General features: G+C 66.7%; 95 protein-coding genes, 1 tRNA gene and 1 riboswitch (1 of these 97 cut by a window edge). Of the genes, 47 read left to right on the top strand and 49 right to left on the bottom strand.

The window, feature by feature from the left end:
- Nucleotides 1–115: 115 nt before the first annotated feature.
- Complete coding sequence (locus ACSFA5_RS11175) at nt 116–895, bottom strand: helix-turn-helix domain-containing protein (RefSeq protein ID WP_435444103.1); 780 nt, start codon at nt 893–895, stop codon at nt 116–118.
- 103 nt (nt 896–998) lie between these two features.
- Between ACSFA5_RS11175 and ACSFA5_RS11180 the strand changes: the two genes are divergently transcribed.
- A complete protein-coding gene (locus tag ACSFA5_RS11180) occupies nt 999–1,292 on the top strand; it encodes a hypothetical protein (RefSeq protein ID WP_435444104.1) in 294 nt (97 codons plus the stop codon).
- On the opposite strand, the gene ACSFA5_RS11185 is transcribed toward ACSFA5_RS11180, so the two are convergent.
- A complete protein-coding gene (locus tag ACSFA5_RS11185; RefSeq protein WP_435444105.1) occupies nt 1,258–2,982 on the bottom strand; it encodes a thiamine pyrophosphate-binding protein in 1,725 nt (574 codons plus the stop codon). The genes ACSFA5_RS11180 and ACSFA5_RS11185 overlap by 35 nt on opposite strands.
- Before the next feature lie 94 nt (nt 2,983–3,076).
- Between ACSFA5_RS11185 and ACSFA5_RS11190 the strand changes: the two genes are divergently transcribed.
- The 12 genes from ACSFA5_RS11190 to ACSFA5_RS11245 all read left to right on the top strand — a co-directional run bounded on the left by ACSFA5_RS11190 (nt 3,077) and on the right by ACSFA5_RS11245 (nt 16,834).
- On the top strand, nt 3,077–3,742 hold the full coding sequence (locus tag ACSFA5_RS11190) for a TetR/AcrR family transcriptional regulator (RefSeq protein WP_435444107.1): 666 nt from the start codon (nt 3,077–3,079) through the stop codon (nt 3,740–3,742).
- A 220-nt stretch (nt 3,743–3,962) separates the two neighbouring features.
- Complete coding sequence (locus tag ACSFA5_RS11195; protein WP_435444751.1) at nt 3,963–4,916, top strand: tripartite tricarboxylate transporter substrate binding protein; 954 nt, start codon at nt 3,963–3,965, stop codon at nt 4,914–4,916.
- Between the two features lie 31 nt (nt 4,917–4,947).
- The gene (locus ACSFA5_RS11200) at nt 4,948–5,721 is read left to right on the top strand and encodes an ABC transporter permease (protein ID WP_435444108.1); all 774 of its coding nucleotides are present in this window, start codon (nt 4,948–4,950) and stop codon (nt 5,719–5,721) included.
- Nucleotides 5,722–5,763: 42 nt separating this feature from the next.
- Nucleotides 5,764–6,771: an ABC transporter substrate-binding protein gene (locus ACSFA5_RS11205; RefSeq protein ID WP_435444109.1), complete on the top strand. Its 1,008-nt coding sequence runs from the start codon at nt 5,764–5,766 to the stop codon at nt 6,769–6,771.
- A gap of 32 nt (nt 6,772–6,803) precedes the next feature.
- Nucleotides 6,804–7,583 carry an ABC transporter ATP-binding protein gene (locus tag ACSFA5_RS11210; RefSeq protein WP_435444110.1) on the top strand — a complete coding sequence of 260 codons (780 nt, stop codon included), beginning with the start codon at nt 6,804–6,806 and terminating at the stop codon, nt 7,581–7,583.
- Nucleotides 7,584–7,594: 11 nt separating this feature from the next.
- Nucleotides 7,595–9,034, top strand: a complete 1,440-nt coding sequence (locus tag ACSFA5_RS11215) for an enolase C-terminal domain-like protein (protein ID WP_435444111.1) — start codon at nt 7,595–7,597, stop codon at nt 9,032–9,034.
- 53 nt (nt 9,035–9,087) lie between these two features.
- A complete protein-coding gene (locus ACSFA5_RS11220) occupies nt 9,088–10,251 on the top strand; it encodes a Gfo/Idh/MocA family protein (protein WP_435444112.1) in 1,164 nt (387 codons plus the stop codon).
- Between the two features lie 7 nt (nt 10,252–10,258).
- Nucleotides 10,259–11,467, top strand: a complete 1,209-nt coding sequence (locus tag ACSFA5_RS11225; RefSeq protein ID WP_435444113.1) for a dihydrodipicolinate synthase family protein — start codon at nt 10,259–10,261, stop codon at nt 11,465–11,467.
- Nucleotides 11,468–11,475: 8 nt separating this feature from the next.
- Nucleotides 11,476–12,354: a sugar phosphate isomerase/epimerase family protein gene (locus ACSFA5_RS11230; protein ID WP_435444114.1), complete on the top strand. Its 879-nt coding sequence runs from the start codon at nt 11,476–11,478 to the stop codon at nt 12,352–12,354.
- 48 nt (nt 12,355–12,402) lie between these two features.
- Nucleotides 12,403–13,494, top strand: coding sequence for a DNA glycosylase AlkZ-like family protein (locus tag ACSFA5_RS11235; protein ID WP_435444115.1), 1,092 nt, complete (start codon nt 12,403–12,405; stop codon nt 13,492–13,494).
- A 250-nt stretch (nt 13,495–13,744) separates the two neighbouring features.
- A complete protein-coding gene (locus ACSFA5_RS11240; RefSeq protein ID WP_435444116.1) occupies nt 13,745–15,955 on the top strand; it encodes a TonB-dependent siderophore receptor in 2,211 nt (736 codons plus the stop codon).
- Nucleotides 15,956–16,053: 98 nt separating this feature from the next.
- Nucleotides 16,054–16,223: riboswitch (FMN riboswitch) on the top strand.
- Between the two features lie 98 nt (nt 16,224–16,321).
- Nucleotides 16,322–16,834 carry a 6,7-dimethyl-8-ribityllumazine synthase gene (locus tag ACSFA5_RS11245; protein ID WP_435444117.1) on the top strand — a complete coding sequence of 171 codons (513 nt, stop codon included), beginning with the start codon at nt 16,322–16,324 and terminating at the stop codon, nt 16,832–16,834.
- A gap of 83 nt (nt 16,835–16,917) precedes the next feature.
- On the opposite strand, the gene queG is transcribed toward ACSFA5_RS11245, so the two are convergent.
- Nucleotides 16,918–17,991, bottom strand: coding sequence for a tRNA epoxyqueuosine(34) reductase QueG (gene queG, locus ACSFA5_RS11250; RefSeq protein ID WP_435444118.1), 1,074 nt, complete (start codon nt 17,989–17,991; stop codon nt 16,918–16,920).
- Here queG and tsaE point away from each other — a divergent pair.
- The 3 genes from tsaE (at nt 17,977) to ACSFA5_RS11265 (ending at nt 20,458) form a co-directional block, all read left to right on the top strand.
- A complete protein-coding gene (gene tsaE, locus ACSFA5_RS11255) occupies nt 17,977–18,483 on the top strand; it encodes a tRNA (adenosine(37)-N6)-threonylcarbamoyltransferase complex ATPase subunit type 1 TsaE (RefSeq protein ID WP_435444119.1) in 507 nt (168 codons plus the stop codon). The genes queG and tsaE overlap by 15 nt on opposite strands.
- Complete coding sequence (locus tag ACSFA5_RS11260) at nt 18,480–20,021, top strand: N-acetylmuramoyl-L-alanine amidase (RefSeq protein WP_435444120.1); 1,542 nt, start codon at nt 18,480–18,482, stop codon at nt 20,019–20,021. The genes tsaE and ACSFA5_RS11260 overlap by 4 nt, the downstream gene beginning before the upstream one ends.
- 152 nt (nt 20,022–20,173) lie before the next feature.
- A complete protein-coding gene (locus ACSFA5_RS11265) occupies nt 20,174–20,458 on the top strand; it encodes a glycine zipper domain-containing protein (protein ID WP_435444121.1) in 285 nt (94 codons plus the stop codon).
- Between the two features lie 72 nt (nt 20,459–20,530).
- Here ACSFA5_RS11265 and ACSFA5_RS11270 read toward each other — a convergent pair whose 3' ends face one another.
- Nucleotides 20,531–21,193 (bottom strand): DedA family protein, encoded by a 663-nt coding sequence (locus tag ACSFA5_RS11270; protein WP_435444122.1) that lies wholly within the window; start codon nt 21,191–21,193, stop codon nt 20,531–20,533.
- A 166-nt stretch (nt 21,194–21,359) separates the two neighbouring features.
- Here ACSFA5_RS11270 and mutL point away from each other — a divergent pair, with 166 nt between their 5' ends.
- The 4 genes from mutL to ACSFA5_RS11290 all read left to right on the top strand — a co-directional run bounded on the left by mutL (nt 21,360) and on the right by ACSFA5_RS11290 (nt 26,200).
- The gene (gene mutL / locus ACSFA5_RS11275) at nt 21,360–23,261 is read left to right on the top strand and encodes a DNA mismatch repair endonuclease MutL (RefSeq protein ID WP_435444123.1); all 1,902 of its coding nucleotides are present in this window, start codon (nt 21,360–21,362) and stop codon (nt 23,259–23,261) included.
- A gap of 190 nt (nt 23,262–23,451) precedes the next feature.
- On the top strand, nt 23,452–24,426 hold the full coding sequence (locus ACSFA5_RS11280) for an alpha/beta hydrolase (RefSeq protein WP_435444124.1): 975 nt from the start codon (nt 23,452–23,454) through the stop codon (nt 24,424–24,426).
- A gap of 86 nt (nt 24,427–24,512) precedes the next feature.
- Nucleotides 24,513–25,550 carry a tRNA (adenosine(37)-N6)-dimethylallyltransferase MiaA gene (gene miaA, locus ACSFA5_RS11285; RefSeq protein ID WP_435444125.1) on the top strand — a complete coding sequence of 346 codons (1,038 nt, stop codon included), beginning with the start codon at nt 24,513–24,515 and terminating at the stop codon, nt 25,548–25,550.
- Nucleotides 25,547–26,200: an ABC transporter ATP-binding protein gene (locus ACSFA5_RS11290; protein WP_435444126.1), complete on the top strand. Its 654-nt coding sequence runs from the start codon at nt 25,547–25,549 to the stop codon at nt 26,198–26,200. The genes miaA and ACSFA5_RS11290 overlap by 4 nt, the downstream gene beginning before the upstream one ends.
- A 20-nt stretch (nt 26,201–26,220) precedes the next feature.
- On the opposite strand, the gene ACSFA5_RS11295 is transcribed toward ACSFA5_RS11290, so the two are convergent.
- On the bottom strand, nt 26,221–27,186 hold the full coding sequence (locus tag ACSFA5_RS11295) for a threo-3-hydroxy-L-aspartate ammonia-lyase (RefSeq protein ID WP_435444127.1): 966 nt from the start codon (nt 27,184–27,186) through the stop codon (nt 26,221–26,223).
- A 116-nt stretch (nt 27,187–27,302) separates the two neighbouring features.
- On the opposite strand from ACSFA5_RS11295, the gene ACSFA5_RS11300 reads away from it, so the two are divergent.
- The 4 genes from ACSFA5_RS11300 to ACSFA5_RS11315 all read left to right on the top strand — a co-directional run bounded on the left by ACSFA5_RS11300 (nt 27,303) and on the right by ACSFA5_RS11315 (nt 31,584).
- Nucleotides 27,303–28,025, top strand: a complete 723-nt coding sequence (locus ACSFA5_RS11300; RefSeq protein ID WP_435444128.1) for a GntR family transcriptional regulator — start codon at nt 27,303–27,305, stop codon at nt 28,023–28,025.
- Nucleotides 28,022–28,897, top strand: a complete 876-nt coding sequence (locus tag ACSFA5_RS11305) for a phytanoyl-CoA dioxygenase family protein (RefSeq protein ID WP_435444129.1) — start codon at nt 28,022–28,024, stop codon at nt 28,895–28,897. Before ACSFA5_RS11300 ends, ACSFA5_RS11305 begins: the two co-directional genes overlap by 4 nt.
- A gap of 5 nt (nt 28,898–28,902) precedes the next feature.
- Nucleotides 28,903–30,264: an NAD(P)H-dependent oxidoreductase gene (locus tag ACSFA5_RS11310; RefSeq protein WP_435444130.1), complete on the top strand. Its 1,362-nt coding sequence runs from the start codon at nt 28,903–28,905 to the stop codon at nt 30,262–30,264.
- Between the two features lie 93 nt (nt 30,265–30,357).
- Nucleotides 30,358–31,584 (top strand): RNA polymerase sigma factor, encoded by a 1,227-nt coding sequence (locus ACSFA5_RS11315; protein WP_435444131.1) that lies wholly within the window; start codon nt 30,358–30,360, stop codon nt 31,582–31,584.
- Between the two features lie 31 nt (nt 31,585–31,615).
- Here the strand turns inward: ACSFA5_RS11315 and ACSFA5_RS11320 are convergent, their stop codons facing one another.
- Nucleotides 31,616–33,070, bottom strand: a complete 1,455-nt coding sequence (locus ACSFA5_RS11320; protein ID WP_435444132.1) for a serine hydrolase domain-containing protein — start codon at nt 33,068–33,070, stop codon at nt 31,616–31,618.
- Nucleotides 33,071–33,151: 81 nt separating this feature from the next.
- Between ACSFA5_RS11320 and ACSFA5_RS11325 the strand changes: the two genes are divergently transcribed.
- From ACSFA5_RS11325 to ACSFA5_RS11335, 3 genes are all read left to right on the top strand, one after another.
- A complete protein-coding gene (locus ACSFA5_RS11325; protein WP_435444133.1) occupies nt 33,152–35,782 on the top strand; it encodes an FtsX-like permease family protein in 2,631 nt (876 codons plus the stop codon).
- Between the two features lie 233 nt (nt 35,783–36,015).
- A complete protein-coding gene (locus ACSFA5_RS11330; protein ID WP_435444134.1) occupies nt 36,016–37,092 on the top strand; it encodes a PLP-dependent cysteine synthase family protein in 1,077 nt (358 codons plus the stop codon).
- A 26-nt stretch (nt 37,093–37,118) separates the two neighbouring features.
- Nucleotides 37,119–38,177 (top strand): lipocalin-like domain-containing protein, encoded by a 1,059-nt coding sequence (locus tag ACSFA5_RS11335; RefSeq protein WP_435444135.1) that lies wholly within the window; start codon nt 37,119–37,121, stop codon nt 38,175–38,177.
- 40 nt (nt 38,178–38,217) lie between these two features.
- Here the strand turns inward: ACSFA5_RS11335 and ACSFA5_RS11340 are convergent, their stop codons facing one another.
- From ACSFA5_RS11340 to ACSFA5_RS11395, 12 genes are all read right to left on the bottom strand, one after another.
- The gene (locus tag ACSFA5_RS11340) at nt 38,218–45,492 is read right to left on the bottom strand and encodes a S8 family serine peptidase (RefSeq protein WP_435444136.1); all 7,275 of its coding nucleotides are present in this window, start codon (nt 45,490–45,492) and stop codon (nt 38,218–38,220) included.
- On the bottom strand, nt 45,470–46,216 hold the full coding sequence (locus tag ACSFA5_RS11345) for a hypothetical protein (RefSeq protein WP_435444137.1): 747 nt from the start codon (nt 46,214–46,216) through the stop codon (nt 45,470–45,472). Before ACSFA5_RS11345 ends, ACSFA5_RS11340 begins: the two co-directional genes overlap by 23 nt.
- 37 nt (nt 46,217–46,253) lie before the next feature.
- The gene (locus ACSFA5_RS11350) at nt 46,254–46,766 is read right to left on the bottom strand and encodes a hypothetical protein (RefSeq protein WP_435444138.1); all 513 of its coding nucleotides are present in this window, start codon (nt 46,764–46,766) and stop codon (nt 46,254–46,256) included.
- Nucleotides 46,763–47,272: a hypothetical protein gene (locus ACSFA5_RS11355; RefSeq protein ID WP_435444139.1), complete on the bottom strand. Its 510-nt coding sequence runs from the start codon at nt 47,270–47,272 to the stop codon at nt 46,763–46,765. The genes ACSFA5_RS11350 and ACSFA5_RS11355 overlap by 4 nt, the downstream gene beginning before the upstream one ends.
- Nucleotides 47,262–48,737, bottom strand: coding sequence for an HlyD family type I secretion periplasmic adaptor subunit (locus tag ACSFA5_RS11360; RefSeq protein WP_435444140.1), 1,476 nt, complete (start codon nt 48,735–48,737; stop codon nt 47,262–47,264). Before ACSFA5_RS11360 ends, ACSFA5_RS11355 begins: the two co-directional genes overlap by 11 nt.
- Complete coding sequence (locus ACSFA5_RS11365; RefSeq protein WP_435444141.1) at nt 48,734–50,893, bottom strand: type I secretion system permease/ATPase; 2,160 nt, start codon at nt 50,891–50,893, stop codon at nt 48,734–48,736. Before ACSFA5_RS11365 ends, ACSFA5_RS11360 begins: the two co-directional genes overlap by 4 nt.
- Before the next feature lie 262 nt (nt 50,894–51,155).
- Nucleotides 51,156–52,151 (bottom strand): branched-chain amino acid ABC transporter permease, encoded by a 996-nt coding sequence (locus ACSFA5_RS11370; RefSeq protein WP_435444142.1) that lies wholly within the window; start codon nt 52,149–52,151, stop codon nt 51,156–51,158.
- Nucleotides 52,152–52,164: 13 nt separating this feature from the next.
- Nucleotides 52,165–53,040 carry a branched-chain amino acid ABC transporter permease gene (locus ACSFA5_RS11375; RefSeq protein ID WP_435444143.1) on the bottom strand — a complete coding sequence of 292 codons (876 nt, stop codon included), beginning with the start codon at nt 53,038–53,040 and terminating at the stop codon, nt 52,165–52,167.
- Between the two features lie 45 nt (nt 53,041–53,085).
- A complete protein-coding gene (locus ACSFA5_RS11380) occupies nt 53,086–54,282 on the bottom strand; it encodes an ABC transporter substrate-binding protein (RefSeq protein ID WP_435444144.1) in 1,197 nt (398 codons plus the stop codon).
- A 51-nt stretch (nt 54,283–54,333) separates the two neighbouring features.
- Complete coding sequence (locus tag ACSFA5_RS11385; protein ID WP_435444752.1) at nt 54,334–55,491, bottom strand: ABC transporter substrate-binding protein; 1,158 nt, start codon at nt 55,489–55,491, stop codon at nt 54,334–54,336.
- Nucleotides 55,492–55,593: 102 nt separating this feature from the next.
- Nucleotides 55,594–56,301 carry an ABC transporter ATP-binding protein gene (locus ACSFA5_RS11390; RefSeq protein ID WP_435444145.1) on the bottom strand — a complete coding sequence of 236 codons (708 nt, stop codon included), beginning with the start codon at nt 56,299–56,301 and terminating at the stop codon, nt 55,594–55,596.
- A gap of 1 nt (nt 56,302) precedes the next feature.
- Entirely contained in the window at nt 56,303–57,073 is a 771-nt protein-coding gene (locus tag ACSFA5_RS11395) for an ABC transporter ATP-binding protein (protein ID WP_435444146.1), read from the bottom strand.
- A gap of 275 nt (nt 57,074–57,348) precedes the next feature.
- Here ACSFA5_RS11395 and ACSFA5_RS11400 point away from each other — a divergent pair, with 275 nt between their 5' ends.
- Nucleotides 57,349–58,548, top strand: coding sequence for an AGE family epimerase/isomerase (locus ACSFA5_RS11400; RefSeq protein WP_435444147.1), 1,200 nt, complete (start codon nt 57,349–57,351; stop codon nt 58,546–58,548).
- Between the two features lie 60 nt (nt 58,549–58,608).
- Here the strand turns inward: ACSFA5_RS11400 and ACSFA5_RS11405 are convergent, their stop codons facing one another.
- Genes ACSFA5_RS11405 through ACSFA5_RS11420 form a run of 4 tightly spaced genes read right to left on the bottom strand, consistent with a single transcriptional unit; the run spans nt 58,609 to nt 63,635 of the window.
- A complete protein-coding gene (locus ACSFA5_RS11405) occupies nt 58,609–60,171 on the bottom strand; it encodes a DHA2 family efflux MFS transporter permease subunit (RefSeq protein ID WP_435444148.1) in 1,563 nt (520 codons plus the stop codon).
- A 42-nt stretch (nt 60,172–60,213) separates the two neighbouring features.
- Nucleotides 60,214–61,557 carry an HlyD family secretion protein gene (locus ACSFA5_RS11410; protein ID WP_435444149.1) on the bottom strand — a complete coding sequence of 448 codons (1,344 nt, stop codon included), beginning with the start codon at nt 61,555–61,557 and terminating at the stop codon, nt 60,214–60,216.
- 55 nt (nt 61,558–61,612) lie between these two features.
- Nucleotides 61,613–63,103: an efflux transporter outer membrane subunit gene (locus ACSFA5_RS11415; RefSeq protein ID WP_435444150.1), complete on the bottom strand. Its 1,491-nt coding sequence runs from the start codon at nt 63,101–63,103 to the stop codon at nt 61,613–61,615.
- Nucleotides 63,096–63,635 carry a MarR family winged helix-turn-helix transcriptional regulator gene (locus ACSFA5_RS11420; protein WP_435444151.1) on the bottom strand — a complete coding sequence of 180 codons (540 nt, stop codon included), beginning with the start codon at nt 63,633–63,635 and terminating at the stop codon, nt 63,096–63,098. The genes ACSFA5_RS11415 and ACSFA5_RS11420 overlap by 8 nt, the downstream gene beginning before the upstream one ends.
- Nucleotides 63,636–63,711: 76 nt before the next feature.
- Between ACSFA5_RS11420 and ACSFA5_RS11425 the strand changes: the two genes are divergently transcribed.
- On the top strand, nt 63,712–65,496 hold the full coding sequence (locus tag ACSFA5_RS11425; RefSeq protein WP_435444152.1) for an ABC transporter transmembrane domain-containing protein: 1,785 nt from the start codon (nt 63,712–63,714) through the stop codon (nt 65,494–65,496).
- A gap of 28 nt (nt 65,497–65,524) precedes the next feature.
- Here ACSFA5_RS11425 and ACSFA5_RS11430 read toward each other — a convergent pair whose 3' ends face one another.
- The 25 genes from ACSFA5_RS11430 to ACSFA5_RS11550 all read right to left on the bottom strand — a co-directional run bounded on the left by ACSFA5_RS11430 (nt 65,525) and on the right by ACSFA5_RS11550 (nt 89,459).
- Nucleotides 65,525–65,989, bottom strand: coding sequence for a DUF1178 family protein (locus ACSFA5_RS11430; RefSeq protein ID WP_435444153.1), 465 nt, complete (start codon nt 65,987–65,989; stop codon nt 65,525–65,527).
- A gap of 7 nt (nt 65,990–65,996) precedes the next feature.
- Complete coding sequence (locus ACSFA5_RS11435) at nt 65,997–66,602, bottom strand: NUDIX domain-containing protein (RefSeq protein ID WP_435444154.1); 606 nt, start codon at nt 66,600–66,602, stop codon at nt 65,997–65,999.
- A gap of 4 nt (nt 66,603–66,606) precedes the next feature.
- On the bottom strand, nt 66,607–66,912 hold the full coding sequence (locus ACSFA5_RS11440; RefSeq protein WP_435444155.1) for a DUF2818 family protein: 306 nt from the start codon (nt 66,910–66,912) through the stop codon (nt 66,607–66,609).
- A 13-nt stretch (nt 66,913–66,925) separates the two neighbouring features.
- Nucleotides 66,926–68,413 carry an NADH-quinone oxidoreductase subunit NuoN gene (nuoN, locus tag ACSFA5_RS11445; protein ID WP_435444156.1) on the bottom strand — a complete coding sequence of 496 codons (1,488 nt, stop codon included), beginning with the start codon at nt 68,411–68,413 and terminating at the stop codon, nt 66,926–66,928.
- A 26-nt stretch (nt 68,414–68,439) separates the two neighbouring features.
- A complete protein-coding gene (locus ACSFA5_RS11450) occupies nt 68,440–69,918 on the bottom strand; it encodes an NADH-quinone oxidoreductase subunit M (protein ID WP_435444157.1) in 1,479 nt (492 codons plus the stop codon).
- 24 nt (nt 69,919–69,942) lie between these two features.
- Complete coding sequence (nuoL, locus tag ACSFA5_RS11455; RefSeq protein ID WP_435444158.1) at nt 69,943–71,979, bottom strand: NADH-quinone oxidoreductase subunit L; 2,037 nt, start codon at nt 71,977–71,979, stop codon at nt 69,943–69,945.
- A gap of 7 nt (nt 71,980–71,986) precedes the next feature.
- Nucleotides 71,987–72,295: an NADH-quinone oxidoreductase subunit NuoK gene (gene nuoK / locus ACSFA5_RS11460; RefSeq protein WP_019653383.1), complete on the bottom strand. Its 309-nt coding sequence runs from the start codon at nt 72,293–72,295 to the stop codon at nt 71,987–71,989.
- Nucleotides 72,292–72,951 (bottom strand): NADH-quinone oxidoreductase subunit J, encoded by a 660-nt coding sequence (locus tag ACSFA5_RS11465; RefSeq protein WP_435444159.1) that lies wholly within the window; start codon nt 72,949–72,951, stop codon nt 72,292–72,294. The genes nuoK and ACSFA5_RS11465 overlap by 4 nt, the downstream gene beginning before the upstream one ends.
- A gap of 36 nt (nt 72,952–72,987) precedes the next feature.
- Entirely contained in the window at nt 72,988–73,533 is a 546-nt protein-coding gene (gene nuoI / locus ACSFA5_RS11470) for an NADH-quinone oxidoreductase subunit NuoI (RefSeq protein ID WP_435444160.1), read from the bottom strand.
- 17 nt (nt 73,534–73,550) lie between these two features.
- The gene (nuoH, locus tag ACSFA5_RS11475) at nt 73,551–74,627 is read right to left on the bottom strand and encodes an NADH-quinone oxidoreductase subunit NuoH (RefSeq protein ID WP_435444161.1); all 1,077 of its coding nucleotides are present in this window, start codon (nt 74,625–74,627) and stop codon (nt 73,551–73,553) included.
- On the bottom strand, nt 74,624–76,786 hold the full coding sequence (nuoG, locus tag ACSFA5_RS11480) for an NADH-quinone oxidoreductase subunit NuoG (protein ID WP_435444162.1): 2,163 nt from the start codon (nt 76,784–76,786) through the stop codon (nt 74,624–74,626). Before nuoG ends, nuoH begins: the two co-directional genes overlap by 4 nt.
- Nucleotides 76,787–76,803: 17 nt before the next feature.
- The gene (gene nuoF, locus ACSFA5_RS11485) at nt 76,804–78,144 is read right to left on the bottom strand and encodes an NADH-quinone oxidoreductase subunit NuoF (RefSeq protein WP_435444163.1); all 1,341 of its coding nucleotides are present in this window, start codon (nt 78,142–78,144) and stop codon (nt 76,804–76,806) included.
- Nucleotides 78,144–78,701, bottom strand: a complete 558-nt coding sequence (locus ACSFA5_RS11490; RefSeq protein ID WP_435444164.1) for an NADH-quinone oxidoreductase subunit NuoE family protein — start codon at nt 78,699–78,701, stop codon at nt 78,144–78,146. Before ACSFA5_RS11490 ends, nuoF begins: the two co-directional genes overlap by 1 nt.
- A gap of 10 nt (nt 78,702–78,711) precedes the next feature.
- On the bottom strand, nt 78,712–79,965 hold the full coding sequence (locus tag ACSFA5_RS11495) for an NADH-quinone oxidoreductase subunit D (RefSeq protein WP_435444165.1): 1,254 nt from the start codon (nt 79,963–79,965) through the stop codon (nt 78,712–78,714).
- A 1-nt stretch (nt 79,966) separates the two neighbouring features.
- Nucleotides 79,967–80,578: an NADH-quinone oxidoreductase subunit C gene (locus tag ACSFA5_RS11500; RefSeq protein ID WP_435444166.1), complete on the bottom strand. Its 612-nt coding sequence runs from the start codon at nt 80,576–80,578 to the stop codon at nt 79,967–79,969.
- Nucleotides 80,579–80,591: 13 nt separating this feature from the next.
- Nucleotides 80,592–81,071 (bottom strand): NuoB/complex I 20 kDa subunit family protein, encoded by a 480-nt coding sequence (locus ACSFA5_RS11505; protein WP_007837763.1) that lies wholly within the window; start codon nt 81,069–81,071, stop codon nt 80,592–80,594.
- A 12-nt stretch (nt 81,072–81,083) separates the two neighbouring features.
- Complete coding sequence (locus ACSFA5_RS11510) at nt 81,084–81,443, bottom strand: NADH-quinone oxidoreductase subunit A (protein ID WP_012748607.1); 360 nt, start codon at nt 81,441–81,443, stop codon at nt 81,084–81,086.
- Nucleotides 81,444–81,509: 66 nt separating this feature from the next.
- Nucleotides 81,510–81,594: transfer RNA gene (locus ACSFA5_RS11515), tRNA-Leu, on the bottom strand.
- A gap of 119 nt (nt 81,595–81,713) precedes the next feature.
- Entirely contained in the window at nt 81,714–82,112 is a 399-nt protein-coding gene (gene secG, locus ACSFA5_RS11520) for a preprotein translocase subunit SecG (RefSeq protein WP_435444167.1), read from the bottom strand.
- Nucleotides 82,113–82,147: 35 nt separating this feature from the next.
- Nucleotides 82,148–82,933 (bottom strand): triose-phosphate isomerase, encoded by a 786-nt coding sequence (gene tpiA / locus ACSFA5_RS11525; RefSeq protein ID WP_435444168.1) that lies wholly within the window; start codon nt 82,931–82,933, stop codon nt 82,148–82,150.
- Nucleotides 82,927–83,925, bottom strand: a complete 999-nt coding sequence (locus tag ACSFA5_RS11530; protein ID WP_435444169.1) for an NAD(P)H-quinone oxidoreductase — start codon at nt 83,923–83,925, stop codon at nt 82,927–82,929. The genes tpiA and ACSFA5_RS11530 overlap by 7 nt, the downstream gene beginning before the upstream one ends.
- An 89-nt stretch (nt 83,926–84,014) precedes the next feature.
- Nucleotides 84,015–86,348: a polyribonucleotide nucleotidyltransferase gene (gene pnp / locus ACSFA5_RS11535; protein WP_435444170.1), complete on the bottom strand. Its 2,334-nt coding sequence runs from the start codon at nt 86,346–86,348 to the stop codon at nt 84,015–84,017.
- A 205-nt stretch (nt 86,349–86,553) separates the two neighbouring features.
- Nucleotides 86,554–86,820, bottom strand: a complete 267-nt coding sequence (gene rpsO / locus ACSFA5_RS11540) for a 30S ribosomal protein S15 (protein WP_093128570.1) — start codon at nt 86,818–86,820, stop codon at nt 86,554–86,556.
- Nucleotides 86,821–86,958: 138 nt separating this feature from the next.
- Entirely contained in the window at nt 86,959–88,188 is a 1,230-nt protein-coding gene (locus tag ACSFA5_RS11545) for a pyridoxal phosphate-dependent aminotransferase (protein WP_435444171.1), read from the bottom strand.
- Nucleotides 88,164–89,459 carry a branched-chain amino acid ABC transporter substrate-binding protein gene (locus ACSFA5_RS11550; protein ID WP_435444172.1) on the bottom strand — a complete coding sequence of 432 codons (1,296 nt, stop codon included), beginning with the start codon at nt 89,457–89,459 and terminating at the stop codon, nt 88,164–88,166. Before ACSFA5_RS11550 ends, ACSFA5_RS11545 begins: the two co-directional genes overlap by 25 nt.
- A gap of 124 nt (nt 89,460–89,583) precedes the next feature.
- Between ACSFA5_RS11550 and ACSFA5_RS11555 the strand changes: the two genes are divergently transcribed.
- Together ACSFA5_RS11555 and ACSFA5_RS11560 are read left to right on the top strand one after the other, a co-directional pair.
- Nucleotides 89,584–89,955 (top strand): Hsp20/alpha crystallin family protein, encoded by a 372-nt coding sequence (locus tag ACSFA5_RS11555; RefSeq protein ID WP_435444173.1) that lies wholly within the window; start codon nt 89,584–89,586, stop codon nt 89,953–89,955.
- Between the two features lie 189 nt (nt 89,956–90,144).
- On the top strand, nt 90,145–90,897 hold the full coding sequence (locus tag ACSFA5_RS11560; protein ID WP_435444174.1) for an alpha/beta hydrolase-fold protein: 753 nt from the start codon (nt 90,145–90,147) through the stop codon (nt 90,895–90,897).
- On the opposite strand, the gene tsaD is transcribed toward ACSFA5_RS11560, so the two are convergent.
- Nucleotides 90,836–91,894, bottom strand: coding sequence for a tRNA (adenosine(37)-N6)-threonylcarbamoyltransferase complex transferase subunit TsaD (gene tsaD / locus ACSFA5_RS11565; protein ID WP_435444175.1), 1,059 nt, complete (start codon nt 91,892–91,894; stop codon nt 90,836–90,838). The genes ACSFA5_RS11560 and tsaD overlap by 62 nt on opposite strands.
- A 115-nt stretch (nt 91,895–92,009) precedes the next feature.
- Between tsaD and ACSFA5_RS11570 the strand changes: the two genes are divergently transcribed.
- The 16 genes from ACSFA5_RS11570 to ACSFA5_RS11645 all read left to right on the top strand — a co-directional run bounded on the left by ACSFA5_RS11570 (nt 92,010) and on the right by ACSFA5_RS11645 (nt 112,830).
- Nucleotides 92,010–93,284 carry a nitrate- and nitrite sensing domain-containing protein gene (locus tag ACSFA5_RS11570; RefSeq protein WP_435444176.1) on the top strand — a complete coding sequence of 425 codons (1,275 nt, stop codon included), beginning with the start codon at nt 92,010–92,012 and terminating at the stop codon, nt 93,282–93,284.
- A gap of 354 nt (nt 93,285–93,638) precedes the next feature.
- Nucleotides 93,639–94,883 (top strand): CmpA/NrtA family ABC transporter substrate-binding protein, encoded by a 1,245-nt coding sequence (locus tag ACSFA5_RS11575; protein WP_435444177.1) that lies wholly within the window; start codon nt 93,639–93,641, stop codon nt 94,881–94,883.
- A 13-nt stretch (nt 94,884–94,896) separates the two neighbouring features.
- Complete coding sequence (ntrB, locus tag ACSFA5_RS11580) at nt 94,897–95,835, top strand: nitrate ABC transporter permease (protein ID WP_435444178.1); 939 nt, start codon at nt 94,897–94,899, stop codon at nt 95,833–95,835.
- Nucleotides 95,832–96,641 (top strand): ABC transporter ATP-binding protein, encoded by an 810-nt coding sequence (locus ACSFA5_RS11585; RefSeq protein WP_435444179.1) that lies wholly within the window; start codon nt 95,832–95,834, stop codon nt 96,639–96,641. The genes ntrB and ACSFA5_RS11585 overlap by 4 nt, the downstream gene beginning before the upstream one ends.
- A gap of 25 nt (nt 96,642–96,666) precedes the next feature.
- Complete coding sequence (nirB, locus tag ACSFA5_RS11590) at nt 96,667–99,147, top strand: nitrite reductase large subunit NirB (RefSeq protein WP_435444180.1); 2,481 nt, start codon at nt 96,667–96,669, stop codon at nt 99,145–99,147.
- A gap of 11 nt (nt 99,148–99,158) precedes the next feature.
- On the top strand, nt 99,159–99,572 hold the full coding sequence (gene nirD, locus ACSFA5_RS11595; RefSeq protein WP_435444181.1) for a nitrite reductase small subunit NirD: 414 nt from the start codon (nt 99,159–99,161) through the stop codon (nt 99,570–99,572).
- A 93-nt stretch (nt 99,573–99,665) separates the two neighbouring features.
- Nucleotides 99,666–102,458, top strand: a complete 2,793-nt coding sequence (locus ACSFA5_RS11600) for a nitrate reductase (protein ID WP_435444182.1) — start codon at nt 99,666–99,668, stop codon at nt 102,456–102,458.
- 200 nt (nt 102,459–102,658) lie between these two features.
- Entirely contained in the window at nt 102,659–103,564 is a 906-nt protein-coding gene (ybiB, locus tag ACSFA5_RS11605) for a DNA-binding protein YbiB (protein ID WP_435444183.1), read from the top strand.
- Nucleotides 103,561–104,376, top strand: coding sequence for a uroporphyrinogen-III C-methyltransferase (gene cobA, locus ACSFA5_RS11610; protein WP_435444184.1), 816 nt, complete (start codon nt 103,561–103,563; stop codon nt 104,374–104,376). Before ybiB ends, cobA begins: the two co-directional genes overlap by 4 nt.
- Before the next feature lie 140 nt (nt 104,377–104,516).
- Complete coding sequence (locus ACSFA5_RS11615) at nt 104,517–105,629, top strand: ABC transporter ATP-binding protein (RefSeq protein ID WP_435444185.1); 1,113 nt, start codon at nt 104,517–104,519, stop codon at nt 105,627–105,629.
- 67 nt (nt 105,630–105,696) lie between these two features.
- Nucleotides 105,697–106,965 (top strand): ABC transporter substrate-binding protein, encoded by a 1,269-nt coding sequence (locus tag ACSFA5_RS11620; protein WP_435444186.1) that lies wholly within the window; start codon nt 105,697–105,699, stop codon nt 106,963–106,965.
- A gap of 28 nt (nt 106,966–106,993) precedes the next feature.
- Nucleotides 106,994–107,911, top strand: a complete 918-nt coding sequence (locus ACSFA5_RS11625) for an ABC transporter permease (protein ID WP_435444187.1) — start codon at nt 106,994–106,996, stop codon at nt 107,909–107,911.
- Between the two features lies 1 nt (nt 107,912).
- Complete coding sequence (locus ACSFA5_RS11630) at nt 107,913–108,797, top strand: ABC transporter permease (protein ID WP_435444188.1); 885 nt, start codon at nt 107,913–107,915, stop codon at nt 108,795–108,797.
- A 231-nt stretch (nt 108,798–109,028) separates the two neighbouring features.
- Nucleotides 109,029–109,535, top strand: a complete 507-nt coding sequence (locus tag ACSFA5_RS11635) for a 2Fe-2S iron-sulfur cluster-binding protein (protein ID WP_435444189.1) — start codon at nt 109,029–109,031, stop codon at nt 109,533–109,535.
- Nucleotides 109,532–110,518, top strand: coding sequence for an FAD binding domain-containing protein (locus ACSFA5_RS11640; RefSeq protein ID WP_435444190.1), 987 nt, complete (start codon nt 109,532–109,534; stop codon nt 110,516–110,518). The genes ACSFA5_RS11635 and ACSFA5_RS11640 overlap by 4 nt, the downstream gene beginning before the upstream one ends.
- Nucleotides 110,515–112,830 carry a xanthine dehydrogenase family protein molybdopterin-binding subunit gene (locus tag ACSFA5_RS11645; protein WP_435444191.1) on the top strand — a complete coding sequence of 772 codons (2,316 nt, stop codon included), beginning with the start codon at nt 110,515–110,517 and terminating at the stop codon, nt 112,828–112,830. Before ACSFA5_RS11640 ends, ACSFA5_RS11645 begins: the two co-directional genes overlap by 4 nt.
- A 38-nt stretch (nt 112,831–112,868) precedes the next feature.
- Here the strand turns inward: ACSFA5_RS11645 and ACSFA5_RS11650 are convergent, their stop codons facing one another.
- Nucleotides 112,869–113,518, bottom strand: the 3' portion of a protein-coding gene (locus ACSFA5_RS11650) for an aspartate/glutamate racemase family protein (RefSeq protein WP_435444192.1). Its footprint extends 28 nt past the window's final position; the window shows 650 of its 678 coding nt (coding positions 29–678); its start codon lies off the right edge, out of view; the stop codon is at nt 112,869–112,871.

Here is a 113,518-nt window from a genome sequence, read left to right on the forward strand (position 1 = left end):
CAGGCGCTGCGGGGCTGAGGCCCTTGTCTTCTTCACTTCGCGCCCCAATGAAAAATGCCCCGCTGTTGCGGGGCATCTTGATCTAAGCGGCCGGCTGACTATTTACACAGCCTGTTCATGCCGGCTTTTTTTTCGCCTGCGGCAATGCCATCCCCTCCCGGAAGAAACGCGCCGGCGTGCAGCCGAAGTGCTTGCGGAAGGCCTCGATGAAAGCGCTCACCGAGCTGTAGCCCACTGTCAACGCCACCGCCGTCACAGGCGCTTTCACGCTCAGCAGTTCGACCGCCTTCAGCAAGCGCGACTGCTGGCGCCATTGCGCGAAGCTCAGTCCCGTCTCTGCGGCGAAGCGGCGCGTGAGCGTTCGGCGCGCCATGCCGATGCGATCGGCCCATTCGTCGATACCATCCGCCAGCGCCGGATCGGCAGCCAGCGCGGTGGCCATCGCGACCAGGCGCCTGTCCTGCGGCATCGGCAGGTGCAGCGACGGCCTCACGCCCGCTGCGAGTTCGTCGACCAGCACACCCACCAATCGCGCACGGCGTGGCTCCTGGAGGGGATCGGATGCATCCAGCGATGCCAGCCGGTCCACCAGCCCCTGCGCCAGCGGCGTGACCGCGAACACATGCGGCCCGTCCGGCAACGCGGCCGCCATCGACGCGTCGATGTGCAGGCTCCAGCCCGCCGTCGCGCCGAAGCTGCGCGCCGCATGGGCGCAACGCGGCGCGATCCAGCCGATCCAGCCTGGCGGCTGCACCCATCGCCCCGAGGGTGTCTCGATGACCTGCAGGCCCTCGCGCAGCGCGAATAGCTGGCCGGTCTCATGTGCGTGATACCCGGTGACGCGCGGTGCTTCGTGCGCGTCGAGCCAGAGCTTCGGCGAGGCCTCAGCAGCCATGGCTGGCCCGCCGGCGGTATCGATTGGCCCCGCGCCGCGAGCCTGAACACGTGGTGATGCCTAGCATCGTGTTCATCTTCACCACTCCTTCAAAGGAACACACATGCAAGCCCAGGATGTACTGCCTGACGGCCAGGACTTCACCGTCATCAACGGCCACACCTTGCGCAAGGGATCGGTCGGCGCGTTCCTCGCGAACGTGCGCGTCCTCGAAGATGCGCACGCGTCGCCCGAGCAGAAACAGACAGCACAGCACGACCTGCACGCGCTGATTCCCACCCTCGACGCCCTGGGCCTGTTCGACGTGTTCGAACTGCGCTCGAGCGCCCTGCGCGCCGAAGTGGCCCGTCATCGCACCGAACTCAGCCCACCGCCTGCTGCTTCGCCGAGCGCGTGATAGACGCCAGCGTGCCGCGCGTGCTGATCACCTCGGGGTCGAGCGGAATCTCGATCAGCGTGCCCGTGTCGGCCGCCAGCGCACGCAACAACGCGGCTTCGAATTGCCCGGTGGCCGTCACCCGCTCGGCTGCATAGCCGTAGGCGCGCGCGAGGCCGCAGAAATCGGGGTTGCGCAGCGCCGTGCCGCTCGTGCGTTCGGGGTATTCGCGTTCCTGGTGCATGCGGATGGTGCCGAACATGCCGTTGTTCAGCAGCACGATGATGCTCTTGGCGCCATGCTGCGACGCCGTGGCCAGCTCCTGCCCCGTCATCAGAAAATCGCCGTCGCCCGCGATCGTGAACGCCACCCGCCCCGTCGCCAGGTTGGCCGCGATGCCGGCCGGCACGCCGTAGCCCATCGCACCGCTGGTCGGCGCCAGCTGCGTCTTGGCGCCCTTGGCGAGCCCGTGGTACCGAAAGTAGCGGTGCACCCAGCTCGCGAAGTTGCCCGCGCCGTTGGTGATGGCCGCATCCGCCGGCAGGTGCTTCTGCAGCAGCGCGACGACCTGCGCCATGTCGACCGGCCCGCGCGGCGTGTCGGCAGGCATGCCGGCCAGCGCCTGGGGCACCTGGTTGGCTTCGTAGTCGGCGTGCGCCTGCAGCGTCCATTCTTCCCACGGCAGCGTCGGCGGCGCGCTCAGCACCTCCAGGCTGCGCGCGGCCGCGCTCATGCCGGCGTTGATCGCCAGGTCGGCCTGGTACACGCGGTTGAGTTCTTCCGCGCTCGCGTGGATGTGCACCAGCGTCTGCTTCGCCTTGGGGGCCTCGAGCAGCGTGTAGCCGCCGGTCGTCATCTCGCCCAGGCGCGGACCGATCGCCAGGATCAGGTCGGCGTCCTTCACGCGCTGCGCGAGCCTGGGGTTGATGGCGATACCGACATCGCCCGCATACAGCGGATGGTGGTTGTCGAAAGTATCTTGAAAGCGAAAGGCGTTGGTCACCGGCAGGCGCCAGTTCTCGGCGAAGCGCTGCAGCGCCTGCGCGGCCTGCGTGGTCCAGCCGCCACCGCCGGCAATCACCAGCGGGCGCTGCGACCGCAGCAGCAGTTCGCGCAGCGTGCGCAGCGCACCGGGGTCGCTCCACGGTTCGACCGCCTCCACGCGCTTCAACGGCCGCGCCGCGGTCTCGCTGCGCAGCATGTCTTCCGGCAGCACCACCACCACCGGTCCGGGCCGTCCATTCATCGACGTGGCGAAGGCGCGTGCGATGTATTCGGGAATGCGGTCGGCGTCGTCGATGCGCTCCACGCGCTTGGCGAAGCCCTTGGTGCTCGGCCCGAAGAAGCTGCCGTAGTCCACTTCTTGAAAGGCCTCGCGGTCGCGGAAGTCGCTGCCGACGTCGCCCACGAACAGCACCATCGGCGTCGAGTCCTGGAAGGCGTTGTGCACGCCGATCGATGCGTTGGTCGCGCCCGGGCCGCGGGTCACGAAGCACACGCCCGGCCGCCCCGTCAGCTTGCCGTGCGCCTCGGCCATGAAGGCCGCGCCGCCCTCCTGCCGGTTGACGATGAAGCGCGCGCGATCGCGGTACGCATGAAAGCCGTCGAGCACCGCCAGAAAGCTTTCGCCGGGCACGCCGAACGCGATCTTCATGCCCTGCTCGACCAGGCACTCCACGATCAGATGGCCCGCGGGTTGTGATGTACTCATGAGAAGTGAAACCTCAGCTGCAAATGTCGTCGGCAATTATGTGCGCCCCCTCCAGACGCCTTGCGTTAATTCACCAATTGGTTAAATTCGCGCCATGAAGGCCCCCAAGGACTCCACGTTCGACGCTCCCGAGCTTCTCGAACCCCGTTCGCGCGATGCCGACCGCTCGCAGCTCGCCATCCTCGCGTCGGCGCGCGACGAGTTCGCCGCGCGCGGCCTGGCCGGCGCGCGCATGGACAGCATCGCCGAGCGCGCGGGCCTCAACAAGCGGCTCATCTACTACTACTTCGGCAGCAAGGACGACCTGTTCCTGGCGGTGCTGGAGCGCACCTACGCCGACATCCGCGAGGCCGAGCAGCGCCTGCACCTCGACGAGATCGAACCGGTCGAGGCCATCCGCCAGCTGGTGTCCTTCACCTGGCACTACTACCTGGAGCACCCCGAGTTCATCACGCTGCTCAACAGCGAGAACCTGCACGGCGCGGCACACCTGAAGCGCTCCGAGCGCATCCAGGAAATGAACTCGCCGCTGGTGCAGCTGCTCGACACGGTGCTGGAGCGCGGCAAGAAGGACAAGCTGTTCCGCGCGGGCGTCGACCCGGTGCAGCTGTACATCTCGATCGCGTCGCTGTGCTACTTCTACCTCTCGAACAACCCCACGCTGTCGGCCATCTTCGGGCGCGACCTGCGCGCGCCCAAGGCAATGGCGCAACGCCTCTCGCACATGACCGACCTCGTGCTGGGCTACGTGCTGCACTGACCCGGCACTGAACGCGCCCACCCTCGCGGCGCCTTCACACCCTTCGCCACCCTTCGGGTATTCACTAGGCCGCGCCCGTTGACGCTGCAGCGCAGCCGTTCCTAAAATCGCTAATTCACTCATTGGTGAATTGATCGATCAAAGAATGCGGGCCCACCGCGCGGAGACAACCTTGAAGCCTCTTCTTGCAAGCACTGCACGCACCACCGTCCTTGCCTCGATGACCTGCATCGCGGCCCTGGTCTTGCTTCCGGGCCCGGCCGCCGCACAGAACGGCTACCCCACCAAGCCGATCCGCGTGATCGTTCCCTTCGCGGCCGGCAGCACCACCGACATCATTGCCCGCGCCATCACCGACAAGATGAGCCTCAGCATGGGCCAGGCGCTGGTCATCGACAACCGCGGCGGCGCCAGCGGCACCATCGGGCAGCAGGCCGTGGCCACGGCCGCGGCGGACGGCTACACGGTCATGATCCATTCGTCCTCGCACACGGTGAGCCCCTCGACCTTCGCCAAGCTGCCCTTCGACACGGTCCACGACTTCGCGGGCGTCACGCCCATCTCGTCGCTGCCCAACGCGCTGGTCATCTCGCCCTCGAAGAACATCAAGACGCTGCCGCAGTTGCTGGCCGCCGCACGCGCCAAGCCCGGCAGCATGAACTTCGCCTCGGCCGGCCAGGGCAGCGCCACCCACCTGAACGCCGAGAAGTTCAAGATGGCCGCGAAGATCGACGCGACCAACATTCCCTTCAAGGGATCGGGCGAGGCCGTGACCGAAGTGCTCTCGGGCCGGGTCGACTACTACTTCTCCCCCATCGCACCGGTCATCGGCCAGATCAAGGAAGGCCAGTTGCTGGCACTGGCCGTCGGCTCGCCCAAGCGCGCGGCCGCCCTGCCCGACGTGCCCACCACCACCGAGGCCGGCGTGCCCGGCTCGGAGTTCAACTTCTGGATCGGCATGATGGCGCCGGCCAAGACGCCGCGCGACATCGTCGAGCGGCTGAACGCCGAGGTGGCGAAGGCACTGGCCACGCCCGAGGTGAAGGAACGCTTCCTGAAGCTCGGCGCCGACGCCTGGACGCTCAAGCCCGCGCAGTTCGACGCCTACATCAAGGACGAGATCGCCAGCAACGCCGAGCTCGTGAAGGCCGCCGGCCTTTCCGTGCAGCAGTAAGCAAGCAACAAGCTCCCACAGCCCACTCGCCATGCTCCGCAAGCTCCTGCTCTCCCCGGCCCTGCGCCCGTTCATCCTCATCTTGCTGATGCTGGTGCTGTGGGACCTGGCGATTCGCCTCTTCCGGATTCCGGCCTACCTCGTTCCGCCGCCGTGGGAGGTGGTGAAGCAGCTCGTGGCCGAATGGCCGCGCCTGCTGTCCGAAAGCTGGAAGACCACGCTCGCCACGCTGGGCGGCTTCGGCCTGACGATCCTCATCGGCATTCCGATGGCGATGGTCATCGCCTACTCGCGCGTGGTCGAGTCGTATGTGTACCCGCTGCTGGTGTTCTCGCAGAGCATTCCGAAGGTGGCGATTGCGCCGCTGTTCGTGGTGTGGTTCGGCTTCGGCATCTTCCCGAAGGTGATCAGCGCCTTCCTGCTGGGCTTCTTCCCGGTGGTGGTGTCCACGGTGATGGGCTTCAAGTCGGTCGAGCCCGACATGATCGATCTCTCGCGCTCCATGGGCGCAAGCCGCCTGCAGACCTTCTTCAAGATCAGCCTGCCGCAGGCGCTGCCGCAAATTTTCAGCGGCCTGAAGGTGTCGGTCACGCTGGCCGTGGTGGGTGCGGTGGTGGGCGAATTCGTAGGCTCCAACTCGGGCATCGGCTATGTGCTGCAGGTGGCCAACGGCAACTTCGACCTGCCCCTGATGTTCGCCGCGCTGGTGGTGCTGTCGAGCATCGGCGTCATTCTTTTCGTCGCGGTCGACCTGGTCGAGCGCGTGATGATTCCGTGGCATGCCTCGCAGCGCCACGCGCACTGAATTCTCTCGTCAGATCCAAAAAAACTCCCGGAGACAAACGCCATGAAGAAACTGCTTCCCTCGCTGCTCGCCGTCGCCGTGACCGCACTGGCCACGTTCGCCATCGCACCGGCCCACGCCCAGGCCGACAAGCCCAAGGACAAGGTCACGCTGATGCTCAACTGGTACCTGTACAGCGAGCACGCGCCCTTCTTCCTGGGCAAGGAAAAGGGCTTCTACGCCGAGGAAGGCATCGACCTCGACATCCAGGAAGGCCGCGGCTCCGCCGTCACCGCGCAGGCGGTGGCCGCCAAGTCGGCCACCTTCGGCTACATCGACGTCACCACCATGATCAAGGCCGCCGCCAAGGGCGCGCCGCTGAAGTCGACCGGTGTGCTGTTCCAGGTGAGCCCGATGTCGGTCATGGGCTTCACCGAGAAGAACATCAAGACGCCCAAGGACATCGTGGGCAAGACCGTGGCGACCACGCCGGGCGACTCGATGTCGCAGATGTGGCCGCTGTTCCTGAAGGTCAACAACATCACGCCCGACCAGGTGAAGATCGTCTCGGGCGACGGCCAGACCAAGCTCAATGCCGTGACCAGCGGCCAGGCCGACCTGCTGCTGGGCTACGTGATGGACCAGGCCATCAAGCTGCAGGACGCCACCGGCAAGCCCGTGACGCCGATCCGCTTCGCCGACTCGGGCGTCAACCAGATCAGCTCCGGGATCATCGCCAACAAGAACCTGCTGACCGAGAACCCCGACCTGGTGAAGCGCTTCATGCGCGCGTCCACCAAGGCCGCCGAAGCCGCCGAGAAGAGCCCCGACGCGGCGGTCGACGCCATGCTCAAGGCCAACCCCAAGGCCGGCGTGCGCGACACGCTGATCGTGGGCATGAAGCAGAGCGTGGCGCTGTATCACACCAAGGAAACGGCCAACCAGCGCCCGTTTCGCGTGGCCATGAAGAACGTGAGCGACTCGCTCGACCTGCTGGTGCAGTACGGCGGCATGGACGCGTCCACGCGCGGCAAGCCCGAAGACTACGTGACGCTCGACTTTCTCCCCTGACCTGCAGACGCTGCCCTCTTTCCACGCATTCCATGTCCCAAGCCAACCTGATCGAAGCGCGCGGCGTCTCGAAGATCTACCCCAGCAAGGACGGCCCGGTCGAGTCGCTCAGGCCACTCGACTTCGCCATCGGGGAAGGCGAGTTCGTCTCGGTGGTTGGCCCCTCGGGCTGCGGCAAGAGCACGCTGCTGAAGATGGTGGCGGGCCTGCTGCCCATCAGCGGCGGCAGCCTCACGCTGGCGGGCAAGCCCATCGTCGGTCCGCAGAAGGACGTGGGCATCGTGTTCCAGAGCGCGGTGCTGCTGCCCTGGCGCAGCGTGGAAGACAACATCCTGCTGCAGGCCGAGATGCGCCACCTGCCCAAGGCCGCGTCGCAGGCCCGTGCACGCGAGCTGATGGACATGGCCGGCCTGAAGGGCTTCGAGAACAAGTACCCGTGGCAGCTGTCGGGCGGCATGCAGCAACGCGCGTCGATCTGCCGCGCGCTGTTGCACGACCCCTCGGTGCTGCTGATGGACGAGCCCTTCGGCGCGCTCGACGCGATGACGCGCGAGAAGATGAACCTGGAGCTGCAGCGCATCTGGCTGGCCTCGAAGAAGACGGTGATGCTCATCACCCACAGCATTCCGGAAGCCATCTTCCTGTCGGACCGCGTGATCGTGATGAGCGAACGGCCCGGCGCCATTGCCGCCGTGTACGACATCGACCTGCCGCGCGCCCGCACGCTGGACATGATGGCTTCGCCAGAGTTCGGCGCGTACACGAAGCTGGTGCGCGCGCATTTCTTCTCCCAGGGCATCCTGGACCACTGAAAGCACGCGCCATGGATGCGATCCGCTTTCACGTCGAGGAGATCCGCTTCGCCGAGCGCCATGTGGCGCTGCGCCTGCCTTTCCGCTTCGGTGCGGCCACCGTCACGGCCTGCCCGCAGGTCTACGTGAAGGCACGCATCCGTTTTGCGGACGGCCGCACGGCCGAGGGCTGCGCCGCTGAGATGATGGTGCCCAAGTGGTTCGACAAGAACCCCGCGCTCACCCACGAACAGAACTTCGAACAGCTGCGCTTCGCCTTGCGCGATGCGCGCGAGGCCTACACGGCCGAGCCCGAAGCGCAGACCGCTTGGACGCACTTCGCATCGAACTACGCCGCCCTGCAAAGCCGTGCCAAGGCCAAGGGCCTGCAGCCGCTGGTGGCCAGCTACGGACCGGCGCTGATCGACCGCGCCCTGCTCGACGCGCTGTGCCTGCACACCGGCGTGGGCTTTGCCACGGCGATGAGCGGCAACCTGGGCGGCATCGACATCGCCGGCAGCGGGCTGGTCGACGACCTCGCGGGGTTCGACATGCACGCGTTCCTGGCCGGCAAGTCGCCGCGCACGCGCATCGCGGCACGCCACACGGTGGGCCTGGCCGATGCCATCGACGACAGCGACGCCGCGCCCGATGCGCCCGATGCGCCGGCCGACGGCCTGCCCACCACGCTGGCAGCCGCCGTGCGGCGCTACGGCCTCACCCACTTCAAGATCAAGCTGTGCGGCCACACCGCGCAAGACATCGACCGGCTCCAGCGCATCGCCCGCGTGATCGACGGCCACGCGCAGCTCGTCACGCTCGACGGCAACGAGCAGTACGCGGACGCCGACGACTTCGCCGTCTTTCTGGACCGCATGCTGTCCACGCCCGTGCTGTGGAAGCTCGCGCAGAAGACGGTGTTCGTCGAGCAGCCGATCCGGCGCGATGCGGCGCTGCAGCGCGACGTGTCGGCGCTGGGCAAGCGCATTGCGCTGCTCGTCGACGAATCCGACGCCACGCTCGACGCCTTCGTGCAGGCCCGTGCGCTCGGCTACACCGGCGTGTCGAGCAAAAGCTGCAAAGGCTTCTACAAGTCGGTGGTCAACGCGGCGCGCTGCGCGCACTGGAATGCCGCCGAAGGCAAGCCGCGCTACTTCCTGTCCGGTGAAGACCTCACCATGCAGGCCGGCCTTGGCGTGCAGCAAGACCTCGCGCTGGTCGCGTGGCTGGGCCTGTCGCACGTGGAGCGCAACGGGCACCACTACGTCAACGGCCTGGCTGCGGCCCCCGAGGCCGAACAGCAGGCCCTGCTGAAGCTGCACCCCGGCCTGTACGAGCACAGCGAGGGCGCCGTGCGCCTCGCCATCCGCGACGGACAGATCGACCTGTCCTCGCTCGCCACAGCGCCAGGCTTCGCCACCGGCAAGCCCGGCGCCGGCATCGCGTGGGACGCAATGCGTTCCGTCTACTGAAGCGCCGCCCCTATTCAATCTCCGATCTCTCTCGCATCTCAAGGAAGCAAACGATGGCCACCCAACGTCTAGGAATCATCATGCACGGCGTCACCGGCCGCATGGGCATGAACCAGCATTTGATCCGCTCGATCTGCGCCATTCGCGCCCAGGGTGGTGTCACGCTGTCGAACGGCGACAAGGTCATGCCCGACCCGATCCTCATCGGCCGCAACGCCGAGAAGATGGAGGCGCTGGCCAAGGCCCACAACATCGCGCGCTGGGGCACCGACCTCGACAAGGCGCTGGAGAACAAGGACGACACGATCTTCTTCGACGCCGGCACCACGCAGATGCGCCCCACGCTGCTGGCCAAGGCCATTCGCGCCGGCAAGCACGTGTACTGCGAGAAGCCGATCGCCACCAACCTGAACGAAGCCGTCGAAATCGCACGCCTGGCCGAAGGCTCCGGCCTGAAGCACGGTGCGGTGCAGGACAAGCTCTTCCTGCCCGGCCTGCGCAAGCTCGACATGCTGCGCCGCGCCGGCTTCTTCGGCCGCATGCTCAGCGTGCGCCTGGAGTTCGGCTACTGGGTGTTCGAGGGCGACCTGCAGCCCATCCAGCGCCCGAGCTGGAACTACCGCAAGGAAGACGGCGGCGGCATGATCCTGGACATGATGTGCCACTGGCGCTACGTGCTGGACAACCTGTTCGGCGAAGTGAAGTCCGTGTCGTGCATCGGCGCGACGCACATCCCCAAGCGCTGGGACGAAGCCGGCGAGCCATACCAGGCGACCGCCGACGACGCGGCCTACGCCACCTGCGAGCTCACCGGCCACAACGGCGAGCCCGTCATCGCACAGATCAACATGAGCTGGGCCACGCGCGTGCGCCGCGACGACCTGGTGACCTTTCATGTGGACGGCACCGACGGCTCGGCCGTGGCGGGCCTGTCGAGCTGCCGAGCCCAGTCGCGCGTGGCCACGCCGCGCCCGGTGTGGAACCCCGACGAGAAGCAGACCATGAACTTCCACGACCAGTGGCAGGAAATTCCGGACTCGCAGGTCTACGACAACGGCTTCAAGATCCAGTGGGAGCACTTCATTCGCCATGTGGTCGAGAACGCGCCCTACAAGTGGACGCTGCCCGAAGGCGCCAAGGGCGTGCAGCTGGTGGAGGCCGCGCTCGAATCGTGGAAGGACCGCCGCTGGGTCGACGTGTCCCCGCTGAAGGTCTGAGGCGGCCATGGCGCTTTCGCTCATCCTCCCCACCGCTGGCGGCACGCTCGCGCCTTACACCCTGCGCGGCACCGCGCCGGTGAAGCCTGCAGCGGGCGTGACGTTCGACCGCATCGTGTACTCGGCCGCGCACGTCGTGGCCGACCCGCTCGCGGCCATCGACCCGTGGCTGCAATGCGCGGTCGACTGGGACACCACCATCGCCTACCGCCGCCACCTGTTCTCGCTGGGCCTGGGCGTGGCCGAAGCGATGGACACCGCGCAGCGCGGCATGGGCCTGGACTGGCCCACGTCGCTCGAACTGATTCGCCGCTCGCTCGATGCGGCAAAGGATGTGCCGGGCGCGCTGGTCGCCTCGGGTTGCGGCACCGACCACCTGGACATCGACGACGTGAAGAGCGTCGACGACGTGATCCGCGGCTACGAAGAACAGATGGCCGCCATCGAGGCACTCGGCGGCAAGCTGATCGTGATGGCCAGCCGCGCGCTGGCCCGCGTGGCGAAGAGCCCCGCCGACTACGAGCGCGTGTACGACCGCATCCTGCGCCAGGCGAAGCAACCCGTGGTGCTGCATTGGCTGGGCGACATGTTCGACCCGGCGCTGGCGGGCTACTGGGGCACGAAGGACGTCGATGCCGCCATGGACACCGCGCTGGGCATCATCGCGGCCCACCCGGACAAGGTCGACGGCATCAAGATCTCGCTGCTCGACAAGGACAAGGAAATCGCGATGCGCCGGCGTTTGCCCGCTACCGGAGGGGCTGATGGCCTTGGCGTGCGCATGTACACCGGCGACGACTTCAACTACGCCGAGCTGATCGCGGGCGACGGCTTCGGCAGCGAGCCCACGCACGGCAAGAGCGATGCGCTGCTGGGCATCTTCGATGCCATCGCCCCCGCAGCCAGCGCCGCGCTGGGCGCGCTGGCCCAAGGCGACACCGAGAAGTTCCACGCCATCCTCGGCCCCACGGTGCCGCTGTCGCGCCACATCTTCGCGGCGCCCACGCGCTTCTACAAGACGGGGGTGGTGTTCATGGCCTGGCTCAACGGCCACCAGAAGCACTTCACGATGGTGGGCGGCCAGCAGAGCACGCGTTCGCTGCAGCACTTCGCCGAGTTGTTTCGCCTGGCCGATGCGGCCGACCTGCTGGAGCAGCCAGAACTTTCGGTGCGGCGAATGAAAACGCTGCTGTCCCTGCACGGCGTGGAAGGTTGAACGAGCCCATGCGCGATTTCTCGCAGAACCACGACTGGCTGTCGATCAACACCGCCACGGTGCGCAAGCAATCGGGCGCCGAGGTGCCGCTGGACCGCATCATCGACCAGTGCGCCGAGCGCGGCATTCGCGCGATCAGCCCGTGGCGCGACCAGGTGGCGGCCGTCGGACTCGACAAGGTGGCCAGGCAGTTGAAGGCGCACGGCATGGGCCTGTCGGGCTACTGCCGCGGCGGCTTCTTCCCCGCGCCCGATGCGGCGGGCCTGAAGGCCGCGCTCGAAGACAACCGCCGCGCCATCGACGAGGCCAAGACGCTCGATGCACCCTGCCTGGTGATGGTGGTGGGCGCGTTGCCCGGTGCGCTCGAGGGCAAGGCCGCGTACACGGACATCGGCCGTGCGCGCAACGAAGTGCGCGACGGCATTGCAGCGTCACTCGACTACGCCCGAGAGGTCGGCATGCCGCTGGCCATCGAGCCCCTGCACCCGATGCAGGCGGCCGACCGCGCATGCATCAACACGCTGGAACACGCGCTCGACCTGTGCGACGAACTCGACGCGGGCAAGGGCGGCATGCTGGGCGTGGCGCTCGACATCTACCACGTGTGGTGGGACCCGAAGCTGCAGCAGCAGATTGCCCGCGCGGGCCGGGAGCGCCTGCTGGCCTACCACGTGTGCGACTGGCTCACGCCCACGCGCGACCTGCTGAGCGACCGCGGGATGATGGGCGACGGCGTGGTCGAGCTGAAGAAAATCCGGGGGTGGGTCGAGGACGCGGGCTTCGCGGGATTCAGCGAGGTCGAGATTTTTTCCAACCTCGACTGGTGGCAACGGCCGGGCAGCGAAACGCTCGGCGTGTGCATCGAGCGACATCGCAGCGCGGTCTGAGGTGTTTCGCCGAAGCGAAGCGCAGCCGCCTGTGCTGCAATCCGCCCCATGGCTGACCCGACCCTCGACGACCTGCGCCGCTACGCCGTGGCGCGCACCCTCTTCAAACCCACCACGCTGCCCGCCGCGATCCGCCAGCTCGGCTTCGTCCAGGCCGACCCCATTCGCGCCCCCGCGCGTGCGCAAGACCTGACCCTGCGCCACCGCGTGAAGGACTACCGCGCCGGCGACCTGGAAAGCCGCTACGCCCGCCTCGCCGTCGAGGAGGACTGCCTCGTCAACTACGGCTTCCTGCCGCGCGAGCATCTGGCGCTGATGCATCCGCGCGAAGCCAGGCTGGCCTGGGACGCCGACACCCGCCGCAAGGCCGCCGACGTGCTGGCCTACGTGCAGGAACACGGCGCCGTGCACCCGCGCCAGGTCGAGCAGCACTTTGCGCACGGCCGCGTCAAGAACTACTGGGGCGGCTCGAGCAATGCGACCACGCACCTGCTCGACGACATGCACTACCGCGGCCTGCTGCGCGTGGCGCGGCGCGACAGCGGCACGCGCGTGTATGCGGCCGTCGCGCACCGGCCCGCGGACGACAGCCCCGCCGGCCGCGCGCAACGCGCCGCCGCGCTCATCGCACTGGTGGTGCGCAAGTACGCACCGCTGCCGGCCGCGAGCCTCACCTACCTGGTGCGCCTGCTCGGCTACGGCGCGCCGCACCTCTCTGCGCAGACGCAGGCGGCCCTGCGCATCGCGCGGGACGAACTCGCCAGCTGCCGCATCGACGGCACCACCTGGTACTGGCCCGCGGGCGAGAACCCGGCGTCGCGCCGCCACGCCCCCGACGACGCGGTGCGCCTGCTCGCGCCCTTCGATCCGGTGGTGTGGGACCGGCGCCGCTTCGAGCTGCTGTGGGGCTGGACGTACAAGTTCGAGGCCTACACGCCCGCGCCCCAACGCCGGTTCGGCTACTACGCGCTGCCGATGCTGCGGCACGACCGCGTGATCGGCTGGGCCAACGTGACCGCGCCCGAAGGCCGCTTGCAGCCGACCTTCGGCTACGTCGACAAAAAGCCGCGCGACGCGGCATTTCGCGCGGCGCTCGACGACGAGCTGCACCGCATGACGCAGTTCCTCGCGGCGCGCTGACGCGCTCCTATAATTCGCCCGCTCAGCCAGCCGCCCGCCAAGGGCGCGCCAGCCGTCTTCGAAGGAACGAAGACCGCAGCCGCAACGGCTGCCCCGACGACGCACAGACCCGCAAAACACCCTCGGCCGCCGGCATCCGGCGCGCGGCCGGATGCGCTCGCGCGGACCGAACCGAACCCGAGAAGCCATGGCACGCCCCGACGCATGCCGCAGCCACTCCCCTTCACGCAAGACACAGGAGAAGCTGCACATGACATCCAGGATCCGTCGCCCGAAGTGGCGTCTTTCACCCCTTTCGCCCCTCTCACGGCTTTCGCACGGACGCCGCGCCACGCTCGCCGCCACCGCCGTGGCGCTGAGCGCCGCCGTGCCCGCCTACGCCGAAGACAAGGACGAAGCCAACGAGTCCCGCAGGGCGCTGCCCACCGTCACCGTCTCGGGATCTTCGGGCGAGACCGCCACCGGCCCGGTGACCGGCTTCGTCGCCCGGCGCGGCGGCACCGCCACCAAGACCGACACGCCGCTGATCGAGACGCCGCAAGCCATCTCGGTCATCACGCGCGACCAGATGGAGGCCCAGGGCGCGCTCACGCTGCGCGAAACCACCAACTACACGGCCGGCGTGGTGTCGAGCTACTTCGACAGCCGGGTCGACTCGTTCAAGGTGCGCGGCGGCGACGCCGTGCAGTACCTCGACGGCCTGCAGCGCACCTACGGCACCTACAACTCGACCAAGGTCGACCCGTACATGCTCGAGCGCGTGGAGCTGCTGCGCGGCCCGTCTTCGGTGCTCTATGGGCAAGGCGGCATCGGCGGCGTGCTCAACCTGGTGTCCAAGCGGCCGCAGGCCGAGGCGCAGCGCGAAGTGCAGGTGCAGTTGGGCAACCACGACCGCAAGCAGGTGGCGGCCGACTTCACCGGCCCGCTCGATACCGAAGGCAAGTGGCTCTACCGCCTGGTGGCCGTGAACCGCGACAGCGGCACGCAGGTCGACCATGTGTCGGACGACCGCATCCTGGTGGCGCCGTCGCTCACCTGGCGCCCGAGCACCGACACCTCGCTCACGCTGCAGGCGTCGTATCAAAAGGACAAGAGCGGCTCGCTGATCGGCTTCTTCCCGTGGCAGGGCACGCTGCAGCCTTCGCTCTACGGGCAGATTCCCACCTCGACCTTCACCGGCGAGCCGGGCTTCGACCGCTACGACTCGCGCAACACCTCGCTGGGCTACCTGTTCAGCCACCGGGTGAACGACACCTGGACGGTGCGCCAGAACCTGCGCTCGACGGAAAGCAAGGTCTGGTACGACACCTCGTACACCAGCTTCACCGCCAACCGGCTCACGGGCCGGCCTGCGCGGCCGGTGTTCAACATCGACCAGCGCACCATCGAGCGCGACCTGAGCTCCACCATCAGCGGCGGCAAGATGCTGCTGATCGACAACCAGGCCGAAGCCCATTTCAAGACCGGCGCGGTCGAGCACACGCTGCTGGTCGGCGCGGACTTCCAGCGCAACCAGACCTCCCAGCTCACGGGCCGCGGCCGCGCGGGCGCGCTCGACGTGTATGCGCCGGTGTACGGCAACTACACGCCGCCCGCGTTCCTCGCGCGCCAGCCCGCGGTGGTGCAGAAGCAGGTCGGTCTCTATGCGCAGGACCAGGTCAAGTACGGCCGCTGGGTCGGCCTGCTGGGCCTGCGCCACGACAAGGCCGACACCGACACCGAAGGCCGCCCCGCGGCCGCCGTCGACGACAAGGCCACGACGAAGCGCGCGGGCCTGGTCTACCTGGCCGACGGCGGCTGGGCGCCGTACCTGAGCTATGCCGAATCGTTCCTGCCGCTGGGCGGCGTCGACCTGAACAACACGCCCTTCAAGCCGCAGCGCGGCAAGCAGTGGGAGGCCGGCATCAAGTGGGAGCCCGAGGGCCAGCGCACCTCCTTCATGGCCGCGCTGTACGACCTGCGCGACACCAACCGCAAGACCACCGACCCGACCAACCCGCTGAACAGCGTGCAGCTGGGCGAAGTGCACGTGAAGGGCCTGGAGCTGGAGTACAAGGGCAGCATCGCGCGCGACTGGGACTGGATCGCCTCCTATGCCTACACCGACGCGCGCGTCTCGCGCAGCAACGGCGCCGACCTGGGCAAGCGCCTGTCGGGCGTGCCGAAGCACACGGCATCGGCGTGGCTGATGCGGCGCTTCTCGATCGGCGGCGTGCCCGGCTTTTCGCTGGGCGGCGGTGTGCGCTACCTGGGCGAATCGTGGGACGGCACGGACGCCCTGCGCACGCCGTCGGTCACGCTGTTCGACGCGATGTTCGCCTGGGACAACGGCCCGCTGCGCCTGTCGCTGAACGTCGGCAACCTGACGGACAAGGTGCAGATCACCACCTGCCTGGCGCGCGGCGACTGCTTCTACGGACAGCGCCGTAACGTGACGGCGGCCGCCACGTATCGCTTCTGAAGAAAATCCCCGCGCGCCTGAAGGTCTGGCGCGCGGGCGACAACCCCACGCCGCGAGCGGCTTCTAGAATCGCGCCGTCGCCCGGTTCGCCGGGCAGCAAGCGTTCTCAGGGCGGGGTGCAATTCCCCACCGGCGGTGATGGCGGTTTCTTCGGAAGAAGGGCTGCACAAGCCCGCGAGCGCCTGGAGCTTGCAACAAGCCCCAGGGTCAGCAGATTTCGGTGCGATTCCGAAGCCGACGGTCACAGTCCGGATGAAAGAGAGCGCGAAATGCGGGCATGCCTGCGCTCCTTGCTTTGCGGGCGCGCTGGCGGGCCCGTGGTTTCGTGCGCCCTGATTCAGGAAACCTGCTTTCCAGAGGCACACCATGAGTCAGATCAACGACCTTCCCCTTTCCGCCGTCACCGCGTCGGGCTCCCCGCGCGGCACGCGCATCGCCTTCGTCGAGGCACAGTGGCACGCCGACATCGTCCACCAGGCCCGCGACGCCTTCCTTGCCGAGATGGACCGGCTCGGCGTGGCACGCGAGCTCATCGACATCTTCGACGTGCCGGGCGCCTTCGAGATTCCGCTGCACGCCAAGCGGCTCGCCAACTCCGGCAGGTATGCGGCCATCGTCGCCTGCGCGCTGGTGGTGGACGGCGGCATCTACCGCCACGAGTTCGTGGCGAGCACGGTGGTCGGCACGCTGATGTCGCTGCAGCTGGAGACCGACGTACCGATTTTCTCGGCCGTGCTCACGCCGCACCACTTCCACGAACACGTGGAGCACCGCAAGTACTTCCACCGCCACTTCGCCATCAAGGGCACGGAAGTGGCCGAGGCGTGCTTTCGCACGCTGGAAGGCCTGCAGAAGGTCGACGCGCTGCTGGCGGCGTAAAGGCCCGCCGCGCAACGCCCGAACACGCGACGAAGGGCGCGTGTGCGCGAGACCAGCGCGCGATATCCTGCCCGCCTGGGTGCTCAGTCGGCGGCCTGCTGCGCCAGGCCCCAAGCCACATGCTCCCGCACGAGTTCGCTGTCGTGCGAGGCGCGTGTCGCCAGTGCTGCTTGCGCCCCGCCCTCGCCCGCCCTCACCGCATTGCCCAGCGCCACCGCGATGTTGCGCAGCCAGCGTTCATGCCCGATGCGGCGGATCGGGCTGCCTTCGGTGCGGCGCAGGAAGTCTTCTTCGGTCCATGCGAACAGTTCGGCCAGCGTGCGCCCCGTGAGCCCTTCGCGGGCATCGAAATCGGGCAGCGTGCTTTTCTTGGCGAACTTGTTCCAGGGGCAGATCAGCTGGCAGTCGTCGCAGCCGTAGATGCGGCTGCCCATCAGCGGGCGCAGCTCCGTCGGAATCGGCCCGCCGTGTTCGATGGTGAGGTACGAGATGCAGCGCCGCGCGTCGAGCCGCCGCGGCGCGACGATGGCCTGCGTCGGGCACACGTCGATGCAGGCGCTGCAGCTGCCGCAGTGCGCGGTGACGGGTTCGCTCGGCGGCAATTCCATGTCGACGTAGATCTCGCCCAGGAAGAACATCGAGCCCGCGTCGCGGTCGAGCACCAGCGTGTGCTTGCCGCGCCAGCCCTGCCCGCTGCGCGAGGCCAGCTCGGCTTCGAGCACGGGGGCCGAGTCGGTGAAGGCGCGGTGGCCGAAGGGGCCGACCTCTTCGGCGATGCGCCCGGCCAGCCTGGCGAGCCGGTTGCGCAGCACCTTGTGATAGTCGCGGCCCCGCGCATAGACCGACACGATGGCCTCGCCGGGGCGCGCGAGCCGGTCGAATTCGATGGCCTGCCATTCGGGCGAGGTGTCGCGCGGCAGGTAGTCCATGCGCGCGGTGATCACGCTCACCGTGCCCGGCACCAGCTCGGCCGGGCGGGCGCGCCGCGTGCCGTGCGTTGCCATGTATTGCATCTCGCCGTGGAACCCATGGGCCAGCCATTGCATCAGACCGGCCTCGGCGCTCGATAAATCGACGCCCGCGATTCCGATTTGGGAGAATCCGAGATCCCGGGCCAAGGCCTGAATACGAACAACGAGTGGATGGCTGACGATCACTTGCCGATTGTAGAAACGCAAACGAGCACCCGCACCCTGCGCTGGCGCAGCGAAGACGACACCGACGCCTTCGCGCGCGCGCTCGCGGGCTCGCCTGCCGTGCGCGACGCGTTCATCGCGCTGCATGGCGACCTGGGCGCGGGCAAGACGACTTTCGTACGCCACCTGCTGCGCGCGCTCGGCATCGCGGGGCGCATCAAGAGCCCCACCTATGCCGTGGTCGAGCCGCACGAGGCGCCCGACGGCCTGCAGATCTTCCATTTCGATTTCTATCGCTTCGCCGACCCGCGCGAATGGGACGACGCTGGCTTTCGCGACATCTTCGCGGGCCCCGGGCTCAAGCTGGCCGAATGGCCGGACAACGCCGCGGGCCGCACCCCACCTGCCGACCTCGCTATTAAAATAGAAGCAATGATTGACGACACACGCAGCGTGACCCTCCTCGCGAACACCCCTCGCGGCCGCGATCTGCTGGCGCGCATCGCCGCATGAAGGCGGGCGGCCTGAAACGGCGCGTGCTGCTGCAGGGCGGCAGCATCGCGCTGATGCTCGGCGTGCACCAAATTGCGCGCGGCGCCTCCATCCTCGCCGTGCGGGTGTGGCCCGCCGCCGACTACACGCGCGTGACCATCGAGTCCGACGCGCGCCTCAATTCTCAGCAGCTCGTGGTGGGCAGCCCGCCGCGGCTCGCGGTGGACATCGAAGGCATCGACCTCAACCCCGAACTGCGCGAGCTGGTCGGCAAGATCAAGCCGGGCGACCCGTTCATCAACGGGCTGCGGGTCGGGCAGAACGCGCCGAAGGTGGTGCGCATCGTGTTCGACCTGAAGCAGGCCGTGGTGCCGCAGGTGTTCTCGCTCGCGCCCGTGGCCGCGTACCAGCACCGGCTGGTGCTCGACCTGTACCCCGAGCAGGCCGTCGACCCGATGGAAGCGCTCATCGCCGAGCGGCTGCGCGACGCGCCCCGTACGGCGGGCAATTCAACGGGCAGCTCGGCAGGCAGTAACCCCAACGGGTCGGCCATGGCCGGCGCCGCCCCTACGCCCCCCACACAACCCCCGCCGCCCCCGCCCGGCATGCCGGTGCGCCCCGCGGCGCCCGCCGGCGATGCGCTGGGCGACCTGATGGCGCAGCAAGCCATGCGCCCCGGTCCACCCGCGCCGCCGCCGCCGGTGGTGGCCGGCGCAGACCGGCCGGGCCCGCCGCCTGTGCTGGTGGCCCCGCCGCCCGTCAGGCCCCTGCCGCCGTCGTTGCCGCCCCCTGTGGCCGCGACCCGGGGCGGCACCGCCACCGCGAGCCGCACCGACCGCATCATCATCGTGGCGCTCGACCCCGGCCATGGCGGCGAAGACCCCGGCGCCATCGGTCCGGCGGGCACGCGCGAAAAAGACATCGTGCTGCAGGTGGCGTTTCGCCTGCGCGACCGCATCAACGCGAGCAGCGTGAACGGCAACCCCATGCGTGCCTTTCTCACGCGCGACGCCGACTTCTTCGTGCCGCTGGGCGTGCGCGTGCAGAAGGCCCGCCGCGTGCAGGCCGACCTGTTCGTGAGCATCCATGCCGACGCCTTCACCACGCCCGCCGCGCGCGGCGCGAGCGTGTTCGCCTTGAGCCAGAGCGGCGCGTCGAGCAGCGCGGCGCGCTGGATGGCCAACAAGGAAAACGACGCCGACAAGGTGGGCGGCGTGAACGTCGGCGGCCACGAGGCGCAGGTGCAGCGCGCGCTGCTCGACATGAGCACCACCGCGCAGATCAACGACAGCCTGAAGCTGGGCGGCGCGATGCTCGGCGAAATCAAGGGCATCGGCGCGCGACTGCACAAGGGCCAGGTCGAGCAGGCCGGCTTCGCGGTGCTGAAGGCGCCGGACATCCCCAGCGTGCTGGTGGAAACGGCGTTCATCAGCAACCCGGAAGAAGAAGCCAACTTGCGCCGCGTCGACTACCAGGAGAACCTGTCCGATGCGCTGATGCGCGGCATCCAGCGGTACTTCTCGCAGAACCCGCCCCTGGCGCGCAGCCGGCAGCTCTGAACCGGCGGGTTTCTCCGTGAAGCCGGGGGCAGCCCCTGCTGTCCCACGACACCCGGCCCGTGACACCGCACAGGCAGGCGCGGCAGGCTCCTACACAGGGAGCACAAGGCCTCCGGACATGATGATCCATCACTCTTCGAAAGGTGGACATCATGAACACACGTCTCTGGATCGCTGCAGCCGCAGCCACTTCGGTCATGACCATTGCAGGCTGCGCCAGCGGCCCCAACCAGAACCTCGGTACCGGCGTCGGCGCGGTCGGCGGTGCGCTGGTGGGCAATGCCATCGGCGGGAACACGGCTGCGACGCTGGGTGGCGCTGCCATCGGCGGCGTCATCGGCAACCAGGTCGGCCGCAATGCCGACGAACGCAACAACCAACGCCAACGCTATCCGCAAGGCAGCGGCTACTATCCGAGCAACGGCCCGAACTATTGATCGCTGGCCGGTCTGAATGAAAAAAACGCGCCATCGGCGCGTTTTTTCGTGGTGAAGAAGAAAGAAAGACGGTCAGGCCTGCGCAGCGGCGCGTGCCTTCTCGGCCTTCGATGCGCGCCATGCGCCGAAGATGGCCAGCAGGCCCGGAATGAAGATCAGCGCCCAGATGATCTTGTCCAGGTGCTGGCGCACGAGCGGCAGGTTGCCGAAGAAGTACCCGGCCGTCGCGATGCCCAGCACCCAGATCAGCGCGCCGACCACGTTGAACATGGTGAACTTCGCGCGGCCCATTTCGGCCACGCCGGCCACGAAGGGCGCGAAGGTGCGAATGAACGGCATGAAGCGCGCCAGCACGATGGTGATGCCGCCATAACGCTCGTAGAAGCCATGGGCCTGGTCAAAGGCCTTGCGGTTGAAGAAGCGCGAGTTCTCCCACTGGAACACCTTCGGCCCGAAGAAGCGGCCGATGGAGTAGTTGCACTGGTCGCCGAGGATGGCCGCCGCGATCAGGATGCCGCAGGCCAGCGGAAAGCTCATGAGCCCCGCGCCGCACAGTGCGCCCACGATGAAGAGCAGCGAGTCGCCGGGCAAGAACGGCATGACGACCGCGCCGGTTTCCACGAAGACGATGAGGAACAGCAGCGCGTAGACCCAGGGGCCGTAGGCAATGACGAAGGCCTCGAGGTGTTTGTCGACGTGAAGGATGAAGTCGACGAGAAAGCTGATGATTTCCATGGGCGCGGATTATCCTTCTTGAACTCGAACGCTTCCTGAATCACCCCGCACGTCATCGAGCACAACCAGCCGGACCGGGGGACTCGCGTCGACGTGGTGCGACACGCGCAGCAGACCCGATGCCCCGCCCGCCGCGCCGCCATCCCCTCACTTCTAGAATGCCACGGTGAGCGCCCTCCCCACCCCCAGCATCCCCAGCAATCCCATCGAACGCCGCCCGATCCGCGAGCTTCCCGACGAACTGATCAGCCAGATCGCCGCCGGTGAAGTGGTCGAACGCCCCGCCTCGGTGGTGCGCGAGCTGCTGGACAACGCGCTCGACGCGGGCGCAAGCCACGTCACCGTTCGGCTGGCCTCGGGCGGCGTGCGGCTGATCTCCGTGGAAGACGACGGCCTGGGCATTCCGCGCGAAGAGCTCACAGTGGCCTTGCGCCGCCACGCAACCAGCAAGATCGCGAGCCTGAACGACCTCGAGACGGTCGGCACGATGGGCTTTCGCGGCGAGGCGCTCGCGGCCATCAATGCGATCGCCGAGCTCAGCATTCTTTCGCGCTTCACCGGCGCCGAGACCGCGTTTTCTCTCGACGGGCGCACGGGTGAACTGCGGCCGGTGGCACGCGCGACCGGCACCACGGTCGAAGTGCGCGAGCTGTTCTTCGCGACCCCCGCGCGACGCAAGTTCCTGAAGACCGACGCCACCGAGCTGGCCCACTGCATCGAGGCTGTGCGCCGGCATGCGCTGGCGCGGCCCGAGGTGGGTTTTTCGGTCTGGCACGACGGCAAGCTGGTCGAGCAGTGGCGCGCCGCCACCACGCGCGAGCAGCGCCTGGGCGATGCGCTGAGCGACGACTTCGTCACGCAAAGCGTGGCGGTCGACCGCACCGGCGGCCCGGTGCGCGTGGTCGGGCGCGCCGGCATTCCCGACGCGGCACGCTCGCGCGGCGACCAGCAGTTCTTCTACGTCAACGGGCGCTTCGTGCGCGACAAGGTGCTGTCGCATGCCGTGCGCAGCGCCTACGAAGACGTGCTGCACGGCCAGCGGCAGCCCATCTACGCGCTGTACCTGGAAATAGACCCGGCGCGGGTCGACGTGAACGTGCATCCGACCAAGATCGAAGTGCGCTTTCGCGACGGGCGCGAGGTGCACCAGGCGGTGCGCCACGCCATCGAGGACGCGCTGGCGGCACCACGCGCCGGGGACGCCGTGACGCCATCGGCCGCGCAGCAGCCGTTTTTCAAGGAAACCCAGCTCCCATCGAGCGCCGGTTGGTCGCAACCCGCTATGAATTTCGTAGCACAAGAGCGTGGCGCGGGCGATCTGGAGGCGATGTGGCCTCAGCGCACCGGGCAGTCCGGGCCTGGGCAGCAATCCGGGGCTCTGCCGTGGTCAGTGCCCGGCGCGTCGCCAGTGGCGTTTCGCGCGCCCGTCGGGCTGCCGTCGAGCCCCGGTGCAGGCCCCGCGCCCATGGCCACCCACGAGCAAGCCTGGCCGCTGGGCCGTGCGCTCGCGCAGTTGCAGGGCATCTACATCCTGGCCGAGAACAGCCAGGGCCTCGTGATCGTCGACATGCACGCGGCGCACGAGCGCATCGTCTACGAGCGGCTGAAGACGCAGCTCGACGGGGCGGCCATCGGCAGCCAGCCGCTGCTGATTCCGGCCACGTTCGCGGCCACGCCGCAGGAAGTGGCCACGGCCGAGGCCTGCGCCGACGTGCTGCCGACGCTGGGGCTGGACATCACGCCCTTCTCCGCACGCACGCTCGCGGTGCGCGCCGTGCCCTCGACGCTGGCCGACGGCGATCCGGTGGAGCTGGCGCGCAGCGTGCTGGCCGAACTCGCCCAGCACGACGCCAGCACCGTGGTGCAACGCGCGCAGAACGAATTGCTCTCCACCATGGCGTGCCACGGGGCCGTGCGGGCCAACCGCAAGCTCACCATCGACGAGATGAACGCACTGTTACGCCAAATGGAAGCAACAGAACGTTCGGACCAGTGCAACCACGGCCGGCCGACCTGGCGCCAGCTGTCCGTTCGGGAGCTCGACGCGCTGTTCATGCGCGGCCGATAGGGCTTCCAGCGTTTTTTTCCGGGTTTTCGAGGGTTTTGGATGGTCATCCATGCGGCGGGCACGCACGTTGCATAGGTTCATCAAAGCGCCAACGAGCGTTGTTTGGGGGGGTTACCAAAGTGCAATGTCGGCGCACGGCGGTGAGAGCAGATGAACTTTTCCGCCGACTTCGCTGTCCCTCAACCCCATGATGAAACGCTGGCCCCTCCTCGCGTCTGTCTTCTCGCTGTGTGCCCTGCTCGCCGCCGGTTGCTCCACGCTCGACGCGCAGCAGCGTGAATGGATCTTCCAGCCCAGCGACCGCAGCTGGGGCAACACCGCCACCATGACCCAGGGCATGGAGGACGTGTGGATCGACTTCCAGTCCTCCCTCACCGGCGAACCGGCCCGCCTTCACGGCCTGTGGCTGGGCGGCGCGCCCGAAACCACCGACACCCCCGTGCTGCTGTACCTGCACGGCGCGCGCTACAACGTGGCCGGCTCGGCGCCGCGCATCCAGCGCATGCACGAGCTGGGCTTCTCGGTGCTGGCCATCGACTACCGCGGCTTCGGGAAGAGCTCCAAGGGCCTGCCGTCGGAGGAATCGGCTCGCGAAGACGCCCGTGCCGCATGGACCTGGCTGGCCGCGCGCCACCCCAAGCAGCACCGCTACATCTTCGGCCACTCGCTGGGCGGCGCCATCGGCATCGACCTGGCCGCGCACGTCAACGACGAGAGCGGCACCATCGTGGAGAGCACGTTCACCTCGATCGCCGACGTGGTCAGCAGCTTCAAGTGGGGCTGGCTGCCCTTCGGCCCCTTCATCACGCAGCGCTTCGACGCGATCGACAAGGTCAAGGACATCGGCGCGCCGCTGCTGGTGGTGCACGGCACGGCCGACAGCCTGATCAACCCGACGCTGGGCCGCAAGCTCTACGACGCGGCCACGGTGCCCAAGCAGTTCGTGCTGGTCGAAGGCGGCTCGCACCACAACACCAATTCGGTCGGCGAGACGCAATACCGCGCCGCGCTCACGCAGCTGTTTCGCATGAAGCCGGAGAACATGGTCGCCAGCAACGGCGGCGTGCCGCGCCCGACGCCCAAGCTCGCCCCGCCGGCCGCCGGCGGGCTCACACCGCAGGACGTGAGCGGCAAGGTGCTGCCGCTGGTGCCCGCGGCCATCTGACGAACGAGGGGCCAGCCGGCACACCGGCCGCCCTTGAAGCCCCGGTCCCCGGCCGGGCACGCGCCATTTGCTACCCTCGGCGCACCATGTCTCCCAGCTACGTTCCGGCCGCCGAGGCCGCTCCCCCGGCCGCGCCAGGCGCTGCGTCCTTCACAGCCCCCCAGGTTCCTCCCCGCTACGTCGCGCTCGCAGGCCCCACGGCTTGCGGCAAGACCGCCGCCGCGCTCGCGCTGGCGCGCCTGCAGCCCGTCGAAATCATCTCGGTCGACTCGGCGCTGGTCTACCGTGGCATGGACATCGGCACCGCCAAGCCCACCGCCGCCGAGCGGGCCGCCGTGCCGCACCACCTGATCGACATCCTCGATGCGCGCGAGAGCTACAGCGCCGCCGCCTTCGTGGCCGACGCCACACGGCTGATCGGCGAGATCCGCGCGCGCGGCGCGCTGCCGCTGCTGGTGGGCGGCACCATGCTGTATTTCAAGGCGCTGTTCGACGGCATCGACGCCATGCCCGCGGCCGACGCGGCCGTGCGCGCGCGCATCGACGCCGAGGCCGCCGCGCTCGGCTGGCCCGCCATGCACGCGCGGCTTGCGCTGGTCGACCCGGTGACGGCCGCGAGGCTCGCGCCGCAGGACAGCCAGCGCATCCAGCGTGCGCTCGAAGTGTGGGCCAGCAGCGGCCAGCCGCTGTCGAGCTTTCACGCGAGCGACAACAAGACCGCCAAGCCGGTGGAAGGCGGCGTGCTGTTCTCGCTGGAGCCCACCGACCGCGCCTGGTTGCATGCACGCATCGCCGAGCGCTTCGACGCAATGCTGGCGGCCGGCTTTCTCGACGAGGTTCGTGCGCTGCGCGTGCGCGGTGACCTGACGACCGACCTGCCCTCGATGCGCTGCGTCGGCTACCGCCAGGCCTGGGAAACGCTGGACGCCTGTGGCGATGCGGAGCCCGACGCCAAGGCGATGGCCGACCTGCGCGAACGCGGCATCGCCGCCACGCGCCAGCTCGCCAAGCGGCAGGTCACCTGGCTGCGCAGCATGCCGCAGCGCACCGTGATCGCCTGCGACACCCCCGACGCGGTGCCCACCGCCGTTCAACTGATTGCCAAGACCACCCAAGCCGGATGACGCTGCGCATTACCAACCTCGGCAAGCACTACGGTGAATCGCCCGTCTTCGAGAACGTGACGCTCAGCGTAGAGCCCGGCGAGTTCGTCGCCATCGTGGGGGAGTCGGGCGTGGGCAAGTCGACGCTGCTCAACTGCATGGCCGGCCTCGACAGCTGGGACCAGGGCACGGTGACGCACGACGGCACCGACATCGGTGCGCTGGGCGGCGAAGCCTGCGCGCTCTGGCGGCGCAGCCACGTGGGCTTCGTGTTCCAGGCCTTCCATGTGCTGCCGCACCTGGACGTGGCGCAGAACGTGTCGCTGCCGCTGATGCTGCTGGGTGAGAAAAACAAGGACGACCGGCGCGTCGCACAGATGCTCGACGCCGTGGGCCTGCCCGACATGGGCGCGCGGCTGCCGCAGACGCTGTCGGGCGGCCAGCTGCAGCGCGTGGCCATTGCGCGCGCACTGGTGCACCGCCCCGCCCTGCTGCTGGCCGACGAGCCCACGGGCAACCTCGACCCATCGACCGCCGCGAAGGTGATGGACCTGCTGATCGGCCAGACCCGCGAGCACGGTGCGTCGCTGGTGCTGGTGACGCACTCCGAAAGCGCGGCGGCCCGCGCGGACCGCCTGCTGCACCTGACAGCGACCGGCATCCGCGCCTGACCCGGCTTGCGGCCTGCTGCTTACTGCGGCGGCGCGATCAGCGCGGCAAAGCGCGACAGGTCGACGTTGCCGCCGCTGATCACGATGCCCACGCGCTGGCCCGCGATCGCCTTGCCCGCCGCGATGGCGCCCGCGAAGGCGAGGCAGCCGGTGGGCTCCACCACCATCTTCATGCGCTCGGCGAAGAAGCGCATGGCGTCGACCAACTGCGCGTCGGTCACGGTGAAGATGTCGTCCACGTCGCGGCGGATGATGCCGAAGGTGTACTCGCCCAGGTGCTGCGTCTGCGCGCCGTCGGCAATGGTCTTGGGCGTTTCGATGTGCACGATCTGCCCGGCACGAAACGACTGCTGGCCGTCGTTGCCCGCCTCGGGCTCCACGCCGTAGACCTTGCAGTTCGGCGCCAGCGCACGCGCAGACAGCGCCGAACCCGACAGCAGCCCGCCGCCGCCGAGGCACACGAACAGGTGATCCAGCGGCCCGGTCTCGTCGATCAGTTCCTTCACCGCCGTGCCTTGGCCCGTGAGCACATCGGGGTGGTCGTACGGCGGAATCATCGTCATGCCGCGCGCCTGCGCGAGCCCCTTCGTCAGCGCCTCGCGGTCTTCGGTGAAGCGGTCGTACATCACCACTTCGGCGCCGTAGCCCTTGGTGGCGGCCACCTTGGCGGCGGGCGCGTCCTTGGGCATGACGATCACGGCCGGCATCGACAGCAGGCGGGCCGACAGCGCGATGGCCTGCGCATGGTTGCCCGACGAGAAGGCGACCACGCCGCCCTTGCGCTGCGCGGCGTCGAACTTCGACAGCGCATTGAACGCACCGCGAAACTTGAAGGCGCCCATGCGCTGGAAGTTCTCGCACTTGAAGAAGAACTGCGCGCCCCAGCGTTCGTTGGCAGTAGTCGATTGCAGCACCGGCGTGCGGTGGGCATGGCCTTCGAGCCGCGCGGCCGCGGCGATGACGTCGTCGTAGGTAGGTAGTTGCATGGGTCCGAGCTTAGCGGGGGCTTGCAAATTTTTGCAGGCCCGATGGGTAAAAACCCGGTAGGCGCGGAGGCCTCAAAGTTCGTACTCTGTATACAGAGTTCAGAAAGAGGTTCGCCATGCCCGCCCAGCTCGTCAGCATCGAGGTCGCCCCCGACCTTGTCGACCAGGTCTACCGCGCCCTGCTCGGCGCCATCAGCAGCGGCACGCTCGCGCCGGGCGAGCGCATCACGCAGGAGGACATTGCGCAGCGCCTGTCCGTGTCGCGCCAGCCGGTGCTGCAGGCGCTGCGGCTGCTGAAGAAAGACGGCTTCGTGCTGGACGCGCCCGGCCGCGGCGTGCTGGTGGCGCCGCTGGAGGCCGAGGCGATGCGCCAGGTCTACCAGGTGCGCGGCGCGCTCGACGTGCTGGCGGCACGGCTGGCGGCGCAGCAGCGTTTTCGCATCGACCCCAAGCTCATCGAACGCGGCCGGCGAACGGCCCGCGGGCGCAACGTCGAAGCCATGATCGACGCCGACGTGGCCTTCCACCAGGCCATCTACGAGGCCTCGGGCAACCCGCTGATCGGCCAGAGCGCCAGCCCGCACTGGCGCCACCTGCGCCGCGCGATGGGCGCGGTGCTGCAGGCCGAGCCGCAGCGCGAATCGCTCTGGGACGAGCACGAGGCCATTGCCGCGGCCATTGCGGCGGGCAACGCGAGCCGCGCCGCGCGCCTCAGCGAAGAACACGTCTCGCAGGCGAGCGAGGCACTGAGCGAGCGGCTCGCGCACCTGGCGCTTCAGGCGCTTCAGGCGCAGGCCGCATCCATGACCCCACCGACCACCCAAGGAGACAAGGCATGAAGCTGACCCCCGAGCAACGCGCGCAGTTCGAGCGCGACGGCTACCTGTTCTTTCCCGGCCATTTCTCGGCCGAGGAAACCCGCACGCTGACCGACGCGGTGCCGGAGCTCTACAGCAAGCGCGAGGCCTTCAACGTGCGCGAGAAAGGCTCCGACGCCGTGCGCACGAACTTCGCCGCGCACCTCATCAGCGAGCCTTTCGCGCGGCTGGCGCGACACCCGCGCATGGTCGGCCCCGTGATGGACCTCTTCGACGAAGAGGTCTACATGCATCAGTTCAAGATCAACGGCAAGATGGCCTTCGAGGGCCAGGTGTGGCAATGGCACCAGGACTACGGCACATGGCTGAACGACGACCTGATGCCCACCGAGCGCGCGATGAACGTCGCCATCTTCCTGGACGACGTGAACGAGCACAACGGCCCGCTGATGTTCATTCCTGGCAGCCACCGCAAGGGCGTGGTGGACGCGAAGCACGACCTCACCACCACCAGCTATCCGCTGTGGACGGTCGACAACGCGCTGATCGCCCAACTCGTCGAGCGCGCCGGCGGCAAGGACGGCGGCATCGTCTCGCCCAAGGGGCCGGCGGGTTCGATGATCCTGTTCCACAGCTGCCTGGTGCATGCCTCGGGCAGCAACCTGTCGCCGTTCAACCGGGTGGCGGTGTACCTGAGCCTGTGCGCCGTCGGCAACCACATCCGGCGCCACAAGCGGCCCGAATTCATTGCGCACCGCGACTTCACGCCCATCGAGATGCTGCCCGACGACTGCCTGCTGGCGCCCTACCCGGTCGACGTGCCGTGGAAGCACGGCCTGCCCGAGAGCGCGCTGCGCACCTCGCTCGACGTGATCGAACCCGTGGAGGCCTGAACGCCATGAGCCTTTACACACGCCTGCAGCAGCGCGCCGCCGAAGGCCGCCCCATTCGCATCGGCCTGATCGGCGCCGGCAAGTTCGGCGCGATGTACCTCGCGCAGATTCCGCGCACGCCGGGCGTGCAGCTGGTGGCCATTGCCGACCTGTCGCCCGACGCGGCGCGCGTCAACCTCGAGCGCGTGGGCTGGCAGCCCGAGCGCGCCGCCGCCGGCTCGGTGCAGGAGGCCCTGAAGCACGGCACCACCTGGATCACCGACGACTGGCAGGCGGTGACGCGCGAGCCGTCCATCGACATCGTGGTCGAGTGCACCGGCAACCCCATCGCCGCGGTCGACCACTGCCTGGACGCCTTCGCGCACGGCAAGCACGTGGTCAACGTGACGGTGGAGGCGGACGCCTTCTGCGGCCCGCTGCTCGCGCACCGTGCGCGGCAGGCCGGCGTGATCTATTCACTGGCCTTCGGCGACCAGCCCGCGCTGATCTGCGACCTGGTCGACTGGGCGCGCACCTGCGGCTTTCCGGTGGTGGCGGCCGGGCGCGGCCACAAGTGGCTGCCGCACTTCACCGAATCGACACCCGAGACCGTGTGGGGCAACTACGGCCTCACGCCCGAGCAGGCGCTGCGCGGCGGGCTCAACCCGAAGATGTTCAACAGCTTTCTGGACGGCTCCAAGCCGTCGATAGAAAGCTCGGCGGTGGCCAACGCCACCGGCCTCACCGTGCCCTCGGACGGCCTGCTCTACCCGCCCGCGAGCGTGGAAGACATTCCCTTCGTCACGCGCCCGAAGAGCGAGGGCGGCGTGCTGGAGCGCAAGGGCATGGTCGAGGTAGTGTCCTCGCTCGAAGCCGACGGCCGCAAGATTCCCTACGACATCCGCATGGGCGTGTGGGTCACGGTGGAGGCCGAGACCGACTACATCAAGAACTGCTTCGAGGAATACAACGCACACACCGACCCGAGCGGGCGCTACTTCACGCTGTACAAGCGCTGGCACCTGATCGGGCTGGAGGTCGGCATGTCGGTGGCCAGCGTGGCGCTGCGCGGCGAGCCCACCGGCGTGGCCACCTGCTGGAACGCCGACGTGGTGGCCACCGCCAAGCGCGACCTCGCCGCGGGCGAGATGCTCGACGGCGAAGGCGGCTATACGGTGTGGGGCAAGCTGCTGCCGGCCGAGCGCTCGTTGCGCCTGGGCGGCCTGCCGCTCGGCCTGGCGCACAACGTCAAGCTGGTGCGCCCGGTCAAGAAGGGCCAGAGCCTGAGCTGGGCCGACGTGGCGATCGACACCGCTACAGGCGCCTACCGGCTGCGCCAGGAGATGGAAGCGATGTTCACGCCCGCGGTGCAGGCCAGAGCCGCCTGACAACGGCCATGGCAAGGCCGAAATGATCCATTGCGCCCAGGCGCCATAACGTCAAAAATATTCGGCTTCGCAGCTTTTCAACGACAGGAAACCATGCTCCTCCAGGCGCCGGCCGCCGATCGTGCGGCACGTGAGTCCTACGGACGCTTGCTCGCGATCCTGTCCACGCGCACGCACGACATCACCGCCTCGGAAGATGCGCTGGGCTACGCCTTCGCGCGCGCGCTCGACCGCTGGCCGGCCGACGGCATTCCGCCGCAGCCCGACGCCTGGATGCTGAGCGCGGCGCGGCACCGCAAGCTCGACGCCTGGCGCCACACCCGCGTGCAGGACAAGGCCACGCAAACGCTGATGCTGCTGGCCGGCGAGTTCGACGAAGGCGGCACCGACGGCGCGGCCCTGCCCGACGAACGGCTGCGCCTGCTCTTCGTGTGCGCGCACCCGGCCATCGACGCGTCGGCGCGCGCGCCGCTGATGCTGCAGACCGTGCTGGGCATAGCCGCGGCGTACATGGCGCCCGCCTTCCTGACATCGCCTTCCGCGCTGGCCCAGCGGCTGGTGCGCGCCAAGGCCCGCATCCGCGCGGCCGCGGTTCCTTTCGAGTACCCGCAGGCGCGCGACCTGCCCCATCGGCTGCGGGAGGTGCTCGACGGCATCCACTCGGCCTACGGCAGCGGCTGGGACGACGTGGCCGGCGCCGACGCGCTGCCCCGCGGGCTGACGGCCGAAGCCATCGACCTGTGCCGCATCCTGTGCCGGCTGATACCGGACGAACCCGAGCCGCTGGGGCTGCTGGCGCTGATGCTGTTCGGCGAAGCGCGCCTGGCGGCGCAGCGCAGCGACACCGGCGCCTATGTGCCGCTCGACCAGCAGGACATCACGCGCTGGAACCACGCGCTGCTGGCCGAGGCCGAGCACCACCTGCGCCAAGCCGCCACCCTCGGATCGCTGGGCACGTACCAGCTGAAGGCCAGCATCCAGTCGGCGCACTGCGAGCGCCGTGCGGGCGCGCCCGTGCCTGCCGAAGCCCTGGTGTCGCTGTACGAACGCCTGCTGGGGCTGCGTCCGAGCGTCGGCGCGCAGGTGAGCCTGGCCTGCGCGCTCGCCAACGCCCGGGGGCCCGACATCGGCCTGCAGGCGCTCGACGCCATCGCGGCCGACGCGGTGGCGAACCACCAACCCTTCTGGGCTGCGCGCGCGCAACTGCTGGCAACCGGCGGCGCGCGCGCCGCGGCGCGCAAGGCCTACGACCGGGCCATCGGCCTGAGCACCAGCGCGGTGGTGCGGGCCTACCTCAACGCCATGTCGCAGCGGCTGTGAACCCGCCGCGGGCGCCCACCCGGGCTGCCGGTTACTCCTGCGGCACGGCGACGGCTTCGCCGACCCGGCGCCCTTCCAGCTGGCTGCCGCCCTGCGCCAGCGTGACGCCGACCACCGCCTGCGCGGCGTCGCGCCGGAACACCAGTTGCGCGCCGATGCCGGTGACCGCAAAACGGTCGGGGCCGGTCGGCGTGAGCGCGCTGTAGCCGCGCCCTGTCTCGCGCACCAGCAGCTTGCCGTCGCGCACCGTGAAGCTCAGCGCCTTGGTCTTGCTGACGCGGAACTCGCCCTTGTAGTCGTCCAGGCGCTTCGCATCGACAGGCACCTCGACGGTCGACACCGGGTAGCGGCTCTTGCCGATGGCCAGCATCACGGACTGCAACGGCGCACGCGCGTTGCTGCTGAGCACGATGATGGCCTCGCCGGTGTCGGGCGCCAGCAGCCAGAGCGTGCGGTAGCCCTCGGTAAGCCCTGCGTGCCAGTAGGTGCGGCGTCCGCCCTGGGAGCCGCGCACCATCACCGCATAGCCGATCTCGGCGCCCTCGTAGCGCGCCAGCGGCGTGAGCATGCGCGCGGCGGCCGGGCCCAGCGGGCCGGCGGCGCCGGCCAGCACGGCGCGGCTGAAGGTCATCATGTCGGCGGCCGTGGAACGCAGGGCGCTGGCCGGCGCATAGGCCAGCATGTCGAACAGCGGCTGGCGGCGGTCGCCCGCAAAGGCCGGGGCCATGCGCGAGGCCTTGTCGCCGAGCGGGATCACGGTGTCGTTCATGCCCAGCGGCTCGGTGATGCGCGCGCGCACCAGCTCGCCCCACGAGGTGTCGTAGCGCTCGGCCAGCAACTGGCCCAGCAGTGCCATGCCGAAGTTGCTGTACGCGGCCTCGCACGGAGGCGCGGCCGACGTGAGCCTGATGCGCGCGAGCGCGGCCCAGAACATCGGCTTGTCGAAGGTGCGGAACTGCTCGGCCAGCGGCGCGCCGCCGGTCACGCCGTCGGCCATCACGGGCATGCAGCCGGTGTGCGTGACCAGTTGGCGCAGCGTGACCGAGGCCACCGCCGGCGACACCCCCTCGCCCTCGACCTTGCCGGCCAGCAGCTTGCCCACGGTGTCGTCCAGCTTCAGGTCGCCGCGCTCGACCGCCTGCGCGAGCAGCAGGCCGGTGAAGACCTTGGTGATGGAGCCGATCTCGAACATCGGCTGCTCGGCGCTGTTGGCGGCAATGGCGCGCGGCGGCGATGACGATGGCAAGGGCGGCTGGGCGTTGTAGGCCGCGCCGTAGGCCGCGCCGTAGGCCGCCTGCCCGTTGCGCAGCGTGCCGACCACCAGCGTGCCGCGCTCGGCGCCGAGCGCGGCCTTGGCCAGCACGGCCGGGTCGCTGGCCAGCATGAGCGTCGCTTGAGGTTGCGCCGCGGCAAGGCCTGCCAGCAGCGGTGCGAGGACACACGCCGCAAGCCAGGGGCGGCACAGGGCATCGGGCAAGAGCCGCATCGTCGGGTTCCTCAGGCGTCGTCGAAGAGGCGCCATGGTGCCACGCCTGTGCAATCTTTTGCGCGCCGCCACAATCGATGCATGCGCGCATTGCTCACCACCTTCTCCTGGCAGGAACTCCGCCACCACCCCTGGCGCAACGCGGCGGCCGTGCTGGCCGTGATGCTGGGCGTGGCGCTGGCCTTCTCGGTGCAGCTGATCAACGCCTCCGCGCTCGACGAGTTCTCCAGCGCCGTGCGCTCGGTGAACGGCCAGCCCGACCTGGAAGTGCGCGCCGTGCAGGGCGGCTTCGACGAGGCCGTGTTCGCCCGGCTGGCCCGGCATCCGCAGGTGACGCTCGCGAGCCCCGTGGTCGAGTTCCAGGGGTTGGCACTGGTGGGGGACAACCACACGGCGAACCCGGCCGGCGACAGCCAGGTGCCCATGCGCGTGATCGGCATCGACGCGCTGGTTCTGCCCACCATCGCGCCCGCGCTGATGCCGCAACCCGCGCCCGGCGCCGACCGCTTCGCGCTGTTCTCGCCGGGCCATGTGTTCCTCAACGCCGCGGCGCGCAGCGCGTTGGGACTGCCCGCGCAAGCACCCGCCGGCGCCGCGGAAACAGTGCAGCTGCGCAGCGGCGACGCCTGGCAGAAGCTGGCCGTGGCAGGCCATGTCGCCGCCAGCGGCACGGCGCTCGCGGTGATGGACATCGGTGCCGCGCAAGACCTGTTCGGCCGGGGCGGCCGGCTCAGCCGCATCGATCTGCGGCTGGCGCCCGGCACCGACCGCGCCACCTTCATCGCCGCGCTGCAGAAGTCGCCCGACTGGCCTGCCGGTGTGCAGTTCGCCGAGCCGGGCGATGCGGCGGAACGCGTGAGCAACCTGTCGCGCGCCTACCGCGTCAACCTCACGGTGCTGGCGCTGGTGGCGCTGTTCACGGGCGCGTTCCTGGTGTTCTCGGTGCTGGCGCTCAGCGTGGCCAAGCGCGCGCAGCAGTTCGCGCTGCTCGGCGTGCTGGGCCTCACGCCGCGCGAGCGGCTGCGGCTGGTGCTGGCCGAGTCGCTGGTGCTGGGCCTGATCGGCAGCGCGGCCGGCCTGGCGCTGGGCACCGCGCTCGCGGCCTTCGCGCTGAAGGTGCTGGGCGGCGACCTGGGCGGCGGCTATTTCGAGGGCGTGGCGCCCACGCTGCACTGGAGCGCCGGCTCGGCCCTGCTGTACGGCGGCCTGGGCGTGGTGGCCGCGCTGGTCGGCGGCTGGTGGCCCGCGCGCGCCGCGCAGGCGCTGCCCGAGGCGCAAACGCTCAAGGGCCTGGGCGCTGCGCCCGTGCAAAGCAACGGCCACTGGCTTGCACTCGGGCTGATCGCGCTGGGCGCGGTGCTGGCCAACGTGCCTGCCATTGGCGGCATTCCCGTGGCAGCGTACCTGTCGGTGGCCTGCCTGCTGGTGGGCGGCATCACCGCACTGCCCTGGCTCATCGCGCTGCTCTACGACCGCATCGCGCCGCTGTTCGCGCAGCGCGTGCTGCCGATGCTGGCCGTGGAGCGCGCGCGGCGCATGCGCGGCACGGCGGCCGTGGCGGTGAGCGGCGTGGTCGCGAGCCTGAGCCTGGCGGTCGCGCTCACGGTGATGGTCGCGAGCTTTCGCGATTCGGTGACGCAGTGGCTGAACGTGGTGCTGCCCGCCGACCTGTACGTGCGCGCCACCTCCGGCGGGCGCGGCAGCAACAGCGGCGGCACCAGCAGCACCGACACCGCGACATTCGCACCCGCTTTCGTGCAGGCGCTGGCGCAGCTGCCCGGCGTGGCGCGCACCGGCACGCTGCGCACGCAGACGCTGCAGCTCGACGCCACGCGCCCGGCAGTGGCGCTGATCGCGCGCAGCCTGGAAGGCGGTGCGACGCAGTCGTTGCCATTGGTCGGTTCGGCGGTCACCGTGCCCGAGGGGCAGATCGGCATCTACGTGAGCGAGCCGATGGTGGAGCTGTACGGCGCCAAGCCCGGCACCACCTTCGCGCCGCTGGCGGACGCCATGGGCATGTCGGCGTCGTCGAAGAAGACACCATCGTTCTTCGTGGCCGGTGTGTGGCGCGACTACGCCAGGCAGTTCGGCGCGATCACCATGGATGCGCGGGACTACGAGCGCATCACCGGCGAGCGCAATGTGAGCGACGTGGCGCTGTGGCTGGCGCCCGGCGCGTCCGAGGGCGAGGTGCAGACGGCGGTGCGCGCCCTGGCGGCACGCCAGGGCGGCGGCTCCGCCGAGTCGGTGGAGATTGCGTCGGTCGGGCAGATCCGCGTGACCTCGCTGCGCATCTTCGACCGCAGCTTCGCGGTGACCTACTGGCTGCAGGCGGTGGCCATCGCCATCGGCCTGTTCGGCATTGCCGCGAGCTTCAGCGCGCAGGTGCTGGCGCGCCGCAAGGAGTTCGGGCTGCTCGCGCACCTGGGCTTCACGCGGCGGCAGGTGCTGGCGGTGGTGGCGGGCGAAGGCGCGGCATGGACGGCCATCGGCGCGGTCGCGGGGCTGGGGTTGGGCCTGGCGGTGTCGGTGGTGCTGGTGAAGGTGGTGAACCCCCAGAGCTTTCACTGGAGCATGGATTTGCTGGTGCCGTGGGAGCGGCTGTTGTTGCTGTGTGCCGCGGTGGTGGCGGCCGGAACGGTGACGGCGTGGATGGCCGGCCGCGCAGCCGCCGGCAAGGACGCGGTGCTGGCAGTCAAGGAAGACTGGTAAGAAAACACAAAGAAACAAGCAAAGGCTGCTGCAGAAGCGAAGCGCTTGCAGCGCCGTGGTGGCCGAGCGAAGCAAAGGCTCGCGCGGTTCCCCAGCCCCTCTGGCTGCGCCGAGGAGCGGAGCGTTTCGCGGATGAGGGCTCGCCGAGACCCGGCCCCGAAAAGTAATTCCAAAGCCAGCACACAGCCAGCGCCCGATAGAAATACAAGGCATGACTTGTAGACTGCCAAGCTATGCAGCAAACCCCTTCTTCCCCCTCCTGCAGCGGCTGGCTAGGCGGCGCCATCCGCCGCATCGAGGCCGACTACCAGCGCAGCGCCGACACGCACCTGATCCCCCTGCCCCTGCCCTCCCTGGCCGCGCACGGCATCGACCTGTACCTGAAGGACGAGTCCACGCACCCCACCGGCAGCCTGAAACACCGGCTCGCGCGCTCGCTCTTCCTGTACGCCCTGTGCAACGGCTGGGTGCGCCAGGGCACGACCATCGTCGAGGCGTCGAGCGGCTCCACGGCAGTGAGCGAGGCCTACTTCGCGCGACTGCTGGGCCTGCCCTTCATCGCGGTGATGCCGCGCACCACCTCGCCCGAGAAGGTCGCGCAGATCGCTTTCTACGGCGCCAGCTGCCACTTCGTGGACCATGCCGCGCAGGTGTACGAAGAAGCCCGCGCGCTGGCCGAGCGCACCGGCGGCCACTACATGGACCAGTTCACCTACGCCGAGCGCGCGACCGACTGGCGCGGCAACAACAACATCGCGGAAAGCATGTTCCAGCAGATGGCGCGCGAGCGGCATCCGGTGCCGAAGTGGATCGTGGTGGGCGCGGGCACGGGCGGCACCAGCGCGACCATCGGGCGCTATGTGCGCTTTCGCTGCCACGACACGCAGGTGTGCGTGCCCGACCCCGAGGGCTCGGTGTTCTCGGCCTACCACCGCACGGGCGACACCACGCTCACGGCGGCGGGCTCGCGCATCGAGGGCATCGGCCGGCCGCGCGTGGAGCCGAGCTTCGTTCGCACGCTGGTCGACCGGATGATCGAGGTGCCCAACCTCGACTCGGTGGCGGCAATGCATGCGCTGTCGGCGCTGCTGGGCCGCAAGGTCGGCCCGTCGACCGGCACGAACTTCATCGGCATGCTGGCCGTGGCGCAGGAGATGCGCTCTGCCGGCCAGCAGGGGTCCATTCTTTCGCTGCTGTGCGATGCGGGCGAGCGCTACCTGCCGAGCTATCACGATGCCGCGTGGGTGCGCAACGCGTTCGGCGACGTCGCGCCGGTGCAGCAGCGCATCGATTCGCTGGTGGCGGCGTGATGTCTTCCGTGCCGTCCATGCCGTCCATGCCTTTCGTTTCGCGGCGCAGCCTGCTGCTGGCGGCGCTGTCGGCGGGGCCCGTGGCGGCCTGGGCGCTGCCCGAGCGCAGGCTCGAATTTCCGCGCGACTTCGGCAGCCACCCCGACCTGCACACCGAGTGGTGGTACATCACCGGCCATGCGAAGACACCGGCCGGGCGCGAGTTCGGCTTTCAGGTGACCTTCTTCCGCTCGCGCGTGGAGGCCGCGCAGGGCATGCGATCGGCCTTCGCGGCGAAGAACCTGGTGTTCGCGCATGCGGCGGTCACCGACCTGGAAGGCCGCGTGCTGCTGCACGACCAGCGCATCGCGCGCGCCGGCTTCGGCGTGGCGGAAGCCAGCACGAGCGACACCGACGTGCGCATCCGCGACTGGTCGCTGGTGCGAGAGAACGGCCTTTACGTGGCGCGCATCCCGGCCGGTGAGTTCTCTCTCGACCTGCGCTTCACGCCGACGCAGCCGGTGCTGCTGCAAGGCAAGGCGGGCCTGTCGCGCAAGGGGCCGGACGAATCGCAGGCAAGCTACTACTACAGCGAGCCGCAGCTCAAGGCGCAGGGCAAGCTGACGCTGAAGGGCCAGGCTTTCGACATTGGCGGTGCAGCCTGGCTCGACCACGAATGGAGCGAGGCGTTGATGCACCCCGAGGCGGTGGGCTGGGACTGGATCGGCATGAACCTGGACGACGGCAGTGCACTCACCGCTTTTCATCTGCGGCGCAAGGACGGCAGCGCGTTGTGGGGCGGCGGCTCGTTTCGCACGCGCGACGGGGTGACGCGCATCTTCAGTCATGAAGAGGTGAAGTTCGAGGCGATCAAGTCGTGGGACAGCCCGCGAACGCAGGCGAAGTACCCGACGCAGTGGCGCGTGCAGACGCCTTCGGGCAACTTCGAAGTGCGCGCGCTGCTGGACGACCAGGAGTTGGACAGCCGCGGGTCGACGGGCGGCGTGTATTGGGAGGGGGTGAGCGACCTGCTCGATGCGCAGGGGCGGCGCGTGGGGCGCGGGTACCTCGAGATGACGGGGTACGCGGCGCCGCTCAAGCTCTGATGCTGCCAGGCCTCCTGGACAGTATCGCTGGGCCGCTGGCTCAATGCCAGTTGGCAGCAATAACGGGCGCCAGACTGCTTTGATAATTGGCTGGTAGCGTCGTCTGACCCGAGGTCGGAGGCGCAAAGCCCGCCATGGCCTGCACCAGGTTTTGCACTTGGCTGTCCACCAGCGTCTTCCCATTGGCGGACTTGAACTGTTCAACGTGGTACTGGCTGCCCAAGTACCATTTTTCTATCACCAGCTTGTCCGCAGTTCCAACCAAGCTGACCTCCAGGTCACTTCCCGCCTGACGAAACCACAGTTGATCTATTTCAACGGTGGCGGCAAACAGTGCGACGTCGACATGACCAGGCGTCGCATCGTTCTCGCCGATGCGGTCGACGCCATAGCCTCGTCCCATCAGATAGACGTCGCTCCCCGAGCCGCCATTCAATGTGTCGTCACCTCCCGCGCCGTCCAACCAATCGTTGCCCGCGCCGCCGCTCAACGAGTTGGCCTGTGCATTGCCAACCAGCCTGTTGTTCAGCGCATTGCCGGCGAGTGTCACTGCTGCACCTGACAACAAGCCGTTCTCGACGTTCTCGGGCAGAGTCATGTTTACTCCTGCGTACACCGTGTCGATTCCTTCGTTCTCGGCCTCGATCAACATGTCGCCGACGTCGTCGACGTAGTAGACATCGTTGCCGGCGCCACCCGCCATGCGGTCGGCCCCTTGAGCGCCGTCCAGCGTGTTGTTACCCGCATTTCCAGTCAAAGCATTCGCAAGCTGGTTGCCGGTCGCGTTGATGTCATGCGTACCGGTCAAGCGAAGATCCTCCAGGTTGTTGCCGAGAGTCCATGACACCGATGACAGGACCGTATCGACACCGGCATCGATGTCTTCAGCGACCGTATCGAGTTGGTTGTCCACGACATAGGTGTCGTTGCCTGCGCCCCCCAACATGTCGTCGGCCTCTGCCCCGCCGTCGAGCCTGTTGTCGCCGGCATTGCCCAACAGACGATTGCGCTGCCCGTTGCCTGTGCCATTGAGGCTGGCCATGCCCGTGAGCGCCAGCACTTCGACGTCGTCGCTCAGTTGATAGCTCACGCTGGAATGAACCGTGTCGTAGCCGCCACCGGGTAATTCATTGACCTTGTCGCCAACGTTATCGACGACGTAGGTATCGTCGCCGGTGCGCCCGGTCATGCTGTCGGCGCCAATCAGCCCATCGATCATGTTGGCGCCTGCATCCCCTGTCAGCGTGTCGTTTCCGCCCGTGCCCAAGATAGCCAACGGTTGCATTGGACCGGAAGTCGAGGACGAAGCGATCGCCAGCGGCGCTGCGCCCGCCACAGTACTCGAGCTCACCTTCGACACGGGCAATGGCGTTGCATCCGCACTGCCCGCAAAGATGAAATGGGCAGCCGTGAGGGCGGCCGGGTCGATGGCGGAGAGCCCGACCGAAACAGTCGATTGCCCCTCTGCCTGGGCCAGTACACGAGTGATGAACTTTCCGTTGATGTTCAACGCCTTGTTGATCTTGAGTTGGCTGAAATCCTTGATCCAGGCGAACTGGCTCAGGTCGATTTTGTCTGCCGTCAATTCAAAGTCCGAGATCAGATTGCTGGCGCCTATGTCGTTGCCGTAGAAGCCCATCGATGGCGAGCCTCCGCCATCCGGGGCGACCAGAAAACGATCTGCGCCGGCCCCTCCCGTTCGCACGCCGGTGCCAGGCCGCCCCGTCGAGAAGGAAATGCGTCCTTGATCGCCGTCGAGCACCAACACGTCGTCGCCCGCCCCACCGTCCAGAATGTCCAGCCCCGCGCCGCCCAGCAACCTGTCGTTGCCTGCGTTGCCCGACAAGGTGTCGTTGCCGCCTCCCCCTATCAGAAGATCATCACCCGCTGTGCCTTGCAGCACGGTATCGCTGTCCGCGCCTGCGGCAGTGCCCTGACCGGCTTGCTGCCATGCCTGGAGCGCGGCCTGCGACGCGAAGAATTGAAACTGCGCAGCACCCAGTTGGTTCACCTGGCGATTGCGCACCATCACGCTCTGGCCGTCGCCAAGTTCCAGCCGAACGTCCGCCCCGACCTGAGTGCGGACTAGCGTAGCGAAGTTAAGGTTTCCAAAGCCCACCAACGCGATGGTCTCGGGGGCGGCCACGTTGTCGCCGGTTGCAAAGTCAACGATCGCATCCTGTGCACCGGCGTCCTTGCAGATGACAAACAGATCGCTGCCTGCACCTCCCGTAAGCACATCATTGCCCTTGCCCCCGTCCAGCGTGTCGTTTCCATCCCCGCCACTGATGACATCCGCGCCGCGCCCGCCCATCAGCACATTGTTCAGCCCATTCCCCGTCAACATGTCGTTGCCGTCGCCGCCAAATGCAATTTCGATGTCGCCAGCAATGCTCAGCGCCGCGCCGGCGATCTTGCTGGCACTGCCGTTGATCAGGTTGATGGTGCTGTCGCCAGTGACGGCGCTGGCGTTGATCGTATCCCTGCCACCATTGCCGTCGGCTAAAGCATTGCGCGCCATGCCGGCATTGTTCGCGTATTCGTTGGTGTAGACGTAAAGGTCGTTGGTGTCGGCTTTCTTGCCGTATAGATCCAGCGTCCAGTTCTTGAGCGTTCCGACATTGCCGGTCGCCGCATCAATGACTTGCAGTGTCCAGTTGCCCGCGCTTTGCTCTCCCAGCACATGGGTGGTGTTGAAGCTGAAGCTCAACTGCCCCGATGATGCGTTGCCCAGATCGGAAGCAGCGCTGCCCGGCGCCTTGTCGGGCCGGTTGACCAGGATGCTCTCGGTTCCGGAGGGCGAAATCAGCTTGACGATCAGATCGCCCCAACGCTGATGCTCCAGTTCGAGTGTGACTTGCGCGCTCTCGACTTTCAGCCCCGATCCCACGGAAAGCGTGCGTGCCAGCATGGCCGAGCCATCCGGAATGGCTGCTTTGAGAATGCCGCTTGCCACCGTCGTAGCGAACTGGTTTGCGTACGTGCTCTGCTCGGTCCAGGTTTCGGCCAGCCGCACAGCGGCACGGGCGTCCACTTTGCCGAAGCCGTAGTCGTGGCTTACGTGCATCCCGCCGCCATTCCAGGTCTTCGCACCATTGGCGACCCAGTCGGTTCCGTTCGGTTCGGCGACCTTCGTCGCCGTCATTGCAAGGATGGCCTGAATGTCCCGGTAGCCGAGCGCAGGGTTGGCTTCGAGCATCAGCGCGATGACGCCTGACACGATCGGCGCCGCAAAGCTGGTGCCCTTGCTGGTGGCGTAGTCACCCCCGAAAGTCGATCCGTTGTCCGCGATCAATTCGCGACTGGTCGAGTCGATGTTGCTGCCTGGTGCAGACACCAGAATGGAAGCGCCTGGGTTGCTGAAAGGCTTGCTCCCCAGTTGAAGCGTGCCCAGGTCGCTGGGCGCGTTGATGCTGCCTGCAACTATCACGGCTCGGTTGGCGGTCAGTGCGTTGTAGTTGGTGTTGGCGCCGGTCGCGCGGTCGTTGCCGCCAGCCATCACGATGGCAGTGCCCAGGCCGTTTCGACCTTGGGCGACAGCCGCAAGAATGCCCTTCTCGAGCGCGCCCGTGGGAACCACGTCCAACCCGAAGCTCATCGTGGGCCCCCAGGAGTTGTTGACCACATCGAAATTCTTGAACTTGGCCAGTGCGTCGGTGATTTCCTTGCTGAGTCGACTGACTTCCAGCCCTTCGCCCTGAATGTAGTGCCCCGCCAGAGATGCGTTGTAGGCCACGCCGATGCCGCCCTCGCCGTTTCGTGCCGCGACCATGACACCGGCCACCATCGTGGCGTGGCTGCTGAAGGTTTGCGGCGTGTCGTTTCTTCCATTCGCATCCAGCGTGTTCAGCCAAGCCCTGTCGGCATTGGGCTGGAGGTCAGGATGCCGATAGTCGAAAACCTCCGCACCCGTGCTGTACGCGCCGCCCGGCTCGAACTGACCGATCCGGATGCCCTTGCCGCTGTAGTCCTGCCACACAGGCAAGACATTGATATCGCCGAGATACCACTGCTCCACCGCCAGCGGATCGCTCGGCAGGTCGCCGGTCTGCAGGTACACGGCCGCTTTCATGGGCTCGGTCTGGCCGGTGGCGCTGTTGCTCACCTCGGTGAAATGGCCATCTGCGTCCTTCACCTTGTAGTTGAAGCTCATCACGCCTGTGTGGCCAGCGTCGGGCGTGAAGAGCACATCGCCGCTGGCAGTGAGCGCGACGGTGCCGCCCTTGGCGTCAAGCACCTCAGTGATCTTGAGTTGGCCGATGTCGCTGTCCCAATCGCGGTCGTTGAGAAGCAGTTGGTTTTTGGACAGCAAATGCGCCGCCGTGCGAGTCAAGGCCTGGCCCGCCGAATTGACGGTCAGTACGTCCTTGACCGGCAGAGGGCTGCCGATGGCCAAGTCGACGCGGTCGACGTCGGCAAAGCTGAGCTTCTCGACACCGGTCAGCGTATCGGCGCCGTCCTGCCCGGACCGGGTGTCGACCACGCGATAGCGGGCACTTCCATCCACCCCGTCGAGCTTGGTGATGCGGTAGTCGGCATAGCTGCCGGCGTACTGCGCGACGTCAGTGCCGTCGCCACCATTCAGGTAGTCGTCGCCCCGTCCGCCGATCAGCACGTCGTTGCCCGCGCCGCCACTCAGGATGTCGTCGTCTAGGCCGCCGTCGAGCACGTCGTCGCCGACGCCGCCGAGCAAGCGGTCGCGCCCGCGATGGCCACGAATCAGATCGTTGCCTGCACCACCGTCGAGAGCGTCGTCGCCATCTTCGCCGGACAGCACGTCGTTGGCCGTGCCACCGATGATCATGTCGTCTCCCGCGCCGCCGCGCACCACCACGGTGGAGCGGCCACCGCCCACGAAGACGTCGTTGCCCACACCACCGACGGCCATCTCGATGTTGCTCTGGCTCAGGTTGAGCGAGACGCCCTGGGCGCCCACCGCCTGGGCAACGTCGAAGCCATCGCCACCGTCCACGCGCTTGTCTGCTGCGTCGATCAGCAGCACGTCGTCTCCAGCGCCGCCCAACAGAGTGTCAGCGCCTGCGCCGCCGGCCAGCCAGTTGTTGGCGGCATCGCCCGTGAGGATGTCGTTACCCGCGCCGCCCGTCAGGTTGCGCACCTTGAGAGAAGCGGCATCGAGGGTCTCGGTGACGGAGGTATCGGTGTTCTTCGACACGTAGGCGGTCGTCACGCCTGCGCCACCCGAGGTGGTCTCGGTGACAACCGTAATGCCGCTGCCGGTCTGCGTGACCGTGCTGCCAGCGGGGTTGGAGAGGAAGTTGGCCGCAATGGCCTCCCTGCTGACGCCGCCTTGCATGAAGGTGCCTCGGGCCAGCACTTCGTTGCCATCGCGTACCTCGCCGCTTTGCGCAGTGGCGGCCAGGTCGATGGCCGTGATGCCCAGGTCGGCGAAGGTCCTGAGCTCTCCCGCATCGGTCTTGCCGTCGTGGTTGGCATCGACCCAGACGCGCAGGTTGCTCCAGGCCGCGTCCGCTGCGGTGAAACCGTTGTCTGCGTTGCTGTCGAGGCTCTTGAGCGCCGCGAAGCCGTTCGCATAGGGCTTCGTGCCGCCGACTCCGCTGGAACCGGCCACGCCGTTGTAGTACTCGCTCAGCGTCTCGCCGATGTTGTTGATCTTGCCGTCGCCGTTGAGGTCGTGCACCACGATGCCGTCTTGCGCACTGACCCAGCCGGTTTGCTCCAGCGAGCCGCCATCGTTGTCGGCATCGAAGAGGACGGGCGACGTGCTGTAGTCGGTGAGCTTGACACCGCCGCCGTCAAGGTCCAGCACCAAGGGGTCGACCGGAGCGAGGTTGAAGTTGAAGGCGGAGGCGTTGTTCAGGCTGCTGCCAAACAAGCTGTAGTTGACCGGACCGCCCACCGGATCGGTGTTGCCGATTGCGCCACCGCTGGAGACTGGCAGGCCCAGGCCACTGGATGCATTGATGTTCAAGCCGAAATTGGCATTGCCCGGACGAAGACCGTCGGTGATTGCGTAGCCAATGAGTGCTTGGTTGCCGGTGGCGGTATTGACGTTCCAGAAGTTGGGGGCAATGCCGACTGTGTGGTTGCCAGTGGAAACCAGGTTGTTGTTCGACGAGCTCGGGCCTCGGCTGGTGCCATCGGGTGTGGACGTCTCGCTGGGCGCGCGTGCGGTTGTGGCTGTGCTGACACTTACGGTGTTGACTTCGGTGCCGTTGGCTTGGGGAGCCGCCACAACGGTGCCATTGGCATTGACTTGCTGCACTGTGACATTGTCTGGCAGTAAGGTTCCTGGCAAATAGGTGTTGGTCGTCGCGATATAGCCACCGTCGAGGGCGTACCACTTCACATCTTTAGTCGCAACCAATCGATAGGTCCCATCGGACTGTCGTGATTCTCTCGTTTCCGTGTGCCCGTCATGGTAGCCGTCGATGGTTGTTGTGATCCGCGTACCGTTGTTATAGGTAGCGGTGGAGACATAACTTCCATCGGGGGCGACTTCCTCCGAAAAATCCGCAAGCCCTCCTGGATCGGTCAGCGCCTTCGCGCCAGGCAAAGTGCCGGGGACCACACGGGGGGGCGCGTACTCCGTCGTGAATCGTGTCTGGTACGACGCAGGAATAGCGCTCTTTCCGGTTGCGTGAACGTAGTCCACCAACGCCGTCCCGTTCAAGCCCCGTGCCTTGCCTTCCGCCTCCACCACGAGAAGCTTTCCAGCCACGCTGTTATCGCCCGTGAGCGCGTTGAAGTGACCGATACCCAAACGCCCTGCGGTGACCTCGGCACGCAAAGTCTGGAGGTCTGCGTACCAGCCAGCTACCTCTACTTTGTTCGCTAAATCGACAGAAGCAACGAAACGATCGAAACCGGTCAGATCGGGCCGGAAAGTGCTCGGGCCTTCCACCTTGAGCCGATAGGCCTCATCAAGCATCGCCTGACGGTTGGAGTGATCGACTTCGTGGATCACCATGCCCAGAGCGCCTACATTCACGGCAAGCGCACCGGGCTTAGTCGGAAGGGCGAACATCGCCTGCTCCGCGCCCTGAGGCACAAACCAGGTCGGGTCGAGCATGATGGAAAATTTACCACCACGATCAATGAACGCCTTTGTTCCACGATCATTGCTGAATATCGCTCCCGCCTTGGCTGTCGCGAGTTCTGCTGGCGTAGCCAGCACGAACACGACGTCGCCGCGCGCCGTAGCGGCCGAGAGGCCTGCATTGCCAAAAGCGTTCTGATTGAGTGCGGTGACGAAGTTCTGCAGCGCGATGGGATCCAGATTTTCTGCCCGTCGCAGCAGATTGAAAACCGCGTCATTCGTGGTAAATGTGGCCATTGCTGTACTCCTTTAAGTTAAATGTTTTGCTGGCTTGAATGGTGGCGAGACAACTGCCCCAGCCCAATATAAAAATCACGGTCGCGCTGTTCGGAAACGGTGAGGTGAACCCCGGACTGTTAGGCCAGCCGTCATGCGGTCCAGCTTCGTAGGGTGTGTGAACGCCGGCCCGCTGGTAGACGAAGGGCTGCCCCCAATGCGCCTCCAGCAAACGGGACGGATAGCACACAGGATCCCGCTTGGCCCCACCACCACCGACGACCACTTGGACGCCCCATGTATTGGTTTTAAGGTCATCCCAGTAATACAAGCTTGTTCCCCAGATCGCATCGCCGGGGGATCGACGCGGCACGAGCCGCTCGCCCATGTTGCGTCCGCCTTCGTTGTCCTTGAATGTTCGCAAGTTCTCAGGTCGCATATCCAAAGCCGCATAAATCCCCTCGCGGTCGAGGATCAAACCCGGTTCAATGTGCAAGCGTTTGACGGAATCGATGAGCCGCTTGAGTTCGGGCGACAACTCGGTCGCAACTGGCTGTCCGCCGTAGGTTCCGCCTGGTTGTGCAGGGCCTTCCGGGTATTCCGTACTGCCGCCCGCTTGAGCCCACACAGCCCATGCCGGCGAAGCGGCCCACAAACCCATCGCTAATTTCCAAGAAACACTGAAAGACTGATTTCGTCTTTTTTTTCTTGGGAATCGTCGTCGATCAAAAAGAAAACTTTTCATTTTGAAAATCCATCCGTTGGGGGTTGAAATATCCTGATCACGTCACACTCACATATGCCCAAAATTGCCACTCCTCCATGCTTTCAGATGCTGCCTTTTGCACCAGACAGAGCGGGAGTCCGATAGCTCTTCGCCTGCTCGTTTTGATCTCCGCCGTGAGGCTCATTCCCATGCCGATCCTGATCGGCTTGCGATCCTCGCCCGCATGCAGCGCACCACGCGCCGGACATGCCGGCGGCGCCTCTTCGATTTCGGATGTCAATGTGCTAAGCACCGAATACCCGAAGTACTCCTGCAGAACGCGACGCAGGAAGATGCCTGTGGCTTCATCTGCATTGCTAGCCGGCTGGCGCGAATGAACGAGCTTGATTTCCATCGCTTGACTCCCTTTCCGAAGTACCGCTGAGATCAGGAATTGCGGCTGCTTGCCCGAAGCGACTTGCGTCTTCTGTGCGCTGCATGCCGCCGGCTCAGCAAGCGCCGTCATCGGCAATCCGGTCGCCAGCATGAAAAGGAAGAAAAGCAGGCATCTGCCGCGCCAAACATTCATTTCTTTTCCCCACATACTCCGTCGGTTGAGCGCAGCCAAATGCATTGGCCCGGGACAGTTCGTATCCGGCCATCAGGGCCCACTTCGATGCAGCTAACTTCAGCGGGGACCACGCCGCCGCTGACGATTCGGATGGGATTGCGCGTCGGCCCGCTCACAGGCCAATTCCAGCTGCCGTTCTCTTTGACGCGCGACTCATGGCAAAGAACGTATTCCCGAAGCGAGGGCCCCAACGGCACCTGCGGTCGATAGTCGTCCGCCGCCGCGTCGATGGCGACAATGGCCGTCGGCGGCACCGTTTCAAGCGGGCTGATGCAGCCGGCAACATGCAGAGCGGTCAACCCGATTGCGAGGGCATAAAGGATGCGGATGGCAGGGCGGTAGACCTGCGCCGATGTGCCGGCAACCGCAATACACCGCGAATACCGGTTCTCCTTCATGCCAATCGTCTGAATTTCGTGCATCTCGATCTGCTCCTTGATGTGGCTTGTGAACTCATCGCTCACGCAAGCTTTCACTCGTCGACCTCTGCACCGGGCTCAGCAGAAATTCAATAATCCGCCGCTTGCCTGTCTTGATCTCCGCCGTGAGGTTCATCCCCGGAGACAGCTTGATCGGCTTGCCATCCACGTCGATGGTTGTTGCCCCAAGGTTCAGCGTCACCGGGAAGATCGCCCCACGTTTCTCGTCGTTCACTGCATCTGCCGTGACCCTCCTGACCGTTGCGCTGACCGTGCCGTAGCGCGTATACGGGAAGGTTTCCAGCTTGATCGTGGCTTCCTGGCGGGTGTTGACGAAGCCGATGTCCTTGTTGTCGAGCGTCACCTCGGCGGTCACCTGGGCGCCGTCGGGCACGATCACCATGAGCGGCTGCGCCTCCGTGACCACACCGCCTTCGGTGTGCGTGGCAAGCTGCTGCACCGTGCCCGCTACCGGCGCCTTGAGCGTTGTCAGACGCTCGCGCTGCCCGGCCTTTGCCAGGTCCTGCGTACCCTGCTGGCGCTTCAGTTCAGCCGCAGCCTCACGCGTCCTCAGGCTGTGCTTGGTCTCGGCAATATAGGCGGCCCTTGTGCTCTCGCTTTCACGCAGCGTGGCATTGGCTTCGGCGAGCCGGGCGCGTTGCGTCGCGAGGTCGCGCTCCATCTCGATGCGCTCCCTTGTGCGGTCCTGGTTCGCATGGCTGGACATGAAGCCCTGGTTGGCCAATTGATGGAAGTCGGCCTCTCTCTGCCTGGCGATCGGCACCGTCGTCTCCAGCTTGGCGACCATTTCACGCACGGTCGCGATCTCTGCCTGGCGACGCTTGATCTCAGACGCCGCTTTGACGAGCTTGGCAGTGATGTCGCTCCACTCGTCGCTTAGTTGCGCTTGAGTTGCGGTGGTGTCGACCTCCGTCCAACCGCTGGGGATCGTCTTGCCCAACTCGGGGGCACGAGAGGTTGCTGATGCGTTGAGCGCCTGCAGCAGCGCGCGCGTGCGTAGCAGCTCGGACTGGACGGACTTCAGTTGCTCGTTGATGCTGGTCTTGTCTGCGTTCGCCGTCGTTGGATCGAGTTCGACCAGCGGTTGTCCCGCTTCGACGTGATCCCCATCTCTGACCAGCACCCGCTTGACCACGCTCACGTCCAGCGGCTGGATGATCTTCGTGCGCTCGCTCACGACGATCTTGCCGGGCGCCACTGCCACGATGTCGATCGCCCCGAAGATGGCCCAGGTCAATGCAATGAGGAACAGCGCGATCAGCGCACAGGCCAAGCGCCTTGGTGCCGGATGCACGGGCGTGTCCTGCAGGCTCAAAGCCGCCGGCAGGAAGGCCGCTTCATCGGACAGGCGCCTGGGGCCGGCGAGTTCGTGGCGGTGCTTCCAGGCGGCCTTGAATATCGCGCCGTATCGGCCAAGCAACTCGAAGACCGGGTGACGAACGGTTGGCACATTGGCCGCAGGTGCCGTGGTGGGGACTGCCGATGTCATGCCGCCGCTCCCGATCCAGCTCCTTCGGTCGGCAGTCCCCCGTCCTGCATCGCCCACAAGTGCGCATAGATGCCCTTGGGTCGTTTCAAGAGGACTTCGTGCGTGCCGCCTTCGACAATTCGGCCCTTGTCCATCACGATGATCCGGTCGGCACGCCGCACGGCGCTCAGCCGGTGGGCAATGATGAAGACGGTGCGCCCCTTGCAGATGTGCGCCATGTTGCGTTGCACGATGGACTCGCTCTCGTAGTCCAGCGCACTGGTGGCCTCGTCGAAGATCAGGATTCGCGGGTGCGTGAAGAGCGCGCGGGCGATGGCGACCCGCTGGCGCTGCCCGCCCGAGAGGCCGGCGCCCTGCTCGCCGACCATGGTGTCGTAGCCCTCGGGCAGCTCGCTGATGAACTCATGGGCGCCAGCAAGCCGGGCCGCGTGGATGATCGCTTCTAGCGGAGCCGCCGGATCGACGATGGCGATGTTCTCGCGCACGCTGCGGTTGAACAGGGTGTTCTCCTGCAGCACCACGCCCACCTGTCTTCGCAGTTGCGCCGCATCGATCAGGCTGATGTCGATGCCGTCGACCAGCAGCCGCCCTTGCTCAGGGGTGTAGAGACGCTGTACGAGCTTGGTCAGCGTGCTTTTGCCGGAGCCCGAGCGCCCGACGATGCCGATGACTTCGCCGGGGCGCACGTCCAAGCTGACGCTGTTGAGCACAGGGGCTGCTTCGGGGCGGTAGCGGAAGCTCAGGTTGTCCAGCGTGACGCGGCCCTTTAGCGCCGGGAGTTGGGCCGCGGTACTGGGCGCGACTTCAGTGCGGGTGTTGAGAATGTCGCCCAGGCGTGCCATGGAGATCCCGGTCTGCTGGAAGTCGGTCCACAGCTGGGCCATGCGCATGATGGGCTGGCTCACACGCTGGGCGAACATGTTGAAGGCGACGAACTGGCCGACCGTCAGTTCGTTGTTCATCACGAGATGCGCGCCGTACCAGAGGGTTGCGGCGTTGACGAGCTTGCCGATGAGGTTGACGCCCTCGTGCGCCCAGCTGGCGAGGTTCTGGGTTCTGAAGCTGGCCGAGACGTAAGCTGCGAGCTGGTTGTCCCAGCGGCGCCCGAAGGCGGGCTCGAGTGCTGTGGCCTTGACTGTCTGGATGGCGCTGACGGTTTCCACCAGCATGGCCTGGTTCTCTGCCCCGCGGGCAAACTTCTCGTCCAGGCGACGGCGCAGGATGGGCACCACCGCGAGGCTCAGGCCGAAGTACAGCGGCATGCTCGCGAGCACGATAAGAGTCAGGGGCACGCTGTAGAACAGCATGACGGCCACGAAGATGACGGAGAAGACGACGTCGAGCAGCACCGTCAGCGCGTTGCCGGTGAGGAAACTGCGGATGTTCTCGAGCTCGCGCACGCGGGCGACCGAATCGCCGACGCGCCGGGCCTGGAAGTAGGCGAGAGGCAACTGCACGAGGTGACGGAACAGCCGCGCGCCGAGTTCGACGTCAATGCGGTTGGTGGTGTGGCTGAAGACGTAGCTGCGCACGCCGTTCAACAGCGACTCGAAGACGACGACGACCACGAGGCCGATGACGAGCACGTCCAGTGTGGTCACACCGCGGTGCACCAGCACCTTGTCCATGACCACTTGGAAGAACAGCGGACTGACCAGCGCGAAGAGCTGCAGGATGAAGGAGATGAAAAGCACTTCGCCCAGCAACTTGCGGTGCTTGACGAGGCTGGGAATGAACCAGGAAAAGTCGAACTTGGCGAGTTCGCCCGCCAGGCTGGCGCGGCTGGTGATGAGGATGAGTTCACCGGTCCAATGCGCAGCGAAGACGTCCAGGGGTTCGATGACGGGGCGTGCGGTTTCTGCAGCAGGGTCTTGCAGCAGGATGCGTTGCGCATCGCACTGGGCGAGGATGACGAAGCGCTCGCTGCCGTCGTCGTTGCGCAGCACGGCCAGCGCAGGCAGCGGAGTCAAAGACAGGCGCTCAGGTGTGGTGCGAGAGGATTTGGCCTTGAGGCCGAGGTGCTTGGCTGCGCGCAGCAGCGTGGCGATGTCTATCGGCTCTGAAGGCGTCAGGCCCAGCTGGTGCGCCAGCAGCGGCGCATCAGCAGCTATCTGGTGGAAGCGTGCGATGGTGCACAGCCCTGTCAAGGCCGCCATGGCCAAAGTCGGCAGTTGCGCCCCTGCGGATTCTCCAAGCGCATCCGACCGCGCGTCGGCCCCGGGCGAGGCCGCCATCATGCTCGTCATTCACTTTCTCCCTGTTCTGAACTCTTCGGTTCAGGTCTCAGGAAGATATCGCGGCAGCTCGTTCTTCTGTCAAAGAAAAGAGAAAAGACAGGGCCTGTAGATCGGCAAACAACGCAATGTCAAAAAAGACAGAGCTGCGCTTTTCCAATGTTTACAACCCCGCATGACGGGCTCATCTCGCGCCCCGTCCCTTGCGCCGCTCGATGAACGCAATGATCTCCCCCATGATCCCCTTGCGAAACGCGAGCACGCAAATCACGAAGATCAAGCCCGTGACCATGGTCACCGACTCGCCCAGCGTGTTGAACCAGTCGATGGTCGTGAGGCGCGCCAGGAAGTTGCCGAGTTCGCCGATCTTGTTCTCCAGCAGCACCACCACCGCCGAACCCACCAGCGGACCGGAGAGCGTGCCCAGCCCGCCCACCAGCGTCATCAGGATGACCTGGCCCGACGCCGTCCAGTGCACGTCGGACAGCGTGGCGAAGCCCAGCACCAGGGTCTTGAGCGAACCGGCCAGGCCCGACAGCGCGGCGGAGATCACGAAGGCCAGCAGCTTGAAGCGGTTCACGTCGTAGCCCAGCGACAGCGCGCGCGGCTCGTTCTCCTTGATGCCCTTCAACACCTGGCCGAACGGCGAGTGGATGGTGCGCACGATCAGCAAGAACGCCAACACCACCACCACCAGCGCCACGTAGTACATCGTGAGGTCGTTCGACAGGTCGATCAAGCCGAACAGCTTGCCGCGCGGCACGCCCTGAAGGCCGTCTTCGCCGCCCGTGAACTTGGCCTGCAGCGCGACGAAGAACATCATCTGCGCGAGCGCCAGCGTGATCATCGCGAAGTAGATGCCCTGTCGGCGGATGGCCACCACGCCGAAGATCCAGCCCAGGAAGCCGCCGGCGAGCGTGCCCGCGACGAGGCCCAGCTCAGGCGTGAGGCCCCAGACCTTCATGGCATGGCCCGCGACGTAAGCGGAGCCACCCAGAAAGGCCGCGTGGCCGAACGACAGCAGGCCCGTGAAACCCAGCAGCAGGTTGAACGCCGCGGCAAACAGTGCGAAGCACATGAGCTTCATCACGAACACCGGGTAGGCGCCGAAGAACGGCGCCAGGATCAGCGCGACCAGCAGCAGGCCGTAGACGACGGTGGATATTTTTTTCATGTTCATGGTGCCGCTCGCCTTACTTCTCTTTGCCGAACAGGCCGGCGGGGCGAATCAACAGCACGATGACCATGATCACGAACACGACCGTGGACGAAGCCTCGGGATAGAAAACCTTGGTGAACCCCTCGATCACACCGAGCCCGAGCCCTGTAAGGATGGCCCCCATGATCGAGCCCATGCCACCGATGACGACCACCGCGAACACCACGATGATGAGGTTCTGCCCCATCAGCGGCGACACCTGGATCACCGGCGCGGCGAGCACGCCGGCGAATGCCGCCAGCCCCGCGCCGAAGGCGTAGGTCAGCGTGATCATCAGCGGCACGTTGACGCCGAAGGCCTCCACCAGCCGCGGGTTCTCGGTGCCGGCGCGCAGGTAGGCGCCCAGGCGCGTCTTCTCGATGACGTACCAGGTGGCGAAGCACACCACCAGCGAGGCCACGACCACCCAGGCGCGGTAGTTGGGCAGCACCATGAAGCCCAGGTCGGTGGCGCTCGACAGCGCCTCGGGCGCGTCGTAGGCCAGGCCCGACACACCGTAGACCGAGCGGAACACGCCCTCGATCAGCAGCGTGAGCCCCAGCGTGAGCAGCAGGCCGTAGAGGTGGTCGAGCTTGTAGATCCAGCGCAGCAGCAGCCGCTCGATCAGCACGCCGAACAGGCCGATGACGAGGGGCGCGGCGACGAGCATCACCCAGTAGTTGATGCCGAAATATTCCATCGCCATCCAGGTCAGGATGGCGCCCATCATGAACAGCGCGCCGTGCGCGAAGTTGATGACGTTGAGCAGGCCGAAGATCACCGCGAGCCCGAGGCTCAGGATGGCGTAGAACGAGCCGTTCACCAGCCCCAGGAGGAGCTGGCTCAGCAGGCCGGGAAGGGAAATGGTCATAAGCGTTTCAAGGAACCCGGGCGCCGCTGCGGCGCCCGCGAACAATCACTTCCAGAGGGCGCACCTGCTCTCGGCCTTGGTGGTGAAGACGTCGTCGCCCTTGAGCTTCTGCACCACCTTGTAGTAGTCCCACGGCTCCTTCGATTCGGCCGGCGACTTCACCTGCATGAGGTACATGTCGTGCACGAAACGGCCGTCGGCGCGCACGCTGCCCTTGGCGTAGAAGTCGTCGATCGGTGTCTTCCTGATCTGCGCCATGACGGTGTCGGCGTCGGTGCTCTTGGCAGCCTGCACGGCCTTCAGGTAGGTCGTGGTGGCCGAGTAGTCGGCGGCCTGGATGTCGGTGGGCATGCGCTTGGTCTTCTCGAAGAAACGCTTGCCGAAGGCGCGCGTCTTGTCGTCCAGGTTCCAGTCCCAGCTGGTGGTGAGCAGCAGGCCTTCGGTGTTCTTCAGGCCCAGGCTGTGCACGTCGGTCACGAACACCAGCAGGCCTACCATCTTCATGGTCTTGGAAATGCCGAATTCCTTGGCCGCCTTGATGGCGTTGATGGTGTCGCCGCCCGCGTTGGCCAGCGCCAGCACCTGGGCCTTGGAGTTCTGCGCCTGCAGCAGGAAGGATGAGAAGTCGGAGGTGTTCAGCGGATGCTTCACGCTGCCCACCACGGTGCCGCCCTTCTCCTTCACGACCTTGGACGCATCGGCTTCCAGGGCCTGGCCGAAGGCGTAGTCGGCGGTCAGGAAGAACCAGCTCTTGTCGCCGCGCGCAATCACCGCGCTGCCGGTGCCCTTGGCCAGCGCCACGGTGTCGTAGGCGTAGTGCACGGTGTAGGGGCTGCACTGCTCGTTGGTGAGCGCCGAGCTGCCCGCGCCGTTCACGATGAACACGCGCTTCTTCTCCTGCGCGACCTTGGCCATGGCCAGGCCGGTGCCCGAGCTGGTGCCCCCGAACAGCATCGTGAGGCCCTGCGTGTCGATCCATTCGCGCGCCTTGGAAGCGGCGATGTCGGCCTTGTTCTGGTGGTCGGCCTGCAGCAGCTCGATGGGCATGCCGTTGACCTTGCCGCCGAAGTCGTCGATGGCCATCTGGATGGCGAGGGCGCCGTTCTTGCCCTCCACATCGGCGTAGAGGCTGGACATGTCGGTGATGAAACCGATCTTGACCTTGTCCTGCGCCTGCGCGGCGCCGACAGCCATCAGACAGGTGGCCAGCAGGCAGGCGGAAGCGATGAGCGTGCGTTTCATGGGAGGGTCCTCGGTGACTTCGGTGGGTGAATCGCGAACGGTGTCAGCCGGTTACTTCCAGGCCGCGCATTTCGTTTCGGCCTTCGTGGTGAAGACCTGCTCGCCGGGCAGCACCTTGAGCACCTTCAGGTAGTCCCACGGCTTCTTCGACTCGGCGGGCGACTTCGCCTCGACCAGGTACATGTCGTGAATGAAGCTGCCGTCGGCGCGGATCTGGCCCTTGCCGTAGAAGTCGTCGATCTTCATGCTCTTGAGCTGCGCCATCACCTTGTCGGAGTCGGTGGTCTTGGCGGTGGCCACGGCCTTCAGGTAGGTGGTGGTGGCCGAGTAGTCGGCGGCCTGCACGTCGGTGGGCATGCGCTTGGTCTTCTCGAAGAAGCGGTTGGCGAACTTGCGCGTGTCGTCGTTCAGGTCCCAGTACCAGCTGGTGGTGTGCAGCAGGCCTTCGGTGTTCTTCAGGCCCAGGCTGTGGATGTCGCTCAGAAAGACCAGCAGGCCCGCCGTCTTCATGGTCTTGTTGATGCCGAATTCCTTCGACGCCTTGATGGCGTTGATGGTGTCGCCGCCGGCGTTGGCCAGCCCCAGGATCTGCGCCTTGGAGTTCTGCGCCTGCAGCAGGAACGAAGAGAAGTCCGACGCGTTCAGCGGATGGCGCACCGCGCCCACCACCGTGCCGCCCTTCTCTTTCACCACCTTGGTGGTGTCGGCCTCGAGCGCGTGGCCGAAGGCGTAGTCGGCCGTCAGGAAGAACCAGCTCTTGCCGCCGCGGTCGACCACCGCTGCGCCCGTGCCCTTGGCCAGCGCCACGGTGTCGTAGGCGTAGTGCACGGTGTAGGGGCTGCACTGCTCGTTGGTGAGCACCGAGCTGCCGGCGCCGTTGTTGAAGTACACCCGCTTCTTTTCTTCAGCCACCTTGGCCGTGGCCAGCGCGGTGCCGGAGTTGGTGCCGCCGAAGATCATGGTCACGCCGGCCGTGTCGACCCACTCGCGGGCCTTGGAGGCGGCGATGTCGGCCTTGTTCTGGTGGTCGGCCACCAGCAGCTCGATGGGCTGGCCCAGCACCTTGCCGCCGAAGTCGTCGATGGCCATCTGGATGGCGGTGGCGCCGCCCTTGCCTTCGAGGTCGGCGTACAGGCTGGACAGGTCGGTGACGAAGCCGATCTTCACTTTTTCCTGCGCCTGCGCGACGCCCGCGCTGAAGGCGAGCATGGCGACGGCGGTGGCGATGAGGCCGAGTTTCTTGTTCATGGTGTTGTCTCTTGAAAGAATCTTTGTGGGATGAGGAAGCGAGGTCTCGTGGACTTTTCTTGTTCAGACGCCGAGCAGCTCGGTGAGCACGGGCATCTTGGCTTCGAGCTCGGCTGCGCCGAACTTCTCGACGATGCGGCCGTGCTCCATCACGTAGAAGCGGTCGGCCAGCGGCGCGGCGAAGCGGAAGTTCTGCTCCACCATCACGATGGTGTAGCCCTTGGCGCGCAGCGTGGTGATCATGCGGGCCAGCGCCTGAACGATGACCGGTGCCAGGCCTTCTGAAATCTCGTCGAGCAAGAGCAGCTTGGCGCCCGTGCGCAGAATGCGCGCCACGGCCAGCATCTGCTGCTCGCCGCCCGACAGGCGCGTGCCCTGGCTGTGGCGGCGCTCGGCCAGGTTGGGGAACATGGCGTAGATCTCTTCGACCGACATGCCCGGCCCAGCGCCCTTGAGCTCGGGCGGCAGCAGCAGGTTTTCTTCGCACGAGAGGCTCGCGAAGATGCCGCGCTCTTCGGGGCAATAGCAGATGCCCAGGTGGGCGATGCGGTGCGTCGGCATCGCGATCGTTTCCTTGCCGTGGACCTCGATGCTGCCCTTGCGCGAACCCGTCAGTCCCATGATGGCGCGAAGCGTGGTGGTGCGGCCTGCGCCGTTGCGGCCCAGCAGCGTGACGACTTCGCCGGGTTGCACGACCATGTCGACACCGTGCAGCACGTGCGATTCACCGTACCAGGCCTGCAGGCCCTTGATTTCGAGTGCGGCGGTCATGTCAGTGCACGCCTTGCATCTGGCCGTCGGTGGTGCCCATGTAGGCCTCCATGACCTGCGGGTTCTTCGAGACTTCGGCGTACGGGCCCTCGGCCAGCACGGCACCGCGTTGCAGCACGGTGATGGTGTCGGCAATGGTCGAGACCACGCTCATGTTGTGTTCGACCATCAGGATGGTGCGCCCGGCCGACACGCGCTTGATGAGTTCGGCCACGCGGTGCACGTCTTCGTGGCCCATGCCCTGGGTGGGCTCGTCGAGCAGCATCAGCTCGGGTTCCATGGCCAGGGTGGTGGCGATCTCGAGCGCGCGCTTGCGCCCGTAGGGCAGGTTCACGGTCTGCTCGTCGGCAAGGTCTTCGAGGCCCACTTCAGCGAGCAGTTCGCGCGCGCGCGCATCGAGCGGCTTGAGCGACTTCTCGCTCTTCCAGAAGTGGTACGAGGTGCCCAGCCGGCGCTGCAGGCCCAGGCGCACGTTTTCCAGCAGCGTGAGGTGCGGGAACACGGCCGAGATCTGGAACGAGCGGATGATGCCGCGCCGCGCGATCTGCGCGGGGCGCTCGCCCGTGATGTCCTGCCCGTTGAACAGGATCGTGCCGGTGGTCGGCTCGAGAAACTTCGTCAGCAGGTTGAAGCAGGTCGTCTTGCCGGCGCCGTTGGGGCCGATGAGTGCGTGGATCGAGCCGCGCACCACCGACAGGTCGACCTTGCTGACCGCGGTGAACCCTTTGAATTCCTTGGTGAGCTGGCGTGTTTCGAGGATGACGTCGCTCATCTCGCGAAGTCGCCCGGATGCGGAAAAAGAAAGTCGGTCATGCGGCCCATCTGAATGCGCCACTACCGGGCGCGGACTGATTGTTGGTGGGCGTCATGCAATTTCATACTGGGGCAAATGCCTATGCTGCAGTGCAACCTGTGCAGAGGCGTCCGGCGCAAAAATGGGCGACTGTCGTTGCGATGACAAAGAAGCCGTTCCTCTCCTGCAAAACGCCCGGATGGCTATCGCCACCAGCCCCCCAGATCGCCCACCCTCCGACCGCCCTTTCTTCGATGCCGAACTTCCGCTCACCCGACTTCCTGGCCGACCACATCCTGCACACGCTCGCGTTCTACGACCCGCGCAGCCTGGACGCCTCGGGCGGCTTCTTTCATTTCTACAAGGATGACGGCGCGGTGTACGACCGGCGCACGCGCCATCTGGTGAGCAGCACGCGCTTCGTCTTCAACAACGCCATGGCCTACCGGCGCTTCGGCAATCCGGCGCATCAGAAGGCGGCACGCCACGGCCTGGCCTTTCTTCAGCAAGGCCACGCGAAGCCCCAAGGCGGATATGCCTGGCAGATCGACTGGCAAGCGCACGGCGCCACCGTGCAGGACGCCACCAACCACTGCTACGGCCTGGCCTTCGTGCTGCTCGCGCATGCGCATGCGCTGATGGCCGGCGTGGAAGAAGCGCGCGCGGGGCTGGCACGCACATGGGACTTGATGGAGCAGCATTTCTGGGAGCCCCAGCACCAGCTATACGCCGACGAGGCCACGGTCGACTGGCGCGTGGGCGACTACCGCGGTCAGAACGCCAACATGCATGCCTGCGAGGCGATGCTCGCCGCCTTCGAGGCCACGCGGGAGCCCCGCTACCTCGACCGCGCGCTGGCGCTCGCCGAAGCGGTCACCGGCAAGCAGGCCGCATTGGCCAACGGACTGGTCTGGGAGCACTACCGCGAAGACTGGTCGGTCGACTGGGACTACAACCGCGGCGACAAGACCAACATCTTCCGCCCCTGGGGTTTCCAGACCGGGCACCTCACCGAATGGACCAAGCTGCTGCTGCAGCTGGAGCGGCACCTGGCCGCGGCGGGCCGCGAAGCCGAATGGATCGTGCCGCGCGCCCGGCACTTCTTCGACACCGCCATGTTCCGCGGCTGGGACGCCGACAACGGCGGGCTGGTCTACGGCTTCGGGCCCGACGGCACGGTGTGCGACGGCGACAAATACTTCTGGGTGCAGGCCGAGAGCTTCGCCGCGGCAGCGCTGCTCGCGGTGCGCACCGGCGAGCCGGGCTACTGGGACTGGTACGACAGCATCTGGGCGTACAGCTGGGCGCACTTCGTCGATCACCGGCACGGCGCCTGGTACCGCATCCTCACGCCGCAGAACCGCAAGATCAGCGACGAGAAGAGCCCGGCCGGCAAGACCGACTATCACACCATGGGCGCGTGCTACGACGTGCTGCGCGCGCTCGGCACGTAAAAACCCCCGGGTCTCCTTGAAGAAGCCCGGGGGTCGAGTGGTTTGCCTGTCGGCTGTCGGTCAGTGCGCGCCGGCGGCAGCGTCGCCGCCCGAGCCGCCCTTTTGCGGCTTTGCCAGCCACACCAGCGGAATCAGCAGCAGGAACAAGATGGCGGACGCATAGAAGATGTCGTTCGTGGCCAGCATGTAGGCCTGCTGGTCGACGATGCGGTTGATCTGCCCCAGCACCTGGTCGGAGCTGAAGCCGCTGCTCGCAAGACCCGACATCGCGCTGGTCGCCGCGTTGTTGCCCTGGTTGATCGTCTCCGACAGTTGCGCGTGGTGCAGCGTGGCGCGGTTGTCCCACAGCGTGGTGGTGAGCGACGTGCCCATGGCACCGGCCGTGATGCGCAGGAAGTTCGACAGCCCCGACGCCGCCGGAATACGGTCGGGCGTGAGGCCCGACAGCGTGATGGTCACCAGCGGGATGAAGAAGAACGCCATCGCGATGCCCTGGATGATCGTCGGGATGATGATCGTCACGAAGTCGGCCTGCGTGTTGAAGTTCGACCGCATCCACAGCACCAGCGCGAACACCAGGAACGAGAAGGTCGCATAGCGCCGCGGATCGATCTTGCCCACCGTGAGCCCGACGATCGGCGAGAAGAAGATCGCCAGCATCCCCACGGGTGCCATGATCATCCCAGCCTGCGTGGCGGTGTAGCCCATCCACTGCTGCAGCCACAGCGGCAGCAGCACCACGTTGCCGAAGAACAGGCCGTACGCCACGGCGGTGGCCACGGCCCCCGACCAGAAGTTGCGGCGCTTGAACAGCGACAGGTCGACCACCGGATGCTTGTCGGTCAGCTCCCAGATCAGGAAGAACGCGAAGCCGACCACGGCGATCACGGCCATGGCGATGATCTGCGGCGAATGGAACCAGTCGAGCTCCTTGCCCTTGTCGAGCATGAGCTGCATCGAGCCGACCCACAGCACCAGCAGCGCCAGGCCGATGGCGTCGATGGGCACCTTGTGCGTGGTGCTCTCGCGCTTGCGGTACAGCGCCCAGGTGATGGAAGCCGCGACGATGCCCACCGGGATGTTGATGTAGAAGATCCAGGGCCACGAGATGTTGTCGGTGATCCAGCCGCCCAGGAGCGGCCCCATCACCGGCGCGACCAGCGTGGTCATGGACCACATCGCCATGGCCAGGCCCGCCTTGGCGCGCGGGTAGCTCGACAGCAGCAGCGTCTGCGACAGCGGAATCATCGGGCCGGCGACAAAGCCCTGCAACGCACGAAAGGCGATCAGCGTGGTCATGTTGGGTGCCAGGCCGCACAGCAGCGAGGCGGCCATGAACAGGATCACGCTGGCCATGAACAGGCGGACCTGCCCGAAGCGCTGGGTCATGAAACCCGTGAGCGGCACCGCGATGGCGTTGGCCACCGCGAAGCTGGTGATGACCCAGGTGCCTTGCGTGGTGCTCACGCCCAGGTCACCGGAGATGGCGGGCAACGACACGTTGGCGATCGACGAGTCGAGCACGTTCATGAAGGTCGCCGCGGAAAGCGCGATGGTGCCCCACACGCGGGCCGAGCCCTCGAGTGGCGCGTGCGCTATGTAGGCAGGAGCAGCGGTGGCCATGTGCGGTCGCGCGGACTGTTTACCCGAAGCAGGCGCCGGCGATCAGCCCGGCTGGCCCTGCACGGCGGCCGATGCCGCGGCGGGCGTGGCCGTTGGCGCGGCCGAGCCCTTGGCCGGCACGTCGGCGGCAGCCGGTGCGCTGCGCCCGAGGTTGGCCGCAACGATGCGGTCCACTTCGGCGTCGGCGCCGTGGTCGAGCTTGCTGTACACCGCCGTCTGCGTCAGCGCGGTGGGGCGCGGCGCGTCGGCGAGCATCTTGCCGCTCTTGGACGAGATGTCGATCTCCGCGTCCATCGACAGGCCGATGCGCAGCGGGTTGGCCTTGAGCTGCTCGGGGTCGAGCGCGATGCGCACGGGCACGCGCTGCACCACCTTGATCCAGTTGCCGGTGGCGTTCTGCGCGGGCAGCAGTGCAAACGCGCTGCCGGTGCCCACGCCGAGGCCGGCGACCTTGCCGGTGTATTCGACCTTCTTGCCGTACAGGTCGGCCGTGAGCTTCACGGGCTGGTCGATGCGGATGTTGCGCAGCTGCACTTCCTTGAAGTTGGCATCGACCCACAGCTGGTTGAGCGGCACGATCGACATCATCGGCGTGCCAGCAGCCACACGCTGGCCGAGCTGCACGGTGCGCTTGGCCACGTAGCCATCGACCGGCGCGGGCATGGCGACGCGCTGCGTGGCCAGGTAGGCCTCGCGCACCTTGGAGGCAGCAGCCAGCACGCTCGGGTGCTGGGCCACGCTGGTGCCTTCGGTCAGCGACTGGTTGCTGACCAAGGCTTCCTTAGCAGCGACCACACCGGCCTGCGCGGCAGCGAGCTGGCTCTTGGCGGTGTCGAGCTGCGTCTCGGCATGGTTGAGTTCTTCTTTAGACACGGCGCCGTTGCCCGACAGCGCGCGGCGGCGCTGCAGGTCGTCCTGCGCCTTGGCGATGTCGCTGCGCGCCTTGACGATGTCCGACTGGCGCAGCGTGACCTGCGCGGCCAGCGAGCCATTGTTGGCGTACAGCGTGCGCACCTGGCGCACGGCCTGCGCGAGCGTGGCCTCGGCCTGCTCGAGCGCTACCTTGGCGTCGGCCGGATCGAGCTGCACCAGCGGCTGGCCGGCCCTGACGAAGTCGGTGTCGTCGGCGCCGATGGCCATGACGGTGCCGCCGATCTGCGGCGTGATCTGGATGACGTTGCCCGACACGTAGGCGTTGTCGGTGTCCTCGTAGTGGCTGGCCACCAGCCATTCGTAGAGGCCCCAGCCGCCGCCGGCGACGATCACCACCGCGGCGAGCGCGGTGAGTGCGCGGCGGCGCTTGCCGTTGCTGGCGGGCGCCTCGGGCGCGGTGGGGTTGGCGGAGGCTGCGGCAGCAGCGGGCGTCGGAGTGTTGTTATCGCTCATGGTGAAGTTCTTTCCGAAGACGGGGGAGACGGGGGAGTCGAGTCAGTTCAGTGGTTCAGTTCAGTGCGGCCGTCGCCGTGGCCGGGGGCTGCCAGCCGCCGCCCAGTGCGCGCGCCAGCGCCACCTGCGTGTCGAGCGCGCGCGCGGCGAGATCGACCGCCAGGCGGCGTTGCGCCAGCACGGCGGTTTCTGCCGTCAGCACGTTGAGGTAGTTGCCCAGGCCCGCGCGGTAGCGCTGCAGGGCGATGTCGTAGGCGCCTTCGGCGGCCGTTTGCGCGGCGCGCTGCTCGGTCTGCTGGCGCGTGATCGACTGCGCGCTGGCCACCTGGTCGGCGGCGTCGCGCACGGCGTCGATCACGGCGGCGTTGTAGCTTTCGATGGCCACGTCGAGGTCGGCCGACTTGCCGCGCAGGTTGGCGCGCAGCTTGCCGCCTTCGAAGATCGGCAGGCTGATGGCCGGGCCCACGCCCCACTGCTCGCTGCCCGACTTGAGCAGCTTGCCGAAGCCCAGGCTCTGGAAGCCGGCGAAAGCCGTGAGGTTCACGTTGGGATAGAACAGCGTCCTGGCGTTGGCCACGTCGCTGGTGGCCGCCTCGACGCGCCAGCGCGCGGCCGCGATGTCGGCGCGGCGGCCCAGCAGGTCGGCGGGAATGTTGGCCTGCAGGGCCATCGTCTTCACGCCGTCGAGCACCGGCGGCTTGAGCGAGGCCGACACGTTGGGCTGGCCCACGAGCGCGTCGAGCGCATGCTGCTGCAGTGCGATCTGCTCGTTGAGCGCTTCGATCTGCTGGCGTGCTTCTGGCAGGCCGCCTTCGCTCTGGTTCAGTTCAAGGCGGGTGTCTAGACCGGCGGACACGCGGTCACGCACCAGCCTGAGGGTTTCGTCGCGCTGGGCCAGCGTGCGCCGTGCCACCGTGAGCTGGTCGTTCAGGCGCGCCCACTGGAAGTAGCTGCGCGCCACGTTGCTCGCGAGCAGCACGCGGGCTGCATCGGCATCGGCGGCCGCGGCGTTGGCGGCGCCGATGGCGGTGTCCAGCGCGCTGCGGTTCTTGCCGAAGAAGTCGAGCTCCCAGCTGGCGCTGAGCTGCAGCAGGCCGATGTTTTGCGTGGAGCCGCCCAGCGGTGCCGGGTAGATGTAGTTGCTGTTGAACTTCTGGCGGTTCAGGTCGAGGTCGCCCTTGACCTGCGGCTTGAGGGCCGCGCCGGCGATGTCCGCCGAGGCCTGCGCGCGCGCAAGGCGGGCCTGCGCGACCTGCAGGTTCGGGTTGCCGGCCACGGCCTGGTCGATCAGCGCATTGAGCTGCGTGTCGCCGAACGCGAACCACCACTGGCCGTCGAGCCGGGACGCCGGCACTGCGGCGGTGTCGGGCGCGATGCCCAGCGACGAGGCGTCGCGCAGCTTGGCCTGCGAGCCGATGCCGGCCATGTCGGCACAGCCGGCCAGTGCGACCACCAGCAACGCGGCGGCCACGACGGAAGTGCGACGCGGTGCGGCAGCTGCGACAGGAGCGCGACGCGGTGCGCGCACGGCGAGGGAATCAGTCATTTTTATCTCCACGGACCGCGAGGGCCTGTGCGTTGTCGAGGATGCGGCGCAAGTAGCCCTTCAGCTGCTCCCATTCCTCATTGGAAAAACCTGCAAGGTGTTCGTTCTGGACGCGGCTCAGCACGTAAGGCACTTCCTTGGCGGCGGAACGGCCTTCGTCGGTGAGCTCGATGTTGACCACGCGGCGGTCTTCGAGCGAGCGCACGCGCCGGCACAGGCCCTTGGCCTCCAGGCGGTCGAGCAGGCGCGTCATGGCGCCGGTATCGAGCTCGCAGGCGCGGGCCAGTTCGGCCACCGTGGTGGCGGCGCCTACATGCAATTTGTAGAGAGGCACCCACTGCGGATAGGTCGGGCTGCCGGGTTCGCAGATGCGGCTTTCGATCGACTGGCCGACGGCTGTCACGATGCGGCGCATCAGGTAACCGATGCTCTCCTCGGTCTGGTAAGTCTCCGGCCGATAGAAGGCGGCAGGCGCGCGACGCTCGGCGTCGGCGGAGGCCGACGAAGCTTGGTTGGAATTTGCATCGCTCATGGCCAAAATATTAGCTGTCATGACAGTTATTGTCAAGGCTGCCTTTGTAAGGGCAAGGGATCGTTAGAATCAGCGCATGGCTTCTACCGCACCGTCTTCCCAGGCCAAGGGCTCGCCCCGGTCACTGTCGGGCCTGAGCCCTTTTCTTCGCCCCTACCGCGTCCAGATCGTCCTGGCGGCCGTCTTTTTGGTGATGGCAGCGGTCACCACGCTGGCTTTCCCTATCGCCTTGCGCAGCTTGATTGACGGAGGCTTGATCAACCCCGACAAGGGCGCGCAGACCATGGCGCTGCGCGAACACTTCGGCGCCCTCTTCGCGGTGGCCGTGGCACTGGGCCTTTTCTCGGCGGCGCGCTTCTACACGGTGAGCTGGCTGGGCGAGCGGGTCACCGCCGACATCCGCAACGCGGTCTACGGCCATGTGCTGACGCAGAGCCCGGCGTTCTTCGAAACCACGCAGACCGGCGAAGTGCTGTCGCGCCTGACGGCCGACACCACGCTGGTCCAGACGGTGGTGGGCTCGTCGCTGAGCATGGGCCTGCGCAATGCGGTCATGGGCGTGGGCGCACTGGCCGTGCTGGTATGGACCAACCCCTACGTGATGGTGCAGGTGCTAGGCATCCTGGTGCTGGTGGTGCTGCCGAGCATGTGGTTCGGCCGCCGCGTGCGCAAGTTGTCGCGCGCCAGCCAGGACCGCGTGGCCGATTCGAGCGCCATCGCCGCCGAAGTGCTGAACGCCATTCCCGTGGTGCAGAGCTACACGGCCGAAGGCCGCGAGGCGGCGCGCTTCAACGACTCGACCGAAAACGCCTTCAGCACCGCGGTGCGGCGCACCAAGGCGCGCTCTGTGCTGGTCGCGTTCATCATCATCGCGACCTCCGCCGCGCTGCTGTGGGGCTTGTACCAGGGCACGCAGGCGGTGCTGCGAGGCGACATCACGGCCGGCCACCTGGGCCAGACCGTGGTCTACGTTGCCATCCTGGCGAGCGCCACCGCCGTGCTCGGCGAGGTGTACGGCGACCTGCTGCGCGCCGCCGGTGCCACCGAGCGCCTGATGGAACTGCTGCATGCGCCCGCGGCCATCGTTTCACCGGCGAATCCAGCAGTTACGCCCGTCCCTGTTGCGGGTAGCGCCATCAAATTCGATGCGGTCACTTTCCACTACCCGTCGCGGCCCGGCACGCCGGCGCTGCGCGACTTCAGCCTGGACGTCGCGCCCGGCGAAACCGTTGCGCTGGTGGGCTCCAGCGGCGCCGGCAAGAGCACGGTGTTTCAGCTGCTGCTGCGCTACTACGACCCGCAATCGGGCCGCCTGCTGCTCGACGGCACGCCGCTGGCGTCGCTCGCCCTGCCCGACATGCGCACCCGCATCGGCCTGGTGCCGCAGGACGCGGTGATCTTCTCGACCAGCGCTTTCGAGAACATCCGCTACGGCCGTCCGGAGGCCACCGCCGACGAGGTGCATGCCGCCGCCCGCGCCGCCTTCGCGCACGACTTCCTGCAAGCGCTGCCCGAGGGCTACGACACCTTCCTGGGCGAGCGCGGCGTGCGCCTCTCGGGCGGACAGCGCCAGCGCATCGCGATTGCGCGTGCCATCCTCAAGAACCCGCCGCTGCTGCTGCTCGACGAAGCCACGAGCGCGCTCGATGCGGAAAGCGAACGCATGGTGCAGGCGGCACTGGAATCGGCGATGGAAAACCGCACCACGGTCGTGATCGCCCACCGGCTGGCGACCGTGCAGAAGGCCGACCGCATCGTGGTGCTGGACCACGGCGGCATCGTCGAGCAGGGAACGCACGCGACGCTGGTCGCCCAGGGTGGCGTCTATGCGCGCCTGGCCGCGCTCCAGTTCACAGCCTGAGCAGCCGCGAACCACGGCCACGGGCCGGTTACTGCAGGGTTTCCTTGAGCGCCGCCGGCATCGGCAGCGCCATCACCGCAATGCCTTCGTCGAGCAGTGCCTCGGTCTGCTGCGGCGTGGCCTGGCCGCGGATGCCGCGTTCCTGGGCTTCGCCATAGTGCATCTTGCGGGCTTCGTCGGCGAAGCGGTCGCCGACGTCCTCGGTCTTCGCCATCACCTCGCGCACGGCGCGCATCCAGCGGGCTTCGGGTGAAAGCTCTGTGGAAACGCTCGAAGACCCGGACGAAGAGGCGGCCGGCGCAGTGGCTTCCTGCGGCGCCTTCGCGTTGCCGAGATTGAGGCGCGGCGCGCTCAGCAGCTTGACGATGGCGGTGTCGCCGCACACCGGGCATTCGACCAGTCCGCCCGCCAGCTGGGTCTCGAAGGCCTCGGCGGACGCGAACCAGCCTTCGAAGCCATGGCCGTGTGCGCAGCGGAGATCGAGAACCTTCATGCGCGAATTATCCGGCGCCGCCTTGTTCGGGCACGGGCTTCCAGTCCAGTGCCCATGCGCCGGACACAACGTTCTGCAGCCAGAGCGTGCAGGTCAGCGTCTTGGCATCGGTCACGCCGCCGTCGCGGCACCACCCGGCCAGCTCTGCGGGCGTGGCGGTGAACACGTCGAGAAACTCGCCGTGGTCGAGCTGGCGCTCGCCGAGCGTGAGGCCGCGCGCAAAGTAGATGTGGATGATCTCGGTCGAGTACGCCACCGCCAGATGCATCGCACCCGCGTGCGCCCATTCGCGCGCGGTGTAGCCGGTTTCCTCGAGCAGCTCGCGCCGGCCGCAGACGAAGGGGTCTTCGCCCGCGTCGAGCTTGCCGGCCGGGAACTCGATCATCACGTGGCCGACCGGATAGCGAAACTGCCGCTCCAGCACCACGCGTCCGTCGTCCAGCAACGGAATCACCACCACGGCGCCCGGGTGCACCACGTACTCGCGCGTGGCGCTGTGGCCGTCGGGCAGGCGGATGGTGTCGCGCTTGGCCTGCAGGAAGTTGCCCTTGAAGAGCTCCTCGCTGCGGAGCAACTCTTCCTTCAGGTGCGAATCGGTGGTGGGTGAAGTCATGTCGTCAGTGCCTGTGTTTCATCAGGTAGCGCCAGGTGAACCCCGGAAAGGCCAGCACGATGAACAGCGCACCGGTCACCGCGTAGAACTCCCAGCCCTGCGGTGCGATCTGCCCTGCCCTGCGTTCGAACAGCAGCCCGATGCCGCCGGCCAGAAAGTACAAGACCACCAGTTCGGCCAGGCGCACTGCGAGCGACTTGGGTCGCATGGGCAGTGGCACGGCGCCGAACAGGCGGTCGTTGAAGAAAGGCAGGTTGGCGGCCACCAGGGCCACCAGCAGGACAACCCAGACCGACGCGGTTTGCGACACCGGGTGTTGCGCGTCAGTGGGCCAGCGTGGCCACGATCGCGTCGTAGCAAAGCGTCATGAGCCCGCCGGGCACGATGCCCAGAATCAGGATCAGCGCGCCGTTGATCGCGAGCACGATGCGCACGTCGCGCGGCGCCGACACGGTGGTGGCAGTCACCGGCGCATCGAAGTACATGACCTTGACCACGCGCAAATAGTAGAACGCGCCGATCAGCGACATCATCACCGCGAACACGGCCAGGCCGATGTAGATGGCCTGGCCCGAGGCGATCAGCGCCTGCAGCACGGCCAGCTTGGCGTAGAAGCCCACCAGCGGCGGCAGGCCGGCCAGCGAGAACATCGCGATGGCCATCACGCCGGCGTACAGCGGGCTGCGCTGGTTCAGGCCTGCGAGGTCGGTGATCTCTTCGCTTTCGAAGCCTTCGCGCGCCAGCAGCAGGATGATGCCGAAGCTCGCCAGCGTGGTCAGCACGTAGGTCACGATGTAGAACATCGAGGCGCTGTAGGCGAACTGGGCGTTGTAGGTGCCCTGCTGGTCCGAACCCGCCACCAGGCCCAGCAGCATGAAGCCCATCTGCGAGATGGTCGAGTACGCCAGCATCCGCTTCAGGTTGCTTTGCGCAATGGCGGCCAGGTTGCCGACCAGCAGCGAAGCGATGGCCAGCACGGCCAGCATCTGCTGCCAGTCGATGGCCAGCGGTTGCAGCGCATCGACCAGCAGGCGGATGATGATCGCGAAGGCGGCCAGCTCGGGCGCGGCACCGATCAGCAGCGTGATCGCCGTCGGCGCGCCCTGATACACGTCGGGCACCCACATGTGGAACGGCGCAGCGCCCACCTTGAAGGCCAGTCCGGCCACGATGAACACCAGGCCGAACACCAGCACCTGGTGGTTCACCTTGCCGCTGGCGATGGCCTTGAAAACCTCGTTCACATCGAGCGAACCGGTGGCGCCGTACATCATCGACAGGCCGTACAGCAGGAAGCCGCTGGCCATGGCGCCGAGCACGAAGTACTTCATGGCCGCCTCGCTGGCGATCGCGTTGTCGCGACGCAGCGCCACCAGCGCATAGCTCGACAGCGTAAGGAGTTCCAGGCCCAGGTAGATCAGCAGGAAGTTGCTGCCCGAGATCATCACGAACATGCCCAGCAGCGCGAACATGCTCATGGTGAACATCTCGCCGCCGCGCAGCATGTCGCGGTCGGCCGCATAGGGACGGCCGTAGACCAGCGTGACCATCAGGGCGATGGTCGCGAAGCACTTGAGCCAGTTGCCCATCGGGTCGCTCACGACCATGCCGCCGAAGCCGTAGGCCGTCTTGCCGTTGAGGGCCGCAAGGCCCGACAGCACGCCGACCACCGCGAGGGTGAGCAGCGTCAGCACGTAGGTGCGCGTGCGGCGGTGGTCCGTGGTAGACAGGTCGACCAGCGCAATGATGCAGGTCATGACCAGCAACACGATTTCAGGGTAGATCGTGACCCAGCTGATTTTGTCAATCATCTCGTTCTCTTGTCTTCAGCGTGGAATCAGGAAGGCAGCTTCGAAATCGCCACATGGCGCAGGAGCTCGACCACCGAGGCGTCCATGGCGTCGGTGAAAGGCTTCGGGTACAGGCCCATCCACAGCACGGCGATGGCCAGCAGCGACAGCATCACGAACTCGCGGGCGTTGATGTCCTTGAGTTCCTTGACGTGGTCGTTGCCGACCGGGCCCAGGTACACGCGCTTGTACATCCACAGCGTGTAGGCCGCGCCGAAGATCAGCGCGGTGGCCGCTCCCAGGCCGACCCAGAAGTTGGCCTTCACGGCGCCCAGGATCACCATCCACTCGCCCACGAAACCAGCGGTGCCCGGCAGGCCGCAATTGGCCATGGCGAACAGCAGCGCGAACGCAGCGAACTTGGGCATGGTGTTGACCACGCCGCCGTAGTCGGCAATTTGACGCGAGTGCACGCGGTCGTACAGCACGCCGATGCCCAGGAACATGGCGGCCGAAACGAAGCCGTGGGCAATCATCTGCACGATGCCGCCGGACACGCCGAGCTCGTTGAAGATGAAGAAGCCCAGCGTGACGAAGCCCATGTGGGCGACCGACGAATACGCCACCAGCTTCTTCATGTCCTGCTGCACCAGCGCGACCAGGCCGACGTAGATCACCGCGGTCAGCGACAGCGCGATCATGAGCCAGGCCCATTCATGCGAGGCATCGGGCGCAATGGGCATCGAGAAGCGCAGGAAGCCGTAGGCGCCCAGCTTCAGCATGATCGCGGCCAGCACGGCCGAGCCGCCCGTGGGCGCCTCGACGTGCACGTCGGGCAGCCAGGTGTGCACCGGCCACATCGGCACCTTCACCGCGAAGGCTGCGAAGAAGGCAAAGAACAGGAAGGTCTGCGCGGTCGACCCCAGCGGCAGCTTGTGCCAGGCCAGGATGTCGAAGCTGCCGCCCGACTTGTTGTACAGGAAGATCAGCGCCACCAGCATCAGCAGCGAGCCGAGCAAGGTGTACAGGAAGAACTTGAACGCCGCGTAGATCTTGTTCGGGCCGCCCCAGATACCGATGATCAGGTACATCGGGATCAACGTGGCTTCGAAGAACACGTAGAACAGGATGCCGTCGAGCGCGGAGAACACGCCGATCATGAAACCCGACAGGATCAGGAACGCGCCCATGTACTGGTTCACGCGTTCTGTAATCACTTCCCAGGCGGAGATCACGACGATGACCGTGATGAACGACGTCAGCAGCACCAGCCAGAGCGACATGCCGTCGATCCCGAGGTGGTAGTTGACGTTGAAGCGCGAGATCCAGCTCGTCTTCTCGACGAACTGCATGACGGCGGTGCCGTTGCGGAAACCCGTGAACAGCGGCACCGTGACCAGAAAGCTCACGATGGCGCCGACAAGGGCGATCCAGCGAACGCCCTTGGCGTGCTCGTCACGGCCGAACGCCAGCAGCGCGACGCCGAATGCAATCGGCACCCAGATGGCAAGGCTCAACAAACCCATTTTTCTTTTTCTCCAGCGCTAGGCTCAGCGTTTGAACCAGACGAAATACGTCATCAGGATGAAGATGCCCAGCAGCATCGCGAAGGCGTAGTGATAGATGTAGCCCGACTGCATCCAGCGCACCACACCTGAAATACGGCCGATCAGCTTCCACGAACCATTGACCACGGCACCGTCGATGATGGCTTGGTCGCCGCCCTTCCACAGACCGGTGCCGAGCGCACGCGTGCCGCGGGCGATGATGTTCTCGTTGATCCAGTCGAGGTAGTACTTGTTTTCCAGCAGGCGGTAGACCGGGCCGCAGGCACGCTTGATCGCGGCCGGCAGCGCCGGGTTGATCATGTACATGTACCAGGACAGGACCACGCCGGCCAGCGCCAGCCAGAACGGTGCCGTCGTCAGGCCGTGGATGGCCATGGCCACCGGGCCGTGGAAGGCTTCTTCCAGTTCCTTCATGGCATGGTGCTTGGCACCGTCCACGAAGATCGCGTTCTTGAAGAACTCGCCGAACAGCATCGGCTCGATCGTCATGAAGCCGATCACCACCGAGGGAATGGCCAGCAGCACCAGCGGCAGCCAGACCACCATGGGGGACTCGTGCGGCTTGTGGGCGTCGTGGCCGTGGCCATGATCGTCGTGCCCATGGCCGTGGTCGTCATGGTGCGCGTCGGGGTTCTGGTCGTAGCGTTCCTTGCCGTGGAAGACCAGGAAGTACATGCGGAACGAATAGAACGCCGTGATGAACACGCCGGCCAGCACCGCGTAGTACGCGAAGTTCGCGCCCCACAGGTGGCTTTCGTGCACCGCTTCGATGATGCTGTCCTTCGAGTAGAAACCGGCGAAGAACGGCGTGCCGATCAGCGCAAGCGAACCCAGCAGCGACGTGATCCAGGTGATCGGCATGTACTTGCGCACGCCGCCCATCCAGCGGATGTCCTGGTTGTGGTGCATGCCGATGATCACCGAGCCGGCGCCGAGGAACAGCAGCGCCTTGAAGAACGCGTGCGTCATCAGGTGGAACACGGCGACCGAGTAGGCCGAAGCACCGAGCGCCACCGTCATGTAGCCGAGCTGCGAGAGCGTCGAGTACGCGACCACGCGCTTGATGTCGTTCTGGATGATGCCCAGGAAGCCCATGAACAGCGCGGTGATGGCGCCGATCACGAGGATGAAGCTCAGGGCCGTGTCGCTCAGCTCGAACAGCGGCGACATGCGCGCCACCATGAAGATGCCGGCGGTCACCATCGTGGCCGCGTGGATCAGCGCGGAGATGGGGGTCGGGCCTTCCATCGAGTCGGGCAGCCACACGTGCAGCGGAAACTGCGCGCTCTTGCCCATGGCGCCGATGAACAGGCAGATGCAGATCACCGTGACGAGCATCCATTCGGTGCCCGGGAAGGTGATGCCGGCCAGCATGTTCGCCTTGGCGAAGGCTTCTGTGTAGTTCAGCGTGCCGGCGTAGGCCGCGATCAGGCCGATGCCGAGGATGAAGCCGAAGTCGCCCACGCGGTTGACCAGGAAGGCCTTCATGTTCGCGAAGATGGCGGTCGGCTTGTTGAACCAGAACCCGATCAGCAGGTACGACACCAGGCCCACCGCTTCCCAGCCGAAGAACAGCTGGAGCATGTTGTTGCTCATGACGAGCATCAGCATCGAGAAGGTGAACAGCGAGATGTAGGCGAAGAAACGGTTGTAGCCGTCGTCTTCTTCCATGTAGCCGATGGTGTAGATGTGCACCATCAGCGACACGAAGGTCACGACGCACATCATCATGGCGGTGAGGCCGTCGACCATGAAGCCGACTTCCATCTTCAGGCCGCCCACCACCATCCACTCGTAGAGGGTGGCGTTGAAGCGTGCACCGTCTGCCACCACGCTCTTGAGCGTCATGACCGAGATGATGAAGGCGACCAGCACGCCCAGGATGGTCAGCGAATGCGTGACCTTGCGGCCGATGTGATTGCCGCCGAACTTCGTGCCGAACAGGCCCGCGACGGCAGCGCCGACTAGGGGTGCCAGCGGCACGGCCAGCAGGGTGGATGCGGAAAGGGTTGCGCTCATGTTGCTTTCAACCCTTGAGCGAGTTGAGTTCGTCCACGTTGATGTTCGACTTGTTGCGGAACAGCAGAACCAGCAGCGCCAGCCCGATGGCCGACTCGGCCGCAGCCACCGTCAGGATGAAGAACACGAAGATCTGGCCGTGCATGTCGCCCAGGAAGTGCGAGAACGCCACGAAGTTCATGTTGACCGCCAACAGCATCAGCTCGATGGCCATCAGCAGCACGATGAGGTTCTTGCGGTTCAGGAAGATGCCGATCACCGACAACGCGAAGAGCATCGCGCCGAGCGAAAGAAAGTGTCCTAGCGTGAGCGTCATGCCTTGTTTTCCTTTGCAGCATCCGCGGCTGCAGCTTCAGCCACAGGTTGGGCCGCACGCGTCACCGGCATCTGCACGATGCGCACGCGGTCACGCGCCTTCACGCGCACCTGGTCGGCCGGGTTGACGTACTTGCTGTCCTTGCGGGTACGCAGCGTCAACGCGATGGCGGCCACGATGGCCACGAGCAGGATGACCGCGGCAATTTCCAGCGGGTAGAGGTATTCGGTGTACAGCAACTTGCCCAGTTCGAGCGTGTTGTTGGCGTCGGCCGCCATCGGCCCGGAAACCGAGCGAGGTGCATCGCCCAGGCGGAAGCCGCCCATGAGCACGGCCGCCATTTCGAGCGCAATGAGCGCACCCACGCCAGCGGCCAGCGGAAAGTGCTTCCAGAAGCCCTCTCGCAGGCCGTCGACGTTGATGTCCAGCATCATCACGACGAACAGGAACAGCACCATCACGGCACCGACGTACACCAGCACCAGCGCAATCGCGAGGAACTCGGCTCGCAGCAGCAGCCAGATGGCCGAAGCCTGGAAGAAAGCCAGCACCAGGTACAGCGCGGCGTACACGGGGTTGCGGGCGGTGATGACGCGGAAGGCTGCGAACAGCAGCACCGCGGCAAACAGATAGAACAGACCGGTCTTGACGTCCATGGAATTCGAATGGGTACGGGGTTCGGGCTGGTCGGATCAGCGGTACTTGGCGTCAGCCGCCTTGTTCGCTGCAATTTCTTTTTCGTAGCGATCGCCCACGGCCAGGAGCATGTCCTTCGTGAAGTACAGGTCGCCGCGCTTCTCGCCGTGGTATTCGAAGATGTGCGTTTCCACGATCGAGTCGACCGGGCAGCTTTCTTCGCAGAAGCCGCAGAAGATGCACTTGGTCAGGTCGATGTCGTAGCGCGTCGTGCGGCGCGAGCCGTCGTCGCGCACATCCGATTCGATGGTGATGGCCAGTGCCGGGCAAACGGCTTCGCAGAGCTTGCAGGCGATGCAGCGCTCTTCGCCGTTCTCATAGCGGCGCAGCGCGTGCAGGCCGCGAAAGCGCGGCGACAGCGGCGTCTTCTCTTCGGGGAACTGGACCGTGATCTTGCGGGCAAAGGCGTACTTGCCGGTGACGGCCAGGCCCTTGAACAACTCGAACAGCATGAAGCTGCTCAGGAAATCCTTGAGCGAGAACGGCGCGGACGCAAGCTTGGAAGGGCGCGCAGTGGCGCCGGCGGTGTGCGCAGCAGACATGGTATTGGCGCTTCCTGTTATTTCCAGATGTTGAACGGCGTCTGCATCCAGCCACCGACCACGACCAGCCACACGAGGGTGACGGGAATGAAGATCTTCCAGCCCAACCGCATGATCTGGTCATAGCGGAAGCGCGGGAAAGTCGAGCGGACCCACAGGAACATGGTGACCACGCAGAAGGTCTTGGCGCCCAGCCAGATCCAGCCCGGAATGAAGCTCAGGAAGTCGAACGGCGGCAGCCATCCGCCAAGGAACAGCACCACGGTGAGGATCGAGACGAGCCACATGTTGGCGTACTCGGCCAGGAAGAACATCGCGAAGCTCATGCCCGAGTACTCGATCATGTGGCCGGCCACGATTTCGGACTCGCCTTCCACCACGTCGAACGGGTGGCGGTTGGTTTCGGCCAGGCCCGAGATGAAGTAGACGACGAAGATCGGCAGCAGCGGCAGCCAGTTCCACGACAGGAAGCCCACGCCCAGGTTGGCGAACATGCCCTTGCCCTGAACGTTCACGATCTCGCTCATGTTCAGGCTGCCGGTGACCATCAGCACCACGACGAAGCAGAAGCCCATCGCAATTTCGTAGCTCACCATCTGTGCCGAGGCGCGCAACGCACCCAGGAAGGCGTACTTCGAATTCGACGCCCAGCCGGCGATGATCACGCCGTACACCTCGAGCGAGGTGATGGCCATCACGAACAGCAGGCCGGCGTTGATGTTGGCCAGCGCCACGTCGGGCCCGAAGGGAATGACCGCCCAAGCGGCGAGCGCCGGCATGATGGTCATCACCGGGCCCAGCAGGAACAGGCCCTTGTTGGCGACCGTCGGAAGAATGATTTCCTTGGTCATCAGCTTGAGCGCGTCGGCAATCGGCTGCAGCAACCCGAGCGGGCCGGTGCGGTTGGGGCCGATGCGGATCTGCGTGAAGCCGATGGCCTTGCGTTCCCACAGCGTGAGGTAGGCCACGGCCCCCATCAACGGGATCACGACCACGATGATCTTGATCAGCGTCCAGATCACGGGCCAGGCCACGGCGGTCCACCAGCCTGCGGCGATCAGCCCCTGGCCGAAGCCATGAATAGCGTCGATCATGCCAATGCCTCCTCGGCACGGGCCGGTGCGATCGATGCGCCGCGCGCGTCGGCGGTCAGTTGCAGCGACGGTGCACGGCGCACGATGGAGTCGAGCTGGTAGATGCTCGCGACCACGGGCGCGGCAGCAGCGCCGTTAGAAGCGACCGCAGAGGCGGACGTGGCGTTGCTCAGGGCATTCGCCGGCAGCGCGCCGTTGTCGCCGATGGTGGCGAGCACGTCGGTAGTCGATTCGAACGCGAAGCCAGGCAGGCCGAGCAGGTTGGCCAGCACGCGCAGCACCTTCCACGCCGGACGCGTTTCGCCTTGCGGCTTCACGACGGCATGGAAACCTTGCAGGCGGCCTTCGGCATTGACGAAGGTGCCGGGGGTTTCGCTGAACGGGGCAATAGGGAGCAGCACGTCGCTGAACGCGAGGTTGGCCTTGAAGGGGCTGAGCGTGACGACCATTTGCGCATTGCCGATGACATCGGCGGCGGCGGCGCCTGCGGCCGAGTCGAACACCGGCTCGGTGTTCAGCAGCAGCACGGCCTTCAGGCCGGAGCCTGCGGCGAGCATGCGGCCGGCATCGAGGCCGCCGTTTTTCGGGAATGCGCCGACGAGCTGCGCACCCACGGTGTTGGCGGCTTCGGTCAGGTAGCCGACGGTGGCGCCGGTTTGTGCGCCGATCCAGTTCGCCAGGGCCAGCAAACTGCTGGCCTGGGCGTGGTGCGCGGCGGCGTTGCCGAGCAGCACGGCCTTGCGTTCGCCGCTCAGCAGCGACGCTGCGATGGCCTTGGCGGCATCGTCGGGTGCGTTCTTCGGGGCCAGCGGCGCGGCTGCGCCATTGGTTTCACCGATGGCGGCAGCCACGGCGGCCAACGCTTCGACCCAGTGGTCGGCGTCGACGATCGACGACTGCGCCACGTCGATGGCCCAGGCGTCGCGATCGGCCATCAGGCTGGCCGAGGTGATCACCGACAGCGCGGCGCCCTTGCGCACGGCCTGGCGGATGCGCTGCGCGAACAGCGGGTGTTCCTTGCGCAGGTTGGAGCCGACGACGAGCGCGCGCTGCAGCTGCGTGAGCGAGGCGATCGAGGTGCCGAGCCAGCGCACGCCTTCGAACGCCGTGAATTCGGCGTTGCGCAGGCGGTAGTCGATGTTGTCGCTGCCGAGTTCACGCGTGAGCATGGCGGCGAGCTGCAGCTCTTCGAGCGTGCTGTGCGGGCTGACGAGCGTGCCGATGCTTTGCGCACCGTGGTCGGCCTTGATCTGGCGCAGGCCGTTGGCGACGTACTCGAGCGCCGTCTGCCAGTCGACCTGCTGCCATTGGCCGCCCTGCTTGAGCATGGGCTGGGTCAGGCGTTCCGGGCCGTTGAGCGCTTCGTACGAGAAGCGGTCGCGGTCGGCGATCCAGCATTCGTTCACGTCTTCGTTCTCCAGCGGCACCACGCGCATCACGCGGTTGTTCTTGACCTGGACGATCAGGTTGGCGCCGGTGGAGTCGTGCGGGCTCACCGACTTGCGGCGCGACAGTTCCCAGGTGCGGGCGCTGTAGCGGAACGGCTTGCTCGTGAGCGCGCCGACCGGGCAGATGTCGATCATGTTGCCCGAGAGTTCGGAGTCGACCGAGTCGCCCACGAAGGTCTCGATTTCGGAGTGCTCGCCGCGCTGGGTCATGCCGAGCTCCATCACGCCGGCCACTTCCTGGCCGAAGCGGACGCAGCGCGTGCAATGGATGCAGCGGCTCATTTCTTCCATGCTGATCAGCGGGCCCACGTCCTTGTGGAACACGACGCGCTTTTCTTCTTCGTAGCGCGAAGAAGAACCGCCGTAGCCCACAGCCAGGTCCTGCAGCTGGCATTCGCCGCCCTGGTCGCAAATGGGGCAATCCAGCGGGTGGTTGATCAGGAGGAACTCCATGACCGACTGCTGCGCCTTGATGGCCTTTTCGCTCTTGGTGCGAACGATCATGCCCTGCGTGACGGGCGTGGCGCAGGCCGGCATCGGCTTGGGCGCCTTTTCCACGTCGACCAGGCACATGCGGCAGTTGGCCGCGATGCTGAGTTTCTTGTGATAGCAGAAGTGCGGAATGTACGTGCCCGCCTTGTCGGCCGCATGCATGATCATGCTGCCTTCGGTCACGTCGACCTTCTTGCCGTCGAGTTCGATTTCAACCATATGTGTGTTTCTCGCGCTCAGGCCTGGACCGGCGCTTTGGGAACGTAGCCCGGGATCAGGGCTTCGAACTCATGACGGAAGTGCTTGATCATGGCGCGCACCGGCATGGCCGCCGCGTCGCCGAGGGCGCAGATCGTGCGGCCCTGGATGTTGTCTGCCACGGAGTTGAGCAGGTCCATGTCGGTCGCCCTGCCCTGCCCGTTGTGAATGCGCTCCACCACGCGGTAGAGCCAGCCCGTGCCTTCGCGGCACGGCGTGCACTGGCCGCAGGACTCGTGCATGTAGAAGTACGACAGGCGCTTGAGCGACTCGACCATCGAGCGGCTGTCGTCCATGACGATCACCGCGCCCGAGCCCAGCATGGAGCCGGCCTTGGCGATGGAGTCGTAGTCCATGGTGCAGGCCATCATGAGGTCGGCCGGCAGCACCGGCGACGAAGATCCGCCAGGGATCACAGCCTTCAGCGTGCGGCCCTTGCGAACGCCGCCGCACAGCTCCAGCAGCTTGGAAAACGGCGTGCCCATGGGCACTTCGTAGTTGCCGGGCAACTCGACGTCGCCGCTCACCGAGTAGATCTTGGTGCCGCCGTTGTTCGGCTTGCCGCATTCGAGGTAGGCCGGACCGCCGTTGCGGATGATCCAGGGCACCGCCGCGAAGGTCTCGGTGTTGTTGATGGTGGTCGGCTTGCCGTACAGGCCGAAGCTGGCGGGGAACGGCGGCTTGAAGCGCGGCTGGCCCTTCTTGCCTTCGAGCGACTCGAGCAGCGCGGTTTCCTCGCCGCAGATGTAGGCACCGAAGCCGTGGGCCGCGTGCAACTGGAAGTTGTACGTGCTGCCCATGATCTTGTCGCCGAGGTAGCCGGCGGCGCGCGCTTCTTCGAGGGCTTCCTCGAAGCGGTCGTAGCTCTGGAAGATCTCGCCGTGGATGTAGTTGTAGCCCACGCTGATGCCCATGGCATACGCAGCGATGGCCATGCCCTCGATCACGATGTGCGGGTTGAACTGCAGGATGTCGCGGTCCTTGCACGTGCCCGGCTCGCCTTCGTCGGAGTTGCAGACGAGGTACTTCTGGCCCGGGAACTGGCGGGGCATGAAGCTCCACTTCAGGCCGGTCGGGAAACCCGCGCCGCCGCGCCCGCGCAGGCCGGAGGCCTTCACTTCGGCGATCACCTGGTCGGACGTGAGGCCCTCGGTCAGGATCTTGCGAAGCGCCTGGTAGCCGCCGCGCGCTTCGTAGTCGGCCAGGCGCCAGTTGGTGCCGTCGAGGCCCGCATAGATCTGCGGCTCGATGTGGCGGTCATGGAAACAGGTCTGGACGCCCGTTGCCTGGAACTGCTGGAGTACTTGTTCGGGCGACATCAGGAAGCCTTCACTGTGGTGGCGGGCGCGGTACCGCGTAGGCCTTCGATGAGCTGGTCGAGCTTCTCGTTGCTCATGAAGCTGCACATGGTGCGGTCGTTGACCAGCATCACGGGTGAATCGGCGCAGGCGCCAAGGCACTCGCTTTGCTGCAGCGTGAACAGGCCGTCGGCCGTGGTCTCGCCCATCTTGATGCCGAGCTTCTTCTCGAGGTGCACGAGAGCGGTGACGCCGTCGCGCAGCTGGCAAGGCAGGTTGGTGCACACGTTGAGCTTGAACTTGCCCACCGGATGCTGGTTGTACATGTTGTAGAAGGTCGTCACCTCATGCACGGCGATGGCAGCCATGCCGAGGTAATCGGCAATCTCGCGCTCGCGCTGCAGGCTCACGTAGCCTTCGTCCTGCTGGACGATGGCAAGGCAGGCCATCACGGCGGATTGCTTGCCTGCCTCGGGGTACTTGGCCACCTCGCGCGCAAAACGCTCGAGGATTGCAGGCTGCAGAGGGGAAGAAGGCGCCGAGGGCGCCGTGTGATGGTGGGTCGAGGACGTCGTCATGCGCTCTTTCTCACCTGTCGATCTCGCCGAACACGATGTCCATCGTGCCGATCACCGCGACAGCGTCGGCGATCATGTGACCGCGCGACATTTCGTCGAGGGCGGCGAGGTGCGGGAAGCCAGGGGCGCGGATCTTCAGGCGATACGGCTTGTTGGCGCCGTCGCTCACGAGATAGATGCCGAACTCGCCCTTCGGATGCTCGACGGCGGCATACGCCTCGCCTTCGGGCACGTGGAAGCCTTCGGTGAAGAGCTTGAAATGGTGGATCAGCTCCTCCATGTTCGCCTTCATCGACTCGCGCGCAGGCGCGGCAACCTTGTGGTTGTCGGTGATCACCGGGCCAGCGTTCACACGAAGCCATGCCGAGCACTGCTGGATGATCTTGTTGGCCTGGCGCATCTCTTCGACGCGAACCAGGTAGCGGTCGTAGCAGTCGCCGGTCTTGCCGACGGGCACGTCGAACTGCATCTGGTCGTAGACGTCGTAGGGCTGCTTCTTGCGCAGGTCCCATTCGATGCCCGAACCCCGCAGCATCGGGCCGGTGAAGCCGAGGTTCAGCGCGCGCTCCGGCGTGACCACGCCGATGCCCACGGTGCGCTGCTTCCAGATGCGGTTGTCAGTGAGCAGCACTTCGTACTCGTCGACCATCTTCGGAAAGCGCTTGCAGAAGGCGTCGATGAAGTCGAGCAGCGACCCTTGGCGATCTTCGTTCAGGCGTTCGATGGCCTTGGCGTTCTTGATCTTGCTGACCTTGTACTGCGGCATGGCATCCGGCAGGTCGCGGTAGACGCCGCCCGGACGGAAATACGCCGCGTGCATGCGCGCGCCGGACACGGCCTCGTACATGTCGAACAGGTCTTCACGCTCGCGGAAGCAGTAGATGAGCATGTTCATCGCGCCGCAGTCCAGACCGTGCGCGCCGAGCCACAGCAGGTGGTTCAGCAGGCGGGTGATCTCGGCGAACATCACGCGGATGTACTGCGCGCGAATCGGCACGTCCAGGCCCATCATCTTCTCGATGGCCAGGCAGTACGCATGCTCGTTGGACATCATCGACACGTAGTCGAGACGGTCCATGTACGGCAGCGACTGGATGAAGGTGCGCGATTCGGCAAGCTTCTCGGTCGCGCGGTGCAACAGGCCGATGTGGGGGTCGGCGCGCTGGATCACTTCGCCGTCGAGCTCGAGCACCAGGCGCAACACGCCGTGTGCAGCCGGATGCTGCGGACCGAAGTTGAGTGTGTAGTTCTTGATTTCGGCCATATCAGTGCAACCCGCCGCCGTAGTTGTCTTCGCGGATCACGCGGGGGGTGATTTCGCGCGGCTCGATCGATACCGGCTGGTAGACCACGCGCTTTTGTTCTTCGTCGTAACGCATCTCGACATGACCCGACACCGGGAAGTCCTTGCGGAACGGGTGGCCGATGAAGCCGTAGTCAGTGAGGATGCGGCGCAGGTCGTCGTGGCCGTCGAACACGATGCCGTACAGGTCGAAGGCTTCGCGCTCGAACCAGGTGCACGCGCTCCACACCGGCTGGAGCGAATCGACCACGGGCAGGTCTTCGCTCGGCGCGAACACCTTCAGGCGCACGCGCTGGTTGAGGCTCACCGACAGTAGGTGCGAGACCACGCAGAAGCGCTCGCCCTGCCACTCGCCTTCACGGTAATCGGAATAGTCCATGCCGCACAGGTCGACCAGTTGCTCGAAGCGGCAACCGGGCGCGTCGCGCAGCAGCGTGGCGGCCTCGATGTAGTCAGCGGCACCCACCACGACAGTCACCTCGCCCAGCGCGAGCGTCACGCTCCTGGCCTTGGCCCCGAGCGTCTCGGTGATGGTGGCGCGCAGCACCTCCGGCGAAATTGCAAAGTCAGTCATCGTCGGCAATCTCTCAGGCGCGGGCAATGGTGTTGGTGCGGCGAATCTTCTGCTGCAACTGGATCACGCCGTAAAGCAGAGCTTCGGCGGTGGGCGGGCAGCCCGGCACGTAGACATCGACGGGCACGATGCGGTCGCAGCCACGCACGACCGAATAGCTGTAGTGGTAGTAGCCACCGCCGTTCGCGCACGAGCCCATCGACAGCACCCAGCGCGGCTCGGGCATCTGGTCATAGACCTTGCGCAGCGCCGGCGCCATCTTGTTGCACAGCGTGCCGGCCACGATCATCAGATCGGACTGGCGGGGGCTGGGACGGAAAAGCATGCCGAAACGGTCGATGTCGTAGCGGGCAGCGCCCGCGTGCATCATTTCCACCGCACAGCATGCGAGGCCGAATGTCATCGGCCAGAGAGATCCGGTCTTCGCCCAGTTCACGACCGAGTCGTAGGTCGTGGTGACGAAGCCTTCTTTGAGAACGCCTTCAATGGCCATGGTGTAGCTTCCTTATTCCCAGTCGAGCGCGCCTTTTTTCCACTCGTAGGCGAAGCCCACGACGAGGATGGCGAGAAAGATCATCATGGCCCAGAAGCCGACGGCACCAATCTCCTTGAGCGCAATGGCCCACGGAAAGAGAAAGGCAATTTCGAGGTCGAACAGGATGAAGAGGATCGCGACGAGGTAGTAGCGCACGTCGAACTTCATGCGTGCGTCCTCGAAGGCTTCAAAGCCGCACTCGTAGGGAGCGTTCTTCGCGGCGTCGGGTCGGTTGGGCCCGAGGATGTATCCGATGACCTGAGGTGCGACGCCTACGCCGACTCCGACCAGAATGAACAAAAGGACGGGGAGGTAGGAGTCGAGATTCATCGAGGTTTTTCACCGCTTGCCACCGGCAAGAAGAACCCCTGGATGAGGTTTTCTGCCGATGAGATTTGGTGCGGTCGGCGAGACTCGAACTCGCACAGCTTTCGCCACTACCCCCTCAAGATAGCGTGTCTACCAATTTCACCACGACCGCGGTTTTTACTGTTCGGATGGCATGAGGTACCTGAAACAGGCATTTGGCTTTCCGAACAGATTTAGAGTTTACCCTGAAAAGAAGCCTTTTCTCACAGGTGACTCATGAAAACGAGTTGATTACTTGCCGGGGATCTGACCCGCGCCCGAAACCGGGGCAGCAGGTGCCGAAGCAGGCGCACTGGGAGCCCCTGCACCGGGGATTTCGTTCGCCGCACCAGGCGCCGTTGCAGGTGCACCGATGGCTGCGCGCTCCAGAAGACTGCCGCCCCCCGCAGGACGTGCGTGGCTGAAATAAGCCAGCAACAACGTGCATGCGAAGAAGACGGCGGCAAGCACTGCGGTGGTACGCGAAAGGAAGTTCGCACTGCCGCTGGCACCGAAGAGACTGCCGGCACTGCCGCTGCCGAAGGCAGCACCCATGTCGGCACCCTTGCCGTGCTGGATCAGGATCAAGCCGATCATCACGAGGGCGGACAGCATCTGCACGCCGACGAGAAGGTTGAGGACCACGTTCATTCGTTCTTACTCCTAAGTGATACAGCCGTTGCGCTTCAGCGCGCAGCGGCAGAAATGATCTGCAGAAAGTCGGGGGCCTTGAGCGACGCACCACCGATGAGGCCGCCGTCGATGTCGGCCTGCGCCAGCAACTCCGCGGCGTTGGCCGCGTTCATGCTGCCGCCATACAGAATCTGGATGCCCGCTGCATGCTCGCTGGCTGCGTGATGCAACTGCGCACGCAGCACGGCATGCACCGCCTGCGCCTGCGCCGGCGAGGCCGTCTTGCCCGTGCCGATGGCCCAGACGGGCTCGTAGGCCACGACGATCTCGCTGATGCAATGGCCGTTCACATGGATCACTGCGGCCAGCTGGCGCTTGACGACCTCTTCGGTCTGCCCTGCTTCGCGCTGCGCCAGCGTCTCGCCCACGCAGACGATCGGCGTGATGCCGTTCGCCAGTGCGGCGGCCGCCTTGGCCGCCACCGCGTCGTCGGTTTCGCCGTGGTACTGACGACGCTCAGAGTGCCCGACGATCGCATAGCGCACGCCGAAATCCTTGAGCATCGAAGCCGACTGCTCGCCGGTGAACGCACCTTGCGGATGTGCCGAGATGTCCTGCGCACCGAGCGCCAATGCCGGCGAGCCCGCCAGCAGCAATTGCAGCTGCGCAAAGTACGGCGCCGGCGCGCACAGCGCCACGTCGCAAGCCGCAGGGCTTGCGGCCAGGCCTTGCTGCAAGGCCTTCACCAGCGCCTCGTTGGCAACCAGGCCGCCATTCATCTTCCAGTTGCCGGCGATCAGTTTCTTCTTGGTTGTCATCGCGTTGTTCGTTGTCACCATGTCAGCACGATCTTGCCGATGTGCTGGTTCGATTCCATCAGCGTGTGAGCCTGGGCCGCGCCGCTGGGCTCACCTGCTGCCGCAAAGGTGCTGTGGATCACGGGCTTGATCGCGCCGCTTTCGAGCAGCGGCCACACCTTCTCGCGCAACGCCTTGGCAATGGCACCCTTGAACGCCACAGGCCTCGGACGCAACGTCGAGCCGGTGATCGTGAGGCGCCTGCGCAGCACGAGGCCCGCGTTGATCTGGGCCTTCACGCCGCCTTGCACCGCAATGATCACGAGCCTGCCGTCCTCGGCCAGACATTCGATCTCGCGCGCCACATACTCGCCCGCAACCATGTCGAGGATCACGTCCACGCCCTTGCCACCGGTGAGTTTCTTCGCCTCTTCGACGAAGTCGCTCGTGCGGTAGTTGATGGCGTGGTCGGCGCCCAGCTTCTTGCAGGCTTCGCACTTGTCGTCGCTGCCGGCCGTGACGATCACGGTGGCACCGAGCGCCTTGGCGATCTGGATCGCCGTGACGCCGATACCGCTCGAGCCGCCCTGGATCAGCAGCGTCTCGCCCTTTTGCAGGCGACCGCGTTCGAACACATTGCTCCAGACGGTGAAGAAGGTCTCGGGCAGCGACGCCGCGTCGGCGTCGCTCCAGCCCTTGGGCACCGGCAGGCATTGCGCCACGGGCGCCACGCAGAGCTCGGCATAGCCGCCGCCCGCGACGAGCGCGCAGACGTGGTCGCCGATCCTGAAGCCCGCCTCGGCCAACGCAGAGGCGTCGCCCGACACGATCTCGCCGGCCACTTCAAGGCCCGGCAGGTCGGACGCACCGGGCGGCACGGGGTAGTGCCCCATGCGCTGCAGCACGTCCGGGCGATTGACGCCACTCGCCGCCACGCGGATCAGCAACTCGCCCGCGCCGGCCACCGGGTCGGGACGCTGCGCGACGCGCAGAACCTCGGGGGCGCCGTGCGAAGTGATTTCAATGGCTTTCATGGTCTTTCGGCCTCCAACGCCCGCAGATGGGGCGAAGCTTGCTGTTCAAAAGATAGCCACGGCGGCATCGCGCCGCCGTGGCGCCCTTCTTACTCCTGAGGCTCGCGCGGGGCCTGTTGCTGCTCGCCGGCCGGGGCCTGCGGCTGCTCGTTGCGCGGCTGTTGCTGCTGGTCGTTGAAGCGCGGTGCGCGCTCGCCACGATCACCACCACGGTCGCCGCCGCGATCGCCACGGTCCGAACGCTCACGGCGCTCGCCGCCACGGTCGCCGCGATCACCACCACGGTCTTCGCGCGGCGGGCGCTCGCTGTATTCCATGCCGGCCGGACGCTCGGTCAGGGCCTTCATGGACAGCTTGACGCGGCCCTTTTCGTCGGTTTCGAGGACCTTGACCTTCACGATCTGGCCTTCGCTCAGATAGTCGGTCACCTTCTCGACGCGTTCGTGCGCGATCTGGCTGATGTGCAACAGGCCGTCCTTGCCGGGCAGCAGGTTGATGAGTGCGCCGAAGTCCAGGATCTTGGTGACCGGGCCTTCGTAGACCTTGCCGATTTCGACTTCGGCCGTGATCTGCTCGATGCGCTTCCTGGCCAGCTCGGCCTTTTCAGGATCGGTGGACGCGATGGTGATGAGGCCCGGATCTTCGTCGGAGATGTTGATCGTCGTGCCGGTCTCTTCCTGCAGACCGCGAATCACCGCGCCGCCCTTGCCGATCACGTCGCGGATCTTCTCGGGGTTGATGCGCATCGTGGTCAGGCGCGGTGCGAAGCTGGAGACTTCGGTCTTGGCCTCGCCCATGGCTTCCTGCATCTTGCCCAGGATGTGCATGCGCGCTTCCTTGGCTTGCGCCAGTGCGACCTGCATGATTTCCTTGGTGATGCCCTGGATCTTGATGTCCATCTGCAGCGCGGTGATGCCGTTGGTGGTACCCGCAACCTTGAAGTCCATGTCGCCCAGGTGATCTTCATCGCCCAGGATGTCGGTCAGCACTGCGAAGCGGTTGTCTTCCTTGATCAGGCCCATGGCGATGCCCGCCACGTGCGCCTTCATCGGCACGCCGGCGTCCATCATCGAGAGGCAGCCGCCGCAGACCGAAGCCATCGACGAGGAGCCGTTCGACTCGGTGATTTCAGACACCACGCGCACGGTGTACGGGAATTCTTCCTTGGTCGGCAGCACGGCGACGAGCGCGCGCTTGGCCAGGCGGCCGTGGCCGATTTCGCGGCGCTTGGTCGAGCCCATGCGGCCCACTTCGCCGGTGGCGAACGGAGGCATGTTGTAGTGGAACAGGAAGCGGTCTTCGTACTCGCCGGCCAGCGCGTCGATGCGCTGTGCGTCGCGTTCGGTGCCCAGCGTGGTGATGACCAGCGCCTGGGTTTCACCGCGCGTGAACAGGGCCGAGCCGTGGGTGCGGGGCAGCACCGAGTTGCGGATCTCGATGGGGCGCACGGTGCGCGTGTCGCGGCCGTCGATGCGGGGTTCGCCCGACAGGATCTGGCTGCGCACGATCTTCGATTCGATGGAGAACAGCAGGTCGTTGACCTTGCCCGAATCGAAGGGCTCGCCGCTTTCCTTCAGCGCGCTCATCACGCTGGCGTTGGCTTCGCGCAGGGCTTGGGTGCGGGCTTGCTTGCTGCGGATCTGGTAGACGGCGCGCAGCTTTTCTTCGGCCAGGCCCTTGACCTTGGCGACGAAGGCTTCGTCTTCGGCAGGCGCCTGCCAGTCCCACACCGGCTTGCCGGCGTCGCGCACGAGGTCATGGATCGCGTTGATGGCGATGCCGGCCTGTTCGTGGCCGAACACCACGCCGCCCAACATGATTTCTTCGCTGAGCTGCTTGGCTTCGGACTCGACCATCAGCACGGCGGCTTGGGTGCCGGCGACGACGAGGTCCATCTGCGAATCCTTGCGAGCCGTTTGACCCGGATTCAGCACGTACTGGCCGTTGATGTAGCCCACGCGGGCGGCGCCGATCGGGCCGCTGAACGGGATGCCGGAGATCGACAGGGCGGCGCTCACGCCGATCATGGCGGCGATGTCGGCGTCGACTTCGGGGTTGAGCGAGACGGTGTGGATGACCACATGCACTTCGTTCAGGAAGCCTTCGGGGAACAGCGGACGGATCGGACGGTCGATCAGGCGGCTGGTCAGCGTTTCGTGCTCGCTGGGCTTGGCTTCGCGCTTGAAGAAGCTGCCGGGGATCTTGCCTGCGGCGTAGGTCTTCTCGATGTAGTCGACGGTCAGCGGGAAGAAATCTTGACCCGGCTTGGCCGACTTGGAGGCGACCACGGTCGCCAGGATCACGGTGCCGTCGATGTCGACCAGCACAGCGCCATTGGCCTGGCGGGCGACTTCGCCCGTTTCCATGACGACGGTCTTGTCGCCCCATTGGAACGACTTGGTGACTTTGTTGAAGAGGCTCATTTTTGCTCCTGTTTTGATAGCAGACCACACAGGATCTGCAAGGGCTGGAGGCTTCTCAGAACACGATGCCATTCCAGTGAAGATCGCTCGAACCTCATTGGAATGACACAGCTTCGCTCTGTTTGGGCGCTCCGAAAAGTGGATCGCGAAGTAAAAAACGCCTGAGCTAGCGGACTAACCCAGGCGTTTTTTCATGCGATTCGGTTTACTTGCGCAGACCCAACTTGGCGATCAGCGCGGTGTAACGTTCAGCGTTCTTCGACTTGAGGTAGTCGAGGAGCTTGCGGCGGCGGCTCACCATGCGCAGCAGACCACGGCGACCGTGGTGGTCCTTGGCGTGGGTCTTGAAGTGGGGGGTGAGCTCGTTGATGCGGGCGGTCAGCAGTGCGACTTGCACTTCTGGGCTGCCGGTGTCGTTGGCGGCGCGGGCGTTGTCTTTGACGACTTCGGCCTTGATGGAGGCTGCGATCATGTTGAATTTTCCTTGTTCCGGGATGTTTGACTTGCGGTGAGCGCTGGAACTGCCCTCACCGTGCGCCTTGCGGCATGCAAAGCCTCGGGATTATAGCCCGGGCCCGGCTTGCCCCCAGGCTGTGCGCAATTCGCCGCCTCAGCCCTTGTGCTGCGGCTGCTGCGCCAACCAGTTGCGCAACCGCTCCACGCCCTTCACCAGCCGCTGCGGGTCTTTCGACGCGAAGCACCAGCGCAGCCAGCCCTGCGCCTCGGGCGCAAAGGCGTTGCCCGGCGCGAGCCCCAGGCCGGCTTCGGCCACCAGCCGCTTCGCCACGTCGAGCGAATCGCCGAAGAAGCCTTCGAGCCGGAAGAAGGCGTACATGCCGCCCTTGGCCGACGCCACCTGCACGCCCGGCAAGGCGGCCAGCAGCGGCACCAGCGTGTCGCGGCACAGCTTCAGGTGCGCCACCACGCGCGGCGTGATGTCGCTCGTGTGTTCGATGGCGGTGATGGCGGCGCGCTGCGTGAACACGCTGGCGCACGAGGTGTTGAACTCGATCAGCTTGCCGATGCCGTCCACCATCGACGGCGGCAGCACCAGCCAGCCCAGGCGCCAGCCGGTCATCAGGAAGCTCTTCGAGAAGCTGTGGGTCACGACGAGGCGATCGTCCGCTTTCGCGATGTCGAGAAAGCTCGGCGCGCAGCCATTGGCCGTCGGCTCGTAGTACAGCCGCTCGTACACCTCGTCGGCCAGGATCCAGGTGCCGGTGCGGCGGCAGTGGTCGAGCACGGCCTGCTGCTCGTCGCGCGTCATGGTCCAGCCCGTGGGGTTGTTGGGCGCGTTGACGATCAGCAGCTTCGTCGTCGGCGTGACCGCCGCGCGCAGCGCCGTCAGGTCGAGCGTCCACTGCCCGTTCACCGGCACCAGCGGCAGCGTGCGCACCTGCGCGCCCATGATCGCGGGCTGCGCCGTGAGGTTGGGCCACACCGGCGTGACGGCGACCACCTCGTCGCCCGCGTCGACCAGCGCCTGCACCGCGAGCATCAGCGCGCTCACGCCGCCCGAGGTCACGGCGATGCGCGAGGCCTCGACCGCCGGATGCAGCGCGCTGGTGTAGCGCGCAATGGCTTCGCGCAATTCCGGCAGGCCGAGGTTGTGCGAATAGAAAGTCTCGCCGCGCTGCAGCGACTCGATGGCCGCCTGGCGGATCACCTCGGGTGTGACTTCGTCGCTTTCGCCGAACCAGAAGGCCAGCACGTCGTCGCGGCCCATGCCGGCATTGGCGACTTCGCGGATCTTCGATGCTTCGAGGTTGTGGATGGCTTCACGCATGTCTGGGGTCCTGCTGTTGCGGGGTTGAGTTACGAAGGTCTCTTCATCTTGCACGAGGTCGGCAGCTCGGCGCGTTCGGGCGCGATGGTCTTCACCACGCGAAAGCCGTAGCCTGATCCCTCGACGTCGAACTGCACGCCCGGCCTGCCCTGCCGGTCCATCACGCCCACCACGAGCTGCTGCTGGAACTGGTGGTCGGTGGCGCGCATGCGGCCGCGCTGGCCGTACAGGCTCACGTCGGCCTGCTCCAGCGCGCGCGCGAGCGGCACCGCCTCGACGCTGCCCGCGCGTTCGACGGCCTGCGCGAGCGCCTCGACCATCAACTGCAGCCGCATGTGCACGTAGTCGTCGGCCGGCTTCGGAAAGCGCGCGCGGAAGGCGCGGTAGAAGGCTTCCGACTGCGAGGTCTGCACGTTCGGCAGCCAGTCGGCCACCGCGATCACGCGGCCGATGCCCGCGTCGCCGATGGCGGCCGGCGCACCCAGCGCATTGCCGTAGAAGGTGTAGAAAGTTCCGTTGAAACCTGCCTCGCGGGCGGCCTTCACCAGCAGCGTGAGGTCGTTGCCCCAGTTGCCCGTGACCACGGCCTGCGCGCCGCTCGCGATGATCTTGGTGGCATAGGGCGCGAAGTCCTTCACCTTGCCCATCGGATGCAGTTCGTCGCCGACGATCTCCACGTCGGGACGCTGCGCACCGAGCTGCCTGCGCGCCTCGCGCAGCACCGCCTGCCCGAAGCTGTAGTCCTGCCCGATCAGGTACGCGCGCTGGAGCGCGGCGTCGTCCTTCACCGCGGCCATCAGCGCGGCCACGCGCATGTCGGCATGCGCGTCGAAGCGGAAGTGCCAGAAGCTGCAGCGCTCGTTGGTGAGCACCGGATCGACCGCCGCATAGTTGAGGAAGATCACGCGGCGCGACGGATCGCGCTCGTTGTTCTTCTCGATGGCATCGACCAGCGCCGACGCCGTGGCCGACGAGTTGCCCTGCAGCACGATGCGTGCGCCGTCGTCCATCGCGGCGCGCAGCGCGGAGAGCGCTTCCTCGTTCTGACCCTTGCTGTCGTAGCGGTCCAGTTGCAGGGGCCGCGCGCCGCCGGGCAGCTTGACGCCACCGCGCGCGTTCACCCGTTCCACCGCCCACAGCAGGTTGCGGAACACCGCCTCGCCGGTGTTGGCGAACGGGCCGCTCATGCTTTCGATCAGTGCGAGGCGAATGGGTGCGGGAGGCGATGACGGCGCTGCTTGCGCCAGCGCGGCGAAGGGCCGCGCGCATAGCGCCAGCGCCGCGAATTTCAAGGCCTCGCGGCGCCAAATAAAGGAGGGATTCATTGTCTTGAAACGCTTGCCGACGCGCCTAAATGAGGTGTCAAGCGGCACTCACGATTGAACGGCCGCGCAGTGTAAGGGACACACATTCCTTGTCCCCATTGTGTTGATTCAGGAGTTCTTCATCATGTTTTTCGCACCCACCATCCGCACCGCCCGCTTCGCTCCCCGCGCCTATGACCGCGCCTTCGAACGCTTCGCCAGCGAAGCCTTCGCCGGCACCGGCCGTTCGCCGCTCGTGGAGCAGGACGACACCAGCTGGACCCTCTCGCTCGACGTGCCGGGCTTCGCTCGTGAAGACCTCACCATCGGCATCGAAGGCGCCGTGGTGCGCATCGACAGCAAGGCCGAGGCCAAGCGCCAGTTCAAGGCCGCCTACGAGTTGCCGCTGGACATCGACGTGACCGCGAGCGACGCCAAGCTCGAGAACGGCGTGCTCACGCTGAAGCTCGGCAAGCGGGTTCCGGTGAGCCAGGCCGCACAGTTGCAGATCAACTAGTTCGGCCTAAGCCCACAAGAAGAAAGTGTCAGCAAAGGTTCTTTTTGACTTTGAACATGCTCCCTATCCACAATAGGGCCGCATAACGTCACATCATGTGACGTTTTCTTAGTACTTTCTTCTTCGTGGGCGTCTCGTAAACGCATCGAGTTCCATGACGGTGCGGGTCGGGTGCCCCCTCACGGCACCATGCAAACACATCTCCAACCCGCCAATCCGGACGAACAGTCCGACACGCTCCTGATCTTCCTGCCAGGCGCGTACCTCAAGCCCGACGAGTTCGAGCGAGAGGGTTTCATCGCAGCGGTGCGCGAGCGCCACCTGGCCGCCGATGCTTTGCTGGTCGATGCGGACGTCAGCTATTACTACGAGCAGACCCTGAGCGATCGCCTGCACGCCGATGTCATCGAGCCGCAGCGCGCGAAAGGCTACAAGTCGATCTGGCTCGTGGGCATTTCCATCGGCGGCTTCGGCGCGCTGATCCACGAACTGGCACGTCCCGGCTCGGTGGACGGCATCGTGGCGCTGGCGCCCTATCTCGGGCGGCGCGTGCTCGGCGCGGAGATCAAGAAGGCCGGCGGCCTTCGCACATGGCAGGCCCCGACCGGCCCGCAGCCCGACGAGGAACCCGACCGCAAGCTGTGGCCCTTCTTCCAGCAGTACCTGCAGGACCAGACCGCGAAGAACCTGCCGCCGCTCTACCTGGGTTTCGGCCTCGAGGACCGCTTCGTCAACAACCACAAGCTGCTGGCCGACGCCCTGCCGTCGGGCCAGGTGTTCACCACCGAGGGCGGCCACGACTGGCCGCAATGGCGCCAGCTCTGGCGCAACATGCTCGACGTGCTGCCGCTGCCGTCGATCGGCCGCGCGCGCCAGCCGCTTACGCAGTCTCCGGTAGCGGCGCCTCGGGCGACAGCGACGCCATGGGCCATCGCGGCTTGACGTCGAACGCGTAGCGCTCGCTGGCCTGCGACAGGCCGGATTGCAGGCGCATCGCGGCGGCCATGGCGATCATGGCGCCGTTGTCGGTGCACAGGTGCAGCTCGGGATAGTGCACGCGCACCCCGCGCTTGGCGCAGGCGGCATTCAGTTGCTCGCGCAGGTTCGTGTTGGCCCCCACCCCACCCGCCACCACCAGGCGCTTCAGCCCGGTCTGGTCGAGCGCGGCGAGCGACTTCTTCAGCAGCACCTCGACGATGGCCGCCTGCGTGGACGCCGCCAGGTCGGCCTTGTTCGCTTCGAGCTGGTCGCCGAGCTTCTTGGCCTGCGTGAGCACGGCCGTCTTCAGGCCCGCGAACGAAAAGTCGAGGTCGCCGCTGTGCAGCAACGGGCGCGGCAGCTTGAAGGCCGTGGCATTGCCGCCCTCGGCCAGCTTCGCGAGCCACGGCCCGCCGGGATACGGCAGGCCCATGAGCTTGGCGCTCTTGTCGAAGGCCTCGCCGGCCGCGTCGTCGATGGTCTCGCCGAGCAGCGCGTAGCGGCCCACGCCGTCGACCCGCATCAGCTGGGTGTGACCGCCCGACACCAGCAGCGCGACGAACGGAAACTCCGGCGGATCGGCGCTCAGGAACGGCGACAGCAGATGCCCTTCGAGGTGATGCACGCCCAGCACCGGCTTGCCCAGCGCCACGCCCAGCGCGCAGGCCACGCCGGCGCCCACGAGCAACGCACCCGCCAGGCCCGGGCCACGCGTGTAGGCCACCACGTCGATTTCGGCGAGCGAGCGGCCGGCCTCGGCCATGACGGCTTCGGTCAGCGGCAGCACGCGGCGGATGTGGTCGCGGCTGGCCAGTTCGGGCACCACGCCGCCGTAGGCCTGGTGCATGGCGATCTGGCTGTGCAGCGCGTGCGAAAGCAGCACGGGCAGCGCATGGCCGTGCGACTCGACCAGCGCCACGCCGGTTTCATCGCAGGATGATTCGATTCCCAACAAGAGCATGCCGCCGAGTGTAGGTGGCGCCTGCCGCGCCCATCTCGCGAAGGGGCAAGCGAAAGCACAAGCGAAGATGGGGCACGGATGTTGCAGTGACAATCCGCCTTCCCCGCACCCCACCATGAAATCCGGACTGAGCTTCCTCATCGCCGCCCGCCGCTGCGAAATCGACGAGCTGGACCAGCTCGCCCGCACCAGCGAGCTGGTGGGCGTGATCGGGCGTCTGGTGCATGCGCTGCAGCGCGAACGCGGCATGTCGAACATCTTCCTTGCCACGCGCGGCAGCCGTTTCGCAGCGCAACGCGGTCCGCAGATCGCCGAATGCCTCGCGCTCGAGCACGAAGTGCGCGCCGGTTTCGACCAGTTGGCAACCGACGACCACCGCGGCGCGGGCGCGGGCAACGGCGCGCGGCTGTTCAGCCGCATCGCCTTCGTGCTGCCGGGGCTGGACGCCCTGCCCGGCTTGCGCCGCCGCATCGACGCGCTGGAACTCAAGCCCGCACAGGCGGTCGCCGCCTTCGCCAAGCTGATCGCCGGCCTGTTGTCGGTGGTGTTCGAAGCGGCCGATGGCGCCGCCGACCCGGAAATCTCGCGCCTGCTGGTTGCGATGTTCAACTTCATGCAGGGCAAGGAGTTCGCCGGCCAGGAGCGTGCCTTCGGGGCCGCCGCGCTCGCGACGGGCCGAAGCGACGAAGCGCAGCGCCTGCAGTGGCAGCACTTCATCGAGTCGCAGGAGCGCTGCTTCCAGGTGTTCACCGACTTCTCGGGCGAGGCCGTGCTCGCGCTGTGGCGCGACTGCCAACCCGACGGCATGCTCGCCGAGCTGGAGCGCATGCGGCGCCGCGGCGCCACCTCCGCCCCGGCCGACCCTGCGCTGAGCCAGGCCTGGTTCGACTGCTGCACCCGCCGCATCGACGCCATGAAGACCGTCGAGGACCGCCTGGCCGCCGACCTGCGCGCGCTGTGCGAGCGCAAGACCGCGCAGTCGCGCAGCGAACTGCTCGACTACCAGGCCCTGCTCGAAACCCTGGTCGACGCGGCGGCACCGCAGGCCACGGCCCTGTTCTTCGACGACGCCAATGCCCAGGCGACCGCCCCCGCGCAGTTCGGCCGCCACCTCGAGCGCTCTGTGCTCGACATGGTGCAGGAGCAATCGCACCGGCTGCAGGCGATGAGCGACGAACTCGAAACCGTGCGCGCCTCGCTCAACGAACGCAAGATCGTCGAGCGCGCCAAGGGCCTGCTGATGGCGCACCGCCGGCTCAGCGAAGAAGAGGCGCACAAGATGCTGCGCCAGACCGCCATGAACCAGAAGCGGCGGCTGATCGACGTGGCCGAGTCGATGCTGGCCATGGCCGACTACCTGCCCGTGGTCGAGCGCACGCCACCGCGCTGAAGCACAAACGTTTCAACTTGGTGCAGTGCACAACAAACGTGCCCGTGCCGGTTGCATAGACAAATACGGCGCTTGCCAGCGTCGCGCGGCCCTATCGCGCTCCTTTATCAATAGCAAACCGACGGCCTGAACAGCTGGCACAGCGTTTGCAAGTACCCAGCCTACAGACCCCCCAATGGGTCTTCAGGCAGGCGGCACCCAACGGCGGGTGCTTCCCACCTCACCGGACAAAGGCGTCCCCATCCCGCAAGGGCTCGTTTTCGAGCAGCCCCTGCGCGGTGCGGACGCCTTTTTTCGTTTCCGTTTTTGTTCTTGTCTCTTCTGTTCGTTCGCCTTCAACCGGAGCCCCGCCCCATGACCGATCTGCTCAAAACCCGCCTCAGCCGACGCCGCGTATTGCAAGCCGCCGCCATCGGCGCCGTGGGCATCGACCCCGCCCTGCGCGCGGCCGTCTGGGCCGCGGGCTCGGACAAGCCCGAGAAAGAAGAAGTGAAGATCGGCTTCATCCCGCTGACCGACTGCGCCAGCGTGGTGATGGCCTCGGTGCTGGGCATCGACAAGAAGTACGGCGTGAAGATCGTCCCCAGCAAGGAAGCCAGCTGGGCCGGCGTGCGCGACAAGCTGGTCAACGGCGAGCTCGACTTCGCCCATGTGCTCTACGGCCTCGTCTACGGCGTGCATGTGGGCGCGGGCGGCCCGAAGAAGGACATGGCCGTGCTCATGACCCTGAACAACAACGGCCAGGCCATCACGCTGTCGAAGAAGCTGGCCGACAAGGGCGCGGTCGACGCCGCCTCGCTCGCCAAGCTCATCGCCACCGAGAAGCGCGAATACACCTTCGCCCAGACCTTTCCCACCGGCACCCACGCCATGTGGCTGTACTACTGGCTGGCCTCGGCCGGCATCGATCCGTTCAAGGACGTGAAGAACATCACCGTGCCGCCGCCGCAGATGGTGGCCAACATGCGCATCGGCAACATGGACGGCTACTGCGTGGGCGAGCCCTGGGGCCAACGCGCGATCATGGACGGCATCGGCATCACCGCCATCACCACGCAGGACATCTGGAAGGACCACCCCGAGAAGGTGCTCGGCACCACCGGCGACTTCGTCAAGAAGTACCCCAACACCGCGCGCGCCGTGACCGCGGCCATCCTGGAGGCCAGCAAGTGGATCGACGCCGGCCTGCAGAACAAGAACAAGATGGCCGAGACCATCGCCGACAAGAGCTACGTCAACACCAGCGTGGACGCCATCAACCAGCGCATCCTGGGCCGCTACACCAACGGCCTGGGCAAGAGCTGGGACGACCCCAACCACATGAAGTTCTACAACGACGGCGCGGTGAACTTCCCTTACCTGTCGGACGGCATGTGGTTCCTCACGCAGCAAAAGCGCTGGGGCCTGCTGAAGGAACACCCCGACTACCTTAAGGTGGCCACCGAGATCAACCGCATCGACATCTACAAGCAGGCCGCCGCCGCCACGCAGACCCCGGTGCCCAAGGACGCGATGCGCACCAGCAAGCTGTTCGACGGCTCGGTCTGGGACGGCAAGGATCCGAAGAAGTACGCCGAGTCTTTCAAGTTGCATGCCTGAGGAGAAACACACCATGGTCAGCGCTGTTTTTCATTCGCCCCTCGATGCATCTCTCCCTCTCCCGCGTGCGGGAGAGGGCCGGGGTGAGGGTGTGCCCAAGGTCGAGGCCTCCCCTCACTCCAACCCTCTCCCCAAAGGGGAGAGGGAGCCAAGACAGCGCGCGCCGCTCGACCTGCGCGCCTTCTGGATGCGCGTGCTGCCCCCGTTCGCGGGCTTCGGCCTGCTGCTGCTGGTGTGGGAGCTCATCGCCGTGAACAGCACCACCGGCTTCCCCACGCCCCTGGCCGTGTGGCACCAGGCCGTGACGGTGTTCAGCGACCCGTTCTACAGCAAGGGTCCCAACGACCAGGGCGTGGGCTGGAACGTGCTGTCGTCGCTGCAGCGCGTGGCGCTGGGCTTCGGCCTGGCGGCGCTGGTGGGCATTCCGGCGGGCTTCGCCATCGGGCGCTTCGAGTTTCTTGCGCGCATGTTCAACCCGCTCATCAGCCTGCTGCGCCCGGTGTCCCCGCTGGCCTGGCTGCCCATCGGCCTGCTGGTGTTCAAGGGCGCCAACCCGGCGGCCATCTGGACCATCTTCATCTGCTCGATCTGGCCGATGGTCATCAACACCGCCGTGGGCGTGCAGCGCGTGCCCAGCGACTACATGAACGTGGCCAAGGTGCTGAACCTGAGCGAATGGAAGATCCTCACCAAGATTTTGTTCCCCGCCGTGCTGCCCTACATGCTGACCGGCGTGCGGCTGGCCGTCGGCACCGCGTGGCTGGTGATCGTGGCGGCCGAGATGCTCACGGGCGGCGTGGGCATCGGCTTCTGGGTGTGGGACGAGTGGAACAACCTCAACGTGGCCAACATCATCATCGCGATCTTCGTGATCGGCATCGTCGGCCTGGTGCTGGAGTTCGCGCTCATCAAGCTGGCCACCGCATTCACGTTCGAAGAGGTGAAGTCATGAACGACGACAGCAAGTACATCGAAATTCATGACGTCGAGCAGGCGTTCAAGACGCCCAAGGGCCGCTTCGTCGCGCTGCGCGACGTGAACCTGAACGTGGCCAAGGGCGAGTTCATCACGCTCATCGGCCACTCGGGCTGCGGCAAGTCGACGCTGCTGAACCTGATCGCCGGGCTGACCACGCCCACCCAGGGCGTGCTGCTGTGCGCCAACAGGGAAATCAAGGGCCCCGGCCCCGAGCGTGCGGTGGTGTTCCAGAACCACTCGCTGCTGCCCTGGCTCACCTGCTTCGAGAACGTGTACCTCGCCGTCGAACGCGTGTTCGCGGCCACCGAAGGCAAGGCGCAGCTGCGCGAACGCACCGACGCGGCGCTGGCGCTGGTGGGCCTCACACCCGCCGCGCAGAAGCGCCCCGGCGAAATCTCCGGCGGCATGAAGCAGCGCGTGGGCATTGCGCGCGCGCTGTCGATGGAGCCCAAGGTGCTGCTGATGGACGAGCCCTTCGGCGCGCTCGACGCGCTCACCCGCGCCAAGCTGCAGGACGAGCTGCTCGCCATCGTGCAGAAGACGCACAGCACCGTGGTCATGGTGACGCACGACGTCGACGAGGCCGTGCTGCTGAGCGACCGCATCGTGATGCTCACCAACGGCCCGGCCGCCACCATCGGCGACGTGCTGGCGGTGAACATCGCGCGCCCGCGCAACCGCGTGGCGCTGGCCGAAGACCCGGCCTACGTGCACGCCCGCAAGGCCGTCATCGACTTTCTCTACACGCGCCAGGCGCATGTGGAAAAAACGGCGGCCTGACCGGCAGCCGCAGGAGCACAACACCATGGACATGCGTGTGAAAAAACAGAAGCTCGTGATGGTCGGCAACGGCATGGCCGGCGTGCGCACCATCGAGGAGCTGCTCAAGGTCGAGCCCGACCTGTACGACATCACGGTGTTCGGCGCGGAGCCGCACCCCAACTACAACCGCATCCTGCTGTCGCCCGTGCTGGCGGGCGAGCAGACGGTGGAAGAGATCATCCTCAACCCGTGGAGCTGGTACGAAGAGAACGGCATCACGCTGCACGCCGGCAAGAAGGTGGCGAGCGTCGACCGCGTGAAGCGCGTGGTGCGCGCCGAGGACGGCACCGAGGCCGCCTACGACCGCCTGCTGCTGTGCACCGGCTCCAACCCCTTCATGCTGCCCGTGCCGGGCGCCAAGCTCGAAGGCGTCATTGCCTACCGCGACATCGCCGACACCATCCTCATGATCGAGACCGCGAAGACGCACAAGCACGCGGTCGTCATCGGCGGCGGGCTGCTCGGGCTCGAAGCGGCCAACGGCCTGATGAAGCGCGGCATGCAGGTCACGGTGGTGCACGTCAACCCGTGGCTGATGGAGCGCCAGCTCGACGAGGTGGCGGGCAAGCTGCTGCAGAAGTCGCTGGAAGAGCGCGGCATGAAGTTCCTGATCGGCGCGCAGACGCAGGAGCTGGTCGGTGACGCCGACGACGGCAAGGCCGGCCGGGTCCAATCGATCCGCTTCAAGGACGGCCTCGAAGTGCCGACCGACCTCGTGGTGATGGCCGTGGGCATCCGCCCCAACACCGCGCTGGCCGAGAGCATGCGCCTGCACGTCAACCGCGGCATCGTGGTGACGGACACCATGCAGACCGTGACCGACGCGCGCATCTACTCGGTGGGCGAATGCGCGGCGCACCGCGGCATCGCCTACGGGCTGGTGGCACCGCTGTTCGAGCAGGCCAAGGTGGCGGCCAACCACCTCGCGATGTTCGGCATCGGCCGCTACATGGGCTCGCTCACCTCCACCAAGCTGAAAGTGACGGGCATCGACCTGTTCAGCGCGGGCGACTTCCAGGGCGGCGAAGGCACGGAAGAAATCGTCATGAGCGACCCCTTCGGCGGCGTCTACAAGAAGCTGGTGATCAAGGACGACAAGCTGGTGGGCGCCTGCCTGTACGGCGACACGGTGGACGGCAGCTGGTACTTCAAGCTGCTGCGCGACGGGCGCAGCGTGCACGACATCCGCGACAAGCTGATGTTCGGGGAATCGAACATCGGCGACACCGGCCACGAAGGCCACAGCAAGGCCGCGAGCATGCCCGACGACGCCGAAGTGTGCGGCTGCAACGGCGTGAACAAGGGCACGATCTGCAAAGCCATCAAGGACAAGGGCCTGTTCACGCTCGACGAGGTGAAGAAGCACACCAAGGCCAGCGCCAGCTGCGGCTCGTGCACCGGGTTGGTCGAGCAGATATTGATGTTCACGGCCGGCGGCGACTACTCGGCCACGCCGAAGAAAAAAGCCGTGTGCGGCTGCACCGACGCGAGCCACCAGGACGTGCGCGACGCCATTCGCAAGGAACACTACCTCACGCACGACGAGGTGTATCGCAACCTGGGCTGGCGCACGCCCAACGGCTGCGCCACCTGCCGCCCTGCCGTCAACTACTACCTGATCAGCACCTGGCCGAAGGAGGCGAAGGACGACCCGCAGAGCCGCTTCGTCAACGAGCGCAGCCACGCCAACATCCAGAAGGACGGCACCTACTCGGTCATTCCGCGCATGTGGGGCGGCCACACCACGCCCGACGAACTGCGCCGCATCGCCGATGCGGCCGACAAGTACAACATTCCGACCGTCAAGGTCACGGGCGGACAGCGCATCGACCTGCTGGGTGTGAAGAAGGAAGACCTGGAGGGCGTGTGGAAGGACATCGGCATGCCCTCGGGCTTTGCCTACGCCAAGTCGCTGCGCACGGTGAAGACCTGCGTGGGCAGCGAGTGGTGCCGCTTCGGCACGCAAGACTCCACGCAGATGGGCAAGGACCTGGAGCGCGCGCTGTGGGCCATGTACGCGCCGCACAAGGTCAAGCTGGCCGTGTCGGGGTGCCCCCGCAACTGCGCGGAATCGGGCATCAAGGACGTGGGCGTGATCGGCGTCGACTCGGGCTGGGAGCTGTACGTGGGCGGCAACGGCGGCATCAAGACCGAGGTGGCGCAGTTCCTCGTCAAGGTGAAGACCAGCGAGGAAGTGATGGAGTACGCGGGCTCCTTCCTGCAGCTGTACCGCGAGGAAGGCTGGTACCTGGAGCGCACGGTGCACTACATCGCCCGCGTGGGCCTGGACTACGTGAAGAAGAAGATCCTGGAAGACGCCGAAGGCCGCAAGGCGCTGTGGGAGCGGTTGCAGTTCGCGCTCGACGGCGAGCCCGACCCCTGGTTCGAATCGGCCAAGGCCTCGGTGGACGTGCGGCAGTTCGCGCCGCTGGCTGTCGCCGACAACGCCGCGCAGCCGGCGTGAAGGAAGACACCATGAGCGATTGGAAAGTCATCTGCCGCATCGACGACATCCCCGTGCTCGGCGCGCGCCGCGTGACGCGGCCCGCGGGCGTGGACGTCGCGGTGTTCCGCAACGCGGACAACCAGGTGTTCGCGCTGCTCGACCGCTGCCCGCACAAGGGCGGCCCGCTGAGCCAGGGCATCGTGTTCGGCACCAGCGTGGCCTGCCCGCTGCACAACTGGGCCATCGGGCTGGACGACGGCTGCGCCAAGTCGCCCGACGAAGGCTGTACGCCGCGCTTCTCGGTGAAGGTGACGGACGGCGTGGTGCACCTCGATGCGCGCGAACTGTCCACGCACGCCGTCGACCTGCCGCGCCCCGTCGCCGGTCCGAAGCCGTTCGCGGTGTTGTCCCCTCTCCTCCACTCCAGCGGTGGAGAGGACTAGGGTGAGGGCAGCAGCGTGACCATCGCCGGTGGCGTGCCCATTTTCAGCACTGCGAGCTCTCTCCCCAACCCTCCCCCGGAAGGGGAGGGAGCCATGCGGGAAACGAAGTCCACCTGCCCCTACTGCGGCGTGGGCTGCGGCGTGGTCATCGAATCGCGCGGCAGCGAAATCACCGGCGTGCGCGGCGACCCCGACCATCCGGCCAACTTCGGCCGCCTGTGCACCAAGGGCTCGACGCTGCACCTCACGGCCAGCGCCACGGTCACGCGCCAGACGCGGCTGCTGCAGCCGCTGCAGCGACTCGCGCGCGGCCAGGCCCCCGCGGCGGTGCCGTGGAACACAGCGCTGGACAACGCCTCGGCCAAGTTCGCCCAGGTGATTCGCGACCACGGCCCCGACGCGGTCGGCTTCTACGTGTCGGGCCAGCTGCTCACCGAGGACTACTACGTCTTCAACAAGCTCGCCAAGGGCCTGGTGGGCACCAACAACATCGACACCAACTCGCGCCTGTGCATGAGCAGCGCGGTGGCCGGCTACAAGCAGACGCTGGGCGCCGACGCACCGCCGGCCTGCTACGACGACCTGAAGCACGCCGACTGCCTGTTCATCGTGGGCAGCAACACGGCGTGGGCGCACCCCATTCTTTTTCGCCGCATCGAGGACGCGAAGGCCGCGAACCCGGCGCTCAAGATCGTCGTGGCCGACCCGCGCCGCACCGACACGGTGGAAATAGCCGACCTGTTCCTGCCGATACAGCCCGGCACCGACGTCATGCTGTTCAACGGCATGCTGCACCTGATGCTGTGGGAAGGCTGGACCGACGCGGCGTACATCGCGGCCCACACCAGCGGCTTCGACGCGCTGAAGGCCACGGTGCGCGACTGCACACCCGACAAGGTGGCGCAGGTGTGCGGCATCTCGAAGGAAGACCTGTTCGAGGCCGCGCGCCTCTTCGCGACCTCGCCGGCCACGCTGAGCCTGTACTGCCAGGGCCTGAACCAGTCTTCGAGCGGCACGGCGAAGAACGCGGCGCTCATCAACCTGCACCTGGCGAGCGCGCAGATCGGCCGCCCCGGCGCCGGACCGTTCTCGCTGACGGGCCAGCCCAATGCGATGGGCGGTCGCGAAGTCGGCGGCCTGGCCAACCTGCTGAGCGCGCACCGCGACCTGGCGAACCCCGAACACCGCGCCGAAGTGGCCGCGCTGTGGGGTGTGCCCACGGTGCCCGAGAAGCCCGGCAAGACCGCCGTCGAGATGTTCCAGGCCGCGGCCGACGGCGAGATCCGCGCGCTGTGGATAGCCTGCACCAACCCCGCCCAGTCGATGCCCGACCAGGCCACGGTGCGCCGCGCGCTGGAACGCGCCGAATTCGTCGTGGTGCAGGAGGCCTTCGCCACCACCGCCACCTGCGCCTTCGCCGACCTGCTGCTGCCCGCCACCACCTGGGGCGAAAAGGAAGGCACCGTGACCAACAGCGAGCGCCGCATCTCGCGCGTGCGAGCCGCGGTGCCGGCGCCGGGCGAGGCGCGCAACGACTGGTCGATCGCGGTGGCCTTCGCGCACCGGCTCGAACGGCATCTGGGCCGCGGCTTCACGCTGTTTCCCTACGACACGGCCGAATCGGTGTGGAACGAACACCGCGAATCGACGCGCGGGCGCGACCTGGACATCACCGGCATGAGCTACCCGATGCTGGAGACCGCCGGCCCGCAGCAATGGCCGCTGAAGGAAGGCGAAAGCACCGGCCGCGTGCGCCTGTACGAAGACGGCGTGTTCCCCACGCCCGACGGCCGCGCACGCTTCGTCGACACTGCCTACAAGCCGGTGGCCGAGGCCCGCGAGGCGCGCTACCCCTTCTCGCTGAACACCGGCCGCCTGCGCGACCAGTGGCACGGCATGAGCCGCACCGGCACGGCCGGCCGGCTGTTCGGGCACGTGTCCGAGCCGATGGTGCAGATGCACGCGCAGGACATGGCGCGCCGGCAGATCCAGGAAGGCGACCTGGTGCACCTGACCTCGAAGCGCGGCTCGATCCTGCTGCCGGCGCGCGCCAGCGCCGAGGTGGGCATGAGCCAGGCCTTCGTCGCGATGCACTGGGGCGAGGAGTACCTGAGCGGCTGTTCGTCGACCGGCGAGCGGCTCGCGGGCATCAACGCGCTGACCACGCCGGCCTATTGCCCCACTTCGAAGCAGCCCGAGCTGAAGCACACGCCGGTGAAGATCCTCAAGGCCGAGCTGCCCTGGTCGCTGCTGGCCATGGCCTGGCTGCCCGCCGGCGCCTCGCTGACCGCGCACCGCGCGCTGCAGCCCTTGATGGCCATGTTTGCGTTCGCGACCTGCGTGCCGTTCGCGGGGAACACGCAGGGCCAGGAACGCAGCGGCCTGCTGTTTCGCGCCGCCGCGCACGACGCGCCCGACGAGGCGCTGGTCGCGCAGATCGAAGCCCTGCTCGGCCTGCAGACCGCCGACACCCTGCGCTACGCCGACCGCCGCCGCGGCCAGCGCCGCTCGGCCCGGCTGGTGCGCCGCCCTGACGGCAGCGCGGGCCTCGAAGCCTTCCTGCTGGGCGGCGACACCAGCGCCGAGGCCTGGATCGCCACGCTGCTGCGCGAGGAGCTGCCGGCGCAGACCTATGGCCGCCTGCTGCTGTCGCCGGGCACACGCGCGCCGGTGGCCGTGCAATCGCGCGGCAGGACGGTGTGCACCTGTTTCAACGTGGCGGACCTGGCGATACAGACCGAACTGGGGCGCTGCAGCGGGACGGCGGACGAGCGGCTGGTCAAGCTGCAGGGGGCGCTGAAATGCGGGACCAACTGCGGGTCGTGCATTCCGGAGCTCAAGCGGATGGTGCGGGGGACGGCGGTGGAGGCGGAGGCGATATCGTGATGCACCGCCGCCTGCATTGCCCCCTCTCCCCTTGGGGGAGAGGGCTGGGGTGAGGGTGAGCGGCGATGAAGCCCGCGCGATGTGGCGAGGCCGTTGCCCTCACCCTGACCCTCTCCCGCAAGCGGGAGAGGGAACAAGACACCCGATGCATAAGCCAACTTACATTCCGGCATAAGCCTTGCAGGACAATCGCCCCACCCATGGGAATCAGTCAATACATCAAGGAAATCGGCCGTGGCGCGCGTGGCGCCAAGCCGCTCACGCGCGAACAAGCTGCCGACCTGTTCGGCCAGGTGCTGGACGGCACCGTCACCGACCTCGAAATCGGTGGCTTCTGCCTGGCCATGCGCATCAAGGGCGAAACGCCCGAAGAAATGGCCGGCTTCCTCGACGCCACGCATGCCAGGCTGCACCGCATTCCAGCCGGCGGCCGCCCGCTGGTGGTGCTGCCCAGCTACAACGGCGCGCGCAAGCTGCCGGTGCTCACGCCGCTGCTGGCGCTGCTGCTCGCCCGCGAAGGCCTGCCGGTGCTGGTGCACGGCAGCGCGAGCGAAACCTCGCGCGTGCTGGCGTCCAACGTGCTCGCGGCCATGGACATTGCGCCGCTGACGGCGGTTCGCCCCGTCGCCGACGGCGAAGCCGCCTTCGCCCCCACCGAACTGCTCAACCCCGCGCTCAAGCGCCTGCTCGACGTGCGCCGCGTGGTCGGCCTGCGCAACCCGGGCCACAGCGTGGTCAAGCTCATGCAGCCCGGCGCCGGCCCCTGCGTGGTGGTCGCCAGCTACACGCACCCCGAATACGCCCGCACCATGGGCGAGACCTTCGAGCTCACGGGCCAGACCGCCCTGCTCTCGCGCGGCCTCGAAGGCGAAGTGGTGTCCGACCCGCGCCGCACCGCGCAGATCGACGGCTTCGTGCGCGGCGTGCGCACCGAGCTGCAGGCCCAGCAGCCGGGCACCACCAGCGACGTGCCGGGCCTGCCGACGGAAATCGACGTGGCCACCACCGCCGCCTACACGCGCCGCGTGCTGGCCGGCGAGCTTCCGGTGCCGGAGGCGATCGCGAAGCAGGTCCTGCACATCACGCAACTGGCATCCCAGGCATGAACGACAACAACGAGCTCCCCACTTCCTCTCTCATTGCCGGGCGCTGCACGCTGGTCGGTGCCGGCCCGGGCGACCCCGAACTGCTGACGGTCAAGGCCGTGAAGGCGATCCAGGCCGCCACGGTGCTGCTGGTGGACGACCTGGTGAACGACGAGATCCTGGCCTATGCCCGCCCCGGCGCGCGCATCGTGCACGTGGGCAAGCGCGGCGGCTGCAAGAGCACGCCGCAGGCTTTCATCGAGCGGCTGATGATCACGGCGGTGCGCGAAGGCGAAACCGTGGTGCGGCTCAAGGGCGGAGACCCCTTCATCTTCGGGCGCGGCGGCGAAGAGGTGGCGCACCTGCGCGAGGCCGGCATCGAATGCGCGGTGGTCAACGGCATCACCGCCGGCCTGGCCGCCGTGACCTCGCTGGGCGTGCCGCTCACGCACCGCGACCATGCGCAGGGCGTGGTGTTCGTCACCGGCCACGCCAAGACCGGCGCGGGCGCGGCCGAAGACCCGACCGACTGGGGCGCGCTGGCCGCGACGGCGTACAGCGCGCGCCTGACGCTGGTGATCTACATGGGCGTGGCGGGTGCCGGGCACATCGAGCGCGAACTGCTGCAGGGCCTGCCGGGCGACACGCCGGTGGCGGTCATCCAGCATGCGAGCCTGCCGCACCAGCGGCACATCGCGACCACGCTGAGCAAGCTGCAAAGCGGCATCGCCGAAGCCGGGCTGGCGAGCCCCGCGGTGATCGTGGTGGGCGACGTGCTGCGCGGCCTGGCCGCGGTGCAGTTGCCGGTGGACGCGGACCAGTTCGGCACCTGATCCCGCGGCGGCAGCCCGCCGACCAAGCAACTAGCGCAACCTGCACGCGCCGGTCTGTACGCCGTTCGGCCCCCCCGCAGCACCCCGGCCCGCACCCCGCTTTGGTGCAGCGTGGCATGGATCCTGCTGCGTATCCGGCAATGAATGCCGTCGCCACGCCCGTCCCCGCCGCCGTCGAAATCGTGGCGCTCACCAAGCGCTACGCCGCCGGCACGCCGGCCGCCGTCGACCAGATCGACCTGCGCATCGCCAGCGGCAGCTACTGCTGCCTGCTGGGGCCCTCGGGCTGCGGCAAGAGCACCACGCTGCGCATGATCGCGGGCCACGAGTCGGTCACCAGCGGCGACATCCTTCTGGACAACCGCAACATCACCAACCTGCCCGCCGCGGCGCGCGGCACGGCCATGATGTTCCAGAGCTTCGCGCTGTTCCCGCACCTGTCGGCCACCGACAACGTGGCCTTCAGCCTGAAGATGAAAGGCGTCGGCAAGGCCGAGCGCCAGAAGCGTGCGCACGACCTGCTGGAGCGCGTGGCCATGGGCCACCTGGCCGAACGCAAGCCCGGCGAACTTTCCGGCGGCCAGCAGCAGCGCGTGGCGCTGGCACGCGCGCTCATCACCGAGCCGCGCGTGCTGCTGCTCGACGAACCGCTGTCGGCGCTCGACCCCTTCCTGCGCATTCAAATGCGCGCCGAGTTGCGGCGCTGGCAGAAGGAGCTGGGCCTGACCTTCGTGCACGTCACGCACTCGCAGGAAGAAGCGATGGCACTGGCCGACACCATGGTGGTCATGAACCACGGCGTGATCGAGCAGGTCGGCGCGCCGCACGCCATCTACAACCACCCGGCGAGCGAGTTCGTGGCGCGCTTCATGGGCGGGCACAACGTGTTCGACACGCCCGCCGGCCCGATCGCGGTGCGCAACGACCACATGCGGATTGCCGCGCCGGCCAGCGGCGCCTCCGGCGGCCTTGCCGCCACGGTGACCGACGTCGAGTACCAGGGCACTTACGTGCTGCTCGGCCTGTCGCTGCAGGCGGCCGCATCGGGGCGCCAGGCCGTGTCGGTGCTGCTGGGCGAAGCCGCCTTTCTCGCGAGCCCGTTTGCACAGGGCGAGACGGTTCGCCTGTCGTGGGCCGAGGCCGACGCGCGCACGCTCGGCCCCGGTGTCAAGCCGCCCGGCGAACGCTCGCCGGTGCGCCCGGATGCCAGCGCCCTGCGCGACGACACGGCCGCCATCGCCATGACGCTGTAGGTCACGCCGCCACCAGCCACCCCTTTTTCCGCGTCCCTTTCCACTTGTCATCCACGGAGACTCAGCCATGACCGAACCCATCGACTCGTCCGCCGGCGTCAAGCGCCGCACGCTGCTGCAAGGCACCGCCGGCATCCTGGCCACGGGCATCGCGCCCTTCGTGCACGCGCAGGAAAAAGTCGTGCTGCGCTACCTGGGCACCGCCGTGAACCAGGACAAGGCCATTGCCGAGAAGTTCAAGGCCGACACCGGCATCGAGATCCAGTACGTCGCCATCACCACCGACGAGGTGACCAAGCGCGCCGTGACCGCGCCCAACAGCTTCGACCTGATCGACACCGAGTTCTTCTCGCTCAAGAAGATCGTGCCCACCGGCAACCTGAAGGGCATCGACACCAAGCGCGTGAAGAACGCCGACAAGATCACCTCGCTCTTCACCAAGGGCGAAGTGGCCGGCAAGAAGGTCGGCAACCAGGGCACGGCGCCGGTGAAGGTGATCTATCTCGAAGGCGAGAAGAGCAAGGTCTTCGCCAAGTCGGCCACGCAGTTCATGTCGCTGATTCCGACCACCTACAACGCCGACACGCTGGGCATTCGCCCCGACCTGATCAAGCGCCCGATCTCTTCGTGGGCCGAGTTGCTGAACCCCGAGTTCAAGGGCAAGACCGCGATCCTGAACATTCCGTCGATCGGCATCATGGACGCCGCGATGGTGGTGGAAGCCAAGGGCATCCACAAGTACGCCGACAAGGGCAACATGACCAAGGCCGAGATCGACCTGACGATCAAGACCCTGATCGAGGCCAAGAAGGCCGGTCAGTTCCGCGCGCTGTGGAAGGATTTCAACGAGTCGGTGAACCTGATGGCCTCGGGCGAGGTCGTGATCCAGTCGATGTGGTCGCCCGCCGTCACGGCCGTGCGCAGCAAGGGCATCGACTGCACCTTCCAGCCCCTGAAGGAAGGGTATCGCGCCTGGGCCTCGGGCTTCGGCCTGCCGGCCACGCTGTCGGGCAAGAAGCTGGACGGCGCTTATGAATTCATCAACTGGTTCCTCGACGGCTGGGCCGGCGCGTACCTCAACCGCCAGGGCTACTACAGCGCCGTGCTGGACACCGCCAAGACCAAGATGGAAGGCTACGAGTGGGCCTACTGGATGGAAGGCAAGCCCGCCGCGCAGGACATCAAGAGCCCGCAGGGCGACGTGATCGCCAAGGCCGGCTCGCTGCGCGACGGCGGCAGCTACGAGCAGCGCATGGGCGGCATCGCGTGCTGGAACGCGGTGATGGACGAGAACGAATACATGGTTCGCAAGTGGAACGAGTTCGTCGCGGCTTGAGCACGCATCCAGGAAAGACACCGCAGACATGAGCGCACCCGCCGCGTCCGGCCACGCCGCCACCATGCCCACGCACACCGTGAAAGCCTGGTGGCAGGCGGCACCGTTCGCGCTCGTGTTCCTGCTGTTCTTCCTGATTCCGCTGGCGCTGGTGGCCATGGTCAGCCTTTGGAATTTCAACGAGTACGAGTTGATTCCCGCAGTCACGCTGCGCAACTACCTGAGCCTGTTCGAGGGCTGCTCGCACCTCACCGACAACGGCGACCTGTGCGTCACGCTCAACACCTACCTGAGCACCTTCAAGTTCTGCCTGCTGGTGTGGGGCATCACGCTGCTGATCGGTTTTTCGGTGGCGTACTTCCTGGCGTTCCATGTGCGCTCGTCGACCATGCAGACGGTGCTGTTCGTGCTGTGCACGGTGCCGTTCTGGACCTCGAACGTGATCCGCATGATCTCGTGGGTGCCGCTCTTGGGGCGCAACGGGCTGGTCAACCAGGCGCTGATGGGCGTGGGCCTCGTCAACCAGCCGGTGGAGTGGCTGCTGTTCTCCGATTTCTCGGTGGTGCTGGCTTTCGTGCACCTGTACACGATGTTCATGATCGTGCCCATCTTCAACAGCATGATGCGCATCGACCGTTCGCTGCTCGAGGCGGCCAGCGACGCGGGCGCGTCGGGCTGGCAGACGCTGTGGAACGTGGTGGTGCCGCTGTCGCGCACGGGCATTTTGATCGGCTCGATCTTCGTCATCACCATCGTGATGGGCGACTTCGTGACCATCGGCGTGATGGGTGGGCAGCAGATCGCGTCCATCGGCAAGATCATCCAGGTGCAGACCTCTTACCTGCAGTTTCCACTGGCTGCGGCCAACGCGATGATTCTTCTGGCGGTGGTGCTGATGATCATCTGGGGCCTGACCCGGCTGGTCGATATTCGCAAGGAGCTCTAGGGTGAAAATCGGCGAACAACGCAGCCCCGGCTTCTGGCCCCTCGCAACAGTCTTCGCCCTGTTCGTGCTGTTCCTCTACGGCCCGATGATCACGATCTTCGTGCTGAGCTTCCAGGGCCCAGAGGGGGGCCTCACATTTCCTTTGCGCGGCGTGTCGCTGCACTGGTTCTACAAGCTGGCGGAAGGCCTGGGCACCGTCGACATCGGTGCGGCCTTCAGGCGCTCGCTGGCGCTGGGTGCGGTGGTGATGGCCTTCACCGTCGTGCTGTCGGTGCTGGCAGGGCTCGCGTTCCGCAAGAAGCTGGCCGGCAGCAACGCCCTGTTCTTCGTGACGGTGGCGAGCCTGATCATGCCGTCGATCATCATTTCATTGGGCATCGGCCTGCAGTTCCGGCTGCTCGACACCGCCGTGAAGGGCCTGCTGACGGCCATGGACGCCACCGCGCTGCTCGAGGGCTACGGCACCGCGCTCGGCCTGTTCAGCTCCGCCCTCGGAGCCCACCTCACGTGGACGCTGCCCTTCGGGCTGCTCATCATGTTCGCGGTGTTCAACCGTTTCAACCCGGCGTATGAGGAAGCCGCGCGCGACCTGGGCGCCACGCCGTGGCAGACCTTCCGCTTCGTGGTGCTGCCGCTGATCGGCCCGTCGATCGTGGGCATCGGCATGTTCGGCTTCACCCTGTCGTGGGACGAGATTGCCCGCACCTCGCAGGCCATCGGCGACGTCAACACGCTGCCGCTCGAACTGCAGGGCCTGACGTCGACGGTCACCACACCGTCGATCTATGCGCTGGGCACCGTGACCACCGTGGTGTCGCTGCTCGTGATGGCCGTGGCACTGGGCGCCGCAGCCATGCTGGGCCGCCGCTCCACCCGCAAGGACTGAGCTGCCAGGGAATCGCGGCGAGGGCTTGGCCGTTGTGGCCGGGGTGCATGCCCTTCGCAGCGGCGCGCGCCAGCACAGAACGGCCCCGCAGGCGCCAAGCCCCGCGCATTGAAGAAAAATCCTGACGCCGCCGAGCACGCCATCGTGCTAAGAGAAGAGTCCAGCAAGTTGGTCGTATCGCCTTGCAGCGCTGTGACAACTGTTTACTCGACTCACCCCACGAGAGCGCTCATGACCATCACCATCAACGGGTCGCCGGCCGAGTTGCCCGACGACCCCAGTGTTTCGTTGCTCGATTTCCTGCGCGAGCATCGCCAGCTGTTCGGCGCCAAGAAGGGCTGCAACCAGGGCGCATGCGGTGCGTGCACCGTGCTCGTCGACGGCGAGCGCGTGCTGGCGTGCCTTGCGCTGGCCGTGCAATACCAGGGCCGGTCGGTCACCACCATCGAAGGTCTTGCCCCGCAAGGCGACCTGCACCCGTTGCAAAAAGCCTTCATCGCGCACGACGGCTTCCAGTGCGGCTACTGCACGCCAGGCCAGGTCTGTTCGGCCGTGGGAATGGCGCAGGAACTCAAGCGGGGCGTTCCCAGCCACGTCACCGCCGACCTCTGTACGCAGACCATCGCGCTCAGCCACGACGAGCTGCGTGAACGCATGAGCGGCAATGTGTGCCGCTGCGGTGCCTACAACGGCATCGTGGCGGCCATCGCCGAGACATTCGAGGGGGTGCCCACATGACCCCCTTCACTTACGCCCGCGCGCAAGACGCAGGCGATGCACTCCGACTCGGCAGCCAGCCAGGCGCCAAGTACCTCGGCGGCGGCACGAACCTGGTCGACCTGATGCGCGAAACCATCGAGCGTCCGATCGCTCTGGTCGATGTCACGGACCTGTCGCGCGACATCGAAGAACGGCCCGACGGCAGCCTGCTGATCGGCGCCGCGACCCGCAACACCGCGCTCGCCTCGCACCCCGCCGTGCGAGCGCGTTACCCGGTGCTCGCACGGGCCGTCACCGCCGGCGCATCGGCGCAGATCCGCAACATGGCGACCGTCGGCGGCAACATGCTGCAGCGCACCCGATGCGCCTATTTCTACGACGACGAAGGGTCGCGCTGCAACAAGCGCAGTCCCGGCCAGGGGTGCGATGCGGCCGAAGGCATCAACCGCCTCCACGCCGTCCTGGGCGCTTCGCCCAGCTGTGTCGCCACGCATCCGTCCGACATGTGCGTGGCGCTCGCCGCGCTGGGCGCCATGGTGCATCTGCGGAACTCCCGCGGCCAGCGCACGCTGCCGTTCACAGAGCTGCACCGCCTGCCCGAAGACCGTCCCGACATCGAGACGCTGCTCGAGCCGGGCGAACTCATCACCGCTGTCGAGCTGCCCGCGCTGCCTTTCGGGGCGTGGTCGACCTACCGCAAGGTGCGCGACCGCGCGAGCTACGCCTTCGCGCTGATTTCCGTGGCGGCCGCGCTCGAGCTCGACGGCGACACCGTCAAGGACGTGCGCATCGCCCTCGGTGGCGTCGCGCACAAGCCTTGGCGCGCCTGGAAGGCCGAAGAGGCGCTGCGGGGGAAACCGGCTACGGCGGAAGTTTTCCGTGCTGCCGCCGAGGCGGAACTGGCCAGCGCGCAGCCGCTGCGCGACAACGGATTCAAGATCGAGCTGGCAAAGCGGACGATTGCCGCCGTGCTCGGCGAACTGAAGGAGATGCAAGCATGAGCGTCATTCAAGAGACCGTTCAGGCGGTCATGAAAAAGGCCATCGCCCTCGCGCCCGACGCATGGGTGCCCGGCAGCAAGCCCGACCCGCTGATCGCGCGCAAGGACGGACTGATCGGCGCGCCGGTCTCACGCCTGGACGGGCCGCTCAAGGTACAGGGGCAGGCGCGGTTCGCGGCGGAATTCCCGATGGAGGGAATGGTCTACGCCGCGCTCGTTTACAGCACGGTGCCGCGGGGACGGATCGCGACGCTGGACACGGGCGCGGCGCAAGCGGCGCCCGGCGTGGTGCTGGTGATGAGCCACGAGAACGCGCCGCGCATGAAACCCATGCCGCTCTTCATGTCCAAGGACAAGGCGGCCGGGGGCGACGACCTGCCCGTCCTGCAGGACGACCAGGTCCACTGGAACGGCCAGCCGATCGCCGTCGTGCTGGCGCAGACGCAGGAGCAGGCCGATCACGCGAAGTCGCTGGTTCGCGTCGTGTACGAAGCCGCGCCGGCCACGACCTCGCTCGCGGCGGCCAAGGCCAAGGGAACGAAGCCCGGCACGTTCCAGGGCGAGCCGCTCAAGCTGGAGATCGGCGACGCCGAAGCGGCGCTGGCCGCTGCCCCCCACCGGGTCGACGTCACGTACGCCACGCCACGCCACAGCCACAACGCGATCGAGCTGCATGCGGCGACCGTGGCCTGGAAGGGGGATGAACTCATCCTCCACGACGCCTCGCAGGCGGTCACGCACATGGCCTGGTCGATGGCGGAAATCTTCGGGATCGACGAGAAGCAGGTGCATGTGACCTCGCCCTATGTGGGAGGCGGCTTCGGCGGCAAGACACTGTGGCGCCACCAGGTTCTTGCAGCGGCGGCGTCGAAGCTCGCCGGGCGTCCGGTGCGCATCATGCTCACGCGCGAAGGCGTCTACCGCGTGGTCGGCGGGCGAACGAACACCGAGCAGCGTGTGGCGATCGGTGCGCAGGCGGACGGCCGCTTCGACGCGCTGATCCACACCGGCGTGGTGACGATGACCGAGCACAACAACATGCCCGAGCCGTTCATCTTGCCGGCGCGCTCCGCCTACGCGGCCGGCAGCTTCAAGCTCGACGTCGAGGTGGCGACCCTCGACATGCTGGCCAACACGTTCATGCGCGCGCCCGGCGAAGCGGTCGGCACCTTCGCGCTGGAGAGCGCCGTCGACGAACTGGCCGATGCCATGCGGATGGACCCGATCGAGCTTCGCATCCGCAACGAGCCGCAGAAGGACCCGACCACGGGCGCACCCTTCTCGTCGCGCCACATCGTCGAGGCCTACCGCGCAGGCGCCGAGCGCTTCGGCTGGAGCCGGCGAAGCGCGACGCCGGGCACCCGCCGCGAAGGGGAGTGGCTGGTCGGCATGGGCTGCGCCACCGCCACGTACCCGTACTACCGCATGCCGGGCGGCGCGGCCCGCATCACGCTGGCAAAAGACAGCTTGGTGAAGGTCGAGGTTGCTGCGCATGAAATGGGCATGGGCACCGCCACCGCGCAAACGCAGGTCACCGCCGAACGGCTCGGCCTGACGATGGACCAGGTGACTTTTTGCCACGGCGATTCGCGCTTCCCCGGGGTCGTGCTTGCAGGGGGGTCGCAGCAGACGGCCTCGATCGGCAGCGCGGTCATGGCGGCACAGCACGAACTCTTCGCAGCCTTGTTGAAGCTTTGCGGCAAGGACTCGCCCTTGCACGGCCTGAAGCCCGACGATGTGGTCGGCCGCGACGGCGGCCTCGGCAATATCGATGATCCCGCTCGTTTCGAAAGCTATGCGGGCATCCTGGCGCGCGCCGGGCGTGACGAGCTGGTCGTCGAGGCCAGCGCCCCGCCCCCGCTCGAAATCATGCATTGGTCGATGCACTCGCACGGCGCCATGTTCTGCGAGGTGCGGGTGAACGAGGTGACCGGCGAGACGCGGGTCAGCCGTTTTCTTGGCTCGTTCGACTGCGGACGCATCCTCAACGCCAAGACGGCGGCCAGCCAGTTTCGCGGCGGTATCGTCATGGGGCTGGGCCTGGCGTTGATGGAAGAAACGCAATTCGACGAGCGCAACGGCCGCATCATGAATCCCAGCCTCTCCGACTACCACGTGCCGGTGCACATGGACGTGCCCGAGATCGACGTGATGTGGACCGACATTCCCGATCCGCACTCGCCGATGGGCGCCCACGGCGTCGGCGAGATCGGCATCACCGGGGTGGGCGCCGCGGTTGCCAACGCTGTCTTCAACGCGTGCGGAAAGCGCGTTCGAACGCTGCCCATCACGTTGGACAAGCTGATGCGCTGACGCACCGGCACATCCGGCAGGAGGCAAGCGGCGGGGGACTAAGGGCGCGCGACGCCGCCAGCCCACCGGGCCACCAGCAGCGTCTCGATGTCGTGCACACGGCGGCCCGTGGCGCGCGCGACGGCGTCGCGGTAAGGCGGCATGTTGGTGCACTCCAGCACGATGTCTTCGACCCCCGGGTGAAGCGCCACGAGACGGCGCGCGGCATCGACCACGTCGCGTTCGGCTTGCGCCAGGTCGAGCCGCGCCTCGTTGTTCAAGATGCGCCGATGGAACTCGCAGCCCGGCTGCACGCCCTGCACCGGTGTGTTCGGCGGCACGTCGGCCGCATCGAGGATGGCCTTGCGCATCGACGCCGCGTCGAAAGTCAGGATGCCCGGCCGCGCGAACGCCCGGCATTGCAGCAGGCTCGACGTGACCACGGGAACAGCCACGGCACGGGCCAGCACCTGCTGGTACGCCGCGAGAAAACCGCAGCTGGTGGTGAGCATGGCCGCGCCCTCCCCGGCCAGCCGCAGCGCGCCGTCGACGAAGGGTTGCAGCAGCGAGGGGTCGGCCTCCTTCACGATGCGCTCGGGCGATGCGCCCTCGATCGTGAGCAGGCGCACGGCCATGCCGTGCCGCTCGAAAGTCGCCGGGTTGCCCACGTCGCCCGGCGGCCGCGGAAACCGCGTGTCGAGCATCAGCA

The organism is Variovorax monticola, from assembly GCF_051216855.1.
In the GTDB taxonomy this organism is placed as follows: domain Bacteria; phylum Pseudomonadota; class Gammaproteobacteria; order Burkholderiales; family Burkholderiaceae_C; genus Variovorax.

Excerpts from the sequence above, each read along its gene's own strand:
- ACSFA5_RS11175 (WP_435444103.1), bottom strand. The coding sequence starts at position 895 with ATGGCTGCTGAGGCCTCGCCGAAGCTCTGGCTCGACGCGCACGAAGCA.
- ACSFA5_RS11180 (WP_435444104.1), top strand. The coding sequence starts at position 999 with ATGCAAGCCCAGGATGTACTGCCTGACGGCCAGGACTTCACCGTCATC.
- ACSFA5_RS11185 (WP_435444105.1), bottom strand. The coding sequence starts at position 2,982 with ATGAGTACATCACAACCCGCGGGCCATCTGATCGTGGAGTGCCTGGTC.
- ACSFA5_RS11190 (WP_435444107.1), top strand. The coding sequence starts at position 3,077 with ATGAAGGCCCCCAAGGACTCCACGTTCGACGCTCCCGAGCTTCTCGAA.
- ACSFA5_RS11195 (WP_435444751.1), top strand. The coding sequence starts at position 3,963 with ATGACCTGCATCGCGGCCCTGGTCTTGCTTCCGGGCCCGGCCGCCGCA.
- ACSFA5_RS11200 (WP_435444108.1), top strand. The coding sequence starts at position 4,948 with ATGCTCCGCAAGCTCCTGCTCTCCCCGGCCCTGCGCCCGTTCATCCTC.
- ACSFA5_RS11205 (WP_435444109.1), top strand. The coding sequence starts at position 5,764 with ATGAAGAAACTGCTTCCCTCGCTGCTCGCCGTCGCCGTGACCGCACTG.
- ACSFA5_RS11210 (WP_435444110.1), top strand. The coding sequence starts at position 6,804 with ATGTCCCAAGCCAACCTGATCGAAGCGCGCGGCGTCTCGAAGATCTAC.
- ACSFA5_RS11215 (WP_435444111.1), top strand. The coding sequence starts at position 7,595 with ATGGATGCGATCCGCTTTCACGTCGAGGAGATCCGCTTCGCCGAGCGC.
- ACSFA5_RS11220 (WP_435444112.1), top strand. The coding sequence starts at position 9,088 with ATGGCCACCCAACGTCTAGGAATCATCATGCACGGCGTCACCGGCCGC.
- ACSFA5_RS11225 (WP_435444113.1), top strand. The coding sequence starts at position 10,259 with ATGGCGCTTTCGCTCATCCTCCCCACCGCTGGCGGCACGCTCGCGCCT.
- ACSFA5_RS11230 (WP_435444114.1), top strand. The coding sequence starts at position 11,476 with ATGCGCGATTTCTCGCAGAACCACGACTGGCTGTCGATCAACACCGCC.
- ACSFA5_RS11235 (WP_435444115.1), top strand. The coding sequence starts at position 12,403 with ATGGCTGACCCGACCCTCGACGACCTGCGCCGCTACGCCGTGGCGCGC.
- ACSFA5_RS11240 (WP_435444116.1), top strand. The coding sequence starts at position 13,745 with ATGACATCCAGGATCCGTCGCCCGAAGTGGCGTCTTTCACCCCTTTCG.
- ACSFA5_RS11245 (WP_435444117.1), top strand. The coding sequence starts at position 16,322 with ATGAGTCAGATCAACGACCTTCCCCTTTCCGCCGTCACCGCGTCGGGC.
- tsaE (WP_435444119.1), top strand. The coding sequence starts at position 17,977 with ATGGCTGACGATCACTTGCCGATTGTAGAAACGCAAACGAGCACCCGC.
- ACSFA5_RS11260 (WP_435444120.1), top strand. The coding sequence starts at position 18,480 with ATGAAGGCGGGCGGCCTGAAACGGCGCGTGCTGCTGCAGGGCGGCAGC.
- ACSFA5_RS11265 (WP_435444121.1), top strand. The coding sequence starts at position 20,174 with ATGAACACACGTCTCTGGATCGCTGCAGCCGCAGCCACTTCGGTCATG.
- ACSFA5_RS11270 (WP_435444122.1), bottom strand. The coding sequence starts at position 21,193 with ATGGAAATCATCAGCTTTCTCGTCGACTTCATCCTTCACGTCGACAAA.
- ACSFA5_RS11280 (WP_435444124.1), top strand. The coding sequence starts at position 23,452 with ATGAAACGCTGGCCCCTCCTCGCGTCTGTCTTCTCGCTGTGTGCCCTG.
- miaA (WP_435444125.1), top strand. The coding sequence starts at position 24,513 with ATGTCTCCCAGCTACGTTCCGGCCGCCGAGGCCGCTCCCCCGGCCGCG.
- ACSFA5_RS11290 (WP_435444126.1), top strand. The coding sequence starts at position 25,547 with ATGACGCTGCGCATTACCAACCTCGGCAAGCACTACGGTGAATCGCCC.
- ACSFA5_RS11295 (WP_435444127.1), bottom strand. The coding sequence starts at position 27,186 with ATGCAACTACCTACCTACGACGACGTCATCGCCGCGGCCGCGCGGCTC.
- ACSFA5_RS11300 (WP_435444128.1), top strand. The coding sequence starts at position 27,303 with ATGCCCGCCCAGCTCGTCAGCATCGAGGTCGCCCCCGACCTTGTCGAC.
- ACSFA5_RS11305 (WP_435444129.1), top strand. The coding sequence starts at position 28,022 with ATGAAGCTGACCCCCGAGCAACGCGCGCAGTTCGAGCGCGACGGCTAC.
- ACSFA5_RS11310 (WP_435444130.1), top strand. The coding sequence starts at position 28,903 with ATGAGCCTTTACACACGCCTGCAGCAGCGCGCCGCCGAAGGCCGCCCC.
- ACSFA5_RS11315 (WP_435444131.1), top strand. The coding sequence starts at position 30,358 with ATGCTCCTCCAGGCGCCGGCCGCCGATCGTGCGGCACGTGAGTCCTAC.
- ACSFA5_RS11320 (WP_435444132.1), bottom strand. The coding sequence starts at position 33,070 with ATGCGGCTCTTGCCCGATGCCCTGTGCCGCCCCTGGCTTGCGGCGTGT.
- ACSFA5_RS11325 (WP_435444133.1), top strand. The coding sequence starts at position 33,152 with ATGCGCGCATTGCTCACCACCTTCTCCTGGCAGGAACTCCGCCACCAC.
- ACSFA5_RS11330 (WP_435444134.1), top strand. The coding sequence starts at position 36,016 with ATGCAGCAAACCCCTTCTTCCCCCTCCTGCAGCGGCTGGCTAGGCGGC.
- ACSFA5_RS11335 (WP_435444135.1), top strand. The coding sequence starts at position 37,119 with ATGCCTTTCGTTTCGCGGCGCAGCCTGCTGCTGGCGGCGCTGTCGGCG.
- ACSFA5_RS11340 (WP_435444136.1), bottom strand. The coding sequence starts at position 45,492 with ATGGCCACATTTACCACGAATGACGCGGTTTTCAATCTGCTGCGACGG.
- ACSFA5_RS11345 (WP_435444137.1), bottom strand. The coding sequence starts at position 46,216 with ATGAAAAGTTTTCTTTTTGATCGACGACGATTCCCAAGAAAAAAAAGA.
- ACSFA5_RS11350 (WP_435444138.1), bottom strand. The coding sequence starts at position 46,766 with ATGAATGTTTGGCGCGGCAGATGCCTGCTTTTCTTCCTTTTCATGCTG.
- ACSFA5_RS11360 (WP_435444140.1), bottom strand. The coding sequence starts at position 48,737 with ATGACATCGGCAGTCCCCACCACGGCACCTGCGGCCAATGTGCCAACC.
- ACSFA5_RS11365 (WP_435444141.1), bottom strand. The coding sequence starts at position 50,893 with ATGGCGGCCTTGACAGGGCTGTGCACCATCGCACGCTTCCACCAGATA.
- ACSFA5_RS11370 (WP_435444142.1), bottom strand. The coding sequence starts at position 52,151 with ATGAACATGAAAAAAATATCCACCGTCGTCTACGGCCTGCTGCTGGTC.
- ACSFA5_RS11375 (WP_435444143.1), bottom strand. The coding sequence starts at position 53,040 with ATGACCATTTCCCTTCCCGGCCTGCTGAGCCAGCTCCTCCTGGGGCTG.
- ACSFA5_RS11380 (WP_435444144.1), bottom strand. The coding sequence starts at position 54,282 with ATGAAACGCACGCTCATCGCTTCCGCCTGCCTGCTGGCCACCTGTCTG.
- ACSFA5_RS11385 (WP_435444752.1), bottom strand. The coding sequence starts at position 55,491 with ATGCTCGCCTTCAGCGCGGGCGTCGCGCAGGCGCAGGAAAAAGTGAAG.
- ACSFA5_RS11390 (WP_435444145.1), bottom strand. The coding sequence starts at position 56,301 with ATGACCGCCGCACTCGAAATCAAGGGCCTGCAGGCCTGGTACGGTGAA.
- ACSFA5_RS11395 (WP_435444146.1), bottom strand. The coding sequence starts at position 57,073 with ATGAGCGACGTCATCCTCGAAACACGCCAGCTCACCAAGGAATTCAAA.
- ACSFA5_RS11400 (WP_435444147.1), top strand. The coding sequence starts at position 57,349 with ATGCCGAACTTCCGCTCACCCGACTTCCTGGCCGACCACATCCTGCAC.
- ACSFA5_RS11405 (WP_435444148.1), bottom strand. The coding sequence starts at position 60,171 with ATGGCCACCGCTGCTCCTGCCTACATAGCGCACGCGCCACTCGAGGGC.
- ACSFA5_RS11410 (WP_435444149.1), bottom strand. The coding sequence starts at position 61,557 with ATGAGCGATAACAACACTCCGACGCCCGCTGCTGCCGCAGCCTCCGCC.
- ACSFA5_RS11415 (WP_435444150.1), bottom strand. The coding sequence starts at position 63,103 with ATGACTGATTCCCTCGCCGTGCGCGCACCGCGTCGCGCTCCTGTCGCA.
- ACSFA5_RS11420 (WP_435444151.1), bottom strand. The coding sequence starts at position 63,635 with ATGAGCGATGCAAATTCCAACCAAGCTTCGTCGGCCTCCGCCGACGCC.
- ACSFA5_RS11425 (WP_435444152.1), top strand. The coding sequence starts at position 63,712 with ATGGCTTCTACCGCACCGTCTTCCCAGGCCAAGGGCTCGCCCCGGTCA.
- ACSFA5_RS11430 (WP_435444153.1), bottom strand. The coding sequence starts at position 65,989 with ATGAAGGTTCTCGATCTCCGCTGCGCACACGGCCATGGCTTCGAAGGC.
- ACSFA5_RS11435 (WP_435444154.1), bottom strand. The coding sequence starts at position 66,602 with ATGACTTCACCCACCACCGATTCGCACCTGAAGGAAGAGTTGCTCCGC.
- nuoN (WP_435444156.1), bottom strand. The coding sequence starts at position 68,413 with ATGATTGACAAAATCAGCTGGGTCACGATCTACCCTGAAATCGTGTTG.
- ACSFA5_RS11450 (WP_435444157.1), bottom strand. The coding sequence starts at position 69,918 with ATGGGTTTGTTGAGCCTTGCCATCTGGGTGCCGATTGCATTCGGCGTC.
- nuoL (WP_435444158.1), bottom strand. The coding sequence starts at position 71,979 with ATGAGCGCAACCCTTTCCGCATCCACCCTGCTGGCCGTGCCGCTGGCA.
- nuoK (WP_019653383.1), bottom strand. The coding sequence starts at position 72,295 with ATGACGCTCACGCTAGGACACTTTCTTTCGCTCGGCGCGATGCTCTTC.
- ACSFA5_RS11465 (WP_435444159.1), bottom strand. The coding sequence starts at position 72,951 with ATGGACGTCAAGACCGGTCTGTTCTATCTGTTTGCCGCGGTGCTGCTG.
- nuoI (WP_435444160.1), bottom strand. The coding sequence starts at position 73,533 with ATGTCTGCTGCGCACACCGCCGGCGCCACTGCGCGCCCTTCCAAGCTT.
- nuoH (WP_435444161.1), bottom strand. The coding sequence starts at position 74,627 with ATGATCGACGCTATTCATGGCTTCGGCCAGGGGCTGATCGCCGCAGGC.
- nuoG (WP_435444162.1), bottom strand. The coding sequence starts at position 76,786 with ATGGTTGAAATCGAACTCGACGGCAAGAAGGTCGACGTGACCGAAGGC.
- nuoF (WP_435444163.1), bottom strand. The coding sequence starts at position 78,144 with ATGTCGCCCGAACAAGTACTCCAGCAGTTCCAGGCAACGGGCGTCCAG.
- ACSFA5_RS11490 (WP_435444164.1), bottom strand. The coding sequence starts at position 78,701 with ATGACGACGTCCTCGACCCACCATCACACGGCGCCCTCGGCGCCTTCT.
- ACSFA5_RS11495 (WP_435444165.1), bottom strand. The coding sequence starts at position 79,965 with ATGGCCGAAATCAAGAACTACACACTCAACTTCGGTCCGCAGCATCCG.
- ACSFA5_RS11500 (WP_435444166.1), bottom strand. The coding sequence starts at position 80,578 with ATGACTGACTTTGCAATTTCGCCGGAGGTGCTGCGCGCCACCATCACC.
- ACSFA5_RS11505 (WP_007837763.1), bottom strand. The coding sequence starts at position 81,071 with ATGGCCATTGAAGGCGTTCTCAAAGAAGGCTTCGTCACCACGACCTAC.
- ACSFA5_RS11510 (WP_012748607.1), bottom strand. The coding sequence starts at position 81,443 with ATGAATCTCGACTCCTACCTCCCCGTCCTTTTGTTCATTCTGGTCGGA.
- secG (WP_435444167.1), bottom strand. The coding sequence starts at position 82,112 with ATGAACGTGGTCCTCAACCTTCTCGTCGGCGTGCAGATGCTGTCCGCC.
- tpiA (WP_435444168.1), bottom strand. The coding sequence starts at position 82,933 with ATGGTGACAACGAACAACGCGATGACAACCAAGAAGAAACTGATCGCC.
- ACSFA5_RS11530 (WP_435444169.1), bottom strand. The coding sequence starts at position 83,925 with ATGAAAGCCATTGAAATCACTTCGCACGGCGCCCCCGAGGTTCTGCGC.
- pnp (WP_435444170.1), bottom strand. The coding sequence starts at position 86,348 with ATGAGCCTCTTCAACAAAGTCACCAAGTCGTTCCAATGGGGCGACAAG.
- rpsO (WP_093128570.1), bottom strand. The coding sequence starts at position 86,820 with ATGATCGCAGCCTCCATCAAGGCCGAAGTCGTCAAAGACAACGCCCGC.
- ACSFA5_RS11550 (WP_435444172.1), bottom strand. The coding sequence starts at position 89,459 with ATGAATCCCTCCTTTATTTGGCGCCGCGAGGCCTTGAAATTCGCGGCG.
- ACSFA5_RS11555 (WP_435444173.1), top strand. The coding sequence starts at position 89,584 with ATGTTTTTCGCACCCACCATCCGCACCGCCCGCTTCGCTCCCCGCGCC.
- ACSFA5_RS11560 (WP_435444174.1), top strand. The coding sequence starts at position 90,145 with ATGCAAACACATCTCCAACCCGCCAATCCGGACGAACAGTCCGACACG.
- tsaD (WP_435444175.1), bottom strand. The coding sequence starts at position 91,894 with ATGCTCTTGTTGGGAATCGAATCATCCTGCGATGAAACCGGCGTGGCG.
- ACSFA5_RS11570 (WP_435444176.1), top strand. The coding sequence starts at position 92,010 with ATGAAATCCGGACTGAGCTTCCTCATCGCCGCCCGCCGCTGCGAAATC.
- ACSFA5_RS11575 (WP_435444177.1), top strand. The coding sequence starts at position 93,639 with ATGACCGATCTGCTCAAAACCCGCCTCAGCCGACGCCGCGTATTGCAA.
- ntrB (WP_435444178.1), top strand. The coding sequence starts at position 94,897 with ATGGTCAGCGCTGTTTTTCATTCGCCCCTCGATGCATCTCTCCCTCTC.
- ACSFA5_RS11585 (WP_435444179.1), top strand. The coding sequence starts at position 95,832 with ATGAACGACGACAGCAAGTACATCGAAATTCATGACGTCGAGCAGGCG.
- nirB (WP_435444180.1), top strand. The coding sequence starts at position 96,667 with ATGGACATGCGTGTGAAAAAACAGAAGCTCGTGATGGTCGGCAACGGC.
- nirD (WP_435444181.1), top strand. The coding sequence starts at position 99,159 with ATGAGCGATTGGAAAGTCATCTGCCGCATCGACGACATCCCCGTGCTC.
- ACSFA5_RS11600 (WP_435444182.1), top strand. The coding sequence starts at position 99,666 with ATGCGGGAAACGAAGTCCACCTGCCCCTACTGCGGCGTGGGCTGCGGC.
- ybiB (WP_435444183.1), top strand. The coding sequence starts at position 102,659 with ATGGGAATCAGTCAATACATCAAGGAAATCGGCCGTGGCGCGCGTGGC.
- cobA (WP_435444184.1), top strand. The coding sequence starts at position 103,561 with ATGAACGACAACAACGAGCTCCCCACTTCCTCTCTCATTGCCGGGCGC.
- ACSFA5_RS11615 (WP_435444185.1), top strand. The coding sequence starts at position 104,517 with ATGAATGCCGTCGCCACGCCCGTCCCCGCCGCCGTCGAAATCGTGGCG.
- ACSFA5_RS11620 (WP_435444186.1), top strand. The coding sequence starts at position 105,697 with ATGACCGAACCCATCGACTCGTCCGCCGGCGTCAAGCGCCGCACGCTG.
- ACSFA5_RS11625 (WP_435444187.1), top strand. The coding sequence starts at position 106,994 with ATGAGCGCACCCGCCGCGTCCGGCCACGCCGCCACCATGCCCACGCAC.
- ACSFA5_RS11635 (WP_435444189.1), top strand. The coding sequence starts at position 109,029 with ATGACCATCACCATCAACGGGTCGCCGGCCGAGTTGCCCGACGACCCC.
- ACSFA5_RS11640 (WP_435444190.1), top strand. The coding sequence starts at position 109,532 with ATGACCCCCTTCACTTACGCCCGCGCGCAAGACGCAGGCGATGCACTC.
- ACSFA5_RS11645 (WP_435444191.1), top strand. The coding sequence starts at position 110,515 with ATGAGCGTCATTCAAGAGACCGTTCAGGCGGTCATGAAAAAGGCCATC.